General features: G+C 68.7%; 115 protein-coding genes and 1 tRNA gene (2 of these 116 only partly in view). 52 read left to right on the plus strand and 64 right to left on the minus strand.

What is annotated here, in order from left to right; genetic code table 11:
• The 3 genes from AB0K11_RS05465 to AB0K11_RS05475 all read left to right on the plus strand — a co-directional run.
• Nucleotides 1–2,781: the 3' portion of a Swt1 family HEPN domain-containing protein gene (locus AB0K11_RS05465; protein ID WP_364973066.1), read on the plus strand. Its footprint begins 582 nt before the window's first position; only the last 2,781 of its 3,363 coding nucleotides appear in the window; its start codon lies beyond the left edge, outside the window; the stop codon is at nt 2,779–2,781.
• Nucleotides 2,782–3,006: 225 nt separating this feature from the next.
• Entirely contained in the window at nt 3,007–4,236 is a 1,230-nt protein-coding gene (locus AB0K11_RS05470; protein WP_364973068.1) for a hypothetical protein, read from the plus strand.
• Nucleotides 4,237–4,714: 478 nt separating this feature from the next.
• On the plus strand, nt 4,715–6,541 hold the full coding sequence (locus AB0K11_RS05475; protein ID WP_364973070.1) for a hypothetical protein: 1,827 nt from the start codon (nt 4,715–4,717) through the stop codon (nt 6,539–6,541).
• 260 nt (nt 6,542–6,801) lie between these two features.
• On the opposite strand, the gene AB0K11_RS05480 is transcribed toward AB0K11_RS05475, so the two are convergent.
• Complete coding sequence (locus tag AB0K11_RS05480; protein WP_364973072.1) at nt 6,802–8,511, minus strand: hypothetical protein; 1,710 nt, start codon at nt 8,509–8,511, stop codon at nt 6,802–6,804.
• Between the two features lie 128 nt (nt 8,512–8,639).
• On the opposite strand from AB0K11_RS05480, the gene AB0K11_RS05485 reads away from it, so the two are divergent.
• Complete coding sequence (locus AB0K11_RS05485; RefSeq protein ID WP_364973074.1) at nt 8,640–10,316, plus strand: hypothetical protein; 1,677 nt, start codon at nt 8,640–8,642, stop codon at nt 10,314–10,316.
• A 213-nt stretch (nt 10,317–10,529) separates the two neighbouring features.
• Nucleotides 10,530–11,924 (plus strand): hypothetical protein, encoded by a 1,395-nt coding sequence (locus AB0K11_RS05490; RefSeq protein WP_364973076.1) that lies wholly within the window; start codon nt 10,530–10,532, stop codon nt 11,922–11,924.
• A gap of 10 nt (nt 11,925–11,934) precedes the next feature.
• Here the strand turns inward: AB0K11_RS05490 and AB0K11_RS05495 are convergent, their stop codons facing one another.
• Nucleotides 11,935–13,218 (minus strand): threonine/serine exporter family protein, encoded by a 1,284-nt coding sequence (locus tag AB0K11_RS05495; RefSeq protein ID WP_364973078.1) that lies wholly within the window; start codon nt 13,216–13,218, stop codon nt 11,935–11,937.
• Nucleotides 13,219–13,312: 94 nt separating this feature from the next.
• Between AB0K11_RS05495 and AB0K11_RS05500 the strand changes: the two genes are divergently transcribed.
• Complete coding sequence (locus AB0K11_RS05500) at nt 13,313–14,272, plus strand: alpha/beta hydrolase (RefSeq protein ID WP_364973080.1); 960 nt, start codon at nt 13,313–13,315, stop codon at nt 14,270–14,272.
• Here AB0K11_RS05500 and AB0K11_RS05505 read toward each other — a convergent pair.
• Genes AB0K11_RS05505 through AB0K11_RS05515 form a run of 3 tightly spaced genes read right to left on the minus strand, consistent with a single transcriptional unit; the run spans nt 14,247 to nt 16,441 of the window.
• On the minus strand, nt 14,247–14,795 hold the full coding sequence (locus AB0K11_RS05505; RefSeq protein ID WP_364973082.1) for a YceI family protein: 549 nt from the start codon (nt 14,793–14,795) through the stop codon (nt 14,247–14,249). The two genes, AB0K11_RS05500 and AB0K11_RS05505, sit on opposite strands and share 26 nt — an antisense overlap.
• An 18-nt stretch (nt 14,796–14,813) precedes the next feature.
• Nucleotides 14,814–16,247, minus strand: a complete 1,434-nt coding sequence (locus tag AB0K11_RS05510; RefSeq protein ID WP_364973084.1) for a wax ester/triacylglycerol synthase domain-containing protein — start codon at nt 16,245–16,247, stop codon at nt 14,814–14,816.
• A 35-nt stretch (nt 16,248–16,282) separates the two neighbouring features.
• Nucleotides 16,283–16,441: a DUF6307 family protein gene (locus tag AB0K11_RS05515; protein WP_364973752.1), complete on the minus strand. Its 159-nt coding sequence runs from the start codon at nt 16,439–16,441 to the stop codon at nt 16,283–16,285.
• A 106-nt stretch (nt 16,442–16,547) separates the two neighbouring features.
• Between AB0K11_RS05515 and ppk2 the strand changes: the two genes are divergently transcribed.
• Nucleotides 16,548–17,432, plus strand: a complete 885-nt coding sequence (gene ppk2 / locus AB0K11_RS05520; RefSeq protein ID WP_364973086.1) for a polyphosphate kinase 2 — start codon at nt 16,548–16,550, stop codon at nt 17,430–17,432.
• Here ppk2 and AB0K11_RS05525 read toward each other — a convergent pair.
• Complete coding sequence (locus AB0K11_RS05525) at nt 17,429–17,959, minus strand: DUF5994 family protein (protein WP_364973089.1); 531 nt, start codon at nt 17,957–17,959, stop codon at nt 17,429–17,431. The genes ppk2 and AB0K11_RS05525 overlap by 4 nt on opposite strands.
• A 335-nt stretch (nt 17,960–18,294) precedes the next feature.
• A complete protein-coding gene (locus AB0K11_RS05530; RefSeq protein WP_364973091.1) occupies nt 18,295–19,173 on the minus strand; it encodes a formylglycine-generating enzyme family protein in 879 nt (292 codons plus the stop codon).
• A 293-nt stretch (nt 19,174–19,466) separates the two neighbouring features.
• On the opposite strand from AB0K11_RS05530, the gene AB0K11_RS05535 reads away from it, so the two are divergent.
• Nucleotides 19,467–20,249, plus strand: a complete 783-nt coding sequence (locus tag AB0K11_RS05535; protein WP_364973094.1) for an aminoglycoside phosphotransferase family protein — start codon at nt 19,467–19,469, stop codon at nt 20,247–20,249.
• Here the strand turns inward: AB0K11_RS05535 and AB0K11_RS05540 are convergent.
• The gene (locus AB0K11_RS05540; protein WP_364973097.1) at nt 20,246–21,175 is read right to left on the minus strand and encodes an NAD(P)/FAD-dependent oxidoreductase; all 930 of its coding nucleotides are present in this window, start codon (nt 21,173–21,175) and stop codon (nt 20,246–20,248) included. The two genes, AB0K11_RS05535 and AB0K11_RS05540, sit on opposite strands and share 4 nt — an antisense overlap.
• A gap of 111 nt (nt 21,176–21,286) precedes the next feature.
• Complete coding sequence (locus AB0K11_RS05545) at nt 21,287–21,490, minus strand: cold-shock protein (protein ID WP_264012975.1); 204 nt, start codon at nt 21,488–21,490, stop codon at nt 21,287–21,289.
• Nucleotides 21,491–21,803: 313 nt separating this feature from the next.
• Between AB0K11_RS05545 and AB0K11_RS05550 the strand changes: the two genes are divergently transcribed.
• Nucleotides 21,804–22,313: a DUF5994 family protein gene (locus tag AB0K11_RS05550; RefSeq protein ID WP_364973101.1), complete on the plus strand. Its 510-nt coding sequence runs from the start codon at nt 21,804–21,806 to the stop codon at nt 22,311–22,313.
• Nucleotide 22,314: 1 nt separating this feature from the next.
• On the opposite strand, the gene AB0K11_RS05555 is transcribed toward AB0K11_RS05550, so the two are convergent.
• A complete protein-coding gene (locus tag AB0K11_RS05555) occupies nt 22,315–22,512 on the minus strand; it encodes a hypothetical protein (RefSeq protein ID WP_364973103.1) in 198 nt (65 codons plus the stop codon).
• Between the two features lie 248 nt (nt 22,513–22,760).
• Here AB0K11_RS05555 and AB0K11_RS05560 point away from each other — a divergent pair, with 248 nt between their 5' ends.
• The 6 genes from AB0K11_RS05560 to AB0K11_RS05585 are packed head-to-tail and all read left to right on the plus strand — an operon-like array spanning nt 22,761 to nt 26,911.
• A complete protein-coding gene (locus tag AB0K11_RS05560; RefSeq protein ID WP_364973105.1) occupies nt 22,761–23,918 on the plus strand; it encodes a N(5)-(carboxyethyl)ornithine synthase in 1,158 nt (385 codons plus the stop codon).
• Between the two features lie 48 nt (nt 23,919–23,966).
• Nucleotides 23,967–24,440, plus strand: a complete 474-nt coding sequence (locus AB0K11_RS05565; RefSeq protein ID WP_364973107.1) for a hypothetical protein — start codon at nt 23,967–23,969, stop codon at nt 24,438–24,440.
• A gap of 1 nt (nt 24,441) precedes the next feature.
• On the plus strand, nt 24,442–24,828 hold the full coding sequence (locus tag AB0K11_RS05570) for a DUF2237 domain-containing protein (RefSeq protein ID WP_264012969.1): 387 nt from the start codon (nt 24,442–24,444) through the stop codon (nt 24,826–24,828).
• 34 nt (nt 24,829–24,862) lie between these two features.
• The gene (locus AB0K11_RS05575) at nt 24,863–25,228 is read left to right on the plus strand and encodes a nuclear transport factor 2 family protein (protein WP_364973110.1); all 366 of its coding nucleotides are present in this window, start codon (nt 24,863–24,865) and stop codon (nt 25,226–25,228) included.
• A 43-nt stretch (nt 25,229–25,271) separates the two neighbouring features.
• Nucleotides 25,272–25,679, plus strand: coding sequence for a DUF2628 domain-containing protein (locus AB0K11_RS05580; protein ID WP_364973112.1), 408 nt, complete (start codon nt 25,272–25,274; stop codon nt 25,677–25,679).
• On the plus strand, nt 25,676–26,911 hold the full coding sequence (locus AB0K11_RS05585; RefSeq protein WP_364973114.1) for an oxygenase MpaB family protein: 1,236 nt from the start codon (nt 25,676–25,678) through the stop codon (nt 26,909–26,911). The genes AB0K11_RS05580 and AB0K11_RS05585 overlap by 4 nt, the downstream gene beginning before the upstream one ends.
• Nucleotides 26,912–27,217: 306 nt before the next feature.
• Here AB0K11_RS05585 and AB0K11_RS05590 read toward each other — a convergent pair whose 3' ends face one another.
• Nucleotides 27,218–29,032 (minus strand): bifunctional serine/threonine-protein kinase/transporter substrate-binding domain-containing protein, encoded by a 1,815-nt coding sequence (locus AB0K11_RS05590; RefSeq protein ID WP_364973117.1) that lies wholly within the window; start codon nt 29,030–29,032, stop codon nt 27,218–27,220.
• Between the two features lie 342 nt (nt 29,033–29,374).
• Here AB0K11_RS05590 and AB0K11_RS05595 point away from each other — a divergent pair, with 342 nt between their 5' ends.
• Complete coding sequence (locus AB0K11_RS05595; RefSeq protein ID WP_364973120.1) at nt 29,375–30,307, plus strand: cyclopropane mycolic acid synthase family methyltransferase; 933 nt, start codon at nt 29,375–29,377, stop codon at nt 30,305–30,307.
• 89 nt (nt 30,308–30,396) lie between these two features.
• Nucleotides 30,397–31,248, plus strand: a complete 852-nt coding sequence (locus tag AB0K11_RS05600; protein ID WP_364973755.1) for a cyclopropane mycolic acid synthase family methyltransferase — start codon at nt 30,397–30,399, stop codon at nt 31,246–31,248.
• Here AB0K11_RS05600 and AB0K11_RS05605 read toward each other — a convergent pair.
• Together AB0K11_RS05605 and AB0K11_RS05610 are read right to left on the minus strand one after the other, a co-directional pair.
• Entirely contained in the window at nt 31,241–32,170 is a 930-nt protein-coding gene (locus tag AB0K11_RS05605; RefSeq protein ID WP_364973122.1) for an NAD(P)H-binding protein, read from the minus strand. The genes AB0K11_RS05600 and AB0K11_RS05605 overlap by 8 nt on opposite strands.
• Before the next feature lie 38 nt (nt 32,171–32,208).
• Nucleotides 32,209–33,459, minus strand: coding sequence for a KasA/KasB family beta-ketoacyl-ACP synthase (locus tag AB0K11_RS05610; protein WP_364973125.1), 1,251 nt, complete (start codon nt 33,457–33,459; stop codon nt 32,209–32,211).
• Between the two features lie 208 nt (nt 33,460–33,667).
• Between AB0K11_RS05610 and AB0K11_RS05615 the strand changes: the two genes are divergently transcribed.
• Together AB0K11_RS05615 and AB0K11_RS05620 are read left to right on the plus strand one after the other, a co-directional pair.
• The gene (locus AB0K11_RS05615) at nt 33,668–34,246 is read left to right on the plus strand and encodes a M15 family metallopeptidase (protein WP_364973128.1); all 579 of its coding nucleotides are present in this window, start codon (nt 33,668–33,670) and stop codon (nt 34,244–34,246) included.
• A 68-nt stretch (nt 34,247–34,314) separates the two neighbouring features.
• On the plus strand, nt 34,315–34,788 hold the full coding sequence (locus AB0K11_RS05620) for a hypothetical protein (RefSeq protein WP_364973132.1): 474 nt from the start codon (nt 34,315–34,317) through the stop codon (nt 34,786–34,788).
• A 57-nt stretch (nt 34,789–34,845) separates the two neighbouring features.
• On the opposite strand, the gene AB0K11_RS05625 is transcribed toward AB0K11_RS05620, so the two are convergent.
• Nucleotides 34,846–36,384: an alkaline phosphatase D family protein gene (locus AB0K11_RS05625; RefSeq protein WP_364973135.1), complete on the minus strand. Its 1,539-nt coding sequence runs from the start codon at nt 36,382–36,384 to the stop codon at nt 34,846–34,848.
• A gap of 100 nt (nt 36,385–36,484) precedes the next feature.
• Between AB0K11_RS05625 and AB0K11_RS05630 the strand changes: the two genes are divergently transcribed.
• The 6 genes from AB0K11_RS05630 (at nt 36,485) to AB0K11_RS05655 (ending at nt 42,156) form a co-directional block, all read left to right on the plus strand.
• On the plus strand, nt 36,485–37,447 hold the full coding sequence (locus AB0K11_RS05630; protein WP_364973138.1) for an alpha/beta hydrolase: 963 nt from the start codon (nt 36,485–36,487) through the stop codon (nt 37,445–37,447).
• 29 nt (nt 37,448–37,476) lie between these two features.
• Entirely contained in the window at nt 37,477–37,779 is a 303-nt protein-coding gene (locus tag AB0K11_RS05635) for a hypothetical protein (RefSeq protein ID WP_364973141.1), read from the plus strand.
• A 182-nt stretch (nt 37,780–37,961) separates the two neighbouring features.
• Entirely contained in the window at nt 37,962–39,107 is a 1,146-nt protein-coding gene (locus tag AB0K11_RS05640) for a serine/threonine protein kinase (RefSeq protein WP_364973143.1), read from the plus strand.
• Nucleotides 39,104–40,552, plus strand: a complete 1,449-nt coding sequence (locus AB0K11_RS05645) for a hypothetical protein (RefSeq protein WP_364973146.1) — start codon at nt 39,104–39,106, stop codon at nt 40,550–40,552. The genes AB0K11_RS05640 and AB0K11_RS05645 overlap by 4 nt, the downstream gene beginning before the upstream one ends.
• Nucleotides 40,549–41,610: a glycosyltransferase family 4 protein gene (locus AB0K11_RS05650; protein ID WP_364973148.1), complete on the plus strand. Its 1,062-nt coding sequence runs from the start codon at nt 40,549–40,551 to the stop codon at nt 41,608–41,610. Before AB0K11_RS05645 ends, AB0K11_RS05650 begins: the two co-directional genes overlap by 4 nt.
• 54 nt (nt 41,611–41,664) lie before the next feature.
• Entirely contained in the window at nt 41,665–42,156 is a 492-nt protein-coding gene (locus tag AB0K11_RS05655; RefSeq protein WP_364973150.1) for a hypothetical protein, read from the plus strand.
• A gap of 7 nt (nt 42,157–42,163) precedes the next feature.
• On the opposite strand, the gene AB0K11_RS05660 is transcribed toward AB0K11_RS05655, so the two are convergent.
• The 3 genes from AB0K11_RS05660 to AB0K11_RS05670 form a co-directional block, all read right to left on the minus strand.
• A complete protein-coding gene (locus tag AB0K11_RS05660) occupies nt 42,164–42,667 on the minus strand; it encodes an SRPBCC family protein (protein ID WP_364973153.1) in 504 nt (167 codons plus the stop codon).
• Entirely contained in the window at nt 42,664–43,017 is a 354-nt protein-coding gene (locus AB0K11_RS05665; RefSeq protein ID WP_364973155.1) for a metalloregulator ArsR/SmtB family transcription factor, read from the minus strand. The genes AB0K11_RS05660 and AB0K11_RS05665 overlap by 4 nt, the downstream gene beginning before the upstream one ends.
• 85 nt (nt 43,018–43,102) lie before the next feature.
• Nucleotides 43,103–43,185, minus strand: a tRNA-Tyr gene (locus AB0K11_RS05670).
• Nucleotides 43,186–43,284: 99 nt separating this feature from the next.
• On the opposite strand from AB0K11_RS05670, the gene AB0K11_RS05675 reads away from it, so the two are divergent.
• Complete coding sequence (locus tag AB0K11_RS05675) at nt 43,285–43,776, plus strand: YajQ family cyclic di-GMP-binding protein (RefSeq protein ID WP_264016049.1); 492 nt, start codon at nt 43,285–43,287, stop codon at nt 43,774–43,776.
• A 10-nt stretch (nt 43,777–43,786) separates the two neighbouring features.
• Nucleotides 43,787–44,812, plus strand: a complete 1,026-nt coding sequence (locus AB0K11_RS05680) for a GntG family PLP-dependent aldolase (protein WP_364973158.1) — start codon at nt 43,787–43,789, stop codon at nt 44,810–44,812.
• Here the strand turns inward: AB0K11_RS05680 and AB0K11_RS05685 are convergent.
• The 4 genes from AB0K11_RS05685 to AB0K11_RS05700 are packed head-to-tail and all read right to left on the minus strand — an operon-like array spanning nt 44,805 to nt 49,466.
• Nucleotides 44,805–45,851, minus strand: a complete 1,047-nt coding sequence (locus tag AB0K11_RS05685; RefSeq protein ID WP_364973160.1) for a hypothetical protein — start codon at nt 45,849–45,851, stop codon at nt 44,805–44,807. The two genes, AB0K11_RS05680 and AB0K11_RS05685, sit on opposite strands and share 8 nt — an antisense overlap.
• 8 nt (nt 45,852–45,859) lie before the next feature.
• Nucleotides 45,860–47,356, minus strand: a complete 1,497-nt coding sequence (locus AB0K11_RS05690; RefSeq protein WP_364973163.1) for a glycoside hydrolase family 130 protein — start codon at nt 47,354–47,356, stop codon at nt 45,860–45,862.
• Nucleotides 47,353–48,369, minus strand: a complete 1,017-nt coding sequence (locus AB0K11_RS05695; RefSeq protein WP_364973166.1) for a glycosyltransferase — start codon at nt 48,367–48,369, stop codon at nt 47,353–47,355. Before AB0K11_RS05695 ends, AB0K11_RS05690 begins: the two co-directional genes overlap by 4 nt.
• Entirely contained in the window at nt 48,366–49,466 is a 1,101-nt protein-coding gene (locus AB0K11_RS05700) for a glycosyltransferase (RefSeq protein WP_364973757.1), read from the minus strand. The genes AB0K11_RS05695 and AB0K11_RS05700 overlap by 4 nt, the downstream gene beginning before the upstream one ends.
• A 294-nt stretch (nt 49,467–49,760) precedes the next feature.
• Between AB0K11_RS05700 and AB0K11_RS05705 the strand changes: the two genes are divergently transcribed.
• Nucleotides 49,761–50,786 carry an NAD(P)H-dependent glycerol-3-phosphate dehydrogenase gene (locus AB0K11_RS05705; protein ID WP_364973169.1) on the plus strand — a complete coding sequence of 342 codons (1,026 nt, stop codon included), beginning with the start codon at nt 49,761–49,763 and terminating at the stop codon, nt 50,784–50,786.
• A gap of 2 nt (nt 50,787–50,788) precedes the next feature.
• Here AB0K11_RS05705 and AB0K11_RS05710 read toward each other — a convergent pair whose 3' ends face one another.
• The 3 genes from AB0K11_RS05710 to grcC1 all read right to left on the minus strand — a co-directional run bounded on the left by AB0K11_RS05710 (nt 50,789) and on the right by grcC1 (nt 53,334).
• The gene (locus tag AB0K11_RS05710) at nt 50,789–51,310 is read right to left on the minus strand and encodes a hypothetical protein (protein ID WP_364973760.1); all 522 of its coding nucleotides are present in this window, start codon (nt 51,308–51,310) and stop codon (nt 50,789–50,791) included.
• 57 nt (nt 51,311–51,367) lie between these two features.
• Nucleotides 51,368–52,246, minus strand: a complete 879-nt coding sequence (htpX, locus tag AB0K11_RS05715; RefSeq protein ID WP_364973172.1) for a zinc metalloprotease HtpX — start codon at nt 52,244–52,246, stop codon at nt 51,368–51,370.
• 80 nt (nt 52,247–52,326) lie between these two features.
• Nucleotides 52,327–53,334 (minus strand): nonaprenyl/(2E,6E)-farnesyl/geranylgeranyl diphosphat synthase, encoded by a 1,008-nt coding sequence (gene grcC1 / locus AB0K11_RS05720; RefSeq protein WP_364973175.1) that lies wholly within the window; start codon nt 53,332–53,334, stop codon nt 52,327–52,329.
• A gap of 21 nt (nt 53,335–53,355) precedes the next feature.
• Between grcC1 and menJ the strand changes: the two genes are divergently transcribed.
• Nucleotides 53,356–54,576 carry a menaquinone reductase gene (gene menJ, locus AB0K11_RS05725; RefSeq protein ID WP_364973178.1) on the plus strand — a complete coding sequence of 407 codons (1,221 nt, stop codon included), beginning with the start codon at nt 53,356–53,358 and terminating at the stop codon, nt 54,574–54,576.
• Between the two features lie 86 nt (nt 54,577–54,662).
• A complete protein-coding gene (locus AB0K11_RS05730) occupies nt 54,663–54,821 on the plus strand; it encodes a hypothetical protein (protein ID WP_364973180.1) in 159 nt (52 codons plus the stop codon).
• Between the two features lie 3 nt (nt 54,822–54,824).
• Here the strand turns inward: AB0K11_RS05730 and AB0K11_RS05735 are convergent, their stop codons facing one another.
• Entirely contained in the window at nt 54,825–55,121 is a 297-nt protein-coding gene (locus AB0K11_RS05735) for a hypothetical protein (protein ID WP_364973183.1), read from the minus strand.
• A 115-nt stretch (nt 55,122–55,236) separates the two neighbouring features.
• Here AB0K11_RS05735 and AB0K11_RS05740 point away from each other — a divergent pair, with 115 nt between their 5' ends.
• Complete coding sequence (locus AB0K11_RS05740) at nt 55,237–55,464, plus strand: hypothetical protein (RefSeq protein WP_364973186.1); 228 nt, start codon at nt 55,237–55,239, stop codon at nt 55,462–55,464.
• A gap of 9 nt (nt 55,465–55,473) precedes the next feature.
• Here AB0K11_RS05740 and AB0K11_RS05745 read toward each other — a convergent pair whose 3' ends face one another.
• Nucleotides 55,474–56,166 carry a demethylmenaquinone methyltransferase gene (locus AB0K11_RS05745; protein WP_364973189.1) on the minus strand — a complete coding sequence of 231 codons (693 nt, stop codon included), beginning with the start codon at nt 56,164–56,166 and terminating at the stop codon, nt 55,474–55,476.
• Nucleotides 56,167–56,236: 70 nt separating this feature from the next.
• On the opposite strand from AB0K11_RS05745, the gene AB0K11_RS05750 reads away from it, so the two are divergent.
• Complete coding sequence (locus AB0K11_RS05750) at nt 56,237–57,061, plus strand: SDR family oxidoreductase (protein ID WP_364973191.1); 825 nt, start codon at nt 56,237–56,239, stop codon at nt 57,059–57,061.
• Nucleotides 57,062–57,072: 11 nt separating this feature from the next.
• Here the strand turns inward: AB0K11_RS05750 and AB0K11_RS05755 are convergent, their stop codons facing one another.
• A complete protein-coding gene (locus AB0K11_RS05755) occupies nt 57,073–58,200 on the minus strand; it encodes a glycosyltransferase family 1 protein (protein ID WP_364973194.1) in 1,128 nt (375 codons plus the stop codon).
• Between the two features lie 104 nt (nt 58,201–58,304).
• Here AB0K11_RS05755 and AB0K11_RS05760 point away from each other — a divergent pair, with 104 nt between their 5' ends.
• Nucleotides 58,305–58,979, plus strand: coding sequence for a thioredoxin domain-containing protein (locus tag AB0K11_RS05760; protein ID WP_364973197.1), 675 nt, complete (start codon nt 58,305–58,307; stop codon nt 58,977–58,979).
• Nucleotides 58,980–58,982: 3 nt separating this feature from the next.
• Here AB0K11_RS05760 and AB0K11_RS05765 read toward each other — a convergent pair whose 3' ends face one another.
• Nucleotides 58,983–60,152 carry a zinc-dependent alcohol dehydrogenase gene (locus AB0K11_RS05765; protein WP_364973200.1) on the minus strand — a complete coding sequence of 390 codons (1,170 nt, stop codon included), beginning with the start codon at nt 60,150–60,152 and terminating at the stop codon, nt 58,983–58,985.
• A gap of 13 nt (nt 60,153–60,165) precedes the next feature.
• On the minus strand, nt 60,166–60,666 hold the full coding sequence (locus AB0K11_RS05770; RefSeq protein WP_364973203.1) for an SRPBCC family protein: 501 nt from the start codon (nt 60,664–60,666) through the stop codon (nt 60,166–60,168).
• Between the two features lie 86 nt (nt 60,667–60,752).
• Here AB0K11_RS05770 and AB0K11_RS05775 point away from each other — a divergent pair, with 86 nt between their 5' ends.
• Nucleotides 60,753–61,826: a DUF2330 domain-containing protein gene (locus AB0K11_RS05775; protein WP_364973206.1), complete on the plus strand. Its 1,074-nt coding sequence runs from the start codon at nt 60,753–60,755 to the stop codon at nt 61,824–61,826.
• Here AB0K11_RS05775 and AB0K11_RS05780 read toward each other — a convergent pair.
• The 4 genes from AB0K11_RS05780 to AB0K11_RS05795 form a co-directional block, all read right to left on the minus strand.
• The gene (locus AB0K11_RS05780; RefSeq protein ID WP_364973762.1) at nt 61,808–62,371 is read right to left on the minus strand and encodes a DUF3592 domain-containing protein; all 564 of its coding nucleotides are present in this window, start codon (nt 62,369–62,371) and stop codon (nt 61,808–61,810) included. The two genes, AB0K11_RS05775 and AB0K11_RS05780, sit on opposite strands and share 19 nt — an antisense overlap.
• A 2-nt stretch (nt 62,372–62,373) precedes the next feature.
• Nucleotides 62,374–64,020 carry a 2-succinyl-5-enolpyruvyl-6-hydroxy-3-cyclohexene-1-carboxylic-acid synthase gene (gene menD, locus AB0K11_RS05785; protein ID WP_364973208.1) on the minus strand — a complete coding sequence of 549 codons (1,647 nt, stop codon included), beginning with the start codon at nt 64,018–64,020 and terminating at the stop codon, nt 62,374–62,376.
• 2 nt (nt 64,021–64,022) lie between these two features.
• A complete protein-coding gene (locus AB0K11_RS05790; protein ID WP_364973210.1) occupies nt 64,023–64,805 on the minus strand; it encodes an alpha/beta hydrolase in 783 nt (260 codons plus the stop codon).
• Nucleotides 64,806–64,877: 72 nt separating this feature from the next.
• Entirely contained in the window at nt 64,878–65,378 is a 501-nt protein-coding gene (locus AB0K11_RS05795; RefSeq protein WP_364973212.1) for a nitroreductase/quinone reductase family protein, read from the minus strand.
• Nucleotides 65,379–65,450: 72 nt separating this feature from the next.
• Here AB0K11_RS05795 and AB0K11_RS05800 point away from each other — a divergent pair, with 72 nt between their 5' ends.
• Nucleotides 65,451–66,830, plus strand: coding sequence for a cytochrome P450 (locus AB0K11_RS05800; protein WP_364973216.1), 1,380 nt, complete (start codon nt 65,451–65,453; stop codon nt 66,828–66,830).
• A 31-nt stretch (nt 66,831–66,861) separates the two neighbouring features.
• Here the strand turns inward: AB0K11_RS05800 and AB0K11_RS05805 are convergent, their stop codons facing one another.
• The 16 genes from AB0K11_RS05805 to AB0K11_RS05880 all read right to left on the minus strand — a co-directional run bounded on the left by AB0K11_RS05805 (nt 66,862) and on the right by AB0K11_RS05880 (nt 82,880).
• Entirely contained in the window at nt 66,862–67,602 is a 741-nt protein-coding gene (locus AB0K11_RS05805; protein ID WP_364973219.1) for a DJ-1/PfpI family protein, read from the minus strand.
• A gap of 15 nt (nt 67,603–67,617) precedes the next feature.
• Nucleotides 67,618–68,586 (minus strand): helix-turn-helix domain-containing protein, encoded by a 969-nt coding sequence (locus AB0K11_RS05810; protein ID WP_364973221.1) that lies wholly within the window; start codon nt 68,584–68,586, stop codon nt 67,618–67,620.
• Between the two features lie 54 nt (nt 68,587–68,640).
• The gene (locus tag AB0K11_RS05815) at nt 68,641–68,988 is read right to left on the minus strand and encodes a hypothetical protein (RefSeq protein ID WP_364973223.1); all 348 of its coding nucleotides are present in this window, start codon (nt 68,986–68,988) and stop codon (nt 68,641–68,643) included.
• Nucleotides 68,989–69,109: 121 nt separating this feature from the next.
• The gene (locus AB0K11_RS05820; RefSeq protein ID WP_364973225.1) at nt 69,110–70,327 is read right to left on the minus strand and encodes a TetR/AcrR family transcriptional regulator; all 1,218 of its coding nucleotides are present in this window, start codon (nt 70,325–70,327) and stop codon (nt 69,110–69,112) included.
• A 122-nt stretch (nt 70,328–70,449) separates the two neighbouring features.
• A complete protein-coding gene (locus AB0K11_RS05825; protein ID WP_364973227.1) occupies nt 70,450–71,406 on the minus strand; it encodes an o-succinylbenzoate synthase in 957 nt (318 codons plus the stop codon).
• A 34-nt stretch (nt 71,407–71,440) separates the two neighbouring features.
• Nucleotides 71,441–72,223, minus strand: a complete 783-nt coding sequence (locus tag AB0K11_RS05830) for a mannan-binding protein (protein WP_364973230.1) — start codon at nt 72,221–72,223, stop codon at nt 71,441–71,443.
• Between the two features lie 5 nt (nt 72,224–72,228).
• Nucleotides 72,229–72,804: a hypothetical protein gene (locus AB0K11_RS05835; RefSeq protein WP_364973232.1), complete on the minus strand. Its 576-nt coding sequence runs from the start codon at nt 72,802–72,804 to the stop codon at nt 72,229–72,231.
• 22 nt (nt 72,805–72,826) lie between these two features.
• On the minus strand, nt 72,827–74,077 hold the full coding sequence (locus AB0K11_RS05840; protein WP_364973234.1) for an MlaD family protein: 1,251 nt from the start codon (nt 74,075–74,077) through the stop codon (nt 72,827–72,829).
• Nucleotides 74,074–75,264, minus strand: coding sequence for an MCE family protein (locus tag AB0K11_RS05845; RefSeq protein WP_364973765.1), 1,191 nt, complete (start codon nt 75,262–75,264; stop codon nt 74,074–74,076). Before AB0K11_RS05845 ends, AB0K11_RS05840 begins: the two co-directional genes overlap by 4 nt.
• A gap of 20 nt (nt 75,265–75,284) precedes the next feature.
• The gene (locus AB0K11_RS05850) at nt 75,285–76,400 is read right to left on the minus strand and encodes an MCE family protein (RefSeq protein ID WP_364973235.1); all 1,116 of its coding nucleotides are present in this window, start codon (nt 76,398–76,400) and stop codon (nt 75,285–75,287) included.
• Nucleotides 76,397–77,428, minus strand: coding sequence for an MlaD family protein (locus tag AB0K11_RS05855; RefSeq protein WP_364973238.1), 1,032 nt, complete (start codon nt 77,426–77,428; stop codon nt 76,397–76,399). The genes AB0K11_RS05850 and AB0K11_RS05855 overlap by 4 nt, the downstream gene beginning before the upstream one ends.
• Nucleotides 77,421–78,476, minus strand: coding sequence for an MlaD family protein (locus AB0K11_RS05860; protein WP_364973240.1), 1,056 nt, complete (start codon nt 78,474–78,476; stop codon nt 77,421–77,423). Before AB0K11_RS05860 ends, AB0K11_RS05855 begins: the two co-directional genes overlap by 8 nt.
• A complete protein-coding gene (locus AB0K11_RS05865) occupies nt 78,473–80,065 on the minus strand; it encodes an MCE family protein (RefSeq protein ID WP_364973242.1) in 1,593 nt (530 codons plus the stop codon). Before AB0K11_RS05865 ends, AB0K11_RS05860 begins: the two co-directional genes overlap by 4 nt.
• A 1-nt stretch (nt 80,066) precedes the next feature.
• Complete coding sequence (locus tag AB0K11_RS05870) at nt 80,067–80,921, minus strand: ABC transporter permease (RefSeq protein WP_364973245.1); 855 nt, start codon at nt 80,919–80,921, stop codon at nt 80,067–80,069.
• Nucleotides 80,918–81,769 carry an ABC transporter permease gene (locus AB0K11_RS05875; protein WP_364973248.1) on the minus strand — a complete coding sequence of 284 codons (852 nt, stop codon included), beginning with the start codon at nt 81,767–81,769 and terminating at the stop codon, nt 80,918–80,920. The genes AB0K11_RS05870 and AB0K11_RS05875 overlap by 4 nt, the downstream gene beginning before the upstream one ends.
• A 463-nt stretch (nt 81,770–82,232) precedes the next feature.
• Entirely contained in the window at nt 82,233–82,880 is a 648-nt protein-coding gene (locus tag AB0K11_RS05880; RefSeq protein WP_364973251.1) for a TetR/AcrR family transcriptional regulator, read from the minus strand.
• A 47-nt stretch (nt 82,881–82,927) separates the two neighbouring features.
• On the opposite strand from AB0K11_RS05880, the gene AB0K11_RS05885 reads away from it, so the two are divergent.
• Together AB0K11_RS05885 and AB0K11_RS05890 are read left to right on the plus strand one after the other, a co-directional pair.
• On the plus strand, nt 82,928–84,157 hold the full coding sequence (locus AB0K11_RS05885) for an oxygenase MpaB family protein (RefSeq protein WP_364973254.1): 1,230 nt from the start codon (nt 82,928–82,930) through the stop codon (nt 84,155–84,157).
• Nucleotides 84,135–85,049: an oxygenase MpaB family protein gene (locus AB0K11_RS05890; protein WP_364973257.1), complete on the plus strand. Its 915-nt coding sequence runs from the start codon at nt 84,135–84,137 to the stop codon at nt 85,047–85,049. Before AB0K11_RS05885 ends, AB0K11_RS05890 begins: the two co-directional genes overlap by 23 nt.
• A gap of 7 nt (nt 85,050–85,056) precedes the next feature.
• Here AB0K11_RS05890 and AB0K11_RS05895 read toward each other — a convergent pair whose 3' ends face one another.
• Genes AB0K11_RS05895 through AB0K11_RS05910 form a run of 4 tightly spaced genes read right to left on the minus strand, consistent with a single transcriptional unit; the run spans nt 85,057 to nt 91,135 of the window.
• Nucleotides 85,057–86,622 carry a long-chain-fatty-acid--CoA ligase gene (locus AB0K11_RS05895; protein ID WP_364973260.1) on the minus strand — a complete coding sequence of 522 codons (1,566 nt, stop codon included), beginning with the start codon at nt 86,620–86,622 and terminating at the stop codon, nt 85,057–85,059.
• 30 nt (nt 86,623–86,652) lie between these two features.
• Nucleotides 86,653–87,957 (minus strand): YhgE/Pip domain-containing protein, encoded by a 1,305-nt coding sequence (locus tag AB0K11_RS05900; protein ID WP_364973263.1) that lies wholly within the window; start codon nt 87,955–87,957, stop codon nt 86,653–86,655.
• A gap of 11 nt (nt 87,958–87,968) precedes the next feature.
• Nucleotides 87,969–89,534 carry an MFS transporter gene (locus tag AB0K11_RS05905; protein ID WP_364973266.1) on the minus strand — a complete coding sequence of 522 codons (1,566 nt, stop codon included), beginning with the start codon at nt 89,532–89,534 and terminating at the stop codon, nt 87,969–87,971.
• On the minus strand, nt 89,531–91,135 hold the full coding sequence (locus AB0K11_RS05910; protein ID WP_364973269.1) for an amidohydrolase: 1,605 nt from the start codon (nt 91,133–91,135) through the stop codon (nt 89,531–89,533). The genes AB0K11_RS05905 and AB0K11_RS05910 overlap by 4 nt, the downstream gene beginning before the upstream one ends.
• Before the next feature lie 175 nt (nt 91,136–91,310).
• Between AB0K11_RS05910 and AB0K11_RS05915 the strand changes: the two genes are divergently transcribed.
• On the plus strand, nt 91,311–91,781 hold the full coding sequence (locus tag AB0K11_RS05915) for a YciI family protein (protein WP_364973271.1): 471 nt from the start codon (nt 91,311–91,313) through the stop codon (nt 91,779–91,781).
• A 13-nt stretch (nt 91,782–91,794) separates the two neighbouring features.
• Here the strand turns inward: AB0K11_RS05915 and AB0K11_RS05920 are convergent, their stop codons facing one another.
• Together AB0K11_RS05920 and AB0K11_RS05925 are read right to left on the minus strand one after the other, a co-directional pair.
• Entirely contained in the window at nt 91,795–92,139 is a 345-nt protein-coding gene (locus AB0K11_RS05920) for a DUF3253 domain-containing protein (RefSeq protein WP_364973274.1), read from the minus strand.
• Nucleotides 92,140–92,176: 37 nt separating this feature from the next.
• On the minus strand, nt 92,177–92,833 hold the full coding sequence (locus AB0K11_RS05925) for a hypothetical protein (RefSeq protein ID WP_364973277.1): 657 nt from the start codon (nt 92,831–92,833) through the stop codon (nt 92,177–92,179).
• Between the two features lie 225 nt (nt 92,834–93,058).
• On the opposite strand from AB0K11_RS05925, the gene fadD8 reads away from it, so the two are divergent.
• From fadD8 to AB0K11_RS05940, 3 genes are all read left to right on the plus strand, one after another.
• Entirely contained in the window at nt 93,059–94,693 is a 1,635-nt protein-coding gene (fadD8, locus tag AB0K11_RS05930) for a fatty-acid--CoA ligase FadD8 (protein WP_364973280.1), read from the plus strand.
• An 81-nt stretch (nt 94,694–94,774) separates the two neighbouring features.
• Nucleotides 94,775–95,011, plus strand: a complete 237-nt coding sequence (locus tag AB0K11_RS05935; RefSeq protein ID WP_364973283.1) for a hypothetical protein — start codon at nt 94,775–94,777, stop codon at nt 95,009–95,011.
• Between the two features lie 67 nt (nt 95,012–95,078).
• A complete protein-coding gene (locus tag AB0K11_RS05940; RefSeq protein WP_364973766.1) occupies nt 95,079–96,323 on the plus strand; it encodes a sigma-70 family RNA polymerase sigma factor in 1,245 nt (414 codons plus the stop codon).
• On the opposite strand, the gene AB0K11_RS05945 is transcribed toward AB0K11_RS05940, so the two are convergent.
• From AB0K11_RS05945 to AB0K11_RS05960, 4 genes are read right to left on the minus strand one after another with little or no spacing between them, the layout of a single operon-like run.
• The gene (locus AB0K11_RS05945) at nt 96,320–96,943 is read right to left on the minus strand and encodes an SAM-dependent methyltransferase (RefSeq protein ID WP_364973286.1); all 624 of its coding nucleotides are present in this window, start codon (nt 96,941–96,943) and stop codon (nt 96,320–96,322) included. The two genes, AB0K11_RS05940 and AB0K11_RS05945, sit on opposite strands and share 4 nt — an antisense overlap.
• On the minus strand, nt 96,940–97,686 hold the full coding sequence (locus AB0K11_RS05950; protein ID WP_364973288.1) for a PIG-L family deacetylase: 747 nt from the start codon (nt 97,684–97,686) through the stop codon (nt 96,940–96,942). Before AB0K11_RS05950 ends, AB0K11_RS05945 begins: the two co-directional genes overlap by 4 nt.
• The gene (locus AB0K11_RS05955; protein ID WP_364973767.1) at nt 97,683–98,618 is read right to left on the minus strand and encodes an acyl-CoA dehydrogenase; all 936 of its coding nucleotides are present in this window, start codon (nt 98,616–98,618) and stop codon (nt 97,683–97,685) included. Before AB0K11_RS05955 ends, AB0K11_RS05950 begins: the two co-directional genes overlap by 4 nt.
• Nucleotides 98,618–99,340 carry a glycosyltransferase gene (locus AB0K11_RS05960; protein ID WP_364973290.1) on the minus strand — a complete coding sequence of 241 codons (723 nt, stop codon included), beginning with the start codon at nt 99,338–99,340 and terminating at the stop codon, nt 98,618–98,620. Before AB0K11_RS05960 ends, AB0K11_RS05955 begins: the two co-directional genes overlap by 1 nt.
• A gap of 43 nt (nt 99,341–99,383) precedes the next feature.
• Between AB0K11_RS05960 and AB0K11_RS05965 the strand changes: the two genes are divergently transcribed.
• The 4 genes from AB0K11_RS05965 to AB0K11_RS05980 are packed head-to-tail and all read left to right on the plus strand — an operon-like array spanning nt 99,384 to nt 102,374.
• Entirely contained in the window at nt 99,384–100,079 is a 696-nt protein-coding gene (locus tag AB0K11_RS05965; protein WP_364973293.1) for an HAD-IA family hydrolase, read from the plus strand.
• 10 nt (nt 100,080–100,089) lie between these two features.
• Nucleotides 100,090–100,542: a nitroreductase family deazaflavin-dependent oxidoreductase gene (locus tag AB0K11_RS05970; protein ID WP_364973296.1), complete on the plus strand. Its 453-nt coding sequence runs from the start codon at nt 100,090–100,092 to the stop codon at nt 100,540–100,542.
• An 11-nt stretch (nt 100,543–100,553) separates the two neighbouring features.
• On the plus strand, nt 100,554–101,465 hold the full coding sequence (locus AB0K11_RS05975; protein ID WP_364973298.1) for a 1,4-dihydroxy-2-naphthoyl-CoA synthase: 912 nt from the start codon (nt 100,554–100,556) through the stop codon (nt 101,463–101,465).
• A 33-nt stretch (nt 101,466–101,498) separates the two neighbouring features.
• A complete protein-coding gene (locus AB0K11_RS05980) occupies nt 101,499–102,374 on the plus strand; it encodes an SDR family oxidoreductase (RefSeq protein WP_364973301.1) in 876 nt (291 codons plus the stop codon).
• Between the two features lie 18 nt (nt 102,375–102,392).
• Here AB0K11_RS05980 and AB0K11_RS05985 read toward each other — a convergent pair whose 3' ends face one another.
• Nucleotides 102,393–103,442, minus strand: coding sequence for a diguanylate cyclase (locus AB0K11_RS05985; RefSeq protein ID WP_364973303.1), 1,050 nt, complete (start codon nt 103,440–103,442; stop codon nt 102,393–102,395).
• 155 nt (nt 103,443–103,597) lie between these two features.
• Here AB0K11_RS05985 and AB0K11_RS05990 point away from each other — a divergent pair, with 155 nt between their 5' ends.
• The gene (locus AB0K11_RS05990) at nt 103,598–103,969 is read left to right on the plus strand and encodes a VOC family protein (protein ID WP_364973305.1); all 372 of its coding nucleotides are present in this window, start codon (nt 103,598–103,600) and stop codon (nt 103,967–103,969) included.
• 12 nt (nt 103,970–103,981) lie between these two features.
• On the opposite strand, the gene AB0K11_RS05995 is transcribed toward AB0K11_RS05990, so the two are convergent.
• Genes AB0K11_RS05995 through AB0K11_RS06005 form a run of 3 tightly spaced genes read right to left on the minus strand, consistent with a single transcriptional unit; the run spans nt 103,982 to nt 105,848 of the window.
• Nucleotides 103,982–104,287, minus strand: coding sequence for a DUF3349 domain-containing protein (locus AB0K11_RS05995; RefSeq protein ID WP_364973307.1), 306 nt, complete (start codon nt 104,285–104,287; stop codon nt 103,982–103,984).
• Between the two features lie 11 nt (nt 104,288–104,298).
• Nucleotides 104,299–104,583 (minus strand): hypothetical protein, encoded by a 285-nt coding sequence (locus tag AB0K11_RS06000; RefSeq protein WP_364973309.1) that lies wholly within the window; start codon nt 104,581–104,583, stop codon nt 104,299–104,301.
• Between the two features lie 20 nt (nt 104,584–104,603).
• The gene (locus AB0K11_RS06005; protein ID WP_364973311.1) at nt 104,604–105,848 is read right to left on the minus strand and encodes an inorganic phosphate transporter; all 1,245 of its coding nucleotides are present in this window, start codon (nt 105,846–105,848) and stop codon (nt 104,604–104,606) included.
• A gap of 233 nt (nt 105,849–106,081) precedes the next feature.
• On the opposite strand from AB0K11_RS06005, the gene AB0K11_RS06010 reads away from it, so the two are divergent.
• Nucleotides 106,082–106,384 (plus strand): DUF3349 domain-containing protein, encoded by a 303-nt coding sequence (locus AB0K11_RS06010; protein ID WP_364973313.1) that lies wholly within the window; start codon nt 106,082–106,084, stop codon nt 106,382–106,384.
• Between the two features lie 50 nt (nt 106,385–106,434).
• On the plus strand, nt 106,435–107,532 hold the full coding sequence (gene menE, locus AB0K11_RS06015; protein ID WP_364973770.1) for an o-succinylbenzoate--CoA ligase: 1,098 nt from the start codon (nt 106,435–106,437) through the stop codon (nt 107,530–107,532).
• Here menE and AB0K11_RS06020 read toward each other — a convergent pair.
• A complete protein-coding gene (locus AB0K11_RS06020; RefSeq protein WP_364973315.1) occupies nt 107,516–107,857 on the minus strand; it encodes a DUF3140 domain-containing protein in 342 nt (113 codons plus the stop codon). The genes menE and AB0K11_RS06020 overlap by 17 nt on opposite strands.
• A gap of 63 nt (nt 107,858–107,920) precedes the next feature.
• On the opposite strand from AB0K11_RS06020, the gene AB0K11_RS06025 reads away from it, so the two are divergent.
• The 4 genes from AB0K11_RS06025 to AB0K11_RS06040 all read left to right on the plus strand — a co-directional run.
• Complete coding sequence (locus tag AB0K11_RS06025; RefSeq protein WP_364973317.1) at nt 107,921–108,535, plus strand: MSMEG_1061 family FMN-dependent PPOX-type flavoprotein; 615 nt, start codon at nt 107,921–107,923, stop codon at nt 108,533–108,535.
• A 64-nt stretch (nt 108,536–108,599) separates the two neighbouring features.
• On the plus strand, nt 108,600–109,955 hold the full coding sequence (locus tag AB0K11_RS06030; protein ID WP_364973320.1) for a hypothetical protein: 1,356 nt from the start codon (nt 108,600–108,602) through the stop codon (nt 109,953–109,955).
• Between the two features lie 47 nt (nt 109,956–110,002).
• Nucleotides 110,003–110,788 (plus strand): SDR family NAD(P)-dependent oxidoreductase, encoded by a 786-nt coding sequence (locus tag AB0K11_RS06035; RefSeq protein ID WP_364973322.1) that lies wholly within the window; start codon nt 110,003–110,005, stop codon nt 110,786–110,788.
• A 70-nt stretch (nt 110,789–110,858) separates the two neighbouring features.
• On the plus strand, nt 110,859–111,368 hold the beginning of the coding sequence (locus tag AB0K11_RS06040; protein ID WP_364973324.1) for a molybdopterin-dependent oxidoreductase. The gene runs 753 nt beyond the window's last position; 510 of the gene's 1,263 nt are visible here — the first part of the coding sequence; its start codon is at nt 110,859–110,861; its stop codon lies beyond the right edge, outside the window.

Below are 111,368 nucleotides of genomic sequence, written 5' to 3' on the forward strand. Positions count from 1 at the left end.
TCCGAATTCGCCGCGGACCTCTACAAGGTCGCCTTCGGCGGTGAACAGGATTCTGGTTATGCCGATCCGGTTCAGTTCTTCCGCCGCACCTACCTCACCGAAGGCCTAACCGACCTAGTCGGCCGAGCCGTGCGTCGACTGTCGCGGGACGACAACGCGCCACCGGTCATCAACCTGCAGACCAACTTCGGCGGCGGCAAGACACACTCGATGCTCGCACTGTGGCACGTCGCAGCCGGGCTTCCCGTCGGAGAGTTCCCCCAGGAAACCCAGGAGTTACTCACCACGAACGGCTACACCTGCGCCAAGGTCAGCCGTGTCGCCATTGTCGGCAACCACTTCAGCCCGTCGGGAACGACCAAGGACGACGGCACCCACGTCAATACCATCTGGGGCGAACTGGCCTGGCAACTCGGGGGCTCCGAGGCCTACGCCTTGGTCGCCAAGGCCGACGCAGACCGCACCACACCGGGCGAAGCCCTGCACGACTTACTCGCCAAGTACACGCCCGCCGTCATCCTTATCGACGAATGGGTTGCCTACGCCCGCTCCCTTGTTGGCCGCGACGACCTCGCCGGGGGCACCTTCGATGACCAATTCACCTTTGCACAATCGCTCACCGAGGCCGCGAAGGGCACTCCCGGCGTCCTGTTAGTCATTTCGATTCCCGCATCGGAAACCGGTGGCGACGCCAGCAACGCCGTCGTCGGCAACGCCGAGGAAGTGGGTGGCGCGCACGGCCTCGAAGCGCTGAAACGGTTGCAGAACGTCGTGCGCCGCGTCGCCGAGCAATGGCGGCCAGCGTCCTCTGCCGAGGCTTACCAGATCGTCCGACAACGCCTGTTCATTCAGCCCGATGGTGCTGCACTCGCCTCGATCGGCGCCACCGCGCGCGCCTACGTCAACATGTATCGCAAGTACACCGACGACTTTCCACGCGAATCCCGCGACACCGCATACGAAGACCGCATCAAGCGGACCTACCCAATCCACCCCGAGCTGTTCGACCGTCTCTACGAAGAATGGTCCTCGCTGGAGCGCTTCCAACGCACCCGCGGTGTCCTCCGGTTGATGAGCACCGTGATCCACGCGCTGTGGACAGGTGAGGACGCCTCACCGTTGATCATGCCTGGCTCGATCCCCCTAGCTACGGCGAACGTGAACGCCGAACTGACCCAGTACCTTCAGGATTCGTGGAAGGCGATCATCGACGCCGATGTCGACGGGCCGGGGTCGGAACCGGCCCGTATCGACAAAGAGAAGCCGCTCTTCGGACAGCGGTCGCTTACGAAACGGCTCGCGCGCACGGTGTTCTTCGGTGCCGCCCCGACCATCGGTTCGGCACACAAGGGCTTGGAAACCCAGCGGGTGTTCCTCGGGACAGCGGTACCCGGTGACGTCACCGGGAATTTTCACTCGGCCCTGACGCAGCTTGGTGACCGGGCTACCTACTTCTACTCCGGGTCGGGCAAGTACTGGTACGACCTGCAGGCCAACATCACTCGCACCGCCAAGGACCAGGCTGAGCAGCTGCATAAGGAGGATGTCTGGGCGGAGATCGTCCGCCGTTTGCAAGCACAGGCCAAGTCCCGCGGCGACTTCGCCGGTGTGCACGTCTGCCCCGAATCAAACGCCGATATCCCAGACACCGATGAAGCCCGATTAGTGATCCTGCATCCCAAGGTTGCGCACAAGCGGGGATTGGACTCACCTGCTAGAGCGTTCACCCAGGAGGCAACCGAGCACCGCGGCACCGCCAACCGGACCAATCGGAACATGCTGGTGTTTCTCGCGGCCGACGAAGCGCGGCTCGAGGAACTCGGTGCAGCCACGCGGGACTACCTCGGCTGGACGCATGTACTGGCCAACGAGGCCGATCTGGATCTGACCCAAAACCAGAAGAATCAGGCAACCACCCGCCAGTCGCAGGCTGACCAGACGGTGAAGTCGCGGCTATTACAATCGTTCACATGGGCATTGGTCCCGTCACAACCCGATGCAAGTGCTCCTTTCGTCGTGCGTGAAACGAAGGTCGAAGGCCAGTCGGAGTCGTTGGCTGAGCGCGTCTCCCGCCGGCTCGGAAACGACGGTGATCTATCCGTTCGCCAAGCCGCAGTGACCATTCGTCTGGCCATCAACAAGGTGCCACAGATTTGGAAGGAGGGCCACGTCACCCTCGGCGAGCTGTGGGGGCTGTACTGCCGGTACCCGTACATGCCGCGCCTGCGGGATCGGCGCGTTCTAGAGGAGGGTGTCCTGGACCTTCCGATGATCTGGGAGACAGACGCGTTTGCCCTGGCAACAGGCATCGACACTGCCACAAGACGGATTGTCGGACTTTGGATCCCCGGAGACACCAACTCAGCACCCAATCCAGCGGACTCGTTGCTGTTGGTGCGTCCCGACGTCGCGACCAATCAACGACGCCACGAACAATCAACAGATGCGAGTTCCGACACCAGCGCTGACACCGGCATGAGCGCTAGGACTGACACTGGATTCCGAACCGGGACTTCAACCGGAACTGGGATCGGCCCGATCGACATCGCCTTTACCCGATTCTACGGAGTGAAAACACTCAGCTCCGATAAGATCGCGATGGATTTCAAGAAGATTGCCGATGAGGTGATTGCCAACCTGCGCGAGCAGGGCATTAATCTCGTCGTAAAAATCGAGATTGAAGCTGTCGACTCAACCGGCTTCGACGAAAGCAAAATTCGGACCGTATCTGAAAACGCAAAGACTTTGAAATTTGATCAGTCAGGATTCGAGCCGGCGTGATCTTCAGATGCCTCCTGCCTGCCATTCATCGAGCAGTGTGCGCCGATGAACGCCAGCCCTGCCTGCAAGTTTGTGACACCGAAGCAGTAATCGACTACTATTCATGGCCCAGAAAGTTTCAGTCCGGACCGGGCAAGGCCCGAGCAAATTCACGAGAGGCCTCAATCCCGACATCGGCTCTGAATGATCGGTGGAGCACCCTCTGTCTCATACGGCGGCGCCTTAATGTCGATTGACAGTTTCACCTATCCTTTGGCGATCATCGGCGGCGGACCAGCCGGACTTGCCGCAGCCGTATCAGCTGCCAAGATGAAGCCGATAGTAGTCGATGCTGGCCCCGCGCTCTCAGACCGAGTTAAGGACGACCCACAAACCGTCGTGTCGGGAGTTGGTGGCGCTGGGCTGTATTCCGACGGGAAGTTCTCATTCTGGCCGTCGGCCACCGGACTTTGGAAGCTCCGTAGCGACTATCTTCATGTCGCCTATGAATGGCTGCGACGCGTTCTGGGCGATGTCGGCACCGATGCGCCCGATTTGCCGACCGCCCTTGATATTCCCGATTACCGCTTAGTGAAGAAGTATGATTCGAAATACGTGAGTCAGGTCAAACGAGAGAAGATCATCGGTTCGCTGGCTGGTGAAGTACCGAACTTCAGTCTGGGTTCCCGAGTGGACAGCGTCTGCTGGGCGGACCGAGCTTGGAAACTAACATTCAAAGACCAGCGAGTAATCTACGCCGATAGGATTCTGATCGCGACCGGGAGGTTCGGTCCGGCATTCATGTCTGACTGGCTTCCGCGAGACGCTTGGCGTGCGCTCAGGCTTGAAGTCGGGATCCGAATTGAGCAGCACAACAACGCCTTCTTTCTGGATGCAGTCAATCAAACTGACCCAAAGTTCATATTTCGCGATGACCTGAGTGGCACTGAGTGGCGCACCTTCTGTTGCTGTCGGTCGGGAAGGGTGATCAAGACCGCCATTGGCGGCCTTACCACCGCGTCTGGTCGGGCTGACGCGCCTTTCACCGAGTATTCGAACGTAGGGTTCAACGTGCGGATCACAGACCCGACTGCGGCCGAGCCTTTATGGCTTTCGTTGCGGCAGAGAATCGAATCAGCGGGGGAGCTGGCTCAGCAACCGCTCGCCGAGTTTGCTATGACCGGTCGAGGACCGCTGGCCGATGTGTTCGGGGATGAGCTGACGGAGAGTCTCCGACACGGGATCGGAAGACTTGTGGGACACTTCGGTTCGAGTGTACTGGCGGATGCTACGGCTATCGGACCTGCCTTGGAGGGCGTTGTGTTTTACCCTAGACACACTGACTCACTCGCGGTTGAGCACGCACCCCACGTGTGGGTCGCGGGGGATGCCGCGGGCACTTTTCGCGGACTCACGGCGGCTCTGCTCAGTGGATATGTGGCAGGTCTCGCCATTGCACGAACGGAATTTTCGTGAATCCGCGAAAGATGATCTACACAGCCCAATCGAAGCACTTCTTTTATTGCCGAGATGCTGTCTGCGAGTTCGTTTTTCGGAGCGGCTACGTTCCGTTGAATCCGTTCCGAGTATTTGACTACTTTCTTAGTGATCGTGTCCCGCGATCTCTCATACGAGAGGGCAATCGCCGACTTCTCGAAGTGAGCGATGAGGCTTGGGTCTTCGGCGAAGACCTCGCAGATGGAGTGCTCATTGAAATTTCCCAAGCCAAGCGACTAGGAAAACCGGTTCGCTATTTTTCGATCGATACATCGGCCGACTTAATTCGTTCAGTCGACCCGACGCGACTTGCGTTCGAAAAGGAAGTTTCCAGCCATTCGGGCTTGGATCAGTCCGTACTACTCTCTTACCTCCTTGCGGACCGAACGGACGACGTAGTTCGCGCCCTCGGTAGACTCGACGAACTCAACGAGTTGCTCTGACCGATTAGAAGCCTATGGCAGTTTATCTGCACTTTCTGGATCGCGAGCTGTGGGGCGCTGCAGCAGGTCGCCTGCCGGCCGAAGACGCCATTAAGGTCCTGCGAACGCTTGCGCTCCTGACAGACGATGTGCTGTATTGCGGACTTTCCGCTTTGTGGGAAAACGATTCGCTACCAACCTGGGCACTCGACGAACTTGAGGCGCTCATGCTTTTCGATAGATTGACTACAATAAGTTCAGATGCCACGCAATCCGAGTTTCTTGAACACCGCCGAGTAGCGTACGCACACGATGCGCATCGATACCCTCGCTACTTCGAAGAAGACAGATCCATCCAATGGGCGGTTCCAACATACCAGCGCAAATCGGGTAGTACCGGGCCGCTGTCTACTAGTTTATGGTCGTGGGCTGACTCAAATTCTTCTGGCGTGCAGTCGTCTTCGATAATAATCCCTCGCTTCGCCGCTGCTGAGCCAATTAAGGCAGGGCTCAATCAGCGCGATGGGCGTGCCATCACTTTCAGTCTATTTGAACCATATATTCGTGATAATAAGAGCTCCGTTCAAGTGGCGGCCAACATTCGACGCCAGATTAGTCGGAGTTTCACCTCGGGTTACCTTGATGAACTTAACGGCGACATTGTAACCGGCATAACTCAGCTTGGGCATTTTGACAATATGTCGAGAACCTTTCCTATCTACGATGTTCAGCTTCTTGGAATGCTTCTCGACTACTGCAGCTTGTCTGACGTAGTCGACCGCCAGGACACTGACTTTGACGCGTGGGTTCACTGGCTCGGTTTCAGGCAGGCTTCATGCTCGACCATGGTCCCTGCGAAAGTGCGGTGGATTCTGCGCGCGTTTCGTCCGGTTGTGCCGCATTCTGATTTCGGAACACTCTTCAACCACAGGGTCGAGATCCGAGACACTTTACTCCGAGCAATGCGGCGAGGGGCAGTGGCGCCATCTTCACCTGTGGATAATTTGGAGCAGAGGTGGCAGAGTGCCGAAGCTCGATTAGATTGGCTTGCGCAATCGATAACTGAACTAAACAAGGATGTTGGGATTAAGCTAGAGATGGCACGAAGTGATTTCAGTATGACAAGAGCTGATGTTGTCTTGATGACCGTGAACGACATAGAGACTGCGGCGATCCGTTCAGCGCTCGAGTCAAGAGGGCTAACAGGCCAAATTCATAACGGACGCACTAACGTATACTGGCTCTACGGTCCTGTCGGAAATGCAACGGTGGCGCTGCTGCGCAGCAGTATGGGTTCTGGAGGCCCGGGCGGTTCCGGATTAACCGCGAGAGATGCCGTAGAGGATGTAAACGCTGGCGCGCTTATCTCGATTGGTGTGGCATTCGCTATGGACGAGAAGCAACCAATAGGCCAGGTCCTGATTTCGGAGCGATTGGCCACGTACGAACTATCCAAGATCGGCACAGCGGAATCGGGTCAGAAGATCGTCGTCAACCGCGGTAGCGAAGCGTACGGCGCTACGCGACTACTCTCGCGGTTCCGCGATTCAAGGCTCGAAGACATCGGTATCGAGGTGAAGACGGGGCTAATTTTGTCAGGAGAAAAATTACTTGACAATCGCGAATTCCGAGACGAATTGAAATCGAGGTATCCAGAGGCGATCGGTGGAGAAATGGAGGGAAGTGGAATCCTGTCCACCGGCAGCCGAGAGAACGTTGAGTGGCTCGTCGTCAAAGCTGTGTGCGATTACGCTCACAACAAAGGTAAGGACAAAGACGAACGGCAGCAAGTTGCTGCCAAGGCGTGCGCGCGTGCAGTCTTGCACGTACTCGAGCAAGGTGGACTGCCGCGTAGAACATAAATGTATAGCCAGGCCCTCAATTGTCTAGTGAGGTCGCGTGAACGCTCGATCGCCGAATGGCGTAACGCGCGAATTTACGGCATGCGTCTTCAAGTTTCCATCGGTTGCCTACAGTGGCGGCGGGGCTATCCCTAAAACGGAGCTCGTTTACGCGGCGACGCACCGAGAACGCCGGGTTGCCGGCGGCAAGGTCTCGGGATCCGATAAGCGATTGGTGACTGCCAGCCCACGATGCGGCATGTCAAGGGTAAACCGGCAGCCTACGGCGATTCCGGGAACGTCAGCGTCGGCCCGTCATACGAGCCGCCACTCCCACTCGACGGGAGCTCCGGCTCCACCGGAACCACCGGCTCCGGCGCGACCGGTTCCGGTGCGACGGGCTCAGGCGCGGCGGGCTCCAGCGCGACGGCCGGCGGTGAGTACGCCGGCTCCTCCGGCGGGGGCGAGTACGCCGGCGCCTGCGACGGCGGCGACTCAGGCTCCGGTTCCGGCTCCGGCGGCACCGTCGGAACCGTCGTCGGCGTGCTCGTCTCCTCCGACGTCGTCTCGGTCGTCGTCTCCGTAGTCGTCGTCGGGCTTGTCGTCGTGGGGCTAGTAGTAGTCGGAGACGTCGTGGTCGGCGTCACCGACGTCGTCACCGTCGTCGTCCACGTCGGAATCGTCGGGTACGGGTTGAAGGGGTTGAACGGCACGATCGGCACGCCCGGCACCGGCACCGCAGGCACGATCGGTGCGCCCGGCACCGGTACGGGACCCGGAATCTGCACCGGCGCAGGCACCACTGGATTCGGTCCGCGATTCACCGGCACCCGCACGGCCGGAGCCGACGGCGCGGGCGACACTACCGCGATCGGCAGCGCCACCGGGTCCGGCTGATGCGGCACCTCCGGCAAAAACCGCCCCGGCACCGTCTGCGGCTGCAACGGCGGCGCCGGCTGCGCCTGCACATCAGCCACCGGCCGGATCGTGATCGCCACCGACGCCGCTAGCGTCGCGAACGCCACCACCACGAACGCGAACGCACTGCCCATCAACACCGTCTTCGGCGGCGGCGGCGCGATCATCGCCGTGTACGCCTGCTCGTCCTCCAACTCCGGGACGAACTCCTCCATCTGCTCGAACGGCACCTCGTATTCGGCCGGCCCCTCTTCCGAGTACGCCAGCAGCGGCCCCACCGCCGCGGAATCCGTGGCCGGCGCCATCTGCGTCGCCGCACCAGCGGCCGGCGCCATCTGCGTCGCGTCACCCGCTACGGGCGCCATCTGCGTCGCGTCGCCCACCGCGGGCGCCATCTGCGTGGCCTCGACAGCCGCCGGCGCCATCATCGTCGCCGCACCCGCCGGCAGTCCCGAGTCGGACGCCGTCTGCGCCGCGCCCCGCGCGATCGCATACCCCGCATCCTGCGGCACCTCCACCGGCACCGTCGTATTCAGCTCAGCGGCGATCGACTCGAGATCCAGCCGCTGACCCACCAGCACGATCCGCACGGTCTCCCCGCTGGGCACCGACTGCAGCACCGCCGCACTCGCGACGGCCGCACCGGACAGACCGATCGGCAGCGACGCCAGCACCGACGTCGAGTCCTCGTCCTCGCCGACCCTCGTCAGCGACACCGTGTCATCGTCGGACAGCAACAGCGCCGCGTCGGCACCCACACTGCGCGCCAGCGCCGCGGCCGCCTCGGTCTCGGCCACCACGTCGACGTTCGGCACGCCCGCGCCCACCACCGACTGCCGCAGCGTCTCCGCCTGCGACGGGTCCGGCACCACCAGCCGGATCGCGGCCACCCGGTTGCCCGACTCGGCCACCTCGCGGTACGTGCCGACGATGGTCTCGGCCAGGTCGGTCATCCCGCCGTCGGGCAGGTCAAGGGCGTACTGGTCGAACACCTGGCCACCCGAGGCCGCCGAGCCGACCATCGCCAAGCGAGCAACGCGCCCGGTGACCGCCACCCCGAGGACTACGTCCACCGGCCAACTCCTTCACTCACTCGTCGAACCGCCTCGAAGCTACCCGAGTCCCCCCTTGTAGACAGGGGCGAAAATGAGCACGCTGAGGTGCCAACACCGCAAGGTGTCATCACTGAGAGGATCGTCAGGTGAGCGACCAGCGTTACGACGCGCCTCCCACCGTCGCGGCGGCCGGCACCACCCCGCCCGGCCTCGGCCGATCGCCCCGCGCCGGCTACGTGCCCACCCGCCCCAACCTGGTCCGCGACGTCAAAGCCGTCGTCCTGCTCGTCCTCGGCCTTCTGCTGCCGTGGAACCTCGACTTCGGCCTCGGCGCCTTCGGCGGCAGGACGTCGCTGTGGGTGCTCGTGATCGCCGTGACGCTGCTCGCCGTCAGCGCCACCGTCGACACCCGCGTCGGCCCGCTGCGGCTCACCAATCCCGACCTCGACGCCCGCCTGCTCAGCCGCGTCCGGCTGCTCGTCTGCCTGCCGTATGTCCTGGTCGCAATCGGCTTCGTCGGCTACCACCTGCTGGAGACGTTGCGCGACGGCGGCACCGGGCTGGTGCCGCCCGGCATCGGCCCCGGCCTGATCGTCGGGCTCGGCGGCGCGCTGCTGGCCGCGCAGCCACCGATCACCAGCGTCACCATCGAGGAGAACCGTTTCCGTCGGTGGTATTCGGTGGCGCGGATGCTGGGCGCGGTGTCGATCGGACTGGCGACGCTGGCGGTGGCCTGGAACCTCTACTGGCGGCTGCGCTACCTGTTCGTCACCAACGTCGACTTCGGCGGCCAGGACGTCGCCGTCATCGTCACCACGCTGCTCTACGGCGCCGTCGCGCTGATCGCGGTCATCATCGCGTCGCGCTGGCTGCTCGAGAGGTCCGCCGCCGCCCGGCTGGCTACCACCGCGCTGGGCGGTTCGGCGGCGCTGGCCGCGACGCTGGTGTGGGTGCTGCCCGTCGGTCGCGACATCGACGCCTTTCACGGGGTCGCGCAGAACACGTCGACCGCGGCCATCGGCTACGAGGGCTACCTGTTCTGGGCGGCGGCCGCGGCGATCGTCGCCCCGACCACCCTCTACGCCGTCTTCCAGATCCAGCCGCCGACGCTGGGCGCCTACCGCTCGGCCGCGCAGAAGTGCCTGACGCTCATCGCGTTCTGGGCGTTCGCGGCGGCAGCATGCCGCGTCGTCGACTACCTCATCGCCCAGTCGCTCGACCTGACGCGCGCGCTGTACGACACCGTCGCAATGACGGTGTTCAACCTGATCACCGGCATCATCGCGCGGTGGCTGCACCGCCAGCTCGGCCGCGGCGACACCACCGCGACCGTCATCGCGGCGTTCAGCGCGGTACTGACTGCCTTCACCGTCGCGAACCTGGCCATCGGCCTTGCACTGGCGCCGCGCTACGCCGAACCCTCACCCGACGCGGTCTACGGCAACAACCTCGCCCAGCAGATCACCAGCACCTTCGACGTCGTCGTCTGCCTGCTGAGCCTCACCGTGCTGGTCGCCATGCTGTTCACCGGCCCGCTGGCCGGGCTCCTGGCGCGCCGACGCGAGACCGCCGCCGCGACGCCACCGCCCGCACCCCTGCCTGAGCCGGAGCCGGCGACCACCGTCGTCCCGCCGCCGCTGCCGAGAATCGTCCGGCGGCCGCAGGATTCGACGACGGTGATCCCCGCGCCACCGACCGAACAGATCGCCGCGCCGACCACCGCGCTGCGCATCAAGCGCCCCGAGCCGCCGACGCAGGCATTCACACCGCCGCCCGACGACGACGCCCCACCGACGACCGCGCACGAGCACCCGCCCAGCTGACCGGCGCGCTGAATCACCGAACTTGGGTTCGGTAGCAACCGCTACGTCATCGAATACCTCCACGACCCGCCGTCGACCGATGGCGGCCTGAGGCAAGGGACGGCGATGGCGGCATTCACCGACGACACCGTGGCCTTCTTCCCGCGCTACTCCCGCTCGTCGACGTACCCCGGACCCAAATCCCCTCCCTCCTCGCCTGATTGGACACACCCCATGACACAGCACCTCCGGCGTCTCGCCGCGCTCGCGGCGGTCAGCCTCGCCCTCGCCGCCTGCTCGTCGACCACCGACACCGGCACGGCGACCACGGCGACGACTCCCGCGGCCAACACTTCCGACTGCGCTGTCAATCCGGCGAGCGCGCCCGTTCCGACCGCCGAGCCCTACGAGGCGGTGCCGGCCGACGCCCGAGTGTCGGTGTCGGTCAACGGCATTCCCTCCGGGACGCTGCAGCCCGGTGCGGCGCCGGTCGAGGTGGACGTGACGGTGTGCAACAACTCGCCGGTCGCCTACCCGAAGTTCGGTATCGTGCTGGCCCTCGAGCACTGCAGTTGCGCGCCGAATCCGCTGACCATCCCCGAGGGCACCATCGAGCGCTTCGACGAGGCCACGCAGAACTGGATCGCGCTCGACCACCCCGCCATGGGCACCGGCATGGACTACCTCGGCGGTTACACCGACGAGCAGGATCTGCCCAAGGGCAAAAAGGTGTCGGTGAAGTACCGCGTCGCCCTCGACGCGTCGATGACCGACGGCAAGGGCGGCCTGGAAGTCTCAGCGGTGACGATGGATCCGCTCAACGAGATCGGCAAGGCCAACCTGCCGTTCACCGTGACCAAGGCACCCTCGTCGACGCCCGCACCCGACCCGCGGCAGTCGGTCGTGCCGCTGCAGGGCGTCACGTTCCCATTCGGGCTCGCCACCAGCCCGAAAGGTGACGTCTTCATCGCCGACCAGAACAAGGTGCTGAAGATCGAAGCCGGCTCGAACGACCAGTCCGAGATACCGTTCACCGGGCTCACCCAGCTCGGCGGGATCGCCGTCGACACCGACGGCAACGTCTACGTCACCAACGACAAGAAGGTCCTCAAGTGGACCGCCGCCACCGGCGAGCAGACCGCACTCCCCTTCACCGGCCTGGAGAACCCGCAGCACCTCGCCGTCGACGACATGGGCAACGTGTACGTCGCCGACGGGCAGCGGGTGGTCGGCTATGCCACCGCCCTCGAGCTCCAGGCGGTGTTGCCGTTCACCGACCTGGCGTGGATCCGCGCGATCGCCGTAGACAAGGACGGCAGCGTCTACGCCAACGACGGCGCGCACCACCGCGTGGTGAAGCTGGAGTTCAACAGCAAGGACCAGACGGCGATGCCGCTGTCCGAGAACGTCGAACCGGACGGACTGGCCATCGGCACCGGCGGCGAGGTCTACGTCGTCGACACGAACAACCGCCAGATTGTGACGCTCGCCGCCGGCTCCGGCGAGCAGTCGGTGCTGCCGGTGAGCGGCCTGAGCGGTCCGCGGGACGTGACGGTGGACGCCGCGGGCAACGTCTATGTGCTCGACGGCAACGGATTCGGGCAACTGGTGAAGCTGGCGGCGGGCTGATGCCCCGCCCTCACCGCCTCCGCCCGCGGATCGTCATGAACACGCTCCACCCGATCAGCGTCCCCAGCGCGATCGAGAAGATCGCGGCGACAGTCGTTCCCAGCGTCGACAGGTCGTCGCCCCCGCCCGTCACCGCCGCACCCAGCGACTCGAAGCTCAGCGCGCCGGGCACCAACGACCAGAATGCCGTCAGCATCATCACGATCGCCGGCGGCGACGTCTTCACCCGCGCCCCCAGCATCGCGAACGGCACCACCACGAACGCCCCGACCGCACCGGCGTGCGTCGGCGACAGAAACAGCCCACCCACCTGCTGGCCGACCAGCGCCACGCCGACTGCGGCCACCAGCCACAGCAGCGATCCCTTCGGCGCCGACAGGTAGAAGTAGATCCCGACGGCGATCACCACGATCGCGACGTACAGCGACCACGGACCCATCTGCGGGGACGGCGCTTGCGGCGGCAGCTGACCCGCGACGTGGATTCCCAGCCCCACCCCGAACACCAGCAGCGCCAGCTGCGTGACGCCGTAGATGAGCCGGGTGGCGCCCGAGATCACCTGCGCGCTGGCCAGTTCCATCGCCGCGATCGTCAGCGCCAGGCCGGGCAGCAGCGCCACCAGCGGCGGGCTGATCACCCGCAGCAACCCGTCGTTGGCCGCGTCGGCGACGAACCACGTCGCCAGCATCGTCACCACCGCGGCCGCCAGCGTCGGCAGCACCGCGCTCAGCGTCGGGAACGGCCGCCCGAGCATCAGGATCACGCCGACCACGAAGCCGAGGAACACGTAGCCCCACAGCGACGCCCACGTCGGGTTGATCACCATGCCGAAGCCCAGCGTGGTGATCGTGTAGCCGACAACCGTGGTGAGCGGGCCGAACCGCGGTGGCATCGACCGGGCGAGAGCGGCCTCGCGCGCGGCGTCCGCCGGCGTGATCGCGCCGACCTCGGCCAGCTCGGCGATCGCGTCGACGCGGCCCGCCAGGTCGAGTTGCGTCGTCGGCCTGACCACCGTCTCCACCTCGTAGGCGATGTTGCCGACCTGCACCACCAGCGCGGTCGGCAGCGCGACGATCCGGACGGTCTCGTCGGTGTACTGGGCGGCGATCGTCAGCAGCCGCGCCTGGACCATCTGCGCGGGCTGCTCACACTCGATCAGCGCGATGCCCAGTTCCCGCAGCATGGCCGCGACCTGCGCGTCGTCGTGGTCCTGCCCCTCGGCCAGTGCCTCCGGGATCTCCTTGCGGATGGAGTCCAGGAGCCGCCTGGATCGGCGAGGACGGGAGTCAGCCATCCCGCGATTGTGCGCGCGGCGCCTGTATACCGTGGGCTGCGCCTGACCAAAGTTCGCCTTTGAGGCAACGGCACCGTTACATTCAGTTCCCGAGATGACATCTTTCAACGACTTGATCCGCCACCCCTACCGCGTCCCGCGCGTCGACGACCCGCGCGCCGAAGGCCGGTTCACCCTCCCCGACGGCCGCCGCATCGGCTTCGCCGAGTTCGGCGACCCCAACGGCGACACCGTGCTGTGGTTCCACGGCACCCCCGGTGGCCGCCGCCAGTTCCCGCTCTGCGGCCGCCGCGCCGCCGTCGAACTCGGCCTGCGGGTCATCGTCCTGGGCAGGCCCGGCTCCGGCCTGTCCGACCCGTACGCCTATGAGGCCATCGCCGATTGGGTCGCGGACGTCAACCACGTCGTCGACATCCTCGGCGCCGAGCAGATCTCCGTGGTCGGCCTGTCCGGTGGCGGCCCCTACGCGCTGGCCTGCGCCGCCGTCCCGCCCCTGGCGAGCCGCGTCCAGGCGGTCGCGGTCCTCGGCGGCGTCGTCCCGTCGGTCGGCCCCGACGCGCTGGCCACCGGCGCCGTCGAGCTCGCCCGCAAGTTGGCCCCGGTGCTGCAGAGCCTGCGCCGGCCGCTGGCCGCGACGATGTCCGCGCTGCTGACGCCCGTCCTGCCGATCGCGCACTTCGGCTGCCTGGCCTACGCCCGGACCACGCCCGAAGGCGACCAGAAGGTTCTGCACGACCCCGAGATGGAGGGGATGTTCATCGACGACCTGGTGCTGCTCTCCAAGGGCGGCTTCCAGGCGATCGTCGACGACGCCCGGCTCTTCGGCCGCGACTGGGGCTTCAAGCTGGCTGACGTGCAGGCGCCCGTGCGCTGGTGGCACGGCGACTCCGACCACATCGTCCCGCTGGCCGACGCACAGAAGGCCATCGACATGCTGCCCGACGCCACCCTGGTGTTGCGGCCGGAGGAGAGCCACCTCGGCGGCTTCGCCACCGCCGATGAGGTGCTGCACTTCATCCGGGATCACATCAGTCCTTCGGACGCTCCGCGCTGAACGACACGGCCACCGCGTCCTCGACCTTCATCGCGCCCATCACCATCGAGTAGGGCTTCATCGTGAAGTCGGAGTGCAGGATCTCGGTGTCACATGACAGCTGCCACGAGTCGCCGGTGCCCGCCACCTGCACGTCGACCGCCTGCTCACGGGCGACGCCATGGATCTCCAACGTGCCGGTGAGCCGGTAGCCGTCGTCGATCGGAGCGACGTCGTCGGCCCGGAACGTGATCGTCGGGAACTTCTTGGCGTCGAACACGCCCAGCGCATTCGAGCGCGCCAGCATCTTCTCCGGACCCGACAGTCCCTTCACGCCGCCCTCGCCGCGCAGCACCTCGAGTGAGTCGACGTCGACCGTCACCTCCACCGCGACGGGCTCATCGGAGTCCCATTCCACCGAGGCCGTCCAGGACGTGAAAGCGATCGTCAGCCGGTGGCCCATCTTCGCCGCCGGGCCGGTGACGCCGGTCGTCACCACGAGCTCGCCGTGTGAGCCGTCCACCGTCCACTTTGAGCCCGTCACCGTACGAATCTAACGGTGTCAGCCCCGCCTGCTGTGCGACGCCATCTGCGTGACGACGGACCGGCCCTGTCCGCGCGGCGACCGATGGGCCGCCGCCACCAGGACGTCGACCGCCTCCGCGACACCGCGTGCGATGTCGTCGACGTCGGCGACGTTGTCCGGGCACGCGCTCACACACACGTCCAGCGAGTCGGCGTGCGACGTCACGGTGATGTTCAGCCCGCAGCCGTCGACCAGTGGTTCGGCGGTGTACATCCCGACCACCTCGGCACCGGCGCAGTAGAGCGTTCCGGTGCTCTCGCCGAGGAACGAGATGCTTCCGTGGCACGTCGGCCCGCCACGCCGTGCCAGCCCGAGTTCGCTGTACAGCTGCATGCCGGCATGAGCCGCCCGCGGCCACACCATCGACATCGCCGTCGTGAAATCATTTCCACCACGGTCAGTTTCGTCAGATTCAGTGTCGGCGCTGATCGCTCTCTCCGTCGCGGTGTGCATGTTGACGAGCACCTGCACCGGGTCGTCGAGTTGAACTGGCACCCGCACATCGCCCTCCGCGACCGCCATCACGAGCGGCTCGTCGGGAACGACGTGGTGGCGCTGCAGCCACGCCCGTAGCGACAGCGTGCATGCGGCCAGCAGGACGTTGGCGGCACTCCCGCCGAATGCGTCGCTGACGAGTTCCACGTCGGTGCGCAGCGCGGTCGCGAACGCGATCGACCGCCGTTTCGTCAGGGGCGCATTGAAGACCGTCGTCGGCACCGGGCCACGCATCGATGCGACGGCAGGGCCGAGGAGCACCCTCGTGTGTGCCTCCTGCAGCCGGTCACCTACCGAATGCAGCGCAGCGGCAACAGCATCCGCCACCATCCAGCTACCGGTGACTTGGTTCTCCATCATCTCGCTGAGCATGTCGGCGACCAGCGCACCTGTCGTCGGCGCCGAGCCAGGTCCGACCTCTGCCGCGAGGACCTCAGGTGTCGGCGTGTCACTCAGCATCGTGTCCCACAGCGCCGTGACGCCCAGGCCTCTCTCCGCCAGCACCGGCGACATGCGAATGGCGATCGCCCATCGGCCGCCGGCGAGACCGTCAATCGTCCACGCCTCCCACAGCGGTCGGCGCAGATGCTGCGAGGTACCACTCAGCCGTGTCACCAGGTCGGCGACCTCGTGCACGCCGCCTGGCGCCGGCACCGTCGCCCGGTGAACGTAACGTGCGGCGTCGTAGTGCTCGATCTCTGCCCACACCGGCTGGCCCATGCCGAACGGCTTGTCCAGCAACCGACTTCGGAAACGCGGCAGCTGAGGGACGGCAGCAGCGATCTGCCGGCACAGCAACTCGTGACTGAGGTCTTCCGCTCCCGAGAGAATGACCAGCGACAGCGTGTCGGCGGGCGTGGTGGGGGTCTGGGCACACAACGCCATCGCGTCGGCCGGACTGAGTCGGGTGGTCATCCTTGCCGTTCGTGGCGAGTAAGGCACCGAATGCGTCAGCGGACCCGTTCGGGGATCGAGCTCAGCGCATGCAGCACGTGTACGGCGAGTTCGCCGGCGACATCGTCCTTGAGCTTCGAGTGAGCGGTGATCGTGTCCTTCACGAGCTCCACGCGGACGTCGTAGGGACTGCGGAATGTGGTCGGCGACGCCATGAGAGTGTCCTTCATAGTCAGGCATGTTCGCTCGAAAGAGCTGCCCGATATCGGCGACGATACGCCCTGAACATAAGGCCGCGGCGATCTGCTAAATGTGGGTGGCATGAGCGAGACCGACATCGATCTTGAAGCCCTGTCGACGACCGACCACGGCTACACCGTGAACGACGAGGACGACGACGACCCCGTCCTGCTCGACCGCGACGGCAATCCCATCGAGACCTGGCGCGAGCACTACCCGTATGACGAGCGCATGCCGCGCCGCGAGTACGAGCAGTGCAAGCGCAACCTGCAGATCGAGCTGTTGAAGCTGCAGAAGTGGAGCAAGCGCACCGGCGCGCGGCACGTCATCGTCTTCGAGGGCCGCGACGCCGCGGGCAAGGGCGGCACCATCCAGCGCTTCATGGAGCACCTCAACCCGCGCGGCGCCCGCACCGTCGCGCTGGAGAAGCCCACCGAGGAGGAGAAGTCGCAGTGGTACTTCCAGCGCTACGTGCGGCACTTCCCCACCGCCGGTGAGATGGTGCTGTTCGACCGGTCCTGGTACAACCGCGCCGGTGTCGAGAAGGTGATGGGCTTCGCCACCCAGGCACAGCAGGGCGAATTCATGCGTCAGGCACCGCTGTTCGAGCAGATGATCGTCAATGAGGGCATCAACCTGACCAAGTTCTGGTTCTCGGTGTCACCGCTCGAGCAGCGCACCCGGTTCGCGATCCGACTCGTGGACCCGTTGCGGCACTGGAAGTTCTCCGACATGGACCTGGAGTCGGTGAAGCGCTGGGACGACTACACCCGCGCCAAGGAGCAGATGTTCGTCGCCACCGACACCGATTACGCGCCGTGGATCGTCGTCAAGAGCAACGACAAGAAGCGCGGCCGCCTCAATGCGATGCGGTTCCTGCTGTCGAAGTTCGACTACGACGACAAGGACACCGACGTCGTCGGCGAGCCCGACCCGCTGATCGTCGGTCGGGCGCTGGAGGACTAGGCCGGCGTCTTCGCCTTGCGCGCAGTCTTTTTCGCTGCCGCCTTCTCGTCGCGCATGAGCGCGGTCCACTTAGCGCTCTCGACCTCCGCGGTCTGCATCACCAGCTCGGCGGTCTCGGCCTGCTTGCCACCCCGGTCCTCCTCGCGGAACGGTTTGGCCGCCGCACAGCGCATCACGATGGAACCCAAGGCCGGCGACGTCATGTGCGGGATCACCAGGAGTTTCAGGCAGCCGTCGCGGCCGTCGACGACCATCAGGCGGGGTCGCCGGAACTTCGCCGACTCCACCGACCGGGTGCCGTTGACGATGGTGTCGAGGTCGAGCGGTCCCTCGGAGACCGACCAGTTGATGGCGATGTCGAGGATCTCACCGAGCGGCTTGTGCAGGCACTCGATCAGCCCCGGCAGTTCGTGGGCGACCGACCCCGTGTGCGGCCACCACGCACCGTCGATGTGGCCGCCGGAGCGGCTGGCCAGGGCCAACCTGACGGGCCGCGCCAATCGCCGCGACCCGCTCAGGCCGTTCACGAGGAATGCGAATCAGGCGCCGAGGAGCCGTTGTCGGAGAATGCGGGTGACTTCACCGGTTCGGGCGTCTGTGTCTGTGCGGCCTCTTGCCGGTCGGGATGTGAAAACAATCCTGAGGAATCCATGTATCAATCCTTCGAAAGCGGACGTTGCGTCCGTACGTCGGGCCGAAAGCGAGCGAGATTCGAATCGCAGGCTGATCGTCTCTAGAAAGTGCCACGCTTGCCGGGACGGCAGCGCAGGGACGAGGACGGCCTACCCCCAATCTACAGCTGACCCGTCAGCGGCGCGCGGGCACGCACCCCGAGACGCCCTTCGAGCCTGGTCAGCGCCCGTCAGGCGATGCAGCGGAAACCGATGTGGGTGGTGGCGCTGTCCTGCGATTGCGACGACCGCGCGGCGGGCCGGTAGCGGTGGCAGTACTCCGGCGCACACAGGTGAGACCCGCCCTTGAGCGCCTGGTTGAGCGTCGGATCACCTGACGGGGACGGCGTCGGACAGCAGCCCTCGGCGGGCTCGTCGATGCGGTGCTGCCGGGCATACGGCGTGGTGGTCCACTCCCAGACGTTGCCGATCATGTCCACCAGGCCGAACCCGTTGGGCGGGAACGTGCCGACCGGCGACGTGCCTGCCCAGCCGAGGGCACCGTCGTTGCGGTAGGGGAATCTGCCCTGCCAGGTGTTGGCCATCAGCCTGCCGTCGGGCTGCGCGTCGTCGCCCCATGCGTACGCGGCCGTCGAGCCGGCCCGGGCCGCGTACTCCCACTGCGCCTCGCTCGGCAGCCGGCGCCCGGCCCACGCCGCGTACGCCGCGGCGTCGGGGTAGGCGACCTGCACCACCGGGTGGTCGAGGCGGTCCTCGACGGACGACTCGGGCCCGAGCGGGTGCCGCCACGAGGCGCCGGGCCCCCATGTCCACCACTGACGCCAGTCGCGCAGGTCGACCGGTCCGCTCGTCGACCGGAACACCAGCGCACCGGGAACGAGATCGGCCGCTGGGACGCCTGGGAAGTCGGCCGGGTCCAGCTCGCGTTCGGCGACGGTGATGTAGCCGGTGTCGGCGACGAACGCGGCGAACTGGGCGTTGGTGACCGGATGGCGCTCGATCGCGAACGGTCCGACCGAGACGGTGTGCACCGGAGCCTCCTCCGGATAGAAATCGACCGACCCCATGCGGAACGCACCGCCCGGCAGGTCGACGAGTTCGGTCAGCACACCGCCAGGCTAGAACGATGCGCGCATGGAAGGGCAGCGAGCACCCCTCACGCTCGCTGCCACCTCCGCGACCCGGACGAACCCCTAGCGAACCGCCCAATCGCCTCTGCCGACGACACCATGGCCAGGTGCGCATCGACACCAGCCAACTCCCATCAGGCGTCGAGAGCGCCGGACGCCGTGAACCGCTACCTTCACTTCGCCGTCGGACAACATATGAGCGTATACCCCTGAAGCGGCTTCAGCTAACTTCTGTCAGTCGATAACAATTCCTGCGGTGCCATCCTGGTGACGTGACCGACCTCGACGACCTGGTCGACGAATGGCGCCTGCGCCCCGACGGCGACGCCATCCGCGCGCTCGATACCGCCGTGCTGCCCGTGCGCGCCTCCGGTGCGCCCGCCGTGCTCAAGACCGGCGGCGCCGAGCACGCCCATCTCGTCCTGCGCCGCTGGAACGGCGACGGCGCCGCCCGCCTGCTGCGCGCCGACCCGCACCGTCGCGCCGTCCTCCTCGAGCGGCTACACGCGCAGTCGCTCGTCAGCCTCGACGACACCGCAGCCTGCGAGGCCGTCGCCCGCCTCTACCGTCGCCTTCACGTACCGGCGATGCCTCAATTACGCTCGCTGACAGATCTTCTCGACGACTGGGCCGACGAATTCGCTGCCCTCCCCCGCAGCGCGCCCATCCCGCACCGGCTGGTCGAGCAGGCGGCAACACTGTGCCGCGAGCTCGCCACCCACCCCGCCGACCACGTCCTGCACGGCAACCTGCACTACGGCAACGTCCTCGCCGCCGACCGTGAACCCTGGCTCGCCATCTCACCCGACCCGGTGAACGGCGACCCGGCCTACGAGATCGCGCCGATGCTGTGGCACCGCTGGGACGAGCTCACCGGAAACCCGCGCTTCGGCGTGCAGCGCCGCTTCTACACCCTGATCGACACCGCCGGTCTGGACGAGGACCGCGCCCGCGCCTGGGTGATCGTCCGCGTCGTCCGCGAAGCGGCCCGGTCGTTGCATGACAACACCGCCCTGACCAGGCTCGTCACCCTGGCGAAGGCCGTGCAGGACTAGGCGGGCGGGTACGGCAGGCCGAACTCGTCGGCCAGCAGGCTCTGCACGATGATCATCGCCGCCTGCGCGCCTGACGCGATCGCGCCGGCCAGATGCGGCTGTTCGGTGCATGCGTCGCCGGCCGCGAACACTCCGCCCGCACTCGTGCGGTAGATCTCGTCGACGCCGAGCGGCTCCGTGCCCAGCGGGCCCGGGGTGCACGCGGCGCCGAGTTGCTCGGCCAGCGGCGTCCTCTGCCGCACCGGCGCCTCCACCAGCAGGCCGTCGCGCGCCAGCGTCGAACCGTCGGCGAACGCGATCTCGGTCAGGCAGCCATCGGTGCCGATCAGCTCGACCACCCGCCGGTCGTCGAGGGTCACCCCGGCGTCACGCAGCACGCGTTCGTCGTCGGGCTTGAGTTCCGAGCGTCCGTCGGTGAGCAGCACGACGTCGTCGGTCCAGCCCCGCAGCATCAGCGCCGTGTGCATGCCCTGCTCGCCTGCGGCGAGCGCCGCCAGCTTCTTATCCCGCATCTCCCAGCCGTGGCAGAACGGGCACTGGAACACCGACGTCCCCCACAACTCGGCGACTCCGGGCAGCTGCGGCGGGCAGTACGACATCCCGGTGGCCAGCAGCACCCGTTTGGCCTGGATCGTCGCGCCGCCGTCGCACTCGAGCTCGAAGCCGCCGTCGACACGGCGGCCGCTGCGCACCTCGCCCCGGTGGTACTCGACGCTGGGGTAGGCGGACAGCTCCCGGCGTCCGGTCGCGTAGAGCTCGTCGGGCGGCCGTTGATCGAATCCCAGCAGGCCACCGATGCCCGGGGAGGCGCGGTTGCTCTGGTCCTGGCCGTCCACGACGATCGTCCGCCTGCGGGCCCGGCCCAGCACCAGGGCGGCGCTCAACCCGGCCGCACCACCCCCGACGACAGCGCACTCCCAATTCATGGGGTCATTGATTCCCACATCGGGGGCTTCTGAACATCCGGGGACCACCCCAGAAAAAGAGAAGTGGGCTGGTAGGTCTCCCTACCAGCCCACGACGTACTTGAAGCTCGTTTAGACCGCCGTCACTCCGACAGCCTGAGGTCCCTTGGCGCCCTGTTCGATCTCGAACTGGACGCGCTGGTTCTCTTCGAGCGACCGGAATCCGCTTCCGCTGATCTCCGAGTAGTGGACGAACACGTCAGCCGCGCCACCGTCCGGGGCGATGAAACCGAAGCCCTTGTCGCCGTTGAACCATTTCACAGTTCCCTGTGCCATACGCTTTTCACATTCTCTCATTGAACGGATGCAGAACACACCCAGCGCAAGGGTAGCACGCCTGAGCCGCGACGCGATCATCGTCTTTTTCTGCGAATCAACGAAATTCGTGTGTGCCCGGCAATTCGGCCGCGTGCTGGTTACGCGCGACTACTCCGCCGTGTACCGTTGAATGTGAACGGTTTGTGACGCCGTCCGAACCGATTCGCATCTCGACGCCCGTAATTCTCGCGCGCCGGATCGATCTGGAAGCGAGGACACCGGCCATGGTGTACGCACACGAAAGCATTGTCCGCCAACTGAACTCGTCGTTGTGAGCGCGACTGACCGGCGGGGGTCCAACAACCCCATCCGGCTCACTCTCGCCTCGGAGCTCGGCAACTACCTCGACGGCGCCTGGTGGCCCTACACCGCGTCGATCGCCCGCGAACTGCCCGACCTCATCGAGGCCGTGAGCACCCGGCTGGGCGACATCGTCGACCTCGACGTCAACTGGTCGTCGCTGCAGGGCGCCCCGGACCTGAATCCGATGCCCTTCGGCGGGAAGGTGCCGCTGCCCGGTGCGCGGATCCGTCAGCAGCGGGTCATCTCCATCACCGGCAAGCAGGGCCGGGCGAATCTGCTGGTCGTCCCGTCGAGGACCACCCGAGCGCTGGCCGTGATGGTGCTGCGGCACGCCGCGTCACTGCCGATCGAGTACGGCCACGCCGACACCTCGGCATGCCGGACCGCCGAAGAGGTCGTCCGCAACGCCCGCGCGGAGTGCGCGCAGCGTGCGCTGGCCGGACGCACCAAGACGTCGGCCGTCGACACCAAGGACTGAGCTAGGAGCGCCAGAACCGGCGCACCTTCCTCGTCCGCTCGTCGCCTTCCACGTCGGCCCAGTCCCCGGCGGCATACGACATCGGTTTCGCCCCCGTTCGGCAGACGTCCAGCGTACCGTCGTGATGCTTGACGTACGCGTCGCCGAAGCGCATGTATTTGTCGGTAGCGCCGTCTGGCAGCGTCACTTTCACGGTCATGGGGTACACCTCCGGATCAGCCGGCGGCGTACGGGCCGTCCGGGCGAGAATGGATCGATCACACACGCGCACAACCCAACAGCCGGTTTGCGCGGAGTCTCAGAATCGTGTCGTCGGCGAGTCAGGACGCACGACACACGGTGGGCGAAGTCATCGGACTTCTCTCGTAGCCGGGCGGATTCGCTCGAGATCGAGCTGCCCGATAGCACGACGGTACGCCTGTTTCCTGCCGGGGGTAGGGTAACGGCATGGGCCAACAACAACTTTCACTCGGCGTGCTGGCCCATTCCCGCAAGCCCGACGAGCGTCGGTTACCCCTTCACCCGGCGCACCTGAGCCGGATCGAACCCGAACTCAGAGCGCGCATCCTGCTCGAGCGTGGCTACGGCGAGGAGTTCGGCGCCACCGAGGCCGAACTCACCGAACTGGTCGCCGGCGTCAAGAGCCGCGAGGAGATCATCGCCGGCAGCGACATCATCCTGCTGCCCAAGGTGCAGGCCGAGGACCTCGCGGAGTTCGGCGACGGCGCCATCGTCCTCGGCTGGCCGCACTGTGTGCAGGACGCCGCGCTCACCCAGATCGCCATCGACCGCAAGCAGACGCTGATCGCCTTCGAGGCGATGAACCACTGGCAGGCCGACGGCGGCTTCGGGTTGCACGTCTTCCACAAGAACAACGAACTCGCCGGCTACTGCTCGGTGCTGCACGCCATGGCGCTCGCCGGTGTCACCGGCACCTACGGCAGGCGGTTGCAGGCCACCGTCATCGGCTTCGGCGCCACCGCCCGCGGTGCGGTCACCGCGCTCAACGCCCATGGCGTCGACGGCGTCCGCGTCCTCACCACCCGCGAGGTCGCCGCCGTCGGTTCCCCCATTCCCGGCACCCAGATCGTCCAGATGGGCCAGGACGAGGACGACCCAGGCCGCACCTGGGCCGACACCCCCGAGCACGGCGAGATCCCGGTCGCCCGGTTCCTCGCCGACAACGACATCGTCGTCAACTGCGTGCTGCAGAACCCCGAGAAGCCACTGGTGTTCGTCACCGAGGACGACCTGCCGTCGTTCGCGCCCGGCAGCCTGATCATCGACGTCTCCTGCGACGCGGGGATGGGGTTCTCCTGGGCACGGCCCACCTCGTTCGCCGATCCGATCCTGCAGATGGGCGACCGGCTGCTCTACTACGCCGTCGACCACAGCCCGTCCTACCTGTGGAACTCGGCGACCTGGGAGATCAGCGAGGCCCTGCTGCCGCACCTGGACACGGTGCTCGCCGGACCCGACGCCTGGGCCGAGAGCGCGACGATCCGCCGCGCCGTCGAGATCCGCGACGGCGTCGTGCAGAATCCCGCGATCCTGGCCTTCCAGGACCGCGAGAAGGAGTATCCGCACCCGGTGCGGTCGAGCTGAGTCGTCCGAACAATCGCCGCCGGCGCGGATCGGTCGTACCGTGATTCCATGCCCGAAGCGATCGACGTCGCCCACCCGCCGCAAGCCGTCCTCAACGTCGTCAACCGTGGGCTGCGGCTGGCGCTGCGCTCCCCGCTCGGCGCCGCACTCAAGGAGTTCATGCTCGTCGGGTTCAACGGCCGAAAGACCGGCAGGCGCTTCTCGGTCCCGGTCAGCGCCCACCACATCGACGGCGACCTCTACGTGATCCTCGAGGCCGGCTGGAAGCACAACTTCCGCGACGGCGCCCCCGCCGACGTCTCCTACGCCGGGAAGACGACGGCCATGCAGGGCCAGCTGATCACCGACACCGCCGCCGTCGCGGACCTGGTGCACCGCGCCGCCAAGTCGTACGGCGCCAAGAAGGCGCAGCGCACCATGGGCCTGAAGTTCCCCGGCGACGAAGTCCCGTCGCTGCAGGACTTCACCGAAGCCGCGCAACGCCTCGGCATCGCCGTCATCCGGCTGACGCCGGCCCGCTGACGTGACCGATCGCAACGTGCTCGGCGGCCCGCTGCAGGAATGCAGCACCGACCCGATGACCGGATTCTTCCGGGACGGCTGCTGCAGCACCGGACCCGAAGATGTCGGCGTGCACACCATCTGCGCGGTGATGAGCCGGGAGTTCCTCGACCACCAGATGTCCATCGGCAACGACCTGTCGACGCCGAGGCCGGAATTTCGGTTCCCCGGTCTCAGTCCCGGTGACCGCTGGTGCGTCACCGCACGCAACTGGATGCTGGCCCATCAGGACGGCTGCGCAGCGCCCGTGGTGCTGGCCGCGACCCACGAGTCGACGCTCGCGCTGGTGGCGCTGGACATCCTGCAGCAGCACGCCGTCGACGTCCCCGACCACATCGGCGACCTCTGAGCCTCACCCCGCCCGACCCCGAAGGAGATACCCCATGCCCTCATCCGTCGACGAGCTGATGGTCGCCAACCTGATCGAGGTCTTCAACGAACGCGACGCGACGACCCGGCAGGCGGCGATCGAGCGCACCTACGCCGCCGACGTCCGCTGGACCGACGAGGACGGCGTCAGCACCGGCCGCGAAGCGCTCGAAGCCAAATGCGTTGCGCTGCAGAGCAATCTCGGAGAACTCCAGTTCGTCGCCGCAGGCCCGGTGCACGCGCTCCCCGGCTTCGGCCACCTCGCATGGCAACTGGTCACTGCCGACGGCAACGTCGCGATGGCAGGATTCGACGCCGCCCTGGTCAACGACGGCGTCATCACCGACCTCTTCACGGTGCTCATCCCCCCGCAGCAGTAAAGCTGCGCAGGACACCCGAGGCGCGGCCCTAGACTTGCCAGCCATGGCCACCCCGCCCGACTTCGCCGACCTGCCGCGCGCCTGGCAACCACGCTTCGAGTTCTTCCACGCCTACGGGCCGACGTCCACACCGCAGGGGCGCGAGGCATACCGCGCGTTGCCGTTCGGCGCCAAGATGCGCATCGGCACCAACTTCCTGGCGTTCCTGTTCGGACCGATCTACTTCTTCGTCAAGGGCATCTGGCGCAAGGGGCTGACGCTGCTGGGCATCGGGGTGGCGCTGGGGGTGCTCGCCTACGGCGTCGAGCTGCCCGAGTTCGTGGACCGGGCCATCAACTTCGTCGTGCCCGCCATCGCCATGACCACCGCGAATTTCGCCTACTACCTTCAGGTGACGCGAAACAGCGAGTCGTGGAACCCGTTCGAAGGTCAGGGCCGCCGCACATCGTGACCGGACCGAGCGCGTTCCGCTACCCGCCCGCCGACGGCGGACGGCTCCGGCTGCGGAACCGCGTGCGGCGGCTCACCGGCTTCGACCTGCTGCCCTCCGATGCGACGGCGGACGGGTTCATCGCCGGCCTGAACGACGGCGACCCCGTCGCCGAGCGCTTCGTCGCCGAGACCTATCACGGGGAACTCGGCGCCAGGAAGGCCCGCGACCTCGTCGAGCAGGCCCAGCGCGTCGGCATCGACCAGGTGCCCGAGGCGCCCGCGTCGTTGCGCGCACTGTTCGACGAATTCGAGCAGCTCCCGGACTGGGTCGACCCGGAACTCGTCGAGGAAGGCGCGGCGGTGTGGCGCCGCTGGGCCTACGCACTCGGCGCGCTCGGCAACGCCGGCACCAACGACACCTACACCGAGGGCTGGTTGGCGGTGCCGCTGTCGCTGTCGGGCGGCTACGCCGGTGACCGCGCGCTGCACCGCTACCTGGAGACGTCGCGGTGGTGGATCGAGGTCTGCCGGCCCGGCGCCATCCTGACCCCGGGATCGTTGGGCCGCAACATCTCTCTGCACGTGCGCATCATGCATGTCAGCGTGCGCGACCGGGTCCGCAAGCACCCGGAGTGGGACGCCGAACGCTGGGGCCTGCCGATCAGCCAGTCGGCGATGCTGCTGACCCTGCTGGGCGGAAGCATCGCGCCCGCGTTCGGGCTGTTCCTGCTCGGCCACCTCACCAGCCCCCGCGAGATGCGGGCCGTGCTGCACTTCAACCGGTACTGCGGGCATCTGGTCGGTGTGCGCTGCGACGGCTGGTTCCCCGAGACCGTCGCCGACGCCTGGCGGATCCTGTTCATGGCCGACGCCGCCCGCAGCTACGACAGTGCCGACAACGGAACCGAACTCGTCGAGTCCTTCGTCCCGGCATTCGCTCCGAAGCCGAGTCACACTGGACTGCAACGCATTCGGGCGCAGTACCATTACCGCGTGCAGGCCGGCTACCTCGGGCTGTACATGTTGCCGTGGAACCGGTCGCGCTATCGGCTGCCGTCGGCGCTGCCCGGAATCCTGCTGCTACTGCTGCGTTTTCCGCTCATCGCCGCCCTCGAGATCGCGCGCCGCGTCTCACCCGCGCTGGATCGGCGGTGGCAGCGGTGGAATCTGCGGCGCTGGGAGCGCTGGCTGGAGTGGCAGTCCTCCGGTAGGGCGGCGGCGTTCGAGGCGGCGGCGCCGCTGCGACGGTGAGCGCGTCAACATTTGTTGACGCGCGCGGGTGCGGTGTCCGCCGCTGAAACCGACGTGGTGTCCGCGGCCCCATCAGCGCGTTCCTGGGGGTACGGTCAAATCATCGGGACCACTCAGGCCCCCCAGAACAAAGGGCCGACCATGTCTGACAAGTCACCCCGACAAGCCATGACCAAGAAATCCGGGAAGTCGCTCAAGGAGAAACGCGCGGCCAAGCACGACAAGGCGGCACGCGCAGCCTCCTCGGCCGAAGCGCTGTTCGACAACAAGAAGCGCTGACGCAGAGCGTTTCCCGCCCGGCGGTGGTCAGCCGCTCGCGCCGTTGACCACCGGCTCGGTGATCATTCCCCGCTCGACACCCCAGATCGTCGCGATGGCCCGGTATTCGCCGGTGCCGATCAGGTGCTCGAGCGCCGCCCGCAGCGACTCGCCGAGTTTCGAGTCCTTCGCGACCGGCCAGCCGTAGGGCGCCGAGTCGAACACGTCACCGGCCGCCTCCAGCTCGCCTCGGCTGAGTTTGATCGCGAAGCCCGTCACCGGTGAGTCGGCCGACATCGCGTCGACCTCGCCCTTCACCAGCGCCGCCGTCACCTCGTCCTGGCTGGTGTAGACGACCTTCTCGATCGCGGGCAGCCCCGCCGCCACGCACTCGTCGCTCTTGTTCGGGATCTCCTTGGTCTCCTGCAGCGTCCCGAACGCCACCGCGACCCGCAGCCCACACGCGGAGCTCGGGTCGAGGAACGACTGCGGCCGCTGCGCCCACAGCGTGCCTGCCTGCAGGTAGGTCACGAAGTCGACCATCTTCTCGCGGTCCGACGTGTCGGTGAGCGCCGACATGCCGACGTTGAAGCTGCCGCCCTGCACCGACGGGAGGATGCTCTCGAAGGCGGTGTCCCGGTAGTCCGGCACCAGGCCGAGCACCCGGGCGACCGCGTTCATCAGGTCGACGTCGAAGCCGACGATCTGCCCGTCGGCGTTCTTGAACTCCATCGGCGCGTACGGGGTGTTGACGCCGATCACCAGCCGGCCCGTCGACCGGATGTCGTCGGGCACCGTCGCCGCGATCTCCGGCACTGCCCCGAGCTGCGGTCCGGGCGGCACCGTCGGCTCGGCGACGCTTGCCGGCCGCGCCTCATTCGACGACCCCCGCCACTGCCACACCCCGAACGTGCCTGCGGCCGCCACCAGCACCAGCGCACTCGTCACCGCCAACACCCGCTTGGACACGCTGCGCCGCGGCACGATCGTCCGTCGCGTCGTCACGGGACGCCGCGCCGCATGCCTGCCCGACCGCGTGGTGCGCACCGGCACGCTCAGCGCCGTGCGTGCCGCCGCGGCCAGCTCACCCGCCGACTGGAACCGCTTGGCGGGCTTCTTCGCCATCCCCTTGGCGATCACCTCGTCGAACGCCGCCAGCCGCGGGTCGATCGCCGACGGCCTGGGCACCGGCGACACCATGTGGCCTGCGATCTGCTGCTCCAGGCTGTCCGCGGGATAGGGCCGCGAGCCCGTCAGGCACTCGTAGAGCACGCACGCCAGGGCGTACACGTCGACGCGCCAGTCGATCTTGCCGCCCTCGAACCGCTCCGGCGCCATGTACGCCAGCGTGCCCAGCGTGCTGCCCGCGGTCGTCATGCCCGACTCGCCCGCCGACCGTGCCAGTCCGAAGTCGATCAGGTACACGAAGTCGCGGTCGGTGATCAAGATGTTCGACGGCTTCACGTCGCGGTGGATGAGGTCCGAGGCGTGCGCGGCGTCGAGCGCACAGGCCACCTGCTCGACGACCGTCACCACGAACGTCGGGTCCAGCGGTTTGTCGCTCTCGCTGAGCATCGTGCCCAGGTTGCGGCCGTCGATCAGCCGCATGTCCAGGTACAGCCGGCCGTCGATCTCGCCGAATCCGTGGATCGGCACGACGTGCGGGTCGTTCACCCCGGCCGCGGCCTGCGACTCGCGGCGGAAGCGCTGCTGGAAGGTGACGTCCTCGGCCAGATGCGGCGGCAGGACCTTGACCGCGACGATGCGATCGGTCCTGGTGTCGAAGGCCTGATAGACCTCGCCCATCCCGCCGCGGCCGATCAGCTTCTGCAGCTGGTAGTGCCCGAATGGTCTCGCTTCCACCGGTCAACTCCCCAGCGTCCAATCGGTGTGTCGACCGAACCTACCGCACGTTTGCCAGTGAGTTGAGCCGGAGAGTCAATATCAAGGGAAACGGCCCGCGCACACCCCGTGCTGGGCGACTGCCATGACACGCCCGACGGCCTTGCCGGACTGCGGTCCCGTCGCCGCGCGAATTGTGTTCCGAGGCCCAATTGTTCCGTGCGTCAACCCCGTAGGGTGCGCTGCTGCGCTGGTGACGGGCGTAACCGAGCGCTCCCCGCTGGCGTATCGTCGCACCCAAGTGTGGAAGCAGAGGACATCGCGACCATGAGTACCGATCACCAGTACCGAGAGGACGCCCCCGTGGCAGACACCACCAGCGCATCGCCCAAGGCCGAATCGAAGTGGCTCGCCAAGTCCGCGTCGCAGACCCGCGGTTCGGACAAGAAGGAAGTGCAGTTCCACTACGACATCTCGAACGAGTTCTTCAAGCTCTGGCAGGACCCGAATCAGGTCTACAGCTGCGCCTACTTCGAGAAGGACGACTACAACCTCGAGCAGGCCCAGATGGCCAAGATCGACCTGTCTCTGGGCAAGCTGGGTCTTCAGCCCGGCATGACGCTGCTCGACATCGGCTGCGGCTGGGGCGCGACGATCATGCGCGCGGTCGAGAAGTACGACGTCAACGTCATCGGCCTGACGCTCTCGGAGAACCAGAAGGAGCACATCGAGAACCACTGGTTCGCGAACTCCACCAGCAAGCGCAACATGGAGGTCCGCCTGCAGCCGTGGGAGGACTTCAGCGGCTCGGTGGACCGGATCGTGTCGATCGGCGCGTTCGAGCACTTCGGCTTCAACAAGTACGACGACTACTTCAAGAAGACCTACGACTGGCTGCCCGACGACGGCGTGCAGATGCTGCACACGATCATCATCCCGGAGGATGAGGAGATCAAGGCCAAGGGCCTGCCGCTGACGATGTCCCGCGTGCGGTTCATCAAATTCATCATGGACTACATCTATCCCGGTGGCCGTCTGCCGCTGGCGTCGATGGTCAAGCAGCACGCGGTCAAGGCCGGCTACACCGTCACCCGTGAGCAGCACCTGCAGCCGCACTACGTGAAGACCCTCGACACCTGGGCGCGCAACCTCGAGTCCAAGAAGGACGAGGCCATCGCCATCACCAACGAGGAGATCTACGAGCGGTTCCTCAAGTACCTCGACGGATGTGCCGACCTGTTCCGCGAGGGCTACACCGACGTCGCACAGTTCACCCTGGAGAAGGCACCCGCTTAGCAGAACTAGGCAAGTTGGGCTATACACAGGTCATGATCTTGGGAACGGAGGACTGCGGAGTGACGGACAGCGGGTCGGGGGGCTCGAACATGAAGGTCGCGTACGAGGACGTCCAGGCGCACTACGACATCTCGAACGAATTCTTCGGGCTGTGGCAGGACCCCACACGGACGTACAGTTCGGCCTACTTCGAGCGTGAGGACATGACGCTCGAGGAAGCCCAGCTGGCCAAGATCGACCTCGCGTTGGGCAAGCTCGGCCTGGAACCCGGCATGACCCTGCTCGACGTGGGCAGCGGCTGGGGCGCCATGATGAAGCGCGCCGTGGAGAAGTACGACGTCAACGTCATCGGACTGACGCTGAGCCACAACCAGCGCGCGCTCAGCCAGCAGATCCTCGACGAGATCGACACCGACCGGTCGCGGCGGGTGCTGCTGCGCGGCTGGGAGGAGTTCGACGCGCCCGTCGACCGCATCGTCAGCATCGAGGCGTTCGAGGCGTTCCCGAAGGAGCGCTACAAGGCCTTCTTCGACCTGTGCTACCGCAGCATGCCCGCCGACGGCCGGATGGTGCTGCAGACGATCATGGGGCACCCGCTCAAGCGGTGGCCGGAGATGGGCATCCCGATCACCATGAGCGACCTGCGGTTCATGAAGTTCATCGCCAAGGAGATCTTCCCCGGCGGGTCGGTGCCGTGCGACGAGGACGTCGTCGAATACTCAGGCGCCGCAGGCTTTTCCGTGGAGAAGCGCGACGACCTGACGCCCGACTACGTGCGCACCCTCGACACCTGGGCCAAGGCTTTGGAGGCCAACCGGGACGAGGCGATCGCGGTGACCTCCGAGGAGGTCTACGACCGCTACATGAAGTACCTGATCGGATGCTCGGACTTCTTCAACCGCAACGTCAGCTACGTCGGGCAGTTCACGCTGGTCAAGTAGTCGGCGGTGCGGCCTCGAGTCCGTGCCGGAGTTCGTCGAGGGCCTGCGCGAGCGTGACCCGCGGGGTCCACCCCCAGCGGCGGGCCCGGTCGGTGACGATCTGGCCGGTCCACGCGGGTTCGTCCTGCCACGCCGGTTCGATGCCCAGTGCCTCGGTGACCGTTCCGAAGTAGTCGCGCTGGGTGGCCGGCCCGCCGGCGACGTTGACCGCCGTGCACCCGCCGTCCACCGGCCCGCGTTCGGGGTCGTCGGCGGCGGCGATGCGGCCGGTGGCGAGGTCGGCCAGCAGGTCGGCGAGGTCGTCGACGTGCACCCACGCGAAGGTCTTGTCCGCGACGGTGCGACGTGCGGACTCGTCCTTCGCGATGTCGTTCGGGCGCAGCGTGTTCCAGATGGAACTCTCGCCGGGCCCGAGGATGGCCGGTGGCCGCACCAGCACGCGGGTGATGCCGTCGACCTCGGCCAGCGCGGCATCGGTGTCCCGCTTGGTGACCGGGTAGTCACCCATGTCGTCACCGACCAGTGCCGCGGACTCGTCGACGTCGCCGACGCCCGGCGACCGGTCGTAGACGCCTGCGGTCGACATGTGCACGAGGCGGCCGACACCCGCGTCCCGCGCCGCGCGGGCGATCACCGGTGTCCCCTCGACGCCGACCCGGCGCTGGGTCTCGCGATCGGTGCCCATCGGGTGCACGGTGGTGACGACGGCATCCGCGCCGGCGACCACCTCGGCCGCGAAGCCCGGGTCACCGAAGTCCCCGACCCGTTCCTCGACCCCGTCGATCGCGGGCGCGGCGCCGGCCCGGCGGACCACCGCACGCACGGCCGCGCCGCGTTCCGCGAGGGCCGCGCACGTGCGCGCGCCGACGAATCCGTTTGCGCCGGTGACGACGACGACAGGACTGCTCTTCTCATCGGTCATGTGATCACCATGTCATCGGGGTTACCCGAATCGGCGGCTCAGATCGCGCCGAACACCAGTGCCGTGTTGAAGCCGCCGAAACCGAACGAGTTGCTCACCGCGTAGCGGTAGTCGCCCTCGCGCGGTACGCCGGTGACGACGTCGAGCCCGATCTCGTCGTCGACCTGCTCGTGGTTGCGGGTGGGCGGGATGACCCCGTCGCGCAGCGCCTGGACGGTCAGCACCGCCTCGACGGCTCCCGCCGCGCCCAGCGAGTGGCCCAGCGCGGCCTTGGGTGCGTAGACCGCAGGGACATGGCCACCCAGCGCGTGACGGATGGCACACGCCTCCGCGAGGTCACCGTCGATCGTCCCGCAGGCATGGGCGTTGACGTGGTCGATGTCCGACGGCGCCAGGCCCGCGAGGTCGATGGCACGGGCCATCGCGTCACCAGCGATCTCGCCGGTCGGGTCGTGCTGGATGGGATCGAAGCTGTCCGCCGTCATCGCGACGCCCATCAGCCGGGCCAGCGGTGTGACGCCCCTGGCCCTGGCGTGCTGCTCGGTCTCGATGAGCATCAGCGCGCCGCCCTCGGCGAGCACCGTGCCGTTGCGGTTCTTCGCGAACGGCCGGCACGCCGCGGCCGGGTCGTCGTTGTCGGTCGACAGCATGCCCGCCGACGCGAACGCCGCGACGGGGACGGCTTCGATCTTCGTCTCCACTCCACCGCAGATCGCGATGTCGGCTTCGCCGAGGATGATGTGCCGCCAGGCCTGGGCGATGGCCCCGGCGCCCGACGCGTCGGCCATCAGCGGCGAGATGATCCCGGCCTTCGCCTTGTGGTCGAGTCCGACGGCCGCCGCCGGGGCGTTGGGCATGAACATCTGAACGGCCAGCGGCGACACCGCCCGCATGCCCTTGAGCTGCCACTCTTCGTAGGCCTTCAGGATCTCCTCGGTCGAGCCGAGCGCCAGCCCGACCGAGACCAGCAGCCGCCGCGTATCGACCTCGGGTGATCCGGCGGTCTGCCACAGCCTGCGACCCAGCACCGTCGACATCTTCTGCATGAAGGACAGCCGGCGCAGTTCGACGCGATTGAGGTGCTCGTCGAAGTCCTCGACGAGTTGCCCGCCGATACGGACCGGCGAGTCGAGCTCGTCGACGAACCAGCTGTCCAGGGCGCGGATGCCGCTGCCGCCCTGCTGCAGCAGTTTCCAGGTCTCCTCCGCGTCGGCGGCGAGCGCCGTCGTGGAAGCGATCGCGGTGACGACGACGTCGGGCAGTCCGTCGCCGGTTCTCAACGGTGCCATGCCTACTGATCCCCCCTCAAATGTCGAGCCTGTGCGTCGTAGAGGCGAAACTGATCGTCAATTTTCGTCCATCGCCGCGTTCCCCGCAACGCCTCAAGGAGGTGCGCGGGTAGCGTCGACGCCACCGATCAGGAGGGCAGGTCCGATCGCCGATCACCGTCGCACCCGTTGTGCCGCACTGGCCGCGGCGGTGATCGTGGCGTTGTCGATGGTCGTTGCGCCGCCGGCCGTGGCGGCCACCGTGCATCCGGTCACCGCTGCCGAACTCGGCGCGACGTGGCGGCCGGGGTGTCCCGTGGGGCCGGAGGTGTTGCGGCGGGTCGAGCTCGAATTCGTCGGCCTCGACGACCGCACGCACAGCGGCGACCTGGTGGTCCATCAGGACGTCGTGCCCGACGTCATCGCGGTCTTCGAACAGCTCGAGCAACTGCGCTACCCGATCGCCCGGATGCAGTCCGCCGCCCGCTACCCCGGCGCCGACGATCAGCTGTCGATGGCCGACAACAACTCCTCGGCGTTCAACTGCCGTGACATCCCCGGCACCAGACGCTGGTCACCGCACGCCTACGGACGCGCCGTCGACATCAATCCGCTGTTCAACCCCTACGTCCGCCGCGATGGCGCATTCGAACCGGCGAACGCGGGGCCCTACACGGATCGCGGCCGCACCGACCCGGGCGTGCTGCACGGCGGCGACCCGGCGGTACGCGCGTTCACCGACCTCGGCTGGGCCTGGGGTGGGTACTGGCAGCGCCACAAGGACTACCAGCACTTCGAACGGCCGTAGAACTTCTGCTCTGCGGGTTTGAACCCGGTCAGAGGTGGTACAGCGCCGCCATGTTGACGCAGCTGAAAATGAGTCTCCCGGTGATCGTGGCGGGCGCCGCGATCGCCATCGCTCCGGTCGCCTCCGCGACCTCGATGTTTCCTGCCGGCGGTCCGCCCGGGTGCTATGACCCGGCAGGCACGGGGTGCGCAGTGGCACCGGCTCCGGCTCCTGCCGGAGTCGCGGGGCCGCAGGGTGCCGCGGGCACCATCCCCGGTGGACCCGCCGGAGTCGCGGGGCCGCAGGGCGCCGCGGGCACCGTCCCCGGCGGACCGGCCGGCGCGGCGGGACCGCAGGGCGCCACCGGCGCGATCCCGGGTGGTCCCGCGGGTACCGCCGGACCGCAGGGCGCGTCCGGCGCGATCCCGGGCGGACCCGCGGGCGCGGCCGGCCCGCAGGGCGCAACCGGCGGCATCCCGGGCGGGCCCGTCGGTACAGCAGGACCGCAGGGCGCGTCGGGGTGCATCCCGGGGCTGCCGTGCGCCAGCGTTCCGGCGCCGTAAGCACACCAATCGTCCGCGGCCGTCAACATATGTTGACGGCCGGCTGACGGCACCCCTTCACAGCCGGTTCAGCGCCGCCGCCCGGTCCGGCACCACGAACGATGCGCCGGTCCGCACCGGTGCGCCAGGACGCGACACATACGGCAGCACCCGGAAGTCCGCCCGCATCTCGTCGGGGGTCAGACGGGCACGGACATAGCCGCGCCGATTGCTGAAGTACCGGATGTGCGGGTTCTCCGGCAGCACCGCGTCGACATCGGCCCTGGTGTCCGATCCGTCGCCGCCCGAACTGATCGACGTCGTCACCAGTTCGGTCGCCACCACCGGTGACGCCACGTCGCCGGGGCGCTCGTGCACCTCGGCCGCCCAGTGGCTGTGCACGTCCCCGGTCAGCACCACCGCGTTGCGCACCGCCGGACCCTTCAGTCCCGCGACGATGCGGTCGCGATTGGCGGCGTAGCCGTCCCACGCGTCGGGGTTCACGCCGCGCGCCGGTCCCGGCGTCAGCTCCACCTGTGAGAAGAAGACCTGCTGCCCCAACACGTCCCAGCGGGCCTGCGACCGCTGGAGACCGTCGAGCAGCCAGCGTTCCTGCTCATCACCGGTGAGCGTCGCGAACGGGTTGAACCGCTCGGCACAGTCGGTGCGGTACTCGTCGCGGCACGGCTGGTCGGTGCGGTACTGCCGGGTGTCGAGCAGGTGGAAGGTGGCCAATCCGCCCCAGCCGATTCGCCGGTACAGCTGCATGTCGACGCCGCGCGGTTCCGCAGATCGTCGCAGTGGCATGTTCTCGTAGTACGCCTGCATCGCCGCCGCCCGCCGGGCGAGGAAGTCGGGCTGCGGCGTCTCCGGCGTCTCGTCGGCCCAGTTGTTGTCCAGTTCGTGGTCGTCGTAGACGGCAAGCCACGGCGCGACGGCATGGGCGGTCTGCAGGTCGGGGTCGGTCTTGTACTGCGCGTACCGCCGCCGGTAGTCGGCCAGCGTGACGGTCTCCGGACCGACGTGGCTGCGCACCCCACCGGGTCTCGCCTCATACTCGTATTGGTAATCACCAAGGTGTACAACGAGATCGGGCTGCTCCTCGGCCAGCCGCCGGTATGCGGTGAACCAGCCCTGCTCGTAGTGCGAGCACGACGCCACACACATCGTCAGCGCCGTCGCGAGGGCGTCGGGCGCCGGCGCGGTGAGTGTCCTGCCGGTCGGCGACAGGTAGCCCGCGGTGCGGAACCGGTAGAAGTACTGTGCGCCCGGCCGCAATCCCTGCAGCTCCACGTGCACGCTGTGAGCGGTATCCGGCGTCGCCGTGGCGGTACCGCGTTGCTCGACGCGCGCGAACCGCTCGTCGGCCGCGACCTCCCACTCCACGTCCACCGGCCGGGCCGGCATGCCGCCGAAACCGTCGTCCATCAACGGATCCGGAGCCAGACGCGTCCAGATCACCGCACCGTCGGGCGCCGGATCGCCGGACGCCACTCCGAGGGTGAACGGGTCGGCGGGCACCAGGTTGGTGCTGCGCGCGACGGCGCAGCCCGCGAGCGGCAACACCCCGAGCGCGACCGATCCCCGCAGCAACGCCCGGCGGCTGAGTTGGGACACAGCGCAGTGTCGGCGACCGTGTTGTCCTGACGGTGACGGCCGACTGTACGGCGCCCCGCCGCCACGATGCCGTTACGCGAACACCGGATACGCTCGGGGCGTGCCGCTGCCATTCGATCCGGAGATCCTCGCCGCGCTACTCGCCGCCCCCCAGCCGCCCGACCCGACGCCGCCGCCGGTGGGCGACGTCGCCACCCGCAGGCGCAACACCACGGCGACCTTCGACCTGATCGCCGAGATGATCCCGGCCGTCGGTGGCATCGAAGTCGACCACCACGTGCTCACCACCGCAGACAGCGCCGAGCTGCCACTGTCCTGGTACCGGCCGGTCGACGCGCCCGAGAACGGCAGTGCCGCACTGTATCTGCACGGCGGTGGGATGCTCATGACCCTCGAGCAGACGGGCCGCGGCTACGACGCGATCGTGCGGCGCTACGTCGCCGAGTCCGGGGTGCCCTTGCTGGTGGTGGACTACCGCGCCGCACCCGAGCACCCACACCCCACTCCGGTGGAGGACTGTTACGCCGCGCTGCAGTGGCTGGCAGAACACGCAGGCGAACTCGGGGTGGATCCCGGGCGGCTGGCGGTGATGGGTGACAGCGGCGGCGGTGGGCTCTCCGCGGGCGTGGCACTGCTGGCCCGCGACCGCGGCGGACCCGCGCTCGCGCTGCAGCTGCTGATCTACCCGATGCTCGACGACCGCAACACCACACCCGACCCGCACATCCCCACCGAAGGCATGGTGTGGAGTTACGACGACAACCGCACCGGCTGGGGCGCTCTGCTCGGCGACGGCGCCGGCGGGGCCGACGTGCCCGTCTACGCGGCACCCGCCCGCGAGCAGAACCTCGCTGGGTTGCCGCCCACCTACCTGGACACCGGCGATTTGGACATCTTCCGGGCGGAGATCGTCGACTTCGCGTACCGGCTCGCCGCCGCCGGCGTGCCCGCCGAGCTGCACGTCCACCCCGGCTGCCCGCACGGTTTCGAGATGGTCGTCCCCGACGCGGACGCCTCGCGTCGTGCGATCGCCGACCGGGTGCGACGGCTGCGCGCGATCTGACGCGCGGCAGCCACACCTAAGCTGGGGTGATGTCCGACGAGATCTCGACCGCGCTGATCATCGGCGCGTTCCTGGCCATGGTCGTCGCCTTCATCGCCGGCCGTGCGCTGACCCACAAGCCGGAACTCGGCCGTCGCGTCTACTGGGGCGGCTGGGCGGTGGCCATCCCGCTGTTCGCCCTCGGCATGGCGGCGCCGCTCTGGCCCAACGTGGTGGCGGCGGTGTCGATCCTGAGTATCGGGGCGATCGGGCTGGCGTATGTCATGACGCCGTACCTGCGGATCGGCGACTACACCTACACGATGCAGGACCGCTTCCGGCCCGGCGAGTAGGCCGGGTGGCGCACGGCGCGGCCCTTTTGCGCTGCCGTCAATGTGGCCCTCCTCCGCTTCTTTGTGTGCTACATCTTGGACCGGCAATGCACGGGCATGAACGATGAAGATCAAATCCTCTCCGACGGCACCAGGGCGGGATTTCCGGAAGGCGGAATCATCGGTCCGGAAGGCTGTTCGCCATGAGTACCTTGTCGACGGTGGTGAACTCCTGGAACGAGTGGGATCCACTCGAGGAGGTCGTCGTCGGCTCCGCGGACGGCGCGTGTTTCGAGCCCACCGAGCCCGGCAGTCGTCCGCAGATCCGTAATGCGCCCCGCGGCACGCCTTTTCCCGAGGGACCGAAGCCACCTGGCGCCATCGAACGTGCGAATGAGGAGTTGGCCGGGCTTCAGGCCCTCCTCGAGTCGCACGGAGTCAAGGTTCGCCGACCGACACCGCACGACTTCAGCAGAAGTGTCGCCACGCCGCACTTCTCGGTGGCGAACCAGTACTGCGCGGTATGCCCGCGCGACGTGATGATCACGATCGGAAGCGAGATCATCGAAGCACCGATGTCACGCCGGTCGCGATACTTCGAGTTCACCGCCTATCGCGACCTCGTCTACGAGTACTGGAAGGCCGACCCACGCGTCGTCTGGACGAGCGCGCCGAAGCCGTCGATGGCCGACGGCATGTACCGCGAGGGCTTCTGGGACTGGTCCGATGAGAAGCGGCATGCCGAGATGCACGCCTTCGAGTTCTGCGTGTCGCAGGACGAGGTGGTCTTCGACGCGGCCGACATCAGCAGGTTCGGCCGAGACCTCGTCGTCCAGGAGTCGATGACGTCCAATCGGGCGGGCATCACGTGGCTGAAAAGGCATCTCGAACCCAAGGGCTTCCGCGTGCACCCCGTGCACTTTCCGCTCGACTTCTTTCCGTCGCACATCGATTGCACATTCGTCCCCCTCCGCCCCGGGCTGATACTCACCAATCCCGACCGGCCAATGCGTGCCGGCGAGGAGAAACTCTTTCTGACCGATGACTGGGAATTCGTGTCGGCTCCGCGACCCACATCGAGCAACTCCGAGATGCCTGACTACTGCCAGTCGTCGAAGTGGTTGTCCATGAACGTCCTGAGCATCTCGCCGACCAAGGTCATCTGTGAGGAACGGGAGCGACCGCTGCAGGATCTGCTGTCCGGGCTCGGCTTCGAGGTGTTCACCATTCCGTTCCGGAATGTGTTCGAGTTCGGCGGATCGCTGCACTGCGCCACCTGGGATGTGCGCCGCATCGGAGAGTGTGAGGAGTACTTCTCGGCCAGCGACTACCGGCCGCTGGTGACGTGAAGATCGGCCTGATCTGTGGCGACGGCCTCCCGGTCTCGGGACTGTTGACGGTGTTCCGCAACGTGTTCCACCTCGGACGGTCGATGGGCGTCTTCGACGACACGGTCGTCGCCGATCTCGGCTACTCCTGGCGGTCGGATAAGACGCGGTTCTTCCCGAACGGCCCGGAATCCCACCCCTATCCGCCGTGGCTCAGGCCGACGATCAACGACTCGATCGCGGGGCTGGACCGAGCCGAGCTGTCGGCAGAGCTCGAGGACATCCGTCGACGCGTCGCCGCCTTCGATCGGTTGGAAGAGGCCGAGCGGCGGTCGCTCGTCGACCGGATCGAAGCCCTGCGGCAGGTGTACTTCGACCACTTCACGACATGGCTGCAGCGCCACGATCCGGATTGGGTCTTCGCAGTGAATCTCACTCTCCCGCATGCCGTCAGCGTGACGTCCGCGCTGTACATGGCCGCCGACCGCCATTACCGCGCGCGCCGGGGCGGGCTCGTGATCTGGGACCACGATCTGTGCGGCTCGAACGGGCGCTGGGACATCGCCATCGATCGACGGTTCTATCCGTCCGTTCCCAATTGCATGACACCGCTGCCCGCCGAGGCGGCACACGTCAACTGGGTCGTGGTATCTCAGGGGCTCGCGAGAGAGGCCGAAAGCTACGGCACCGCAGCGCGGCCGAAGGTCATCGCCAACCTGCTACCGGTGATCCCACCGGGAATCGACGAACGCCATCACGAGTTCGCGCGACAGCTCGGGTTGAGCCTGGAACGGCCGATACTGGTGAGCCCGGTACGGATCTACCGGGTGAAGGGCGTGGATCAGTCGCTGCGCTTCCACGCAGAAGTCGTGCGTGAGTGTCTCCGCCGTTCACTCCCACCGCCCTACCTGCTCGTCTTCGGAGACCTCGCCGAAGATCCCGACTACGGCGACGAACTCGTCGCACTCCGCGACGGACTCGCCACGCAGGAGTACGTCCGATTCCTCGGCGGCGTACCTCTCGAAACGGTGCAAGAAGCCGACGGGAACTGGCGGATGAACGAAGTGGACCTCCTGCGGCTGGCGCGAGCGACCCACGGCGGCGTCGTCTTCACACCCAGCGTCAGCGATTTCGAGACGATCGGCCTGGGCGCCGGATTGGCAGCTGTCGCAGAGGTTCCCGCCGTGTCGACGCGATACAACGCCTTCGACGAGGTCTACGGTGCCGCGGGTCTCGAATGCACCACGTTCGAGACCGACGGAACCGGCATGGCCGCAGCTGCACTGACATTCGTTGATGCACTGTCCGCATTCGCCGGCCAGGATGCCGACCTGACCGCCACCCTGAAGCGAAACCGGCGCGCCGTCGAGTCGTTGTTCCCGACCGAACCCTGGAGGACGCTGCTCGACTCGATGAACGGTGACATCGCCCGGTCCGACTCTCATGCCGAAGAGCTGACGATGTGACGTCCGAGCACCTCAGAGTGGTTCTCGTCGCGCCGCCGTATTTCGAGGTTCCGCCGAAGGACTACGGCGGAACCGAGGCCGTCATCGCAGACCTGGCCGATGGCCTCGTCGCGCACGGACACACCGTGTTCCTCTTGGGCGCAGGGCATTCCAGGACCGACGCGCGCTTCGTCGCGATCTCACCGGAGGCGGTTCCCGAGCGACTGGGTCAGGTTCGTCCCGAGATCGTGCACGCCATAGAGGTACGCCGGGCGGTCACGCGGCTGGCGCACCGGGACGGCGTGGACATTCTTCACGATCACACCATGTCCGGCGCCCTCAACGCATCGAGCTACGACAGCCTCGGCATCACGACGGTGTCCACCGTGCACGCCATGATCGACGCCGACATGCGCCGCTACTACTCGGCTCTCGATCGAGACCTCGGGCTGGTAGCCGTCAGCCATCGTCAACGACGCTCATCGCCGGAGCTCAACTGGGTGGGGACCGTTCACCATGGTCTGCGGGTCTCCGACTGGCCCTTCCGCGCGACCAAGGATGACTTCGCGCTGTTCCTCGGTCGGTTCTGCCCGGAGAAGGGAGCGCACCTGGCGTTGGATGCCGCTCACTCCGCGGGCGTCCCGCTGGTCCTCGCCGGCGGGTGCGTCGAACCGAGCGACCACGGCTATTTCGCGCAGCAGGTCGTGCCCCGACTGACGGATGGCGACAAGGTGATCGGGCCTGTCGGCGGACCGGCGAAGCGTGAACTCATCGCGGCGGCCCGGTGCCTGTTGTTCCCCATCAGATGGGAGGAGCCGTTCGGGCTGGTGATGATCGAGGCGATGGTGACGGGCACCCCCGTCGTGGCGCTGCGGGCAGGGTCGGTGAGTGAGGTCGTCGTCGACGGCAAGACCGGATACGTCTGCGACGAACCGCCGTCTCTCGGCGCCGCACTCGAGGCTGTCGGCGACATCGATCCGGACGCGTGTCGCGCGCACGTCCAGGAATTCTTCGACAGCGAGGGCATGGTCGCCGGCTACGAGGAGGTCTATGCGTCCGTCGCGGCATCGACGAAGTGACATGCGGCAGCGGGCCCACCCGTGCCAGGAGAACGACTTCAAGGGAGAAGCATTATGACCATCACTCGCGGGCTGCCTGCAGCCCTCATCATCGCCGCCGGCGTGGCTGTCGGATCGGCGGGCACCGGCTGGGCCGGCGGGCCCACACAGGTTGTCCCGGTTCCGCCGAACCCGACTGCGGCGGGCGGTGAGCCGTTCCAGGGCGTCTACGACCTGCGGTACACCCGGGCCTCCGGGCAGGTCCTCACCGGAACCTGGACGGCCACTGCATGCGGGCCCGGATGCGCCGACGTCGCGGCGGCCGTCGAGATCCTCGTGCCGTACAGCGGCAACGCCCGGCTGACCGGCAACCAGTGGTCGATGACGATCAACAGGCCGGACGCCGTCATCTGCCCCGACGAACGCCGGCTGCCCGGCACCACGACCTACACCTGGGACAACACCACACTGACCGGAGGCACGAACACCACCGCACCGGTGAACTGCGAAGGCGTACCGCAGGGACCCAACAAGCCGGGAACGTTCACCCTGACGAAGCGCGGATAGCGCCACGTCATTGGACTGGCTCGAGCGCCTCGAAGTACGGTTTCATCGACGGGTAATAGGCATCGAAGTCCGGCAGTGGCGACTGCTCCCTGGCTGCCACCAGGTTGTCGAGGTAGTACTCCCAGCCGGGTCCGACGTCCCCGATCCCGCGACGGTTCTCCAGGCGCTGGATCAGCCGCAGTTCGGTTGTTCCGCCCGACTCCTCGAGGAACAACGCGAGGTGCCACGAGCCCGATTCGTCGATCATCGTGAGGGCGAGATGGCGCGGCGGGTCACATGCCTCGATCCGCATGTCACACCACGGCGCGCCTTCTTCGAAGCCCAACTGGACTTCGATGGTCGAACCCGGCGCGCCTTCGCCCTTCCAGGTACCGAACCATCGGGCGCTCCGATCGGGTTCGGTCACGCTCGCCCACACGTCGTCGGCGGATGCGCGAAACGTCCGGGTGAAGGTGAGGTCGTACCCCGCGGGCGTGGTGAAGAGCCGGGCTGTCGGTGAGGGCGGTTTCATGCGGTGGCCTCCTGTGTCGTCGGGTCTCCGCGCCGCTCGCGGCGGGTGCGGTGGACCTCCGTGTCGAGCGCGTCGAGGTGCGCTTCCCACCCGAGCGGAGCCACGAGGCCGGCCAGCCACGTCATCAGGGGCGTCAGGGAGTCCGGGTTGAGGGCGTAAATGCGCTGTCTGCCAACCACTTCAGCCTTTACGAGGCCGCTCTCCCGCAGTACTCGCAGGTGACGACTCACCGCCGGGCGGCTGATCGGGAACAGCGCGCTCAGCTCGCCGGCCGGCATCGGCCGGTCACGCAGGCGTACGAGGATGTCGCGGCGAACGGGGTCCGCGACGGCCGCTGCGATCTCGTCCACGACCGGAAGTGTAACAGGGTGGTTACGCATCCGGAGTCGGGCCCGAAACGCAACAAGCCCCCTCGAAGAGGGGGCTTGCACAGCGTGGCAGGTGCAGGATTCGAACCTGCGTAGGCGTAAGCCGACGGATTTACAGTCCGCTCCCATTGGCCGCTCGGGCAACCTGCCGGGATGGTCGCACCCTGGAATTTGGTGCGAGTAGCAGGGTACAACGAGGATGGGCCAAGAACGAAAACGGGCCGAACACTTCAGGGAGGGAGCGAGTCCATGGCGGATTCCAGCTTCGACATCGTCAGCAAGGTCGACCGCCAGGAGGCCGACAATGCGCTCAACCAGGCCGCCAAGGAGCTGTCCACCCGCTTCGACTTCCGCGGCACCGACACCACGATCGCTTGGAAGGGCGAGGAGGCCGTCGAGATCGTCAGCTCCACCGAGGAGCGCGTGAAGGCCGCCGTCGACGTCTTCAAAGAGAAGCTCATCCGCCGCGACATCTCGATGAAGGCCTTCGACGCGGGTGAACCGCAGGCCAGCGGCAAGACCTACAAGGTGTCCGGCTCGATCAAAGAGGGCATCACCAGCGAGCAGGCCAAGAAGATCACCAAGCTCATCCGCGACGAGGGCCCCAAGGGCGTCAAGGCGCAGATCCAGGGCGACGAGATCCGGGTGAGCTCGAAGAAGCGCGACGACCTGCAGGCCGTTCAGGCGCTGCTCAAGGGCGCCGACCTCGACGTCGCGCTGCAGTTCGTCAACTACCGCTGACGCCCGGGGCGTGCCCATCGACCTGCGCTCCGACACCGTCACCCGGCCCACCGCGGCGATGCGGGCCGCGATGGCCGACGCCGAGGTCGGCGACGACCAGTACGGCGAGGACCCGACCACCAACCGGCTGCAGGCCAGGCTCGCCGAGCTGCTCGGCAAAGAGGCGGCGCTGTGGCTGCCGACCGGCACGATGGCCAACCAGGTCGCGCTGCGGGTGCTCACGCGCCCCGGCGACGAGGTGATCGCCGCCGCCGAGTCGCACGCCGCGTGGCACGAGGCCGGCGGCGCCGCGCTCAACGCGGGCGTGCAGATCGTCGAGATCGGCAGCCGCGGCACCTTCAACTCCGACGAGATGCTGGCCGCGATCAAGCCCTCCGGGCTTCCGGTCTTCCCGGTCACCACGCTGCTGCAGATCGAGAACACCCACAACCGCGCCGGGGGCGTCGTGTTCCCGCAGCCCGACATGGTCGACCTGTGCACGCTGGCCCGCGAGCGAGGCCTCGCCACGTTCCTCGATGGCGCCCGGCTGTGGAACGCCGCCGTCGCCACCGGCAGCACGCCCGGTGAACTGGCGGCGCCCTTCGACCTGGTGTCCGTCGCGTTCTCCAAGGGCCTCGGCGCACCCGGCGGGTCACTGCTCGCGGGAAGCGCCGACCTCATCGCCCAGGCCGACCGCCACCGCCGCCGGATGGGCGGGGCGATGCGGCAGAACGGCATCTTCGCCGCCGCAGCGCTGCACGGCCTCGACCACCATCTCGACCGGCTCATTGAGGACCACGCGAACGCCCGCATCCTCGCCGAGACCCTGGCCGGCGTCATCCCGATCGACCTCGCAACCGTGCAGACCAACATCGTCGTGTTCCATCTGCCGGTCGAGACGGCTCTGGACGCCGCCGCACTCGTCAGCCGGGCCCGCGACCACGGTGTGCTGCTCAACGCGTTCGGGCCGAGGACGGTCCGCGCCGTCACCCACCTGGACGTCGATGCCGAGCAGTGCCGAAGCGCCGCGCAGACGCTCGTCGAACTGCTCAGCTGACCGGTGCGACGGCGCTCACGTCGGTGTGCACCGGTGTCTTCTCGCCCTTGTCGTCGAGGATGAGCAGGCCGACGGGCTCCCGGGCCTCGAACGCCGACGGCTCCAGCCTCGCGGTGATGCCCGGCCCCACGTCGATGATCTGCAGCGCGGCGCCCTGGAGCGTCGGGTACAGGCTCAGCCCGCGCACCTCCGACACCGTCGGTGCCTTCCGGATCCATGGGTCGGCGCACTTCCACTCGTCGAAGCTGAGTTCCGGCGTGATGCCCGTCCACCACAGGTACAGCACCCGGTCGCCCATCGCGGGGTCGCGTGAACCCACAGTGACGGTGCGCGGCGCCGCACCATCCAGCGACACGATGGTCAGCGACGCCGACCCGCAGTCGGCGCCCGACTCGCGGAACACCGCGTAGGCGAGGCTTTCGCCGTCTGGGCTGATCACCGCCCGCTCGACCGGGGTGTTCGCGTTCGTGTTCCCCAGTGGCTTCGGCGGCTCGTCGGCCCGGACCGAATACAGGATGTGCGGACCGTTGGACGGCAGCGGCTGCGCCTCGGCCCGCGCCACCACCGCGGTGTCCCCGCGCGACGCGACCAGCAGCGGCGGGCCGGACGGGACGGGCGTCTTCGGGAGGTCGAGTGTGCGGCGCAGTGTCGGGGCCGGGTCCGCCACAGCGAGGTCGAGTTGCATCAGCCGGTCCGGCTCCTCGACCCACACGACGGTGCTGCCGCCGCCGGTGCCCAGCCACGGACCGACCGGCACCTCGATGGTCCGCGGATACCTGCTCTCGGTGTCGAGCACGGCCAGGCGGCCCTCGCTTCGGGCGAACACGAACCGGCCGTCCTCGGTGAGGATCGGCTCGCCGGTGGCGGCGAACTCGCCGGGTTCGGTCGCGACTAGCGTGCCCCCCTGCGCCAGCCCGATCTCGTTGGCCGCCCGGAACGCCAGGATCGGCCCCGTGGCCTCCTGCTCCGCCTCCGGTGCCTGGCACCCCGCCAGCAGCGCCGTCGACGCCAAGCCCACGAGCAGAGTTCGCATCGTCACGCCGTCGATTATCCGGGTGGCGGCGCCGACTCTCGCAGGGCGTCGAGGAGCGCGGCAAGCGACACAGCGGCGAATCCGATGGCCGAATCGCCGATCCCGTACGGGATGACCAAGGTCTCGCCGTGCAGGAGCGCGCCACACGAGTAGACGACGTTCGGCACGTAGCCGTCCTGCTCGTCAGCGCCCGGGCTCAGCAACGGTCGGCGGAGTCGGCCGACGATCCGGGTCGGATCGTCCAGATCGAGCAGCAGCGCGCCGATACGGTACGTGCGCATCGGACCGACGCCATGGGTGAGCACCAGCCACCCCTCGGACGTCTCGATCGGCGGGCCGCAATTGCCGAGTTGCAGCACTTCCCACGGCTCTTCGGGCTGCTGGCACGGGGACGCATCGGTCCACACGCACCGATGGTGGGAGAAGCCGACGGAGTTGGTCTCCCGGTCCGAGCGCGACATCGCCGCGTAGCGGCCCGCGATCCGGCGGGGAAACAATCCAAGGCCCTTGTTGGCCGCGGCGGCACCGACCATCGGCGTAGAGGTGAAGGTGCGGAAATCCGTTGTCGCGAGCAACTGTTGGCTGATCAACGAGCCGCTGTAGGCCGTGTAGGAGGCGTAGTAGGTGACGGCGCCATCGTCGTCGACGAAGCGCAGGAACCGCGCGTCCTCCATACCGGCCGCCTCGGCGCCCATCGCCGGGACGAGCACCCGCTCGCTGAGAGGCACCTCGTCGGGGAACCGGATGCCGTAGGTGCGTTCGCCGACGGCCCGGATGGCCGTGATCGTCTTGTGTGCGCGCCCGCGGGTGCTCCGGTGCGTGTTCAGCCGATCCAGACGCTCGCTCAGATCGGTACGGGTGAAGCTGTCACCGAGCGGATCGAGGACGTAGTCGGCGGCCTCACCGGCCGCGTCGAGCCGGGTCAACTCGCTGCGGAACACGGCGGCCTCGAGCAGGGTGGCGTCAGTCAAGCCGACGGAGGCAAAGGCGGGCGGGGCGTCGAGAAGAACCCCACCCTCGGCGTCGACGGTCCCGGTGCGGAACCCGATCGTGGAGCGGTGCCCCTCACCGATGCCGCGGACACTCATCACGAACCGCAGGCTGCCCGCGGGCACATCGGTCTGGTCGGGGTGCGCGACCATGCTGGGGTTGCACAGCGCCGCCCCTTCGATGGCGTACTCACTGGTGAACGCCGCGCCGACGAGCAGCGTCCGCTCCGGGGTGAGTTCCACGTCGCGATCGAGGCGGTCAGCGAGTTCCCGGGCGTGCCTGCGGAACGTCCCGAGCACGTCGCGGTGCCGTCCCTGGAAGCGGGCCAGCACATCGTCGAGGGTCGACCGGACGGTGTCCTCGTCCAGCGCGAGGATGCGGCGCAGCACCACTCCCGCTCGGGATTCCTGGTGTTCGAACCCCTCCTGGCCCGGCACGAACAACTGGGTGATCACCCGTGACCTGTCCGGCGTGACTCGCACCGGACTCCGAGTGGCGAGCGGACTCGCCACCGAGGTCATCGGGGCACGGTAGCGAGCCGGCGAGCGTGTTGGAACGTCGAGAGCACCGCCAGCGTCGACTCGGCGCCTCTGTTGAGGTTCACCCCGTCGGCGTGCAGGCCGTCATACCCGCCACCGGTCTCGGGGTCCCACATCACCTGCGCCGAGTCGTTGTCGCCCTCGAACCAGGCCGCCGCCCGGCGCACGCCGTCGGGCCATGCCTGGTCGGGATCGACGGCAGCGGCGCGTGCGCACGCGTCGGCGAGTGTGGCCACCTCGATGGGTTGCTGATCGAAGCCGGGCCGCGCATCGCTGCTGTCCCGGCCGCCCACCGGCGTGGGTGAGAAATGACCGTCCACCGTTTCGTAGTCGACCAACCAGGCCAGCAGATCGAGTCCGCGCCGGCGAAGTTCGGAGTCGTCGAGAGCGTCGCCGGTCGCGATCATCGCCTCGGCGAGAACGGCATTGGCGTAGGCGAGGCGCGCCTCCGGCCACGGCCAGGACGGGTCGCCGGTCGGTGCGGGTAGAGAGTCGCGGTAGTCGGTGAGCAGTCTGCGTGCCCCCGCGTGATCGGATTGGGCGCTGAGCAGTTCGGCCGCCCCCAGGGCCGCGAACGCCATCGCCCGAGGTGATGTCGACCGTGCCTGAACGGCACGCTCGAACTGCATGAGGGCGGTCTGCTTCGCCCATGCGACCGGACTGTGTGCCGCCGCCGTTCCCGTGGCCCACACGCAGCGGCCCCACGGGTCGTCGAGGCCCGGCTCGTCGGTCCAGTTGCCGCTGCTGTCCATCCGGTTGCGGCAGGGCCCAGTCAGGGTCTGCGCGTCGCCGAGGAAGCGCAGCGCGAGCCCGGCCAGACCATTCAGAGTGCGGTCCACCTCGGGTTGCCGGACGACCACGACGATGACCCGCGCCATGTCATCGGTGCAGTAGCCGTGTTCGGGCCGGGGCGCGTCGAGGCAGGCGTGCTCGAAGGTGCCGCGACTGTCCGTCATCCGTCGCAGATGGTCGAAGAGCGGGACGGGTGTGTTCATGCAGCTGCCATCCGTTCGTGGAGTACGCGTTGAGCCAGAACGAGATACGCATCCGCGACGATGGACCACGACATCGTCGGTGCCAGCCTGCGCGCCTCGGCGGCCATGGCTCCCGCAAGCCTCGGTTCGGTCAGCACCCGCCGCAGGGCGGACGTCATCGCGTCCGGGTCACCATGGTCGACGATGATTCCCGCCCCGGTGCCCAGGAGTTCGACGGCGTGCGGGAATGCGGTGGCCACGACCGGACGACCGTGTGCAATGGCGTCGACCAGGACCCCGGAGGTCACCTGATCGGTGGAGTCGTAGGGCAGCACCACCGCCGCGGACGACTGCACCAGAGAGGTCAGCGATGCCGCGCCCCTGTAGTCGTCGTCGAACATCACCGAACCCGCCAGACCGTGGCGCCTGGCCTGCTCACGGCGAGCGTCGCGATACGCCTCACCGTCGTTGGCCAGCACCTTGGGGTGGGTTCCGCCGGCAACCAGATATCGCGGTTGGCCTGTGAGGCCGTGCAGCGACCGCATGGCCTCGATCACCCGCTCGATGCCCTTGCCGGGCCCGATCAGGCCCCAGGTCAGCAACGTGGGTCTTCCGGAACGCTTGGTCGGCACCTGCGTGGGGATCCGCGCGCCGTGCGGGATCGTGGTGACCTTACGACTGTCCACGTCGAAGCCCTGGCACAGCCGGACCTTGGCGGCATCCGACATCACGACTATCCGATCGGACAGCGTCGCGAGCCGCTCCAGGATCCAACGTTGATGCGGCGTAGGCCTTTTGAGCACCGTGTGCACCACCACGATCGACGGGATCCGCAGTTCGCCGACGATGTCGACGACTTCGTCGCCGTCGGCGCCGCCGTAGAGACCGTACTCGTGCTGGATGACAGCCACGTCGCTCTGGTTCAGCAGTCCGGCTCCGGCGCGCACCGAAGACGCCGAGCCGTTGACGACCTCGCCGATGACACAGGAAGCCGGGGTGGGCGAGTCGCCGGCGACCCGCACGACGTTGATGTCGGAGCCGTGTGACGTCAAGCCGTCGGCAAGGGCCGCGCTGAAGGTGGCCAAGCCACATCTGGTCGGCGGGTAGGTACTGAGAATTCCGACGCTGGGGCGCGGGAACGGCTGCGCTGCACAGTCGAAAGACGACGGTCGGAGAAAGGACGAAACGGTCAAGGTGATCCCGGCTTTGCGGTTGCCACCGGGTTGTCCGGCGTGAGCGATTGCTCGGGCGATCGGCGGTGAGACGGCCGACCCTTCCCGGACTGGCTGGTTGCCCAACTCGTTCGACCGTACACCCAAAGCCGCCGCTGCGGTGCAGGCGGCGGTTCCGCCGGCGGTGCTTTCGGCACCGAATCGCCCTCCCATCCGGTTGCCCGGCCCTACCCTGATCGGATGGCACCCGCTAAGCGCGAACCCAATGTCGTCGTCCTCGGCGGAGGCTCCTGGGGCACCACCGTCGCGTCCATCTGCGCCAGGCGCGGACCGACGCTGCAGTGGGTGCGGTCGGAGTCGACGGCCAAGGACATCAACGAGAATCACCGCAACACCAAGTACCTCGGCGACGAAGTCGCCCTGACCGAGACGCTGCGCGCCACCACCGATTTCGCCGAGGCCGCCAATCAGGCCGACGTCGTCGTGATGGGTGTGCCGTCGCACGGATTCCGCGGCGTGCTGGAGGAACTGGCAGGCGAGCTACGGCCGTGGGTTCCGGTGGTGTCGCTGGTCAAGGGCCTCGAGCAGGGCACCAACATGCGGATGAGCCAGATCGTCGGCGAGGTCCTGCCCGGCCACCCGGCCGGAATCCTGGCCGGGCCGAACATCGCCCGTGAGGTCGCCGACGGTTACGCGGCCGCCGCGGTGCTCGCCATGCCCGACCAGCACCTGGCGGCACGTCTCGCGGAATTGTTCCGTACCAAGCGTTTTCGCACGTACACCACCGACGACGTGGTGGGAGTGGAGATGGCGGGGGCGCTGAAGAACGTCTACGCGATCGCCGTGGGCATGGGCTACTCGCTGGGCATCGGCGAGAACACCCGCGCGATGGTGATCGCCCGCGCGGTGCGCGAGATGTCGAAGATGGGCGAGGCCCTCGGCGGGCACCGCGACACCTTCGCGGGGCTGGCAGGCATGGGCGACCTCATCGTCACCTGCACCAGCCAGCGCAGCCGCAACCGCCACGTCGGCGAGCAACTCGGCTCAGGCAAGTCGATCGACGAGATCATCGCGTCGATGAACCAGGTCGCTGAGGGCGTGAAGGCCTCGAAGGTGATCATGGAGTTCGCCGACGAGTACGGCCTCAACATGCCGATCGCCCGCGAGGTGGACGGCGTGATCAACCACGGCTCGTCCGTCGAGCAGGCTTATCGCGGACTGGCCGCCGAGAAGCCCGGCCACGAGGTGCACGGCCAGGGGTTCTGACCTCAGTTGAAGTAGGGGCTGGTGCCCTCGGGTCGGTCGATCAGCGGGTTGCTGCTGACGACCCAGCTGGCCGTGGGGCTGATGACGAAGCCGTTCTGGGTCCGGGTGTCGACGCACGACGTGATGGTGCCGTCGGTGCCGCAGCTGACCGTCTGGAAGCTGAGCCGGCTGTTCGGTGGCAGCGGCTTGGGCGCTTCCGTCCCCGCGTACAGCGGCGCCGAGGTGCTGGAGAATCCCGGCGCCCCGGGGCCGCCGCTGACCAGGTTGGCGCCGCCGGGCGCACCCGGCAGTGCGCCGCTGCAGCCGTAGCCACCGTTGCGCTGCAGCACACAGGTGATGCCCTGAGGGGTGGCGAAGGCGTACCAGGAGCCGTCCGTCACGGCGTAGTCCGGCAGCTTGGCCGGTGCCCAGGCGTTGACGTTGGGCAGCGGCGGTGGCGGCGGCGGCGCAGGTGGTTGGGCTGCCGCGACCCCCGGCATTCCGACGAAGACCGCCCCCACGGCACTGGCCGCGCCGATCAGCATTCTGGTCAGCACGCGCTCACCCTAACGCGGTTGCGCCGACGGCGGGCACCGATGGCCTCAGTACCGGCCGGGGCCGCGGCCTGCCATGTCCTCGAGCCGGCGGATCCGCTCCTCGATCGGCGGGTGCGTCGAGAACAGCTTGCCCATCTTCTCGCCGGCCCGGAACGGGCTGGCGATCATCAGGTGCGCCTGGTCGGCCAGTTGCGGCTGGGGCGGCAGCGGGGCCGCCTCCACCCCGCCGGCGATCTTGCGCAGCGCCGACGCCAGCGCCAGCGGGTCGCCGGTCAGCTCGGCGCCGGACTGGTCGGCCTGGTACTCCCGCGACCGGGACACCGCGAGCCGAACCACCGTCGCCGCGATCGGCCCCAGCAGCGAAACCAGCAGCAGAGCAAAGGGATTGGCTCCACCCTCGCGGTTACCGCCGAACATCGACGCGAACATCGCGATGTTGGCCAGCGCGGTGATCACCGACGCCATCGCCCCCGCCACACACGAGATCAGGATGTCGCGGTTGTAGACGTGCGACAGCTCGTGGCCGAGCACCGCGCGCAACTCCCGCTCGTTGAGGATCTGCAGGATCCCGGTGGTGCAGCACACCGCGGCGTTGCGCGGGTTGCGCCCCGTCGCGAACGCGTTCGGGTTGGCGGTGTCGGAGATGTAGAGCCGCGGCATCGGCTGCCGGGCCGCGGTCGCGAGCTCGCGCACGATGCGATACATCGCCGGCGCCTGCATCTCGTTGACCGGCTGGGCGTGCATCGCCCGCAGCGCGAGCTTGTCGCTGTTGAAGTAGACGTAGATGTTCATGCCGACGGCGAACAGCACCGCCAGGAACATGATCGACCGGCCGAACAGCGCGCCGACGAACACGATCAGCGCGGACATGCACACCAGCAACAGGAACGTCTTGAATCTGTTGGCGTGCGGGTTCCAGCTCATCGCGGGGCTTCCTCCTGTCGTGAATCTGAAGAGGTCTTCGCCGGTTGAACGCTCCGGACCGCCGTCCGGGTTCCGTGAACTCAGCCGTGCCGGTTCACGGTGTAGTCGACCAGCGACGCCATCGCATACCGACCGGGCCCGTCGGGCAGCTGATCGAGCTCCTCGCGGGCCTGCGCGGCGTAGCGCGCCACGGTCTCCTTCGCCGCCGTCATCCCTGGTGAGCGCCGCAAAAGCCGCAGCGCCTCAGCCAGATCGTGGTCGTTGTCGATCGGGGCGGCGAGCAGTTCCCGCAGCCGGTCGGCGTCGGCGCCGGTTTCCCGCAGGGCGTAGAGCACCGGCAGGGTGTGGACGCCTTCACGCAGGTCGGTGCCTGGCACCTTGCCCGACTCGTCGGGGTCGCTGTCGATGTCGATGATGTCGTCGGAGATCTGGAACGCCGTGCCCACGATGCCGCCGAGGCGGCTCAGCCGCTCGACCTGCTCCTCGTCAGCGCCGGAGAACGTCGCACCGAAACGGCCGGACGCGGCGATCAGGCAGGCCGTCTTCTCGTAGACCACCTTGAGGTAGTGCTCGATCTCGTCGACGCCCTCGGCGGCGCCGCGCGTCTCGCGCATCTGACCCGTGACCAGCTGGGCGAAGGTGTCCGCGATCACCCGGACGGCGTCCGGACCGAGCCGCGAGACCAGCCGCGACGCCGTCGCGAACAGGTAGTCGCCCGCCAGGATCGCGATGTTGTTGCCCCACCGGGCGTTGGCCGACGGGGCACCGCGGCGCATCTGCGCCTCGTCCATCACGTCGTCGTGGTACAGCGTCGCCAGGTGCACCAGCTCGATGACGGCGCCCGCCACCGAGACCTGCCAGCCGTCGGGTTCGGGCCCCAGCTGCGCGGAGAGCACCGTGAACAGCGGGCGGAACCGCTTGCCGCCCGCCTGGAAGAGATGCTGCACGGCCTCGGCCATCAACTCGTCGGCTCTGCCCAGCTCAGAGGACATCAGCTCCTCGATGCGGGCCACGCCGTCGCGGACGTCGGACGCGAACGCCGCGTCGCCGAAATCCACGCCTGCCACCACGGTCGCCGGTGTCCTCACCTCTCCAACATACTGGGGACGATGAGAACCAGGGCAGACGTGGTTGTGGTGGGCGCCGGACCCGCGGGGTCCGCGGCCGCGGCGTGGGCCGCCCGCGACGGCCGCGACGTGCTGGTGATCGATTCCGCGCAGTTCCCCCGCGACAAGGCCTGCGGTGACGGCCTCACCCCGCGGGCGGTCGCCGAGCTGGAGCGGCTGGGGCTCGGGCCGTGGCTGGACGGCCGGATCCGGCACCGCGGGCTGCGGATGGCCGGCTTCGGCGCCGACGTCGAGGTGCCCTGGCCGGGGCCGTCGTTCCCGCCCACCGGCAGCGCCGTGGCGCGCACCGAGCTCGACGACCGCATCAGGTCGGTCGCCGCCGACGACGGCGCGAAGATGCTGCTCGGCGTCAAAGCCGTTGCGGTGCGCCATGACTCGTCGGGTGCCGTCGAGGCGGTGGTGCTCGACAACGGCGACGAGGTCGGCGTGGGCACCCTGATCGTCGCCGACGGCGCCCGCTCCACCCTCGGCCGCGTGCTGGGCCGGGAATGGCATCAGGAGACGGTCTACGGCGTCGCCGTGCGGGGGTATCTCGCAAGCCCGCGCAGCCACGAACCGTGGATCACCTCGCACCTGGAACTGCGGTCACCGGAGGGCAAGGTGCTGCCGGGCTACGGGTGGATCTTCCCGCTCGGCAACGGCGAGGTGAACATCGGCGTCGGCGCGCTGGCCACCGCAAAGCGCCCCTCGGACGCGGCGTTGCGGCCGCTGATGTCGTACTACACCTCGCTGCGCCGCGAGGAGTGGGGCTTCGACGGCGAACCGCGCGCGCCGCTGTCGGCGCTGCTGCCGATGGGCGGGGCCGTCTCGGGAGTCGCGGGACGCAACTGGATGCTGATCGGCGACGCCGCCGCCTGCGTCAATCCGCTCAACGGCGAGGGCATCGACTACGGCCTGGAGACCGGCCGGCTGGCCGCCGAGCTGCTCGGCGCGGCGGACCTGTCGACGGTGTGGCCCGCGGTGCTGCAGGAGCACTACGCGCGCGGGTTCTCGGTGGCGCGGCGGCTGGCGCTGCTGCTGACGCTGCCTCGCTTCCTGCCGCTGACCGGCCCGGTGGCGATGCGGTCGACGACGCTGATGCGGATCGCGGTGCGGGTGATGGGCAATCTGGTGACCGACGAGGACGAGGACCGGATCGCGCGGGTGTGGCGGGTCGGCGGGCTGGCCTCGCGAAAGCTGGACGCGCGCAAGCCGTTCAGCTGAATATCCGCCGAAAATGTTTGCGAAGGCTACCTTTTCGTCGCCCAGCCGTCGTCTGCCATTCAGCTCGGCCGGTTACGGTCGACCGCATGGCCGTTGTCGACCACGAGCTGCCGAAGCCTCCGTCATCGATCGATGATGCGCCGCCGAGGAGGACCCGTACGCCCGAGGAACGGCGCGTCGAGGTCTGCCCCGTCTGCCACACGGCGCTGCCCGCCGTGACCGCCCGCTGCTTCTTCTGCGAGTGACGGTCACTCCGACGGGCTGAGCTCCTCGTCGACAGCGCGCGGATTCTTCCTTCGTCGCGCGCTGGCCTGCTCGATGAGTTCGGCGGTCGACAACTTCGGCTTCTGCTCGGTCAGGCTCTGCTTGGTCAACCCCAGGGCGATCAACACCTCGACGAACACGATGATCAGGCCGGTCCAGTAGGCCCACTTCATCGTCGGATCGGGCCGTGTGGTGAAGAAGAGAATCAAGAAAATCGGTCCGACGATGCCGAACACGAACACCACGAGCTGGATCTTGACGTACCGCCAGAACGTCTGCATTCGCCGATCTCCTCGTCGCCCGAGTGGACGCGTGAATGCTATCCCGCCGGGCCCGCAACGGGACTACTCTGGAGTCCACGCGGGTTGTTCACTGTGACAGCGAGGAGATCCGCGAATGATCGCATCGCACAGGCCGGCCCGGCTGCTCTGGGTGGCCGCAGCATCAGCCGTGATGGCGCTCGGCCTCAGCGCCCCGGTCACCGCGAAACCGATGGGTCCGTGCGGGGACGTCACCTACGTCGGCAAGTGCGAACCGATCAGCGAGCGCGACACCACCCCGCCGCGCCAGGGTCATCCCGACGCGCCGATCCTGCCGCAGGGCAGCGGCGGCCCGCTCGGCTGAGAAGCCCGGCTAAGTACCGGGTTTGACGGCGGCGTGCAGGGCGACGATGCCGCCGCTGAGGTTGCGCCACCGCACCTGCGACCACCCGTTGTCCTCGATCCGCCGGGCCAGATCCGGCTGCTCCGGCCAGGCCCGGATCGACTCGGCCAGATAGACGTAGGCGTCCGGGTTCGACGACACCGCCCGCGCCATCCTCGGCAGAGCCTGCATCAGGTACTCCTTGTACAGCGTCGAGAACGGCCCGAACGTCGGAGTGGAGAACTCGCACACCACCAGTCGCCCACCGGGCCGCGTCACCCGAGCCATCTCGCGGAGCCCCGCCGCGTGGTCGACGACGTTGCGCAGCCCGAAGCTGATGGTGACCGCGTCGAACACGCCGTCGTCGAACGGCAGCCGGGTGGCGTCACCGGCCACCTTGGGGACGTCGCGGCGAGCGCCCGCGGCCAGCATGCCCACCGAGAAGTCCGCCGCCACACACCAGGCGCCGGACGCCGCCAGCTCGACGGTCGAGACGGCCGTGCCCGCGGCGAGGTCGAGCACCTTGTCGCCGGCGCCGATCTGCAGCGCCGCGCGGGTGGCCCGTCGCCAGAAGCGGTCCTGTCCCAGCGAGAGCACGGTGTTGGTCAGGTCGTAGCGGCGGGCGACGCCGTCGAACATCGACGCCACCTCGTGCGGATTCTTCTCCAACGACGCCCGGCTCACGATGCCGACGCTACCTGTGAATCCACGGCCGCCGGGAATGGTGACGCCGCGGCGGTGCTTATACGGCGACATGAGTGCAAAAGTCTGGTTCATCACCGGCACGTCGCGCGGGTTCGGGCGCGAGTGGACGATCGCCGCCCTCGACCGCGGCGACCGGGTGGCCGCCACCGCCCGCGACACCTCGACGCTCGACGACCTGGTCGAGAAGTACGGCGACGCCCTGCTGCCGATCCGCCTCGACGTCACCGACCGCGACGCCGGCTTCGCCGCGGTCAAGCAGGCCCACGACCACTTCGGGCGGCTCGACATCGTGGTCAACAACGCGGGCTACGGCCAGTTCGGCTTCGTCGAGGAGCTCTCCGAGCAGGAAGCGCGCGACCAGATCGAAACGAACGTCTTCGGCGCACTGTGGATCACCCAGGCGGCGCTCCCCTATCTGCGGGCCCAGCGCAGCGGCCACATCCTCCAGGTGTCGTCGATCGGCGGCATCACGGCGTTCCAGAACGTCGGCATCTACCACGCGTCGAAGTGGGCGCTGGAGGGGTTCTCCCAGGCGCTGGCGCAGGAGGTCGAGTCGTTCGGCATTCACGTGACCCTCATCGAACCGGGCGGCTTCGACACCGATTGGGCCGGTTCGTCGGCCAAGCGCGCGACCCCGCTGCCCGCCTACGAGCAGGCGCACGCCCAAGCCGACGCCGCCCGCAGCAAGCGCACGGCGAAGTCCGGCGACCCGAAGGCGTCGGCCGCCGCGGTGCTCAAGATCGTCGACGCGGAGAAGCCGCCGCTGCGGGTGTTCTTCGGTGAGCTCCCGCTGCAGCTGGCCCGCGCCGACTACGAGAGCCGCCTCGCGACGTGGGAGGAGTGGCAGCCCGTATCCGTCGAGGCAGGCGGCTGAGGCTCGCGGTACTAGGCGGCTTTGAGGCGGCGCAGGCCCTGCACCGCTTCGTAGTGCCCGATCAGCTCGTCGCAGATGGCGGGCCAGGTGCGGCCCAGCACGCTGCGGCGAGCGGCCACCGAGTAGCGATGCCGTTCGTCGATCAGGTGGTCCACCGAGTCGGCGAGCTTGTTCTCGAACTCGGCGACGGGCAGCAGCAGGCCGGTGCGGTAGGGCGCGACCAGGTCGCGCGGACCGCCCGCATCGGGCGCGATGACCGGCACACCCGAGGCCATCGCCTCCTGCACCGCCTGGCAGAACGTCTCGTGCTCGCCGGGATGGACGAACACGTCCATGCTCGCGTAGGCGGTGGCCAGTTCCACGCCGTGCAGCGCCCCGGTGAACACCGCCGACGGCAACACGGCCTGCAGTTTCGCGCGGTCGACGCCGTCGCCGACGACCACCAGTTGCAGATCGTCGCGGCCGGCCAGCACGGCCAGGCGTTCGACGTGCTTCTCCGGCGCCAGCCGGCCCACGAAGCCGACGATCGGCCTGCCATCCGGGGACCACTGCTGCCGCAGGCCGTTGTCGCGGGCCGACGGCGCGAAACCGGTGATGTCGACGCCGCGGGCCCAGCGGTGCACCCGCGGGATCCGATGTGCGGCCAGGTTCTCCATCGCCGAGGTCGACGGCGCCAGCGTGCGGTCGGCCTTGCTGTGCAGCCTGCGGGTCCACGCCCACGACGCGCGCGACAGCACGCCGACGCCGTAGCTCTCGGCGAAGCCGGCCACGTCGGTCTGGAACACCGCGACGGTCGGGACCCCGAGATAGCGGGCCGCATGCACGCCGCCCCACCCGAGCAGCGCCGGCGACGCCAGGTGCACCACGTCGGGATCGAAGCCGCGCAGCACCTGGACGATCCGGGGCCGCGGCATCCCCAGCGGCAGCGAGTTGATCTTCGGGAACATCCGCGACGGCACCCGGTGCACCCGGACGCCGTCGTGCACCCGGTCGGCGGGTGGTTCGCCGCGGGGGGTGTCGGGGGCGATGATCAGCACCTCGTGACCGGTGCGGCGGAGGTGCTCGACCACCCGGAGCACGGAGTTGGTGACACCGTTGACGTTGGGCAGGAAGGACTCGGCGACGATGGCAACTCGCACGCCGTGATCGTCTCAGCGTGCGCTTTCCCAGAGGTTGCGTGCAGGCATACGCGACACGAAAACCCGGGATCGCATGGCGGCGAGCGCGCGGTACCGTCGCCTCCATGACCGCGAGCAGGAAATCAGTGGCGCTCTGGCTGATGGTGCTGCTGCTCTTCACGGCCGCGTGCAGTCGCGGCATCGACGGCGCCGCCCAGCGTGATCCGGTCGAGCCGGGCACCGCCGTCACCGAGGACGGCTACGGCATCGTGATCGGCTTCCCCGAGGCGCCCGCGCGTATCGAGGTGTTCACCGAGCCGCAGTGCCCACACTGTGCGGACCTGCAGACCGACTTCGGCGCCGACTTCGAGCGCTACATCGACCTGGGACAGCTCGCGGTGACCTACCGCCCGCTGACGTTCTTCGACCAGGACGGCAACGACCACTCCGCCCGGGTGAGCAACGCGATGTTCCTGGCCGCAGGCCCGGGCACGTCGGCGCCCGACTTCCAGAACTTCGTCGAACAACTGTGGGCACAACAGGATTCACCGAAGGCGCCATCGAATGCCGACCTGGCGAAGCTCGCGACCGACAGTGGTGTCGGCGACGCGAAGGCCGAGGAGATCTCCGCGGGCACGAAGGGCGTGGACACCGCGGAGATGACGGCGCTGAACACCGAATTCCTCTGGGAGGTCAACCCGCTCGACGCGGGCACACCGACCGTATACGACCTCGTCAACGACGAGAAGCTCGACATCTACGACGACAACTGGCTGGCGAAGCTGCTGTCCTCGGTGTGAGGGTCACGGCCGCAGCGCGACCCGGATGCAGTTGTCCTGCTTGTTCTTGAACATGTCGTAGGCCCGCACGCCCTCCTCGAGCGGCAGGTCGTGGGTGATCAGCTTGGCGGGGTCGAGGTCGCCCTGCTCGACGTAGTCGAACAGCCGCTTCATGTAGCGCTGCCCGTGCTGCTGAGCCGATTTCAGCGTCAGGCCCTTGTTGGTCACCACACCCATCGGGAACTTGTCGGTGAGGCCGTAGACGCCGAGCACCGATACGACGCCACCTTTGCGGCAGGCCAGGATCGCCTGCCGCAGCGCGCTCGCCCGGTCGGTCTCCAACCGCAGCAGCTGCTTGGCGCGGTCGTAGACCTGCTGCACACCGGTGCTGTGACCCTCCATGCCGACGGCATCGATGCACGAGTCGGGCCCACGCCCACCGGTCATCTCGCGCAGCATCTCCTGCACGCTGTCGACCGCGGTGTAGTCGATGGTCTCCAGCCCGAAGCCGTCGCGCGCCAGCGCCAGTCGCTCGGGAATGCGGTCGATCACGATCGCCCGGTCGGCGCCCAGCAGCAGCGCGCTGCGGGCCGCCATCAGCCCGACGCCGCCCGCACCCCACACCGCGACGGTGTCGCCGCCGGAGATGTCGCAGAAGTCGGCGCCCATGAATCCGGTCGGGACCGCGTCGGAGAGGAACAGCGCCTGCTCGTCGGTGATGTCACCCGGTATCGGGAAACAGTTGGTGTCGCCGAACGGCACCCGGATGAACTGGGCGTGCGATCCGGCATAACCGCCGAATTCGTGGGTGTAGCCGTAGATCCCGCCGGACGGATAGCCCAGCAGCGGCTGCTGCAGTTCGGCGTTCGGATTGGTGGTGTCGCAGCAGGAGTACAGCTCGTGCTCGCAGTACCAGCACCGGTCGCAGGCGATGAACGACGGCACCACCACCCGGTCGCCGACCTTGATCTGGCTGACCTCGCGACCGGTCTCGACGACCTCGCCCATGAACTCGTGGCCGAACACGTCGCCTTCGCGCATGCCGGGCAGGTAGCCGTCGACGAAGTGCAGGTCCGACCCGCAGGTGGTGGACAGCTTCACCGCGAGGATCACGTCGTGGGGGTTGAGCAGTTCGGGGTCGTCGACGGTCTCGACCGACAGGTCGTTGACACCGTTCCAACACAGCGCGCGCATGAATGGCCTTTCGTCAGCGCGCGGAGTCGCGCGCGCTCGGATTGGATCGGATGGTCGGCACCTCGCCGGTCTGCAGGAGCGCCCGCACCCGGTAGAGCACCTTGAACGCGAGCGCACCCGTCAGCAGGCCGGGCGCGGGGCTCTTCGCGTGCACCGTCACCTCGGTGCCGAGGTCACGCGGGGCTTCGCGGTAGGTGACGACGATCTCGTTGCGGTCGTCGTCGATGCCGGCGAAGCGGACGCCGGAGATGTCCTCCTGCAGTCGCGACTCCCACGTCGTCTTCACCGGACCGGCCTGCAGCCGCCACCGGTAGCGGTCGGGGCCGGTGACCTCAACCTCGCCGACGTCGCCGAGCACCACCGAGAGCTCGTCGGGGTTGCGCCAGAACTGCCGGACGCGCTCGAGCGGAACGCTGATCGTCACCGACTGGGTGGCCGTGCGTTGCGGCAGCTGGTCGGCCAGCTTCCCGGCCACCTCGGCCGCCTGCTTCTTCGCGGTGTCCAGAGCACTCATCGCCCGTTCCCTTCCGATGCCGTCGACGGGTCGCGATACCCGCGAAGGGAGCAGCCAAACGGCATGCGGGCAATACGATGACGCGCATGATGCGGTCAGCCGCCGTGGTGCTCGCGACCTGCATGCTCGCACTGTCAGCCGGCGTGGTCGCGCCGGCGCAGGCGTGCGGCTGCGGCGCCTACATCCCCGCGCAGGAGGGTCCTGCCGTCACCGAAGAGCGGGCGCTGGTCGCCTGGGACGGCGCCGGCGAGGACGTGTTGATGTCCTTCGACGTGCGGGGCAGTTCGGCGTCCGCGGCCTGGGTGATGCCGGTGCCGTCGGCGGCGCGGGTCACCCTCGGCGAGCCGGAGGTGTTCGACGAGATCGACCGGCTCACCGCGCCGCGCATCGAGTACCGCGACTCGTGGTGGCCCACCTTCGACTGGATGAAGGGCTTCGCGAGCGAAGCGCCCGACACCGCCCGTGCGCCGGCCCCGACCGGTGTCAACGTGCTCGCCCGGCAGCGCATCGGTCCGTTCGACGTGACGCGGCTGACCGCGGGTGATCCGGCCGAGCTCGCCGATTGGCTTGCGGGCCGGGGCTTTCCGCACCCACCGGGGCTGGATCGCAACCTCGCGCCCTACGTACAGAACGGCTGGGAGATCGTGGCGGTCCAGCTGGTCCCCGGCGCCGCGGGCGAGTCGCTGACCGGTGGCCTGCAGCCGCTGCGCCTGTCGTTCCGCTCCGACGAGGTGGTCTACCCGATGCGGCTGTCGCAGTCGGCGACGACGCCGCAGACCGTCGACCTGACCGTGCTGGCCGATCACCGGATGGACCCGTCGCAGATCCCGGTGGCAGGCAATGATCCGTCGCTCACCTTCGCCGGGCGGATCGAGGCGATGCCGCCTGCGCTCGCCGAATACGCCGGCGAGGCGGCGTTCCTGACGCGATGGAAGAACACCATCGACGACCCGTCCGCGATCGACGGCGACTACGTATTCGTCCAGGCGTCGGCCGACACCCCGTTCCAGGAGGTGATCTACCGGTACCGCGACCGCGGCGACATCACCGGGCTCGTGCTGGTCGCGCTGGTGGCCGTCAACGGGATCACCGTGGTCGTCGCGCTGATCGCCGGCGCTATCGTCCGCTCGCGGCGCCGCGGTCAGCCGACGAGGGGCTGATCCGCGACGTCGGGGCGGGCCTCGTCGGCCGGCTCGACGTGCAGCCGCTTCTGCAGGTACGCCAGCCCCATCAGCGCCGCCCCGGCGACCAGCCAGCCGACGACCGCGATCGAACCGGCGGGGATGATCGCCAGCGACGCGTTGCGGTCCTGTACCCGAACAAGGTCCGGGTTGTTCACGTCGTACTCGACGTAGATCCGCATGCCCGCCTCCAGCTCCGACGGGTACAGCACACCGAGTTCGGGCCGGTAGGTCACCCGGTCCGGTGTGACGAACTCGATCGTCGACCGGCGCGGGCCTGCGCTGAGGACGTTCGCCTCGGCGACACCCATGTTCCGCTCGATCTGCCGGTCGTTGCGCCATGCGCCGAGCACCATCAGCGAAGACTGCAGGGTGACCAGGCAGGCGGCGATCACCACGCCGATGCGGACCCGGCGGATCACCCGCTCGGCGCGGGTCTCGGTGCCGTCGCCGTAGAGATGTGGAATCGCGATGCGCCACAACACCTTCAGCCGATCGACGAGCCGGTGCAACGCCGCGGGCAGCGTCACAGGGCGGCCCTGATCGACGCGTGCAGCGCCCGCAACGACGACCGGTCGGCCTTCACCTCCAGCACCCGCATGCCGTCGTGCGGTTCGTCGAGCACGTCAGCCAGGTCGTCGACCTCGATCTGGCGGCTGTCCACGTGATAGGCCCGGCAGAGCGCGCCGACGTCCACGTCGTGCGGGGTGCCGAAGACGCGTGCCGACACGTCGGAGAACCGCGGGTCGCCCTGCTCGAGAAGTTCGAAGATGCCGCCGCCGTTGTCGTTGGACACCACGATGGTCAGGTCCCGCGGCGTGGGCTCGGTCGGACCGATCAGCAGGCCGGAACTGTCGTGCACGAACGTCAGGTCACCGAGCAGCGCGATGGTCCGCGGCACCTCGTCGCCGCTGCCGGTCTGCTCGTGCGCCAGTGCGGCGCCGATGGCGGTCGACACCGTGCCGTCGATGCCTGCCACCCCGCGGTTGGACCGCACCGTCACTCCGCGCGGGGTCAGCCCGACCAGGGCGGCGTCGCGCACCGGGTTCGACGCGCCGAGCACCAGCTGGTCGCCCGCCCGCAGCGCGTCGGTCACCGCGGCGGCCACGTGCAGGCCTGTGGTCAGGGGGTGGGCCGCAAGCTGTTCGCGGACCGCGTCGACCGCATGCCGGTGCGCGTCGGCGCACCGCCGCAGCCAGGCCGGGTCCGGTGCGCCGGATAGGACCGCCCTGGTGCCGGTGGCCTGGGAGTTGCCCGAGACGTCGGGCCAGCGCGGCCCGGTGGTCAGCGCGTACACCGGCACCGACGGGTCGGCCAGCAGCGCCGACACCGGCCGGTGCAGCGTCGGCCGCCCGAGCATGATGACCTGCTTGGGCCGCAGCAGCCGAAGGGCGAGCGGGTGCAGCGGGTTGGCCGCGGGCGGCGCGGTGGGTTCGGCGACGGTCGGCAGGCCCGCGAGGTTCTCCTGCACGCCTGCGCCGTGGCCGGCGATGACCACGGTGTCGGGGGTGAGGTCGATGTCGACCGGCTGATCGAACGACACCCGCGGCGTGTGTGTCCACGGCTTGCCGTCCGGGCGCCCCTGCGGCACCGGTCCGCCGTCGTGGGCATCGGGCACCAGCGGCTCGCGCAGCGGGATGTCGAACTGCACCGGACCGGCGTTGGCGCTGCGTGCGCCGGTGGCCGCCACCAACACGCGGCACGTCGCCGACCGCCACTGGGCGTTGAGCGAGCTCATCCGTTCCGGATTGTCCTCGGCGAGGCCGAGGCTGATCATCTCCCGCACCTGGGTGCCGAAGTAGCCCAGCTGCTCGAAGGTCTGGTTGGCGCCGGTGCCCAGCAGCTCGTAGGGCCGGTTGGCGCTCAGCACGATCAGTGGCACCCGGGCGTAGTTGGCCTCGACGACGGCGGGGCCGAGGTTGGCGACCGCGGTGCCCGACGTCATCGCCACGCACACCGGCGCGCGCTCGGCGACGGCGAGGCCGATCGCCAGGAAGCCGGCCGTGCGCTCGTCGATCCGCACGTGCAGGCGCAGCCGTCCCGCGCGGTCGGCGTCGTGCAGCGCGAAGGCCAGCGGCGCGTTGCGCGACCCCGGGCACAGCACGACGTCACGGACGCCGCCGCGAATCAGTTCGTCGACGACGACACGGGCCTGCGTCGTCGAGGGGTTCATCGCTACAGCTTATCGGCGAAGAAATCGAGCGCCGCTTTGTTGACGGCGTCGGGGTGCTCGAGGAACCCGAGGTGGCCGGTGTCCGGAATCTCCAGGTAGCGGCCGTTGGGCAGCGCGTCGGCGACCTCGCGGCTGAGGTGGGCGGGCAGCAGGACGTCGTCGGCGAAGCCGATCACCAGCGTGCGGTGCCGGATCGCGCCGTATGCCGGCAACCGGTTGGTCGTCGGGGAGGCGTTGAACTGGCTGCGCGTCCCGGGCGTCGACTGGGTCGGCCACATGGTGAACATCTCGAACCAGTCCTGCACCACGCGGTCGTTGTTCAGCGTCTTCGGCGAGAAGTTCTCGAGCAGCCGGATCTTGGCGTCGTAGGCGGCGGGCAGCGTGACGCCTGAGGTCTCCAGTTCCAGTTCGGCGCGGCGGAACAGCTCGCGGGCCTTGTCGTGACGGCCACGGGTGGCCATCAGCACCGCGCTGTCCACCAGCTCCGGGCGGGCCAGCATCAGCTCCTGGGCGATGTAGGAGCCCATCGACACACCGACCAGGCGCACCGGCGCGAGGTCGAGCTTCTCGATCAGGGCCGCGGTGTCGGCGACCATCTGCTCGGTGCCGAAGCCGTCGGCGTTCGCGGTCGCACCGATGCCGCGGTTGTCGAAGGTGATGGTCCGGTAACCGGCCCGGGCGAATGCCGGCACCTGGTGCAGATGCCAGGTCCGTCCGGCGCCGCCGTGACCGGCGATGAACAGCACCGGCTGCCCTTTGCCACGATCGTCGTAAGCCAGATTCACGCCGACGACGCTACCGCCTGGCGATCTGTGGAACATCAGCCGCGGTGTGCGCGGCTGAGACTCCACAAATCGCTAGGGGGCCGGGGTGAAGGCGATCACCGGGATCGTGCGGTCGCCTGCGAGCTGCTCGTAGCCGGCGTAGCTGGGGATGAACTCGCATGCCAGCCGCCACAGCCGGGCGCGCTCGTCACCGGTGACCTCCTCGGCGACGTAGTCGCCGGTGTGGCCGCCGGCCGACAGCGTCACCCGCGGATGGGCCGTGACGTTGAAGTACCAGGCCGGGTGACGGGAGCCGCCGTAGTTCGACGCGATGACGATGACCCGGCCGCCGTCGGTGAAGTAGGTCAGCGGCGTGGTCCGCCGCTTGCCCGTCCTCGCACCGGTGTGGATCAGCAGCACCTCCGGCGTCACCATCGCCGATGACAGCCGCCCCTTGGACAGCCGAAGCAGCGGCCGGTCGATGCGGTGCGCGACGTGCTTGAGCGTCCAGCGCACGGGCTTGGGACTGGTCAGCCGCGCGCCGATGCGCAGCATCGGCGAACCTGCCGTCGGGTCGACCTCGGGAATACCCACCGGGGCATCGTAGGCGAGAAGCGGCCGCACCGAACTACGCTTCGAGGCGTTGCGCCGCGGGCCGGAGGGGAAATGGTCACCACCAATGAGAACGACGTCACCGCGCTGCCACTGGTGCCGGCGAATCCACTGCCGCTGAAGCAGCGCCTCGACGAGGTGCGCAAGACCCACACCTGCCAGGTGACGTTCCGTGAGGCGGGCGGCCAGGTCACCCGGGTGACGCTGGGCCCGAAGTGGTTCGCGCCGCCGATCGTGTGGGTGATGTCGCCCGCCGGCGCACGAGACGTGTTGAGCCGCAAGGACGATGCGTGTGACCGGACCGCGGTGCACCACGAGATGCGGATGCTGATGGGCGACAACCTCGCCGATCTGCCGAACGCGCCGTGGCTGCCCCGCAAGCGCACGCTGCAGCCGTTGTTCACCAAGCAGTACGTGCGCCGCTTCGGCGACCACATGGCCCAGGCCGCCGCGATGGTCGCCGACGGCTGGCTGGCCGAAGCGGGTGGGGACGGCGTCGACGTCGATCTCGACGCCGACAGCCGCCGGCTCACCATGCGGGCGCTGGGCCGTTCGGTGCTCGGCATCGACCTCGACGAACGTTCGTATGCGTTGGCCGAACCGCTCAACATCGCGCTGTCGCACATCGCCGATCGCGGGATGCGGCCGGTCAATCCGCCACGCTGGCTGCCGCTTCCGTCCCGGCGGCGCGCGGTGGCCGCCTACACCTCGATGCACCGCCTCGCCGAGGACATCCTCGCGTCGTGCCGCGCCGACCCCGGCATCGACGCGCCCCTGGTGCACGCGCTGATCGGCGCAACCGACCCGGAGACCGGGCAGACACTGTCCGACGACGACATCTGCAACGACCTGATCGCGTTCATCGTCGCCGGCCACGACACCACGGCCACCACCATCGCCTACGCGTTGTGGGCGCTGGGCCACCACCGCGACATCGCCGACCGGGTGGCCGCCGAGGCCGCCGCACTCGGTGACCGCACCCTGACCGCCGACGACGTCAGCCGGCTGCCGTACACCACGCAGGTGGTGCACGAGGCGCTGCGGCTGTGCCCGCCGGTGTCGGTGGCCGGCCGAACCGCCATGCGCGACATCGAGGTCGCCGGCTGCCGGGTCGAGGCGGGCAGCATGGTGCTGGTCGGCATCTACGGCATGCAGCGCGACCCGGCGCTGTGGGAGGACCCCCTGCGATTCGACCCGGACCGGTTCAGCGCGCAGAACTTCGGGAAGCTCGACCGCTGGCAGTACATCCCGTTCGGCGGCGGGACGCGGACGTGCATCGGCGACCACTTCGCCATGCTCGAGCTCGTGCTCTCGGTCGCGACCGTGCTGCGCGACGTCGAGATCACCTCCGGCGACGACGACTTCCCGCTCGCCGTGCCGTTCACCACCGTGGCCGACGGCCCGATCCCGGCGCGGGTGCGCGCGCGGCGGTGATTTCGGCGCGGTCTCGTTCGCCCAGCGACGGTCAGCGCGCCGAAGTCGCCGTCTTGGAGCGGCGCGATCGGACGGCGGCCAGGGCGCGGTCCCACAGCAGCATCGTCGACTGGCCGAGCTGGCGGTGGGTGAACACGGTGTCCTTGGCCAGCGCCGCCGCCGCGGCGGCCTTGGTCGACGCCGACGCCTTGGACATGTGGCCGCTGTCGAACGGCGGCTGGGGGTCGTACTCGATGATCAGCTGGGTGACCTTGGCGTGCGCCTCACCGGCGATCTCTCCGGCCAGCCACATCGCCAGGTCGATGCCCGCGGAAACGCCGGCCGCGGTGACCACCTTGCCCTCGCGGACGACGCGCTCGTCGGTGACCGGGATGGCACCGAAGGTCTTGAGCATCGGCACGATCGCCCAGTGTGAGGTCGCCCGAAGGCCTTCCAGCACACCGGCTGCGGCCAGGATGAGCGAACCCGAGCACACCGAGGTGGTCCAGGCCGTCGTCGTGTGGGCGCGGCGGATCCAGTCGAGCAGCTTCTCGTCCCTGGCGTGCTCCACCGACGTCATGCCGCCGGGAACCAGCAGGATGTCCGGCGACGGTGTCTCGTCGAACGAGTGGGTGGCGCCCACCACGAGCACGCCGCTGTCGGCGGTGATCGGCCCGGGCTGGTGCCAGACGAAGCGCACCTCGGCGTCGGGAAGGCTGCGCAACACCTCGTAGGGTCCGATGAAGTCCAGCGCGGTGAAACCGGGATAGACGACGATCGCGATCTGCGGCATGGTGATTCCTTCTGCTCAGGCAAATGTTCTGCGGTAGTGGTCGGGCGAGACGCCGAGGCGCCGGACGAAGTTGCGGCGCATGGTCTCCGCGGTGCCGAAGCCGCATCGGGCCGCGATGGCGGTGACGGTGTCGTCGGTCTCCTCGAGTTGGCGGCGGGCCGCGTCGGTCCGGATCCGCTCGACGTACGCGCTGGGCGGCACGCCGACCTCGTCGGTGAAGACCCGGGTGAAATGCCGGGGACTCATCGCCGCCCGGCGCGCCAGGTCCGCGATGCTGTGTGCGGCACCGGGTTCGGCGTCGATCGAGTCCTGCACCTCGCGGATGGGTGTACGCCTGGCCCGCGGCAACCACACCGGCGCGGCGAACTGCGTCTGCCCGCCGGGCCTGCGCAGGTAGAGCACCAGCCAGCGGGCCACCGTCTGCGCGATGTCGGTGCCGTAATCGTCCTCGACCAGCGACAGCGCCAGGTCGATACCCGCCGTCACCCCGGCGGCGGTCCACACCTGCTCGGAGCTGCGCACGAAGATCGGCTCCGGATCCACTGCGACGAAGGGATATTCGCGTGCCAGCTGCGCCGCGAACGCCCAGTGCGTGGTGGCCGGGCAGCCGTCGAGCAGTCCGGCCTCCGCGGCGATGAACGCGCCGGTGCAGACGCTGACGACGCGCCGCGCGTGTGCGGCCGAGGCGCGGACCCAGGCGACGGCGGCGCTGTCGCGCTTCAACGCCTCGACCCCCCACCCGCCGGGCAGCACGACGGTGTCGACCGGGAGGCGCGCATCGGGCAGTGGTTGCGCGACGAAGGCCAGCCCGGCACCCGTCGTCACCGCTTCGCCGTCCACCGAGGCGACGACGACGTCGTAGCCGTCCTCGTCCCGGCCGTCGGCGGCCAGGGCCAGCGTCGCGCCGGTGAACACCTCGAAGGGCCCCACCAGGTCGAGCGCCTGCACTCCGGGGAACCCGAGGAGCACCACCGACCGCCGCATGCTCCTCAGTGTCAGGTAGCCAGGCCGTGGCGTCTACGCCATGCATCCCACACTTCAGGACACGGCGGTGTGCCGATAGGCGGTCCTGATTCGGCTCGGCTTGACGCGGACCGGCACGTCGCACGGTTGCAGGGCGGCTACGGCGCGGCCGTCGAGTTCGATCGCGACGGTCTCGCCCGCCGCCACCCGGCCGAGAATGCGGCCGGCGCAGGCGCGAAGGTCCGCCAGCGTCACCCCGACGCCGTGCACTTGCGGGCGGTCGACGCCGCACAGCCGGGCGGCAGGCCTGCCGCGCCTGAGCACCTCGAAGACCTCGCCGGACTCGGCGCGCTCGAGGTAGCCACGGGTGTCGCTGCGCAGTTGCCCGATGCCGATGGTGGTGACCGATATGTCCATCACCATTTTGGTCTGCTACCACACCAGCCCGAGCGGTCAAGTATTCGAGAATGACACCGGCACAACGCAAGTTCGATCCACCCGACCATACGTCGAATCCTACATGTGAACATGCGTTCCGGCGGGATTACCGGCGGCGGTCGGCAGCTCCGAGCAGCGTGGTGAGCACGAGTTCCCGCACCACCGCCTGTGACGACTCGGACTCGACATACTGCACGAGACGGCCGAGATCCACCACCAGTGCGAACGCCGCGTGCACTGCGAATCGCGCCTCGCCCTCGACGAGGTCCGGCCGCGCGGCGGTCACCTGGCGGACCCAGGCCTCCACGGTCGCGCGCTGCATGTTGTGCAGCGCCACCCGGTCGGGCGCAGGCACGTTCACCCGTTCGGCGTAATAGACGTAGGCCACCTCGGGACTCGCGAACGACCGGCGCACATAGGCGTCCGCCAGGCCGTGGACCGCCTCATGGCAGTCGGCCGCCGCGGCGAGGATCGCGGACACGTCGCCGGAGACCCGGTCGGCCGCGCGGCGGTAGGCCGCGGCCAGGATTGCGCTCTTGCCGGTGAAGAACCGGTAGATGGCCGACGTCGCCAGCCCTGTCGCCTCGGCGATGTCGTCCATGCCGGTGTCGCGGTAGCCGCGGTCGTTGAACAGCAGCATCGCCGCGTGCAGGATCTGCTCGTACTCCCCTGCGGCGGCGCCCACCGTCCTGACCGGCGGCGTCGCCGGGTCTGGGACTTCGGAGGGCAACTCCGCGTCGCGCACCGCGCGGGTGATCGCGGCCAGCGTCGCGCGCACGCGTTCGTTCGGCAGTCGCGCACGGTGGTCGGTGATGCTGCCGATGACGCTGAGCACCGCGGAGGACAGTATCCAGCGCTGACGTGAGTCCAGGTCCGGCCGCAGTATCGAAAGCGGTTGCTGCAGGCGGCGGTTCACGAGTTTGATCTGGCCGTTGAGCGTCAGCTGGTCGTCGGGTTCGAGGTAGCGGCCCTCCCAGCGGTAGAGGCCACCGCTGGTCCGGTTCTTCAGTGTCGCGTCGACCAGGGCGTCCACGGCGCGGTCCCAGGTGCGCTCCGGTGCCGTGATCTCGGAGTCGAGGAACGCGGTGCACTCGTCCAGTTGCTCGCCGAGACCCAGGACCGCGGCGCGGAACAGGTCGTACTTGCGGGAGTAGTGCCGGTAGAGCGAGGCCGCGGTGACGCCGACCCGGCCGGCGATGTCCTCCATGCTGACCCCGTGGTAGCCGAGCTCACTGAAGGCCTCTGCCGACACACCGGCGATCTGCTGCTTCCGGTCCTTGGGTCGCTTGCGGCGGTCCGCGCGGACTCCTGCGGCGGGAGGCATGACGTCACCCTATCCGCCGGACGTCATCGGCAGAACAGTCATCAGTTTAGTGCCGCGAGAATCACACTTCACCGGTATTGATCCGTCGCAGCGTTGTCGAACAGTCGTTAACATCACGGATGTCACCGGGTGAGCGGGAGGCACTCGGTGATCCGGCGGATCCACCAGTCCCGCCGCTCGGGCGTTGCGGCCAGCGCCGTCAACCGGGCGGGGTCGGGGTCGACGGGACGGGCGGGCAGCTGCCCGTCGACCGGCAACAGCGATTCGGCCACGTCGTCGACGAACAGGCCGCCGGTGCCCAGCCCGCAGGCGTGCGTGAGTGTCGGCAGCGCCGCCGCCGCGAGCAGACCGCGGGAGATGCCCACCGCCGAGTCCAGTGCGCTGGACACCACCACCGGAATCCCGACCTGCCCGGCGATGTCGAGCAGTCGGCGCACGCCGCCCAGCGGGGCCACCTTGACCACGGCGATGTCCGCGGCGTCGGCGCGTACCACCCGCAGCGGGTCCTCGGCCTTTCGGATACTCTCGTCGGCCGCGACGAGGACGTCGATCCGTCGCCGCAGTTCGGCGAGTTCGGGCACTGTGGCACAGGGCTGTTCGAGGTACTCCAGCGGACCGTCGGCGGTGAGCGCCGCCGCGGCGGCAACAGCTTCGTCCACGGTCCACCCGCCGTTGGCGTCGACGCGCACCGTCGGCACCGCCGCCCGCACCGCGTTCACCCGTGCGACGTCGTCAGCCAGGATCTGGCCCGGCTCGGCCACTTTCACCTTCGCGGTGCGTGCACCGGGGAACCGGGCGAGCACCTCGGGCACCTGCGCCGCATCGACCGCGGGCACCGTCGCATTGATCGGGATGGACGATCGCCGCAGCACCGGCCGCTCACCCCAGGCGGCCTCGAGCGCTGCCGAGAGCCAGGCCGCGGCTTCCGGCGGAGCGTATTCCGGGAAGGCGCCGAACTCGCCCCAGCCCGCCGGGCCGTCGATCAGCGCCACCTCCCGCACCGTGATGCCGCGGAACCGCACCCGCATCGGCAGCGCGACGACGTGCAGGCGGTCCAGGACGTCAGCCAGGTCGGGCACGTCCCCATAGTGCCCTCAGGGCCACCGCGCCGCCTCAGGCCCCGCCGAATTCGGGGCGCAGGATCGGCGCCAGTGCGGTGAGCGGGATGTGGGCCTGCACCGTGCCGCCGTCCATCGCCCACTGCGGCAGGCCCGGCGAGAAGTTCAGTGGAGTGTCGTGGGCGACCGGGTAATCGGGCATGTACAGGATCAGTTCACCGCCGCTGAGCGCCCACGCCTTATACGCCCCCGAGTAGACCTTGTCGGGTGTCCAGCGGTCGGGAACGAACGGGTACGTGGCGGGTTGGTGCGGCGGTGGGGCGACCGCGAGTGCCTGTCCGACGAACGGTTGCGCCAGTGGCGGAATCGCGATGAGCGGGTCGACACCCGGCCGCACCAGATCCGCGAGCTGCAGGCGGCGACCATTGTCGAAGGTGAAGGTGCGGTAGGCGTTGTTGAAGTCGGGACCGTCGGCGTGATAGGTCTCGCGGAACACCACCGACACCGTGCCGCCGCTCCGCATGATCTGGTAGTTGCCCTCGCCGAAGCTGTCGGCAACCATGTGCTCGCCGGCGCGCCGCCAATTGTCGACCAGCGTGGTCAGGTAGTCGCGGATGACCGGGCCCGCGACGGGATCGGCCACCAATTCCTCCGGGATGGCCACCTTGATGTCGCGGGTTGCCTTGCGTTCCGACAGCACCGACATCCGGCAGTACCGACCGTCCCACGCGCCGTCGAGCTCGCCGCAGAAGGTGGCGGCCGATGCCGCGGCGCCCGGCGCCGTCACGAGCGCCGTCGTCACCGCGACGGCCGCCGAGAGGAGTGCGCCGAACCTCACGGCCGTCAGGGGAGTTCGACTTTGCTTGTGCGCCAGTGTCCGTCGACGTGCTCCATCGTCATCTTGATGCGGCTCCGGTCGATTCGCGGATCGGGCATGCTGGTGTTCGTCACCGACTGGTCGACGAAGAGCAGCACCACCACCCGGTCCTTCGACTGCGATTGCACGGCCGATTCCAGGACGACGCCGTGTGCCGTCGCCTTGTTGTCGATGAGGAGCTGGCGCAGCTGCATGCTCGACTGCGAGTACATGTCCTTGAACTCGCCGGTGGCGCCGTCGAGGACCTGGTCGAAGTTCTCGTCCACCTTGTTCGCGTCGATGCTGGTGAGCACCTGCGCGTAGGCCACGGCGGCCTCGCGGGCCTGCTCGCCCGCCCGGGTGGCCGCCCGGTCCTGCCACACGGTCCAGCCGAGGTATCCGCAGCCGGCGAGCGACGCGACGACCACCGCCGCGACGGTGCCGGCGAGTAGCCGCCTGCGCCCACGCCGTTCGGGTGGGACGTCGGCGGCGTCCTCCTCCTTCTCCTCCTCGGCGGAGGTTTCAATGTCCTCGTCGGCTTCACTGTCGGACGTCACGGTCACGTCGACCTCCTTCTTCGTCGGGCTATCGGGGCGGCTCGATGGGCAGCACGGGACCGCCGTACGGGGTGGGAATCGTGAACCGGCCTTTGGGTGTCGGGTCGGTGGTCCTGCCGAGGTCGGCACCCGGCGGTGGACCGGCGGTGTCGTCGCCCGCCGGGCGCGGCGCGTTCTTGGCGCCGCGGACGAGCACGCCGGGATGGTCGTCGCGGCAGTAGGTGTACATGAACGGCTCGGGATAGTCGGCCGCCGACGGTGGCCGGCGCGGCGTGCCGTAGTCGCAGGCGTAGCGGGGATAGGCATCGCCGGTGGCCCAGATGCCGTTGTCGTGCATGACGCTGCCGAGTGCGTCGAGCACCGATCCGCGGTGAGGGGGAAACAGCGCGTTGAGCGCGGGCACCCGCAGATACAACAGCTGCGACGTGGTGGTCAGATTGCCCAGCAGCTGGACCATGGTGTCGGAGTTGTCGGCGAACAGGTTGTCGACACTGTGCAACGCTTCAGGCGCCTGCTCGGTGAGCCGCCGGTAGCCCTCCCGCATCCGGTCCACCCCTGCGAGCGTGCTGGCGAGATTCTGGTTGGCGACGGCGATTCCGGCGTTCTTGTCGGCGGCCAGCGTCAGCACCACCCGGCTGCTGCGCAGCATGCTGGTGGTCTCGGGCAGCACCGAGTCCAGCGTCGACAGCAGGAACGTGCCGCCGTCGATGATGTCGGTGAGCTTGCGCGGACCCTCGTCGCTCAGGCTCAGCTCGCGGCGGATCAGCTCCAGCTTGCCGGGGTCCACCTGCGCGAGCATGCCGTCGGCGTCGGCGAGCAGCTGGGCTAGCGGGACCGGGACGGTGGCCCTGCCCTGGGCGATGACGCCGCCGTCACGCAGGTACGGGCCGCGGTCACTGTTCGCGGCGAAGTCGATGTACTGCTCCCCCGCGGGTGAGAGTCCCGACACCCGGACGTCGCTCGACGCGGGGATGTCCACCGTCGACGTCACGGCGACGATGGCGTTGACGCCCGACGGCGTGATGTCGAGCCGTTCCACCCGGCCGATCGGCACGCCGCGAAGGGTGACGTCCTGATCGGGCAGCAGGCCGCCGGACTCCGGCAGTTCGATGGTGAGCCGGTACGTCGACGCGAGCGGGTCGATCCGCAACGCACCGATCAGCAGATAACCGGTGGCGACCACCAGCGTGAGCGTGAGCGCCACCGCGGACAGCCAGGCGCGGCGGCGGTGGCCGGCGCGGACCACCCGGACGACGAGGTCGGCGATCGCGCCGATCATCGCGGCGGCTCCGGGCCGGCGGGCGGCGGCGGTGGCGGCACCGTCACGACCACGCCGGGTTCGGTCGGGCTGGGCATCACCGGCACCTGCGGCACCCCCGGGCCCTTGCCCACGATGCGCTCCTGCAGCCGCCACAGCGTGTACTGGAACGTCCCGACGAGCTGATGCCAGTTGTACCGCTTCGGACCGTGCAGGCCGACGTCGCCCTTGAAGCCGATGTCGGGGATGGAACCCAGCACCAGCCGGTCGATGCTGACGCGGGTCGAGATCGCATTGCTGGAGGTGGATTTCACCAGGGGCGGCATCAGCCGGTTCAGCGAGTGCAGGGTGGCGTCCGGCGTCAGCACCACGTCGTTCCACGCCGCGGCGATGGTGTTGGCGTCGCCGATGACGCTGCGTCCGCTGGTGTCGGTGCCGGCGATCGACGGGAACTTCCTGAGCTGCTCGGTGGTGTCACCGACCTGCGCCACCAGGTCGGCCACCTGCGTGGTGTGCGCGGCGAGCGTCTCGGTCGCCGGACCCGCCGCCGCCATCACATCGGTGATCGTCTGGTTCTTCGCGTCGAGCTGGTCGGCCAGCGCCGACAGATCGGTCATCGCGGTGGAGAGCTGTTCGGATCGTGAATTGAGCTTGGCGAGGACGCCGTTGGTCCGGTGAATGAGATCGCCGAACGCCTGACCCTGGTCGCCGGTGGCCTTGCCGAGACCGTTGATGATGTTGGTGAAGTTTCGCACCGCGCCGCCGTTGACCAGTATCGCGGCCGAACTCAGCACCGACTCGACCGTGGCGGCCGCAGTGGTGGCGTCCAAGCCGATGGTGTCGCCGTCCTTCAGCAACGGCACGCCGGCGCCTGTCCCGCCGGGCGGTTTCACCGCGACGAACACGTCACCCAGCGGCGTGGCGGAACGCAGTTCGGCGGTGCTGCCGACCGGCAGCCGCACGCCGTCCATGATGCGCATCGTGGCCACCGCGGTGTAGTTGCGCGCGACCATCGACTCGAGCTGGCCCACGTCGGCGCCGGCCAGCTTGACCTTCGCGTTGGCCGGCAGGTTGAGCGCGTTGGTGAACACCGCGGTCAATGTCCAGCCGCCCGAGGTCACGCCGGGGGCCGGCAGCGGCAGGCTGGCCAGGCCCTCGGTCGCGCACGCCGACGTGCTCAGGCACAGCGCCAGCGCCAGCGGCGCCATGAGTCTGCGGCGGCCAGTGGTCACTTCTGCCCCATCGCGGCCAGACCGTCGAGCACATAGGTCAGCCCGAAGTCGGGACCGAAGTCCTGCAGTGTCCCTGTGCTGCAACCAAGTTGGCGCAGCCCCATCATGTTGCACACCTCTTTGATCGCCGCGCTCTCGAACAGCACCCGGTCGGTCATCACCCGGACGCGGACCGAGCCGTTGACCTGGTCGACGGTGTTGTAGAGGTTGTCCAGCGTCATCGGCGCCACGTCGAGGAACTCGGCGAGGTCTCGCTGGTGTTCGACGGCGGTCGTCACCGTCGTGTTCCCGTTGCGGACGATCTGCTTGATCTCGTCCCGGTGGGTGTCGAGCACCTCGCCCGTCTGTTTCAGCACCTCGTTGAGCTGACGGCCGGTGGTGCCGGTGCCGAGGTTCTCGTCGGCGAGGATCTGGCTCAGCTGCCCGATGGTGCTGCCGAAGTCGCGCAGGGTGGCGTCGTTGCGCGCGGCGGCGTCGAGCAGCGAACTGACGTTGCGCACGATCGTGGTGAGCTGGTCCCGGGTCTGCTCGCCGCCGTCGGCGCTGAGCCGCAACGCCTTCGACAACTCGTCGAGCGCGGTCTTCATGTCCTGGCCGTTGCCGTCGGCGATCGCGGCGCTGGCATCGACCACGTCGGCGACGGGGCCGCCGCCCCGGCCGTCGCCGCGCAGCGAGGTGGACAGCTTGTCGAGGACGTCGAGCACCCGCGCGAATTCGACCGGCGTCTTGGTCCGGTTCAGGCCGATGGTGTCGTGGTCCTGCAGCGTCGGGCCGTCCCGGTAGGGCGGGGTGAGCTCGATCTGGCGGTCGGTGAGGATCGAGTTGGACACGGTGACGGCCATCGCATCCGCGGGCACCTTGACGTCACCGTCGACGGTGAACTTCACCTCGACGTATCCGCCCTTCGGCGTGATCTCGGTGACCGTGCCCACCGGCATCCCGAGCACGGCGATGGAGTTGTTGACGTAGAGCCCTGCGGCGCTGTCGAACTGGGCGGTCACGGTGATCGCGTCGCTGCGGTCCTTCAGGTAGGTGACGCCGACCGCGGCGACGAGCAGCGCCAGCACCAGGCCGGTGACGCCGACGCTGAGCAGTTTCGTCCTGCGGCTCACTTGCAGTCCTTGAAGTACTCGATCATGCCGAACTGCTTGGCCCGGCCGCTGATGGCGCACATCCACGAGTCGACGACGAGGCCGTTGGCGGCGTTGAGGTCCACCGCGTTGCCGGTTCCGGTGGCGTTGGCCAGTCCTCTCAGGGCGACCGGGCCTGCCTGCAGTGTGCTGCGCAGCAGGTCGTCGTGCTGGCCGAGCATGTCGCTGAGCGCCCGTACGTTGCGCAGCAGGTTCTCCAGCTCCGGCCGGTCGTCGATGACGATGCCGCTGAGGGTCTCGACGAGGTTGGTGATCGCCTGCATCATGGCGTGAAAGCTGTCGCGCCGCAGCACGAATTCGCCGATCAGCTCCTGACCTTGACGGACCATGTTGGCGATGTTGGCGTGCTGGCGCTCCAGGGTGCTGCTGACTGTTTCGGTGGTCTTCAGCAGCGACCCGAGTTGGTCCCGGCGTTCGGCGACGATCGAAGACAGGGTGTGGATGTTCTGCACGGCCTGCGGGACCACGGGCGGCAGGGTGTGCAGCTGGGCGCCGAGCACGCCGAGCGATTCGGCGAACTGGTCGGAGTCGACCTGTTCGTAGGTGGTGGTGACGTCGGCCAGCGCCTCCTGCAGGTCGTAGGGCACCTCGGTGTGCGCCAGGTCGATGGTGCGGTCGGGCACCTCACCCGGTCCGGCGGGTTGCAGTGCCAGATAGCGTGATCCGAGGATCGTGGTGATCTTGATGATCGCCCGGGTGTCCTCCCCCAGCGTCACGTTGTCGCGCACCCGCAGGCGGGCCTCGACGCGGTCGCCCACCAGTTCCATGCCGGTCACCTCGCCCACCTGGATACCGGCGATGGTGATCGGGTTGCCCTTCTGCAGCGCGGCGGCCTGCAGGAACTGTGCGGTGTAGGTCCGGTAGCCCGCGCCCGACAGTTTGACCAGCAGCATGGACCCGACCAGCACCGCGATCACCGCGATCGCGATGGCTCCCAGCCACGGCTTGCTGTAGTCCTCGAGCGCGCGTCTTCTCCGTGTCTCAGCCATCGGCCATGTTCCTGCACCTCGGGGTGTGCCATGCCCGGTTACCCGGGGTGGCCGCGTTGACGATGATCGGCACCACGTCGTTGAGTCCGGGGAAGAAGCCGGTGGCGTTCAGGTCGCACGCATAGGCGTTCGCGAAGGCGCCCTCGTTGGTGATCCGGCCGAATCCCTTGAGCAGCAGCGGCAGGTTCGCCCCGGTGAACGCGAGCTGTGGTTCGATGCCGACCATGTGCTGCGCGAAGCCGGGTTCGCGCATGACCAGTTCGTTGAGCGCCGGGTACACCTCGTCGGTGACGGTCGAGAGTTGCTGCGTGACACGGGAGATCGACCCCACGGAGTCCACGAGTTCGGGCCTGCGGTCCTCGAAGGTGGTGATCGCCCGTTGAGTCTGGGCCAGCACCTGGTCGAGGTTGGAGTTCTGCGCCGCGAGGGTACCGAACACCCGGTTCAGACTGTCGATGACGTTGCCCAGCACCTGATCCCGACCGGCGAAGGCATCGGTGAGCTGTGAGGTCTGGTCGACCAGGGTGGTGATGGCCGACTCGTCACCCTGCAGCGACTGCAGGACACCCTTGGTGAGGTTGTCCGCGTCGCGGGGGTTGAGCACGCTGAACAGTGGTTCGTAACCGTTGAGCAGCGTGCCCACGTCGAAGGACGGGTCGGTGCGCTCGACGGGGATCACGCTGCCGGCCGGCAGCGGTCCGGGCTCGCCGAGGCTGCCCAGCGTCAGCCCGAGATAGCGCTGGCCGACGATGTTCTGGTACGTCACCGAGGCGACGGTGGTTCCGAGCACCTGCTGGTCGGTCTGCACGGCGAAGGACACCTTGGCCTTGTCGCCCTGCAGTTCGATGTTCTCGACGCGCCCGACCCGCACCCCGGCCATCCGGACGTCATCGCCCACCCGCAGGCCGTACACGTCGGAGAACATCGCCGCGTACGGCGCCGTCGTGCCCGCGACGTCGCGCCGCAACGTGACGTACACCAGCCACGTCAACGTGACGGCCACGACCATGAAGAGCGACAGGCCCACCAATGCGCCGCGGTACTTCATCCGGTGCTCCCCTCCTGGCGTGTTGCCGGCGAGACCGTGGTCCCGCGGGCGATCGGCCCGAGCAGCAGTTGGGTGGCGGGCGTAGCGGGCCTGCCGGTCACCAGGCTCAGCTGCTCCCGTTCCTGCGGGCTGCCGACGGGACCGACGTTGCCGCCGAAGGACGCCGGCGCGGCCTCCGCGGGAAGTAGCGGCGGCGGACCCGGTGGTTCGGGCCAGATCGGCGCGCGGGGCGCGACCGGCGCGGCCGGCGTCGGTGGGCCGGGTGGCGGGGGCGGCAACAGCGCCGGGTTGGCGGTGCCCGGCACCGGCGGTGCCGGCGGCATCCAGGCCGGTAGCGGCGGATTCGGGTCGGCCAGACTGGGATTGGGGTTGATCAGCGGCGGCCCGACCGCGACCAGGTTGCCGGACGGGCCGACGACGGTGCCGGGCGGGGGCGCCAGGTCCTTCGGCGGCTGGTAGTTCTGCGGCAACAGGGTGTCGGGCAGTTCGGGCCGGGTCGGCACGAGCGGCGCGGTGTAGCAGCTCGGGCCCTTGAGCTCGCCGTACTGCGGGCAGTCCGGACGGCTGTAGGTGTAGCTCGGGGTGAACGACAGATTGACCCGCATGTTGCCGGTGTCGAGGTGTGGCATCCACACCTCGTCGAAGAACTTCTTCGACAGGCCGTCGAGCTTGACGAACGCCGGGACCCAGTGGTGTGAGGTCTGCGCCAGGTTGCCGATCACCGGGGTGAGCTCGGAGGTGATGCGCACCAGCCGGTCGGTGTGATTGGTCAACGCGGTGTGGGTGGTGCCCATGGTGTGGGTGCCGCCGTCGATGAGATCGGTGAGCTGGGCGCGCTGCTCGACGAGCACCTGCATCGGACGCACCGCCTGGTGCAACGCGTCGAACAGGTCCGGCGCGGTGTCCTGCAGGCCGCGGGTGGCATCGATCAGTGCCGAGACCGTCGACGGGCTGTCGACGTCGGTGGTGACGATCGCGTCGAGCTCGTCGATGAGCCGGCTCAGTTGGGCACCGCCGGTGAGGAGCTCGACGCGGCGGTTGTCGGTGGCCGCGCCGACGGCGGCCAGCAGTCCGACCGTCTTGTCCTCGCGGCCCCGGCCGGTCGCGGCGAGGATGTCACGCAGCTTGCTGATGGTGGTCTGGAACAGCACCGTCGGCAGCTCGACGTCCTCGGGAATGCGGGCACCCTCGCGGATCGGGGCCGCCGGCCCGCGGTCGACGAGCTGCACCGACGACACGGCGAACACGTTGCTCGGCACCACGCGTGCGGTGACGGTGGCTGGAATCGCCTGCGCATAACCGGCATTCAGGGCGATCTGCACGTGGTTCGGCCTACCGTCCGCGGCAGGGACGACGCCGTCGACCGAGCCGACGAGCACACCGTGGTATTTGACGTCGGACCGCTGCGGCAACCCGTCGCCGACGTTGACGAGATCAGCCACCACCCGGACGTAATCCTCGAGCCGGCCGGTCGACTTGACCAGCAGGGCGCCGGTCACCAGTACCGCGACGAGCAGCACGGCGACACCGCTGCCGAGCAGTTGACGGTCCGACGGTCCGCGGCCGTCGAGTTCAAAGGAGTTGGCCACCTCACCCACCGAACCTGGCGCCGGAGTCGACGCTCCACAGCGCCATGGTGAGCAGCATGTTGACCATGATCACGACGGTGATGCTGGCCCGCATGCCATGTCCTGCAGCGACTCCCACGCCTTCGGGGCCGCCGCTCGCGTAATAGCCGTAGTAGCACTGCACGGTCGAGGCGATCCAGACGAAGATGATCGTCTTGAGCAGAGAAAAGGCGACGTCACGGCCGGCCAGCATCAGTGAGAAGTAGTGCAGATACGAGCCGGTCGATCCGCCGCTGATCACCTCCACCACCGCCTGCGTGGTGAGGTAGCTGACCGCCAGGCACAGCACGTAGAGCGGGATGACCGCCACCACCGACGCCAATAGGCGGGTGGTCACCAGGTACGGGATCGGGCGGATGGCCAGCGAGTCCAGCGCGTCGATCTCCTCGGCGATGCGCATCGATCCCAGCTGAGCGGTGAACCGGCACCCGCCCTGCGTCGCGAAGGCCAGCGCCGCGGCGATGGGGGCCAGTTCGCGGGTGTTGACCAGTGAGGAGATGATGCCCGTTGCGGGTCCGAGGCCGAGCAGGTTGAGGAAGTTGTACCCCTCGATGCCGACGAGTGCGCCGACGGTGATGCCGAGCACGACGGCCACGCCCGCGGTTCCCCCGCCGACGACGAGTGAGCCGTTGCCCCAGGCGATGTCGGAGAGCAGCCGGACGAACTCCTTGCGGTACAGCCGCAGCGCATGCGGTATCGCCAGCAGCGCGCGGACGAAGAAGACCAGCATGTGCCCGAGCCGCTGCACCGGTGTGGCGACTCGGCGGGACCATCGGATCAGCGGACCCAGCAGCGGGGTGTACGTCGAAGCGGTCACAGCCCGGTCCTGGGCACGAGCATCGCGTAGAGCTGGCTGATGGCGACGTTGACGATCATCAGCACCAGGATCGATTCCACGACGGCGGCGTTCACGGAGTTCGCGACGCCCGTCGGTCCACCAACGGTCGAGAGCCCCTTCTGGCAGGACACGATCGCGACGATCGCGCCGAACAGCACCGCCTTGATGAGCGCGAGGATCATGTCGCCGGTCGTCGCGAACGACGCGAACGTGGCCACGAAGCTGCCCGGTGCGCCGTTCTGGAAGTAGACGTTGAACAGGTAACTGGCGAGGAATCCGACGAAACAGACGACCCCGGTGAGCGCGACGCCGATCATGACCGCGGCCGCGAACCGCGGCGCCACCAGGCGGCGGATCACCGAGACACCCATCACCTCCATGGCGTCGGTCTCCTCGCGCATCTTGCGGGAGCCGAGGTCGGCGGTGATGGCCGAGCCGACGGCCGCGGCCATCAGCACGGCCGCCACCAGTGACGCGGCCTGCCGGATCACGGCAAGGCCGCTGGCCGCACCCGCCAGCGAGGTCGCACCGACCTGTCCGGCCAGCAGGGCGAACTGGATGGACAACGTCACGCCGATCGGCAGTGCGACGAGAACCGTTGGCAGCACGGCCGTTCCGGCCATGAAGGCGCCTTGGCGGATGAACTCCTGCCAGCGGAACCGCCCGGTGAACACGTCGACGACGAGGCTCTGGATGGTGCGCACGCCGAGGACGAACTGCTCGCCGACCGTGTGCAGCGACGCGAGCGGGTGGCGTCTGACGTACCCGCCGGCCCAGTCCTCGATCACGTCGAGGCCGTCGGCCTGATCGCCGCGCGCCAGTGTCAACGTCCCTCCCCCAATAGGAGACCCCGGCCGGGTGCGCCGGCGTCCGACCTCGCGGCGGCACCGTCGGCCACCGCCTCGCCACGCTAAGACCAGCGATCTCACCGCGTCAAGCCTTTGCCGAATATTCATTCACATAATGAGCTGCGCACCAGCACTGTGAGCCGACCGGCCGTGCTGACGCGCCGCCGAGAACGGGCCCGAGGTCGCCGAAGCAACCGGGGAAGGCAAATACCCCGAGTATGGTCGGCGGCTCGTATCCCCGTGCAAATCAGCTATAACCAGCGGCCGACGGCCGGATTTCCGGCGTCGTGCGCGGCACAGGAAAGAACGACACTGCGCAACGTCGACCGCCTGCCGCATGCAGTGACGGCGATGAGCACTGGCGTCGGGGCCATTCCGGACACGCTTTGCGGCTCAGTATCCACGTTAACTTCGGTAAGCGGGGCGAAATAGCAGCCGTCGGCTACGGGAAGCAGTCCTCCGGCGGCGTGGGCCACGGCCGCAGGTAGTTCAGCGCCATCACGGTGATCTCGTCGATGAACGTGTCCCGGTCGATCGCCGGCTGATCGAGGATGTACCGCACGCACAGGTGCTCGACCATCCGCACCAACATCCACGCCGCGGTCTCGAACGTGGCGTCGGACCGGACGACGCCCTTGTTGATCGTCAGGTACGCCACGGTCAGCTCACCGATCCGCTGCTCGAACGCGAGCAATTTGCTGCCCGAGCCCAGCCGGGGCGTCTGTTCCATCACCGCCCGCAGGAAGTCGGGGTGCACGTCCAGGGCGTCGAGGAGTGCGGCGATGGATTCCCGGACGTAGTGCGGCGCGGGCTGGTCCAGCCGCTCGGAGACCCTGGCCGCCACCCGGGCGGACAGCTGGTCGCTGTAGCGGTCGATGACCGCCGCGGCGATGGCGTCCTTGTTCGGAAAGTACTGGTACAGCGACCCGGGACTGATCCCGGCGGCCGCGGCGATGCGGTTGGTGGACGCGCCGTCGTACCCGTGGGCGATCAGCATGTCCTGCCCGGCGTCGAGGATGCGATCGACCATCGCGCGGGAGCGGTCCTGCCGGGGCATCCGCCGGGGCCCGGGAGTCGACGTGTGCGCCATCAGAATGCGAATTGAACGCGAATGATCGCTCGTGTCAGCATGGGACCATGCTCGCACACGACGTGTCCGCCGCACACCCCCGCCGGTTCATGGAGGCGCCCCGGCGCAACCGCCGCCTCGGTCGGCCGCTCCGGGTTCTGACCAAGACCGTGCGCCCCGATCAGCAGCTCATCGACCGGATCGGGCAACGGCTCATGCATCGCGACGAGGTGGGCGCGAGACTGGTTGCGGCGATGCACATCACGAATGTCGACGATCCTGACCGGGTCACCATGGGACAGTTCCGCCAGGCCCTCGACCTCGGCGCGGACACCGTCGCGGACTGTCCACGACCGCTGCGCGAGTTCTTCGCCACCGTCGAACGCGTCCCGTCGTGGGTGGACTTCGACCTCGTCAACGAAGGGGCCGCGGCGTACCGCCGGTTGGGGACCAACGCCGCGGACGTCATGTTGCAGTTGTCCCTGATCGGCGGCTACCGCTTCGGCGGTCCCACCGACCTGCTCGTCGAGACGGGCGGGCTGACGGGCCGCAAAACCGTCCGCCGCCTTGCCGAGACGCAGAAGTGGGCGGTGGCGGTGTCGCAGCCCGACGCGATGCGCCGATGCGGGGAGGGCTTCAAGCTCACCGTGCACGTCCGCGCGATGCACGCGCTCGTCAATCACCAGTTCGAGACGAACGGCCGCTGGGACGTCGCCCACTGGGGCCTGCCCATCAACCAGACCGATCAGGCCGCGACGCTGGGGTTGTTCAACGGGGCGCTGCTGCTGGGGGTGCGGCTGCTCGGCGTCCGGGTCAGCAGTGCCGAGTCGCGGGCGATCATGCACCTGTGGAAGTACGTGGGCTGGCTGGTCGGTGTCGACGAGGACTGGTTGTGCGACAGCGAGGCTGCGCAGCACCGGCTGAACTATCACCTGCTCATCACGCAGTCGGGGGTGAGCGAAGCTGGGCCGCAGCTGGCCAACGCGATCGTCGACGCGCAGCGACTCCTGCACTACCCGAACCTGGCCGGGATGCGGGGCCGCTATCACCGCGCCCGGTTGTTGAGCATGCTGAGCTACTTCCTGCGCACCGAGGGCATGGGCGACCTCGAACTTCCCCGCGCGCTGCCGTGGGCCGTCGCGCCGGTGATCGCCAAGAACGTCGTCCGCTACCAGCTTCTTGCCCGCACCGGCCGCGGCCGCGCGTACCTGGAGCGGTGGGGTGCCCGCAGCAGTGACCGGCTGCTGGCCAGGTACTTCGGAGAGCAGCCGCACGGTGTCGGCGAACTCGCCGCGTGACGCCGCGGCCGCCGCGCGCGAGCTCGGCCCCACCTCGCTGTTGTGGCGGTGGGCGGGCGACATGCGCATCGCCTTCGAGGGTGGCACCGCGGGACTGCTGCAGACGATGCACCCGGCAATCGGACAGGGACTGATCGACCACTCCGACTTCTTCGACGACCCCGTCGACCGGGTGTTCCGGTCGCTGCCCGGGATCCTGGGCACCGTGTACGAGGGGCCGACCGCGGAGGCGACCGGCGTACGGGTGCGCGACTTCCATCGGGACATCAAGGGCGCGTTGCCCGGTGGCGGCCGCTACCACGCCCTGCAGCCGGAGACGTTCTGGTGGGCGCACGCCACGTTCCAGCGCATGGTCGACCGCCTCGCCTCGCACTGGGACCGGCACCGGCTGACCGCCGAGGAGAGCCGGCGACTCTATGCCGAGGGATGCGAGTGGTACCGCCGCTACGGCATGAGCGGCAGCGTCGTCCCGTCGGACCGGGTGGCCTTCGAGCGTGAGGTCGAACGCTACTGCCGGGACGTCCTGGAGCCGAACCCCGCGTCCGACTACCTCATCGAGTTCATCAACCGGCGTTCGATCCCCGACATGAGCGCATCGCCCCTCTACCCGACGCATCCGCGCCTTCGGCCGTTGACCGATGCGCTGCTGCCGAGCATGCCGGTGCGGACCGCGCTCGCTCCGCCGATGCGGCTGGTCATCTTCGGCGGGCTGCCCGCCGCGGTCCGCGAAAGATTCGGGATCCGTTGGAGCGGAGGGGACGAACGCCGCTACCGGGCCGTCAGGGCCGCCGTCCGCACGGCGTGGCCGTACGTGCCGGCCTCCCTGCGCTGGTATCCCGCGGCACGCAAGGGCTGGTTGCGTGAGCTCGGCCGGGTGCCGCGCACGCCCTAGCCGTCGGTCAGACGGTCGTGCGGTCGCGGCCCTCCCAGAACGGCTTGCGCAGATCCTTCTTCATGATCTTGCCGGTCGGGTTGCGCGGCAGCTCCTCGGTGATGTCGACACTGCTCGGGCACTTGTAGCGGGCCAGCCGCTCGCGGCACCAGGCGATCAGCTCCTCCTCGGTCGCTGATCCCTCCAGCGAGACAACGGCTTTGACGGCCTCTCCCCACTTGTCGCTGGGAACGCCGATGACGGCCACCTCCACGACCGCCGGGTGCTCGGCCAGCACCCGCTCCACCTCGATGGAGTAGATGTTCTCGCCACCGGAGATGATCATGTCCTTGAGCCGGTCCTCGACGAAGATGTAGCCGTCGGCGTCGATGCGCCCGATGTCGCCGGTGCGGAAGAAGCCGTCGGGGGTGATGGCGTCGGCGGTGGCGTCGGGGCGGTTGTGGTACCCCTTCATCAGCTGCGGTGTGCGGAACCACAGCTCACCCTGCTCGCCTTCGGGAACGTCCTCCATGGTGTCCGGGTTCACCACCCGCAGTTCGGCGTTCGGGATCAGCGTGCCTGCACTCACCAGCCGTTCCGGGTGCTCGGTGTCGCGGTGTTCCTCGGGCATCAGGTGACTGATCACCCCGCACACCTCGGTCAGCCCGTAGACCTGGATGAAGTCGGTGCCGGGCCAGGCCTCGAGCGCGGCCCTCAGCAGCGGCAGGGGCATCGGCGAGGCGCCGTAGCAGTACGTCTTCAACGCGCCGAACAGCTTGACGGCATCCTCGCCGGACTCGAGCACCTTGGCCAGCACGGCGGGCACCAGGAAGGTCCGGTTGGCGCCCTTGAGGATCGCGCCGGCCAGCGATGCGCCGTCCACCTCGCGGGTCATCACGCTGGGCACGCCGTCGTGGATGCCGAACTGCACGTACGACGAACCACCGACGTGGAAGAGCGGCATCGACACCATGTTCTTGTCGCCCTCGTCGAAACCCCAGCCGTCGTGCGCGTTCACCGTGTGCGCGACGACGTTGGCCTGCGACAGCATCACACCCTTGGGCCGGCCGGTGGTGCCCGAGGAGTACATCACCAGGCAGACGTCGTCGGGTTCGACGGCGTCCGCGCGTCCGGTCGGGGTGGCGGCGGCCAGCAGGGCCTCGTACTCGTCGCCGTCGGCGCCGTCGGGCGTGACCTCGACGATGTGCTCGAGCGAGAGGCGGTCGCGGATCTTCTCGATCGCCGGGCGCAGTTCGGCGCCGACGACGAGCACCTTGGCGCCGCAGTCGTTGAGGACGAAGTCCAGTTCGTCGCCGGCCAGCCGGAAGTTGATGATCGCGTTGGCGGCGCCGAGGGACGCGGCGGCCAGCGTCAGTTCGACACCGGCCGGGTGGTTCTTGTCGAGGAACGCCACGACGTCACCGCGGCCGACGCCGAACCCGCCGAGCGCCCCGGCAAGCCGGCGGATCCGGTCGTTCCACTGTGCCCATGTCCAGGACCGGTCCAGGTAGACGAAGGCCTCCTCGTCGGGTTTCACCTCGGCCCAGTGCGCGGGCCGGTCATCGAGGAAGCGCGGAGGCGGCAGCTCAGGCATGCGCAAAGCGTGCCATGACAACGGCGGTTGTCAATCCTCTTTGGCCGGTTCGGGCGCGGTGATCGCCGGGTCGTGGATGCGACGCAGGCCCTTGCGGTCGTAGTAGCGGGTGACCACGGCCCCGATCAGCAGACCGATCACCAGACCGACGCTCGTCATCACCAGCGAGTGGGTGAGCCCGGCATCGGCGCGCCCGTCCAGATAGAGCAGCGCCCGCGCGCCGAGGAACACCTGATGCATCGGCTCGAACGTCGCCAGCCAGCCGAAGACCTTGGGCGCCGCCTCCAGCGGGATCGTCGCGCCGTTCGAGGGCAGGCCCAGCATCACGAAGATGAACAGGTTGACGATCAGACCCATCGAACCCAGCACGGACACCAGGGAGGTCGCGGTGATCCCGACCGCCGCGATCGTGAACACCCCGTAGAGCCACAGGGTCAGGACATTCGGGATCGGCATCCCCAGTGCCGCAGCGATGCCGATGTAGGCGGCCGAGGTGAGCACCGCAAGGATCACCATGAACGCCCACTTGATCACCAGGGTCCGGAACCGCGAGATGTTCACCTTCTCGGCGAACCGGTACACCGGCCCCAGCTCCGCGGGGATGTAGCCCAGCATCGAGTCGACCAGCGAGCTGACGATGATGCTGCCGGTGAACCCGGCCAGCAGCAGCAGCAGCGCGTAGTAGAACGCCGACAACCCGTTGCCGGTGCCGCTGGGCAGCGGATCGTGGTCGTTGACCTGGATGTCGACCGGGCTGGACAGCGTCAGCGCCACACCGGCGGGCAGGGCGGTGCCACCGCCGGCCTGGGTGACCTCGGCGGTGACCTTCTTGCCGATCGTGGTGTTGGCCTCCTGCACGGCCTTGCTGAGCGCGAGACCGGCGATGCTGCCGCCGAGCTCGCCTGCCCGCGGATTGGTCGACACGGTGATCACCGGCCGGACCACCTCCCCCGGCCGGGCGGCGCCGGTCGCGAGTGCCTGCAGACCCGCCGAGAAGTCGGCCGGAATCTGCACCACCCCGTACACCTGCGCGGAGTCCAGCTGCCGGTCGGCTTCTTCGGCGGAGAGCACCCGCACGTCGAAGTCGTGGGAATCGAGGCCGGACACCAGCCCGTCGGCGATCTGCTTCCCGTCGGGCCCCTGGTCCTGGTTGACGACGGCCACCGGGAAGTGGTGCAGGTTCGAGGTCGGGTTGAGGATCCCGCCGAGATAGAGCGCCGCCAGCGCTGAGAACACGACCAGGACGACGATGATCGGTTGCAGCCAGAATCTCGGCGTGCGGATGGTGGCGAGCGGGTCAGGTGCGGCGTGCCGCGCGTGCTCGAGCGAGTGCATCGGAGCTCCTGTCATCGGGGGCGGGTGTGGTCCAGCGGGCGGGGGCGCAGCAGCACGAGGGCGAGCACGATCGCGGCCACCGGGACGGCGGTCATCATCAGGCTCAGGGTGTGAATGGCGTCGATCATGGCATCGGTCGCGCCCTCGACGACCTCCCTCGCGCGCTGCGGGTCGAGTACGTTGCCACCGCCGACCGAGGACACCGAAGTGCCGTGCGCGATCTGCAGCGCCTCGCGGGCCTGCGGCTCCGTGATGCCCGAACCGGCCAGCCGCTCCATGCCGTCACGGAGGAACAGGGTGGTGCCGACGAGCGCGAACACCGCCGGACCGAGGGAGTATCCAGCTTGTCCGACAGCGGATTTCACCGCCGACACCGATCCGCCGAGGTCCACGGGTGCCGCCGACATCATGATGGTGGACTGCGGCGTCTGCACCACCGCACCGCCCACGGCGTTGAGCAGCACCGCGGCGAACAGCAGCCACATCGACGTCTTCTCGCCGACCGTCGTCAGCACCAGCAGACCGGCGAGCAGCAGCAGCAGTCCGGTCACCAGCACCGCACGCTCACCGAAGCGCGTCGCGGCCCGGCCCGAACCCGTCGCGGCGAGCGCCTGCATCAGCGTGGCGGGCACCAGCAGCAGCCCGAGCAGCGCCGGCGACTCACCGCGCACCGTCACCAGATAGTAGGCGAACAGGATCGTGGTTCCGCCTGTGATGAAGTTGAACGCGGCGCCAGCGGTGATTGCGGCGTTGAACCGTCCGGACCGGAAGATGCGCAGATCGAGCGCCGGATCCGGAGTCGACCGCTCTCGGAGCCAAAAGGCCGCCCCCGCAACGACACCAACCACGATGGCGACGACCGCATCGGTGTTCAGTCCGCGCTGCAACCGCGAGATCCCGTAGACGAGCGCGAGCAACGCGGCCGCGACGAGCGCCAGGCCCGGTACGTCCAGGCGGCCGGGCGCCCGCGGCGTCTCGGGCACATACCGCAGGTGGATCACCAGGGCGACGACGGCCGCGACGGGTGCTACCAGGAATCCCGTCCGCCACCCCAGGTGTTCGGCCAGCAGGCTGCCGATCGCGGGCATCGGTGTGGTGAGGGCGAATCCGGCGCCGAGGTACAGCCCGATCGCCGCCGCACGCCGTTGCGGCGGGAACACCGCGTTGATGGTCGCCAGCGAGAGGCCCAGCAGGAAGGCGAACGCCACACCGGACCCCGCGCGGGCGACCATCAGCACCGCACCGGTCGGCGCCGCCGCGGCGAGGACGCCGAAGGCGATCGCCCCGAGCAGGCCGCCGGTGAACATCCGCTTCATGCCGTAGAGGTCGCCGAGCGCACCGGCGCCGAGCACCGCGGCCGCCAGTGTGAGGGTGGCGAGGCTGGCCACGAAACTGGCCGTGCTGGGCAACATCTCCAGTCCGGCACGGACCTCGGAGATGTTGGCCGACAGAATGGTCGGATCGGCCGCGGTGATGCTGTAGCCCAGCCCCATCGCGACGACGGTCATCGTGGCCGCAAGGCCGGACACCGTCGCCGGCGAATCGTCGCGCTGCGCGTCGGGAGCCGGCGACGTCATCCCGTGTGTACCGGACGGCCCGCCAGATACGTTGCCCGGACGTCCAAGTCGGCGATCTTCTCCGGCGGGACCGAACGCGGGTCGGCCGAGAGCACCACCATGTCGGCGTACTTGCCAACCTCCAGCGAGCCGATCACGTCGTCGGAGAACAACTGCCACGCGGCGTCGATGGTCTGCGCGCGGATGGCCTGATCGACGGTCAACCGCTCCTCCGGCCCCAGCACCCGGCCACTCGGCGCGGTGCGGGTGACCGCGACGCTGATGTTGCGCAGCGGCTCCTCCGGTGTGACGGGCGGATCGTTGTGCAGCGAGATCCGCATGCCCGTCCTCACCGCCGAACCGCAAGGCATCCAACGGTTTCCGTGTTCGGGCCCGAACAACCCGTCGACGATGACGTCGCCCCAGTAGTGGATCTGGTCGACGAAGATGCTGCAGGTGACGCCGAGGTCGTGGGCACGCTGCAACTGCTCGTCGCGGATCGCGCCGACGTGCTCGAGCCGCAGCCGGTGATCATCGCGCGGATGCTTGGCCAGCAGGTGCTCGTAGACGTCCAGGATGGTGTCGACGCCCGCGTCGCCCTGCACGTGACACGCCATCGGCCAGCCGAGCGGGAAGTAGGCCTCGACGATCTCGGTGAGCTGCTCGCGCGAGTAGTTGGCGTGCCCGCAGGACCCCGGCACCACCCCGATCGTGCGGGTCGCCTCGGTGTCGAGGTAGGGGAAGGACAGGTCGATGTTGCCGATCCACGGCGACCCGTCGACCCAGATCTTGATGCCCACCTGACGGACGATGTCGTCGCCGTCACCCGGACTGGCCGCCGTGCTCATCTCGGGATTGGAGATCTCGTAGGTGCGCAACCGGACGGTCAGGTGGTCGCGCATCTGGTCCACCAGCGGCCGGAACACCGGGTCGAAGGCCATCTCCGAACAGGTGGTCAGGCCGGCCTTGTTCAGCCGGGCGCACTCCGCGAGCAGCATCTGGGGGAAGTCGGCCACCGTGGTGGCTCCGGACATCAGTGGAAACACCGCGCCGGTCTCCTCGGCGGTGCCGTCGAGTTCGCCGGCTTCGTCGCGGCCGTACTTGGCGCCCTTCGGATCCGGGGTGTCGCGGTCGATCCCGGCGTTGCGACCGGCGACCGAGTTGAAGAAGGCCTTGTGCCCGGAGTTGTGGATGATCACCAGCGGCGTGCTGGGCGCGATGCCGTCGAGCCACGCCAGCGACGGCTCGGGCAGGCCGGGCTGCAGCAGGGCGTCCCAGCCGACGAGATAGGCGCCCGCGTCGCCGCGCTTGTCGACCTCCGCGCGCACCATGGCGACGATCTGGTCGGCGTCGGTGACGGTGACCGGCCGGATGTCGACCATCCGATCGGACAGCACGACCGCCTCCATGAGCGGATGACCGTGCGCCTCGACGAGGCCGGGCATCACGCAACCCGAGCCGATGTCGACCACCTCGGTGTCCGGGCCGATCCACCCGTCGATCTCGGCGCGGTCCCCGACGGCGGCGATGCGGCCTCCCGATACGGCCAGCGCCTCGGCCGTGGGCTGCGCGGGATTGACGGTGAGGACATTTCCGGTGATGACAAGGTCAGCTGCAGGCACCGGGTGATGGTAGCTGCGACGCGTTGACCTGCGGTGACCTTCCCGCTGAACCGTCACCAAGAATTTGCTGAAAAATTTCTTCGCCGCCATGTCGATTTTCGGGGGGTGCCGCTCGACGTATGTGCGAGGGCACGATGGAGCGGGCCCCTTCCACACCGAAGAAGGAGACGAAGAAATGGCGCGTTACATGCTGATCATGCGGTCCACCCCCGAGGCCGAGGCCGCGATGGCGGAGCTGGAGATCGACTTCGACGAGATCATCGAGTCGATGGGCCGGTTCAACGAGGAGCTCATCAAGGCCGGCGTGCTGCTGGCCGGCGAGGGGCTGACCGGACCGGAGGAAGGTTTCGTCGTCGACTTCAACGCCGATCCGCCGGTGGTCACCGACGGCCCCTACACCGAGGCCAAGGAGTTGTTCAACGGCTTCTGGATCCTCGACGTGTCGTCCAAGGAGGAAGCCAAGCAGTGGGCGCGGAAGGTGCCGCTGGGCAAGGGCGTGAAGCTCGAGGTGCGCCGTGTCTCGGAGACCGACGAGTTCCCCGCGGACAATCCCTGGGTGCAGAAGGAGATCCAGTGGAAGGCCGACCTGGCCGAGAAGATCGCGGCGCAGGCACGGGCCGACGCCGACAAGTTCGCGAGCCGCTGAGCGACTCCGCCGGCTATCTGGCGCGGATCCTGATGGGTCCGCGCCAGTCGGCATCGGGGTCCAGAACCTCACCGCGCTGGGTGATCTCGACGTCGCCCGCCCGGGCCATCTCGCGGGCCGCGGCGCGGGCGTCGTCCATCAGGTCACGCCAGTGATCGCCGCCGACGGCGCGGGCCGCGTCGGAGGGACAGGTGCTGCTGGTTGGGCCGCGATGCATCGCAAGGGCGCGGATCGCGGCCCGCAGCCGGTCGGGCATCGGGCCGTCGGCCAGGGCCGTGCCGGCATCGCGCGCGGCCGGCGTCGCGCCCTCGGCGATCCGCCCGAGCTGCGCCCGTAACGCGTCACTCACGCCGTCCATGATTCCCGGTGGCCGATGACCACCGGGAACCGGACGATCAGAAGAAGGTCTGCGTGTTGGTGACCGTGCCGTTGTCGCACTTGATGGAGACGTTCCAGTTCGCGAACTTCGGGATGGCGGGGACGATCGCGAGGTCGAAGGAACCGTTGGCGGGCAGCGGGAAACTGCGCGAGTAGCCGTCGGAGTCGTAGGTGCACTGCGAGGCGACACCGCTGCGGTCGGCGATGTGCGCGGTCAGCCCACCCACCCGCGGCGACCAGTTCACCGTCGGCCCCTGCTTCGGCGCCTCGGCCTTGGGCGCCGGCTTCTCCTCGGGCTTCGGCTGGGCCGGGGCGGCCTTGGCCACCCGGGATGCCGCGGCGGCGTTGTCGGTGGCCGCCTCGTCGCGGACCGACGGGATGACGCACACCTTGTCCCCCGGGCTGGCCTCGCGCCACACGAAGCCCGACTTGCATGTCGGACTGCCGGGCACCGCGTTCCCTGCGGCCGCGGCGTTCTCCGCGGCGGTGCGCGACCGCACGCCCGGCGTGACGCAGACGTGGTCGCCTGCGAACGCCTCGCGCCAGACGAAGCCCGGGATACAGGCGTCGGGTTGCGCCGCCGCCGTGGGCGCCAGCGCGATCGCCCCGCCCGCGGCGAGTAGCGCTGCGGCCAGCGGAGCGAGAGCTACGCGCTTTGCTTGAAACGTTGACATTTCGACCTCATCTCACGGGCATGACCCTCGTCAGTGCCTCTACGTCGGGAATTGTGCGCCGCTTGACTGATCTTGCGGAAGCGAACAGAACGTTACGAATTTGCTCACTTGATTACGCGAGTAGTCGCCTACTCCGTCCGCGACGGCGCAGCACTCCACACGCGGCCGCCGGCAACAACGGGGATCGCCTTCTGCATTTCTGGAACACGTTCTAGTCTGAGTGCCATGACCTCGGTTGCTGATTCCTCCCGCGAACTCTCGTCGGCCGACCGGCTGCGCCATCCGATCCACTCCGGGCACCTCACGGTGGGCGCGCTCAAGCGCAATCGGGACCGCCCGGTGCTGTTCCTCGGCGACACCACGATGACCGGCGGCCAACTCGCCGAGCGCATCAGCCAGTACATCCAGGCGTTCGAGGCGCTGGGCGCGGGCACCGGCGCGGCCGTCGGGCTGCTGTCGCTGAATCGGCCCGAGGTGCTGATGATCATCGGGGCGGGGCAAACTCAGGGCTATCGCCGCACGGCACTACACCCCCTTGGGTCGCTGGAGGATCACGCCTACGTGCTGTCCGATGCCGAGGTCACCGCCCTGATCATCGACCCCAACCCGATGTTCACCGAGCGCGCGCTGGGACTGCTGGAAAAAGTGCCGACGCTGCAGAAGATCCTCACCATCGGTCCGGTCCCCGAGGCGCTGGCGGACGTCGCGGTGGACCTCAGCGCCGAGGCGGCCAAGTACGAGCCGCGGCCGCTGGTGGCCGCCGACCTGCCGCCCGACCACATCGGCGGACTGACCTACACCGGCGGCACCACCGGAAAACCCAAGGGCGTGATGGGCACCGTGCAGTCGATCACCACGATGACGACCATCCAGCTCGCCGAGTGGGAGTGGCCGGAGCGTCCGCGGTTCCTAATGTGCACCCCGCTGTCGCACGCCGGGGCGGCCTTCTTCGTGCCCACGGTGGTCAAGGGCGGCGAACTGATCGTGCTGACGAAGTTCGATCCGGCCGAGGTGCTGCGGGTGATCGAAGAGCAGAAGATCACCGCCACCATGCTGGTGCCGTCGATGATCTACGCCCTGATGGATCATCCGGATTCGCACACCCGTGACCTGTCGTCGCTGGAGACCGTCTACTACGGCGCCTCGGCGATGAACCCGGTTCGGCTCAAGGAGGCGATCCGCCGGTTCGGACCGATCTTCGCCCAGTACTACGGGCAGTCTGAGGCGCCGATGGTGATCACCTACCTCGCGAAGGGCGATCACGACGAGAAGCGGCTGACGTCCTGCGGCAGGCCGACGGTGTTCTGCCGCACGGCACTGCTCGGCGAGGACGGACAGCCCGTGCCGCAGGGCGAGGTCGGTGAGATCTGCGTGTCCGGGCCGCTGCTGTCCGGCGGCTACTGGAAGCTGCCCGAGGCCACCGCGGAGACCTTCCGCGACGGCTGGATGCACACCGGCGACCTGGCCCGCGAGGACGAAGACGGGTTCTGGTACATCGTCGACCGCACCAAGGACATGATCGTCACCGGCGGCTTCAACGTGTTCCCCCGCGAGGTCGAGGACGTCGTCGCCGAACACCCGTCGGTGGCCCAGGTGTGCGTGATCGGAACCCCCGACGAGAAGTGGGGCGAGGCGGTGACCGCGGTGGTGGTGTTGCGGCCCGACGCCGCGTCCGACGAGGACGCCGTCGCGACGATGACCGCGGAGATCCAGGCCGCCGTCAAGGAGCGCAAGGGCTCGGTGCAATCGCCCAAGCAGGTCATCGTCGTCGACTCGGTGCCGGTGACGGCGCTGGGCAAGCCGGACAAGAAGGCGGTGCGCGCCCAGTTCTGGGCGGACTCCGGCCGCGCCGTCGGGTAACCGCTGCGTTTCGGCGTTTTACCGATACCCGGGGCGGGTAAAGAGTGGCCGACACACCATCGAGACAGGACACTCACCGCGATGACCGACCCGACCACCGCCGCAGCCGCGTCCCCCACCTCCACGACCTCCGAGGCCCTCAGCACCTGGGCGCTCTTCCTCAGCATGATCGCGATCGTCGGGTTCGCGATGAGCATCGGCGCCTTCGGCCTCGACCGCATCGGCCTGTCGTTCGGCGCCGGCCTGTTGTCGCTGACCAGCTTCGTGGCCAGCATGTTCTTCTTCCATGCCGACGCCGAGGACCCCGCCGACTCCTGACCGACCGCGCTAGCGTGGCGGAGTGCCGGACACCGACCTCCGCGAGACCGTCGACGCCGTCTGGAGGATGGAGGCGGCCAAGATCGTCGCGACGCTGACCCGCGTGGTCGGCGACGTCGGAATGGCCGAAGACCTGGCGCAGGAAGCCCTGATAGAGGCGCTCGTCCAGTGGCCCGACGCCGGGGTGCCGCGCAACGCCGGCGCCTGGCTCACCACCGTCGCCAAGCGCAAGGCCATCGACCACTGGCGACGGCAGGAGTCACTGGACGCCAAGTACGCCGTACTGGCGCGTGAGCTGGAGAACCACCTCGACGAACCGGCGTGGGATCCGGACCGCATCGACGACGACGTGCTGCGGTTGATGTTCATCTCCGCTCACCCCGTGCTGTCACGGGAGAGCCAGATCGTGTTGACGTTGCGCGTGATCGGCGGTTTGACCACCGAGGAGATCGCCCGCGCGTTTCTCACGTCGAAGGCGACGATCGCGGCGCGTATCACCCGGGCCAAGAAGACGCTGGCGGCCGCGGAGGTGCCGTTCGAGGTGCCACCGCGCGACGAGTACCCGCAGCGACTCTCGGCGGTGCTCGCGGTGATCTATCTGATCTACAACGAGGGCTACTCCGCGTCGTTCGGGCAGCGCTGGATCCGCGACGAACTGTGCAGCGAGGCACTGCGACTGGGCCGGGTGCTCGCCGCCCTGACGGACACATCCCCGGGTCGCGGCGCTCCTGCCCACCGGCCCTCCGAACCCGAAGTGCACGGACTCGTCGCGCTGATGGAATTCCAGTCCTCGCGCTTCGCGGCGCGCACCGACACCGACGGCCGGGCGATCCTGCTCGAGGACCAGAACCGGGCGAAGTGGGACCGTGCGCAGATCCAGCGCGGCGTAGCGGCACTCGCGAAGGCGGCGGAAGCGGTGCAGCGCAGGGGAACCGGCTGGGGTCCCTATGCATTGCAGGCGGCGCTGGCCGAATGTCACGCCGTCGCGCCGACCGCCGAAGACACCGACTGGGCGCGCATCGTCACGCTGTACGACGGGCTGATCCAGGTGGCCCGCTCCCCGGTCGTCGAACTCAACCGTGCGGTGGCCGTCGCGATGGCCTCCGGCCCCGCCGAGGCGCTGGCCATCGTCGACGGCATCACCGGCCTCGACGATTCCTATCTGCTGCCCAGCGTGCGCGGTGAATTGCTGGCGCGGTTGGGCCGCCACGACGAGGCGGCAGAGGAGTTCGACCGCGCCGCAGCGCTGACCGACAACGAGCGCGAGCGGGACGTGTTGACCGACAAGGCGACTCGGGCGCGATCGGGCTAGGCGCCCGGCACCGCGGTCCGTGCGGCCACCGAATCCGCCGATGCGGTGTCGAACACGTCGATGACGACGTCGGTGTCGCGGTAGCCGCCGATGTGGTGCAGGCCGGCGGTGGCGGCGATGACGTCGTTGGCATGGTCGCCGCTCATCGGGTAGTCCTCGACACGATGCCGCCAGTGCGCGGCAAGCACCGTCGCGCCGGGCGACAGCCGCGGCACCTGCCGGTCGAGCACCGCCCGCAGGGTGGCCGGTTGCAGGTAGTAGCAGACCTCCGAGAGCACTACGAGGTCGAATCGTGCCTGCGGCCACGGGCCGTCGATCGACTGCCGCAGCAGCGTCACCTGACGCCTGCGCTGAGCGGCGAGCAACCGCCGGTGGGTGGCGTCGAGGGCGCCGGTGGCGATGTCGGTCGCCGTCACATGGTCGCACCGGGCGGTGAGCTGTTCGGTGAGCACACCGACCGAACACCCCGGTTCATAGGCGTGCCGGTACCGCGGGTAGGGCAGCAACGCCATCGTGATCGCGTACTTGCGGCGCTCGTACCACCTGCCCTGCAGCTGCCACGGGTCGGCGGCTTTGGCGTACATCCGCTCGAAGTAGTCGTCGGGCAGTCGGGACGTCACCGGAACACCACCTCCCCCACCGTCAGCAATCGAGCGAGCACGTACGGCGGCAGCACCGCTTCCAGCCCATCCGGCTCGAATTGACTGCGGAAACACTGTGCCGCATCGATTTTACGCTTCATCGAGGAGTCGGTCAGTGACGATCGGTGGGCCGTGTGCCACGGCACCGTGTCATCGCCCGGTTCGGCCCAGTGCCACATCCACAACGGATACTCCAGCAGCACCGCACCGGTTCGGGCGGTCGCCTCGGCCGCCGCCCGGCCGACGGCCTCGTGATCGGGGTGGCCGTCGCCGCGCCAGGTGGCCGCGCACCAGGCGCCGGCCGGTTCGGCGGTCAGCGCCTCGGCGAGTGCGTCGGTGAGACCGGCCTGGTGACCGGCGACGTCGCCGTCGGGCAGGCCCAGTCGCGTCGGCGCACCGATGCCGAGTGCAGCCGCGGCGCAACACACTTCGTCGCGCCGGGTCTGCGCCAGTGCCCCGCGCTGCGCCGCCGTCGCCTCCGGGTGCGCGGCGTCGCCGTCGCTCACCGACAACACCCGCACGGGTATCCCGCGCTCGGCCGCCGCGGCGATGGCGCCACCGAAGCCGAGCGTCTCGTCGTCCGGATGCGGGGCCACCACCACCAGGGCCGGGCAGTGCTCCCACTCCAGCTCGGGGAAGGTGAGATCAGCTGCGCGCCAGACATCCGCCGCAGTGCCTCCTCCGGCGATCGGCCGGGCCGCGAAACGGCCGGCATTGCTCACCGCCGCTCACCGGCCAGGCGCCCCAGCGCTTCGAGATCGCGTTCGGCGTGACTCTGCCGGACGTAGACGGTCAGGTCGGCGACGTGGCGGGCGTGGGCGGCGTCCTGACTGAGCGGTCCTGGCCCCAGCGCCCGGCCCGTCCGGGTGAGGACCTCGTCGACCGCGGTCTCCACGACCGCTCGGCAGCGCCGGGCGCACAGTTCGGCGGTGCTGTTCCGGTCGTCGGGGTCGGCGTCGACCTCGGCCGCGGCCTGCGCGAGTGTCGCAGCGGCCGCGGTGAGCGCGGCGTCCACCGCGCCGAGGTGAGCCAGCGTGTGTGGTTCCTCGCGGGCGGCGGCCGAATACAGCGGAGCGGCAACCGCTCTGGCACCTCCGAGCCAGCACGCGGCGACCCCGATCGCGCCGTGCCAGAATCCCGGCCGGCTGAGGTACTCACCCGGGGACCCGACCGGGGTTGCCGGAGCGCCGCTGAATTGCACGGAACGCGTGTCGGATTCGGCCATGCCGGCGTTGCGCCAACTGCTCGGCAACGGCCGCACCCGCTGATGACGCAGGTCCACGGCGAACAAACCCCGGGTACCGTCGTCGCCCACGCGCGCCGTCACCAGCGCGTGCGTGCACAGGCCGGCTCCCGAACACCACACCTTGGTGCCGTGCAGTGCGATCCCCTCCCCGGCGGGCTGGGCGCGCAGCACCGCGTCACGGGATTCGGCCGCCCACACACCCCACAGCTCACCCGCCCGTACCTGAGGGCCGACGAGATCGGCGAGAATCGCCGCGGCATCGCAGTGCGCTTCGGCCAGTCGCCCGGCCACCACGTCCAATTCGGTGAGCTCGGCGAGCCTGCGCCAGCGCTGCGCCGTGTCGCCGCGGCCCGGTAACGGCAGGTTCAGCTCACCCGCCGCCAGCCACCGCGCCAGTTGCGCCGGGATCACGCCGGCTCGCCGGTCCTGCGCCGTGATTTCGACAGGGTACGCAGATGCGACGCGAATCCGCTGGGCGCGCGGGCATCGCGGCGCGCGGAGGTGATCACGCTCAGCGCCGCGTCGCGGCGAATGTGCCTGCCGGCCGCCTCGAACCGTTCGACGAGTTCGACGTCCTCACCGGTCGGCAACGCGCGGAAGCCGCCGACGTTCCAGTAGGCAGCCGCATTGAAGCCCATGTTCGCACCGTGAACATGGTTGTGCCCGTTGCCGTTTCGCGACACTTTCGCCTGGTAGGCGCGCAGGTACCGCCGCGCCACCTCGGCCGGGAAGTTCCGCCAGTCCGGCACCCGGACCACACCGAGCACCATGTCCGCATACGTCGATGTCATCCGCAGCAGCCAGTCGGCGGGGACCAGGCTGTCCGCATCCGAGGTGGCGTACCACGTGCGGACCGGGTCGGCGCCGGTGCAGGTCGAGCGCGCGTAATCGAAACCCGCGGCACGCGCGGCGCCGACGTTGCCCGCGTCGACCTCCACGAAATGCACGTCCGGGCCGAACCGCCCGGCCAATGCGGCGCTGTCGTCGCCGCAGGCGTCGAGCACCACGACGGTCAGCACGGGCACCGGTGAGCACAGTGTCGCGGTCGCCAGGGCGCGCAGGCTCTTCGGCAAATTCGTCGCCTCGTCGTGGGCGGGGATGACCACCGCGATCTGCTCGAGCTCCGGCACTGCTGTTAATTATCCCGTAGCGGCATTTTTCACACCTGGCACGATGGCGACCATGGTGCATGTGGACGCCGTTCTGTTCGACTTCTCCGGCACGCTGTTCCGGCTCGAGGAGGACGAGAGCTGGTTCGCCGGCATGGAGATCGACGGCCGCCACGTCGACCGCCACGCGCAGTCCGAGATCATGCGACGGCTGACGCAGCCGGTCGAACTGGCGGTTCCGCTGACGCCGGACGCGCACCACGCCTGGACGCAGCGAGACCTGGAGCCGGCGCTGCACCGCGAGGCCAACCTTCACGTGCTGCGCGCGTCGGGACTCGCCGACCACCATGCCGACGCGCTGTACGCCCGGCTGATCGACCCCGCGTGCTGGACGCCGTACCCCGACACCGTCGACGTGCTCGCCGCCCTGCGGGCCCGTGGGGTCAGGACGGCGGTGGTCTCCAACATCCCGTTCGACATCCGGCCAGCGTTCGCGGCCATCGGCGCCGGCGTCGACGAGTTCGTGCTGTCGTTCGAAGTGGGGGCCATCAAACCCGACCCCGCGATCTTCGCCGAGGCGCTCACCCGGCTGGGCGTCGACGCCGCCCACACCGTCATGGTGGGCGACAGCGAGGAGGCCGACGGCGGAGCCCGCGCCCTGGGCTGCGAGTTCGTCCTCGTCGAGCCGCTACCCACCGCGCAGCGGCCCGACGGCCTGCGCCGCGCGCTGGCCGAGCACGGCCTGCCGGTCTGCGCGTAGCGTCGCGACCATGTCCGGCAGCGAGCGAATCCGGCCGCCGTGGTGGCTGAAGTACGTGAACAAGGTGATGATCGCGGTGAACAAGACCGGCCTGCTCAAGGACGGTCCGGTGGTGCTGACGGTGACGGGCCGCAAGTCCGGCCAACCCCGGTCGACGCCCATCACCCCCTTCGAGGTGGACGGCCGGCGCTACGTCGTGGGCGGTCTTCCCGGCTCGGACTGGGTGCGCAATGCCCAGGCGAATCCTGACGCCGTGCTGCTGCGCGGCAGGACCCGTGAACCCGTGCGTTTGGTCGAGCTGCCCGCCGAGGAGGCCCGGCCGCTGCTCCGGCAGTTCCCGGTGCTGGTGCCCACGGGGGTCGGTTTCATGAAGAACGCCGGCCTGGTCACCGGGCCGCACCCCGACGAGTTCGAGGCGCTGACCGGGCGCTGCCCGGTGTTCCGCTTCGACCCGGTGACGTAGCGTCTCTCGCTGTGAGCGACAACCCCTTCGACCCGTCGGCCTGGCAGCCCGTGCCCGGGTTCGAGCTGTCCGACATCACCTACCACCGCCACGTCGTCGACGGCAGGCCGCAGCCCACCGTGCGGGTGGCGTTCGACCGGCCCGAGGTGCGCAACGCGTTCCGTCCGCACACCGTCGACGAGCTGTACCGCGTGCTCGACCACGCCCGGATGTCGCCCGACGTCGGCGTGATCCTGCTGACCGGCAACGGGCCCAGCCAGAAGGACGGCGGCTGGGCGTTCTGCTCCGGCGGCGACCAGCGCATCCGCGGCCGCACCGGCTACCAGTACGCCGCAGGCGAGACGGCCGACACCGTCGACGCGGCCAGGGCCGGCCGGCTGCACATCCTCGAGGTGCAACGGCTCATCCGCTTCATGCCGAAGGTCGTCATCTGCCTGGTCAACGGCTGGGCCGCAGGCGGCGGGCACAGCCTGCACGTGACCTGCGACCTGACGCTGGCCAGCCGCCAGCACGCCCGCTTCAAGCAGACCGACGCCGACGTGGGCAGTTTCGACGGCGGCTTCGGCAGCGCCTACCTGGCCCGTCAGACCGGTCAGAAGTTCGCGCGCGAGATCTTCTTCCTCGGCCGCGCCTACGACGCCGAGCAGATGCACGCGATGGGCGCCGTGAACGCCGTGGTCGATCACGCCGAACTCGAATCCGAGGCGCTGCAGTGGGCGGCCGAGATCAACGGCAAGTCGCCGCAGGCGGTGCGGATGCTGAAGTTCTCGTTCAACCTCATCGACGACGGACTCGTCGGCCAGCAGGTGTTCGCCGGTGAGGCAACGCGATTGGCGTACATGACCGACGAGGCGGTCGAGGGTCGCGACGCGTTCCTGGAGAAGCGCGACCCCGACTGGAGCGGGTTCCCCCGCTACTTCTGAAGGCGGTTCCCGCGCGCCGCCTAGACTTCGACAGTGATCAGAAGCTCGCTGCGCCGACTGTCCGAGAGCCTGCTGCTGGCCAGCATGCGACCGCCGCTGACCGACCAGCTGATGCAGCGGCGCCCCGTAGTGGACCTCGCGGGCAAGCGGATCCTGCTGACCGGCGCGTCGTCCGGCATCGGTGAGGCCGCGGCGGAGAAGCTCGCCCGGCGCGGCGCCACCGTCGTCGTGGTGGCCCGCCGCCAGGACCTGCTCGACGCGGTCGCGCAGCGGATCGTGGCCGCAGGCGGGGATGCGCGGGCGCGGGCGTGCGACCTGTCGGATCTGGACGCCGTCGACGAGCTTGTCGCCGAGGTGGAGCGGGAGCTCGGCGGCATCGACATCCTGATCAACAACGCGGGCAAGTCGATTCGGCGGCCGCTGGCCGAGTCGCTGGATCGCTGGCACGACGTCGAGCGCACGATGACGCTCAACTACTACTCGCCGTTGCGGCTCATCCGCGGCCTCGCGCCCGGGATGATCGAGCGGGGCGACGGCCACATCATCAACGTCTCGACGTGGGGCGTGCTGAGCGAATCCTCGCCGCTGTTCGCCGTCTACAACGCCTCCAAGGCGGCGCTGAGCGCGGTGAGCCGGGTCGTCGAGACCGAATGGGGCAAGGACGGCGTGCACTCGACCACGCTGTACTACCCGCTGGTGAAGACACCGATGATCGCGCCGACACGCGCCTACGACGGGCTGCCCGCGCTGAGTGCGTCCGAGGCCGCGGACTGGATGGTCACCGCCGCGCGCACCCGGCCGACCCGGATCGCGCCGCGCATGGCGGTCACCGCGCACGCCGTCAACAGCTTCTCCCCCGCGGCCGTCGACGCGATCATGAAGCGCCAGCAGGTGCAACCGAACTCCTGAACCGCCGGCGGGAGTGGATCAGTCCTGAGCCGCGATGTCCGGATACACCACGTGACGGGCCTGGTCACCGCCGTTGCGGCGGGCGAGAGTCATGGCCGTCGCGGCCTCGGCGATGAGTTCGTCGAGCAGGCTCTGTGGCGGGTACTCGGCCAGTCCTCGCAGCGGGGCACTCACCACCCCGATGCTCGCGGCGTTCTTCGCCGGCGTCGTCGCGATGGCGTGACGGACCCGGTCGACCAGTGGCGTCGCGTCGGGGGCGGCGAAGCAGTCGGCGATGAGGAAGTCGGCGTCGGGCAGGTGACCGGTGACCGCGTCATGGCGGGTCGTGTCGCGCAACACCTGAGCGACGTCGACCCGTGCGCGGCTCGCGGCGGCGGCCCCCCGGGTGTCAGCCAGCTCGTCCAGCGCATCAAGACTCACGTAGAGCAGGACGAAGTGGCGGTCGTCGGCCCGGTCGCGGGTCGCGATGAACGTCGCTGCGTCGCGGTAGAAGGCGGGCCGGTTCAGCAACCCCGTCAACGGGTCGATGTCCGCGTTGAGGGAGTCGATGCCCAGCAGATGCACCAGGCTCTGGGCGGCGAGCGGAAGGGCGAGGTTCACGATCAGCAGGAAGCCGAACGCCGTCATCGCCATGGCGGGATCACCGTCGGCGACGAGCCGCGTCGCGAGGACGAGCGTGGTGCCCACGGCGACCACGAGGTTCACCGCCATCAGACGCGGTGTGTGGAAGAAGCCGATGTAGCCGCCGAGGACCGCGAAGCCGGTGCTCGCCAGCAGCCCGGCCAGCGGAGCGCTCTGGGCCAGGCACAGCGCGCTGATGCCCGCAGACGACAACAGTGCGAACACGACCGAAAGCCGCGGACTCGGCCAGGTCACCACCAATGAACCGACCGCAAGCAACGCCGCAAGAATCGCCACGGCCACCGCGACCAGGCGGCTCGCGGTGCCCTGGGGCCCGGACGGACTGCCGATCGTGGCGATGATCAGCACGGCCAGACCGCCCAGTGTCGCCGCCATGGCGTACCGCATCCCGACGTGCACCCGACGTGCCGCCAGGAACGCGGTCATCCAATGGAAGTGATCGGGTTGCGTCCACCACCGTCGGATCGCTGAAGCCACCACGCCGCCTCCCTATGCGTTGGCGCTGCTCGCAACCTAACCCGCCGTACCCGCAGTATCAAGCGTTGCTAAGCGTCCCCGGCACCGGGTGGTAGACACAACGCATGGAGATCCTCGCCAGCCGGATGCTGCTGCGGCCGGCGGACTATCAGCGGTCCTTGGCGTTCTACCGCGACGAGATCGGCTTGGCGATCGCCCGTGACTACGGCGCAGGCACGGTGTTCTACGCCGGCCAGTCACTCATCGAGCTCGCCTCGCACGGCGGTCCGGACGCCTGCGGGACCATCTGGCTGCAAGTTCGCGACGTCTATGCGACGGAGTCCGAACTGTCTGGCCGCGGCGTCCCGATCGCCCGCGAGGCCCGCCAGGAGCCGTGGGGCCTGCACGAGTTACACGTCGCCGACCCCGACGGCGTCAACCTGATCTTCGTGCAGGTTCCCGAGGACCATCCGCTGCGCCGCGACACCAGGAACTGACGGCCGATCGGGTCAGCGTGCGGGTGCCGCCAGCGGCCAGCCCACCGACGCCAGCCGGGAAGCCACCTGGTGGATCTCCTCCGGATTGGGCTCCTTGTCGATGACGGCCTGCACCGCGGTGCGAATCTGGGCCTCGGTGACGGAGTCCGACTCGGTCGACCGGAGCACCGACTGGGCGGCCTTGACCACCTCGTCCTCGGACAGTGAGCGCTTGAGCAGCGCGAGCAGCGGGAAGTAGTCCTTCTGCGGCACGCCCTGCGGGTAGCCGTCGTGCAGCCAGGCGAGCACGTTGTCCAGAACGCCCTGGTTCTCTGTCATCGCTTGTCGCCTCACTTAGCCGGGATGAACGGGACGGGATTGAATCCGAAGTGGTGTTCGATCGTGGTCCGGGTGATCCACAGCAGTGCGATGACGATCACCGCGGCGACGACGGTGAACAGCGCAAGGCCGAGGAACTTCAGCGCCGGGTTGGGCGCGCGGGTGGTGCCGTCGGCGTCGACGTTGCCCGCGCCTGCCGAATAGGCCACCAGGCCGTAGGCGAAGATCGCGGGCAGGCCTGCGCCCAGGACCAGGCCGATCACCAGCACCTTGAAGATGCTCTCCAGATACACCATCGGGATTCCTGTTCTCGCCGTCAGACCGTCGCGGCGGGCTTGGTGGACTCGGTCGCCTCGCGCAGTTCCGCGGGCACCACCGAGTTCGTGCTGTCGTCCCAGTCGGCGTTGACGTTGTTGTGGTCGACCTTCTGCTGCTGGGCACGCCACCACATGTAGCCGGACAGCCCGACCAGGATCAGGAAGATCAGGCCGTCGCCCACCAGCTGCGTGGTGAAGCCGGCGACCGTGTGGGAGATCCAGAACGACAGGGCGCCAACGAGTCCGGCGGCGGGCAGCGTGACCAGCCAGGCCAGTGCCATCCGGCCGGCGACGGCCCAGCGCACCTGGGCGCCCGGCTTGCCGACGCCGCTGCCCAGGATCGAGCCGGTGGCGACGTGGGTGGTGGACAGCGCCATGCCCGCGGCGCTGGAGCTGAGGATGATCGCGGCCGACGACGCCTCGGCGGCGAAGCCCTGCGGCGACTCGATCTCGACGAGGCCCTTGCCCAGCGTGCGGATGACGCGCCAGCCGCCGAGGTAGGTGCCGAGGCCGATGGCGATCGCGCAGGAGGCGATGATCCAGAACGGCAGGCCGTTCTCCTTCACGTCGCCGCTGAGGTGGCCGGTGGTGATGAGTGCGAGCGCGATGACACCCATGGTCTTCTGCGCGTCGTTGGTGCCGTGCGACAGGGCCACCAGCGAGGCGGTGGCGATCTGGCCCCAGCGGAAGCCGTCCTCGCGGCGCTTCGCGAAGACCCGCCGGGTGATCCGGTAGACCAGCCACGTTCCGCAGCCGGCGACCAGGCCGGCGATCACCGGGGCGGCGACGGCGGGGATCAGCACCTTCTGCGTGACACCCGCCCAGTTGATGCCCGCGAGTCCGACGGCGGCCAGGCCGGCGCCGATGAGGCCGCCGAAGAGTGCGTGCGAGGAACTCGACGGGATGCCGAACAGCCAGGTCAGCAGGTTCCACAGGATGCCGCCGATGAGGCCGGCGAAGATGATGGTCAGGCCCATCGACGCATCGATGTTCGGCAGCAGTGTGCCGGTCTTGCTGTCCTGGATCTTCAGCACCGAGGTGGTGACCGTGAGGGCCACCTCGACCGACAGGAAGGCGCCGACGAGGTTGAGCACCCCGGCCAGCAGCACCGCCGTCTTCGGCTTGAGAGCCCGGGTCGCGATCGAGGTCGCCATCGCGTTCCCGGTGTCGTGGAACCCGTTGGTGAAGTCGAAAGCCAGTGCCGTTGCAATCAGCAGCACCAGGATGATCAGCTCGGAGCTCATGATGTTGATTCTGAGGGACTCTCAGCCAAATCCGCTAACGACTCGCGCCCGAATCCGGACCAATGAGCAGCGGCTTTACCAGATCCCGTGAGCTGTTCATCTGATGTTCATTCAGCGTCCCCCGGTTGGACGCACAGCAAGCCCACAGCTTGGGTCCGGACGCCCGATCTGCGGGTCCGGCACTACCATCGAAGCAACCGAACGTCGTCGGAAGTGACAGCCGAAGTGACACTGTGACCAAGTTCCTGGCGAAGATCGCCGCGTGGATCACCGCGGGTTACCCCGAGGGCGTCCCCGGGGCTGACCGGGTGCCCCTGCTGGCGCTGCTGCGCCGGCGGCTGTCCGACGACGAGGTCCGCACCCTCACCCAGGATCTGATCGATCGCGGCGAGTTCGACCAGTTCGACATCGGCGTGCTCATCACCCAGTTCACCGACGAACTGCCCGTGCCCGAGGACATCGAACGGGTCCGGTCCCGGCTGGCCGAGCAGGGTTGGCCACTCGACGATGCGCGCGACGCCGGGGAGGACGAATAGCCGTCCTGCGCGCCCTGGCCGTCCACCAGGGCGGTGCGGCCGCCTCGGTCCTGCCCGACGTGGCGGACGTGCTGGCCGGCCGCGGCCCCGCACTGCTGCCGGTGCCCGCTCACGACGATCGCCAGACCGCCCTCCTGACAACGGCTTTGCGTGCCGGCGAGGCGATCGACGACGACGTCGCCGTGGTGATGGCGACGTCGGGCACCACGGGGACGCCCAAGGGGGCGATGCTGACCGCCGCGGCGCTGGTGGCCAGTGCTGAGGCGACGCACGCCCGGCTGGGCGGCCCCGGCCGCTGGCTGCTCGCGCTGCCGGCCTATCACGTGGCGGGCCTGCAGGTGCTGGTGCGCAGCATCGTCGCGGGCTCCGATCCGGTCGCGGTGCCTGCGGACGTCGACCCGGCCGACCTGCCCGCCGCGGTGCGGGCGATGGGTTCCGGCAGGCGCTATGCCTCGCTGGTGGCCGTGCAGGTGGACAAGGCGCTGCGCTCGCCCGTCGCCGCGGCGGCGCTGGCCGAGCTGGACGCCGTCCTGGTCGGCGGCGGACCGTTGCCCGCCGGCCTTGCCGAACGCGCTGCGGCGGCGGGCATTTCGGTGGTGCGGACGTACGGCATGAGTGAAACCGCGGGCGGCTGCGTGTACGACGGCCTGCCGCTCGAGGGAGTGCAGCTGCGACTCGACGACTCACGCATCGTGCTGGGCGGCGCCACGGTGGCCAAGGGCTACCGCAACCCCGTCCGGCCCGACCCGTTCGCCGAACCCGGCTGGTTCCGCACCGACGACGTCGGCGCGGTGGACGATTCGGGCCGGCTCCGCGTGCTCGGCCGGGTCGACGACGCGATCAGCACAGGAGGTCTCACGGTGCTGCCGCAACTGGTGGAGGCCGCCCTGGCGACCCATGCCGCCGTCGCGGACAGCGCGGTGTTCGGCGTCCCCGACGACCGGCTGGGTCAGCGGGTGGCGGCCGCGCTCGTCCTCACTCCCGGCGCGGCTCGCCCGTCGGTCGCCGACCTGCGCGCGCACGTCGCGCAGACACTCGACGTCACGGCCGCGCCGCGTGACGTGCACGTCGTCGACGATCTGCCGCGCCGTGGAATCGGCAAGGTGGACCGGCGTGCGCTCGCCGCCCGGTTCAGTCCACCGGTTTGAGCGGATCGTGCCCGATGGTCATCAGCCGGTGGCGCCAGTTCTCCTGCCCGGCTTTGGGCTCCATGTCGACACCTCGCTCGGCGTGGATGCGGTCGACGACCTTGCGCATCGTGTGCTCGTCCTCGGTGGTCAGGTCGACCCGCCGCTTCTGCAGCACCGCGAGCACCTGCCTGCCCGTCTGGCTACCGGCGTGGTCGGGTAGTTCCTCGCTGTCCTCGTCGGCGGACCTGGTGCGCAGCCAGTCCTGCAGCTCGCGGGACGACATGTTGACCACGCGGTGGAATTCGTTCCACAGGTCGTCGGTGACCTCTACGTGTTGCGACATGGTGGTCGGCTACCCGCGTCCGGGAGCCGTCAATCGGTTGGCACGCTCGGGCATGATGAATGCATGCGCCGAGAAGTGACCACCGTCGACGAGCTGCGCGCGATCGTCGGACACCCCAACTCGTTCGTCGCGAACAAGGTGAGCCCCCAGCTGTCCGAGGTGCACCAGAACTGGCTCAGCGCTGCACGACTCGGGTTCGTGGCCACCTACGACGCCGACGGCCGGGTCGACGTGTCGCCGAAGGGGGACCCGGCAGGCTTCGTGCACATCATCGACGAGTCGACGATCGCGATTCCCGAACGGCCGGGCAACAAGCGCGTCGACGGCTACCTCAACGTGCTGGAGCGGCCGCGGGTCGGCTCGGTGTTCGTCATCCCCGGACGCGGCGACACGCTTCGCGTCAACGGCAGTGCCCGCGTGCTCGCGGACGCCGACTACTTCGACGCGCTGGCCGTCAAGGGCAAGCGGCCCATCCTCGCGCTGGAGATCGACGTCGAGGAGGTGTTCTTCCACTGCTCCAAGGCTTTCATGCGGTCGGACGCGTGGAAACCGGAGAGCTGGACCCCCGACGTCGTGCCGTCTGTCGCGCAGCTCGCCAAGACGTTCAAGCCGACCATGAGTCAGGACGAGCTGGACGCGTACTACAGCGAGGACAACCTGCGGAAGATGCTCTACTGACCAGCGCGCCGGTGTCACCGAATGGTCAGGCCGCCGCCCTGCGGTAGCCCATAGGCTGGCGGTCGTGCGGGCGTATCGCAGAGAGGCGATCTCGGTCACCATCGGCGTGCTGCTGCTGGTGGCCGCGTTCGTCGTCCCGCACCTGCACCTCGACGTGGTCACCCCGCTGCTCAACGCCACGCCCGAACGGTTCCGCAGCTTTGCCGCCACGTCACCGGTGTTCGGCTGGTGGGAGGCACACACCGGGTGGGGCACCGCACCGGCGATCCTCATCGCGCTGGCCGCGGTGCTGTGGGGCCCGGCACTCGCACAGCGCCTGCCCTGGCGGGCCCTGACTTTCGGCGTATGGGCGACGTCCGCGGCGTGGGCGTTCGCACTGGCCATGGTCGACGGCTGGCAGCGCGGCTTCGCCGGCCGGCTCACCGCGCGCCACGAATACCTGCTCGAGGTGCCGAATGTCACCGACGCACCGGAGATGGTCCGCACGTTCGCCGGACGGATCCTGGACTTCCAGCCCGACTCGTGGATCACCCACGTGTCCGGGCATCCGCCGGGCGCGCTGCTGACCTTCGTGTGGCTGGACCGCATCGGCCTGGGCGGCGGCGGCTGGGCCGGGGTGTGGTGCCTGCTGGTCGGCTCGAGTGCCGCGGCGGCGATCATCGTTGCCGTCCGCGCACTCACCGACGAGCACACCGCGCGACTGGCGGCGCCGTTCGTGGCCGTCGCCCCGACGGCGATCTGGATCGCGGTGTCCGCCGACGGCTACTTCGCCGGGGTGGCTGCCTGGGGACTCGCGCTGCTGGCGCTGGCCGTCCGCCGCACCGTGCGGTGGCCGGAGGTGGCCGCCATCGCCGCGGGCGCGCTGTTGGGCTGGGGCATCTTCCTCAACTACGGCCTCGGATTGATCGCGCTGCTCGCCGTCGCGGTGCTGATCTGCGCGGCCGACTGGCGTTGCGCCCTGCGCGCGTTCGCGCCTGCCGTTCTCGCTGCACTCGCCGTAGTGGGCGCGTTCGCCCTGGCCGGCTTCTGGTGGTTCGACGGCTACCACCTCGTGCAGGAGCGGTACTGGCAGGGCATCGCCGTCGAGCGGCCGTTCCAGTACTGGGGCTGGGCCAATTTCGCGTCGGTGGTGTGCGCGATCGGCCTCGGCAGCGTGGCCGGCATCGGCCGGGTCTTCGACATCTCCGCGATCCGCCGTCGCTGCGGGCTGCACATCGTCCTCATCGGCGCGCTGCTGTGCATCGTCTGCGCGGATCTGAGCATGCTGAGTAAGGCCGAGACCGAGCGGATCTGGCTGCCGTTCACGATCTGGCTGACCGCGGCCGGGGCGCTGCTGCCGCCACGCGCGCAGCGGTACTGGCTCGCCCTGAACGTGCTCGGCGCGTTGGTGCTGAACCATCTGATATTCACGAATTGGTGATTCACCCGAGGCAGTTTGGCGGCACCGCGGCCGGGTAGCCGATCGACATGTCTGAAGCCAAAACCGCTCTCATCACCGGCGCCTCCAGCGGAATCGGATTCGAACTGGCCAGGCAGTTCGCACAGCACGGCTACGACCTGGTCGTCACCGCCGAGGACGACGGCATCAACGACGTACCGGGCCGGCTCGCCGAATTCGGCACCGCCGTGCAGGCCGTGCAGGCGGACCTGCGCACCGCCGACGGCGTCGAGCACGTCTACCACAGCGCGATCGAGGGTGGCCGCGTGCTGTCGGCAGCGGCGCTCAACGCAGGCATCGGCCGCGGCGGCAAGTTCATCGAGACCGAGCTCGCCGACGACCTGAGCATCATCGACCTCAACGTCCGGTCCACCGTTCACCTCGCCAAACTGGTGTTGCGGGACATGGCGAACCGCGGCGAGGGCAAGGTGCTGTTCACCTCGTCGGTGGCATCGATGATGCCGGGCTCCTACCAGAACGTGTACAACGCGTCGAAGTCGTTCGTCCAGTCCTTCGCCGAGGCGCTGCGCGACGAGTTCCGCGACAGCTCGATCACGATCACCTCGCTGATGCCCGGCCCCACCGACACCAACTTCTTCCACCGCGCCAACCTCGACGGCGCCCCGGTCGGGAAGATGAGCAAGGACGATCCCGCGCAGGTCGCCCGCCAAGGCTTCGAGGCGCTGATGCGGGGCGACCAGAAGGTCGTCGGCGGCGGGGTGTCGTCGAAGATCATGGGTACGGTCAGCCGGGTGCTGCCGGACACGGTGAAGGCCGTCGGCAGCCGGCTGATCTCCGCTCCCACCAACCGCTGAGGGGCTGACGGATCGGTGACACACTGCGCGTGTCGGAGCCGGAATCCGCTGAGTGGGCGACAATGACCCGATGGCGAAGCGGCCGTTGGGTGGCCCGAAGCCGCCGCGTTGGCGCAGTCCGTTGCGGGGGCTGTGGCTGACGTCGACGCTGGGCGCGGTGCTGCTGATCGCGCTGCCGATCATCACGCTGACCGGCCTGCTGTCCTACATCGCGTACGGGCCGCAGTTCGGCCAGGCCGCACCCGCGGACGTCGGATGGCTGAAACTGCCCACCTTCGACTGGCCCACCGACCCGTCGTGGCTGTACCGCCTCAACCAGGGTCTACACGTCGGGCTCGGCCTGATCATCGTGCCGGTGGTGCTGGCCAAGCTGTGGTCGGTGATTCCCAAGCTCTTCGCCTGGCCGCCCGCCCGGTCGATCGCCCAACTGCTCGAACGGGTTTCGCTGCTGATGCTGGTCGGCGGCATCCTCTTCGAGATCGTCACCGGCGTGCTGAACATCCAGTACGACTACATCTTCGGGTTCAGCTTCTACACCGCCCACTACTTCGGCGCCTGGGTGTTCATCGCCGGCTTCGTC

Source organism: Mycobacterium sp. NPDC050551 (assembly GCF_040674075.1).
GTDB lineage: Bacteria > Actinomycetota > Actinomycetes > Mycobacteriales > Mycobacteriaceae > Mycobacterium.

What these genes read in the sequence shown, in the direction of transcription:
- AB0K11_RS05990 (WP_364973305.1), top strand. Translation starts at nt 103,598, where the DNA reads ATGGAGATCCTCGCCAGCCGGATGCTGCTGCGGCCGGCGGACTATCAG.
- AB0K11_RS05775 (WP_364973206.1), top strand. Translation starts at nt 60,753, where the DNA reads ATGATGCGGTCAGCCGCCGTGGTGCTCGCGACCTGCATGCTCGCACTG.
- AB0K11_RS06020 (WP_364973315.1), bottom strand. Translation starts at nt 107,857, where the DNA reads ATGTCGCAACACGTAGAGGTCACCGACGACCTGTGGAACGAATTCCAC.
- AB0K11_RS05655 (WP_364973150.1), top strand. Translation starts at nt 41,665, where the DNA reads ATGACCATCACTCGCGGGCTGCCTGCAGCCCTCATCATCGCCGCCGGC.
- AB0K11_RS05810 (WP_364973221.1), bottom strand. Translation starts at nt 68,586, where the DNA reads ATGCGGCGGTCGGTGGTGCTCCTCGGGTTCCCCGGAGTGCAGGCGCTC.
- AB0K11_RS05920 (WP_364973274.1), bottom strand. Translation starts at nt 92,139, where the DNA reads ATGGACGGCGTGAGTGACGCGTTACGGGCGCAGCTCGGGCGGATCGCC.
- AB0K11_RS05475 (WP_364973070.1), top strand. Translation starts at nt 4,715, where the DNA reads ATGGCAGTTTATCTGCACTTTCTGGATCGCGAGCTGTGGGGCGCTGCA.
- AB0K11_RS05695 (WP_364973166.1), bottom strand. Translation starts at nt 48,369, where the DNA reads ATGAACACACCCGTCCCGCTCTTCGACCATCTGCGACGGATGACGGAC.
- AB0K11_RS05860 (WP_364973240.1), bottom strand. Translation starts at nt 78,476, where the DNA reads ATGAAGTACCGCGGCGCATTGGTGGGCCTGTCGCTCTTCATGGTCGTG.
- AB0K11_RS05510 (WP_364973084.1), bottom strand. Translation starts at nt 16,247, where the DNA reads ATGACCACCCGACTCAGTCCGGCCGACGCGATGGCGTTGTGTGCCCAG.
- AB0K11_RS06035 (WP_364973322.1), top strand. Translation starts at nt 110,003, where the DNA reads ATGTCTGAAGCCAAAACCGCTCTCATCACCGGCGCCTCCAGCGGAATC.
- AB0K11_RS05840 (WP_364973234.1), bottom strand. Translation starts at nt 74,077, where the DNA reads ATGATCGGCGCGATCGCCGACCTCGTCGTCCGGGTGGTCCGCGCCGGC.
- ppk2 (WP_364973086.1), top strand. Translation starts at nt 16,548, where the DNA reads ATGAGCGAGACCGACATCGATCTTGAAGCCCTGTCGACGACCGACCAC.
- AB0K11_RS05940 (WP_364973766.1), top strand. Translation starts at nt 95,079, where the DNA reads ATGGAGGCGGCCAAGATCGTCGCGACGCTGACCCGCGTGGTCGGCGAC.
- AB0K11_RS05770 (WP_364973203.1), bottom strand. Translation starts at nt 60,666, where the DNA reads ATGAGTGCTCTGGACACCGCGAAGAAGCAGGCGGCCGAGGTGGCCGGG.
- AB0K11_RS06025 (WP_364973317.1), top strand. Translation starts at nt 107,921, where the DNA reads ATGCGCCGAGAAGTGACCACCGTCGACGAGCTGCGCGCGATCGTCGGA.
- fadD8 (WP_364973280.1), top strand. Translation starts at nt 93,059, where the DNA reads ATGACCTCGGTTGCTGATTCCTCCCGCGAACTCTCGTCGGCCGACCGG.
- AB0K11_RS05925 (WP_364973277.1), bottom strand. Translation starts at nt 92,833, where the DNA reads ATGTCAACGTTTCAAGCAAAGCGCGTAGCTCTCGCTCCGCTGGCCGCA.
- AB0K11_RS05690 (WP_364973163.1), bottom strand. Translation starts at nt 47,356, where the DNA reads ATGACCTCGGTGGCGAGTCCGCTCGCCACTCGGAGTCCGGTGCGAGTC.
- AB0K11_RS05985 (WP_364973303.1), bottom strand. Translation starts at nt 103,442, where the DNA reads ATGACCGCGTTCCTGGCGGCACGTCGGGTGCACGTCGGGATGCGGTAC.
- AB0K11_RS05935 (WP_364973283.1), top strand. Translation starts at nt 94,775, where the DNA reads ATGACCGACCCGACCACCGCCGCAGCCGCGTCCCCCACCTCCACGACC.
- AB0K11_RS05640 (WP_364973143.1), top strand. Translation starts at nt 37,962, where the DNA reads ATGAGTACCTTGTCGACGGTGGTGAACTCCTGGAACGAGTGGGATCCA.
- AB0K11_RS05765 (WP_364973200.1), bottom strand. Translation starts at nt 60,152, where the DNA reads ATGCGCGCGCTGTGTTGGAACGGTGTCAACGACCTGTCGGTCGAGACC.
- AB0K11_RS05730 (WP_364973180.1), top strand. Translation starts at nt 54,663, where the DNA reads ATGGCCGTTGTCGACCACGAGCTGCCGAAGCCTCCGTCATCGATCGAT.
- AB0K11_RS05490 (WP_364973076.1), top strand. Translation starts at nt 10,530, where the DNA reads ATGACACAGCACCTCCGGCGTCTCGCCGCGCTCGCGGCGGTCAGCCTC.
- AB0K11_RS05760 (WP_364973197.1), top strand. Translation starts at nt 58,305, where the DNA reads ATGACCGCGAGCAGGAAATCAGTGGCGCTCTGGCTGATGGTGCTGCTG.
- AB0K11_RS05565 (WP_364973107.1), top strand. Translation starts at nt 23,967, where the DNA reads ATGCCCGAAGCGATCGACGTCGCCCACCCGCCGCAAGCCGTCCTCAAC.
- AB0K11_RS05735 (WP_364973183.1), bottom strand. Translation starts at nt 55,121, where the DNA reads ATGCAGACGTTCTGGCGGTACGTCAAGATCCAGCTCGTGGTGTTCGTG.
- AB0K11_RS05675 (WP_264016049.1), top strand. Translation starts at nt 43,285, where the DNA reads ATGGCGGATTCCAGCTTCGACATCGTCAGCAAGGTCGACCGCCAGGAG.
- AB0K11_RS05995 (WP_364973307.1), bottom strand. Translation starts at nt 104,287, where the DNA reads ATGACAGAGAACCAGGGCGTTCTGGACAACGTGCTCGCCTGGCTGCAC.
- AB0K11_RS05845 (WP_364973765.1), bottom strand. Translation starts at nt 75,264, where the DNA reads ATGGCGCCGCTGGCGCTGGCGCTGTGCCTGAGCACGTCGGCGTGCGCG.
- AB0K11_RS05600 (WP_364973755.1), top strand. Translation starts at nt 30,397, where the DNA reads ATGAAGGTCGCGTACGAGGACGTCCAGGCGCACTACGACATCTCGAAC.
- AB0K11_RS05905 (WP_364973266.1), bottom strand. Translation starts at nt 89,534, where the DNA reads ATGACGTCGCCGGCTCCCGACGCGCAGCGCGACGATTCGCCGGCGACG.
- AB0K11_RS05915 (WP_364973271.1), top strand. Translation starts at nt 91,311, where the DNA reads ATGGCGCGTTACATGCTGATCATGCGGTCCACCCCCGAGGCCGAGGCC.
- menJ (WP_364973178.1), top strand. Translation starts at nt 53,356, where the DNA reads ATGAGAACCAGGGCAGACGTGGTTGTGGTGGGCGCCGGACCCGCGGGG.
- AB0K11_RS05885 (WP_364973254.1), top strand. Translation starts at nt 82,928, where the DNA reads ATGCTCGCACACGACGTGTCCGCCGCACACCCCCGCCGGTTCATGGAG.
- AB0K11_RS05515 (WP_364973752.1), bottom strand. Translation starts at nt 16,441, where the DNA reads ATGGCGTCGCCGACCACATTCCGCAGTCCCTACGACGTCCGCGTGGAG.
- AB0K11_RS05660 (WP_364973153.1), bottom strand. Translation starts at nt 42,667, where the DNA reads ATGAAACCGCCCTCACCGACAGCCCGGCTCTTCACCACGCCCGCGGGG.
- AB0K11_RS05740 (WP_364973186.1), top strand. Translation starts at nt 55,237, where the DNA reads ATGATCGCATCGCACAGGCCGGCCCGGCTGCTCTGGGTGGCCGCAGCA.
- AB0K11_RS05575 (WP_364973110.1), top strand. Translation starts at nt 24,863, where the DNA reads ATGCCCTCATCCGTCGACGAGCTGATGGTCGCCAACCTGATCGAGGTC.
- AB0K11_RS05605 (WP_364973122.1), bottom strand. Translation starts at nt 32,170, where the DNA reads ATGACCGATGAGAAGAGCAGTCCTGTCGTCGTCGTCACCGGCGCAAAC.
- menD (WP_364973208.1), bottom strand. Translation starts at nt 64,020, where the DNA reads ATGAACCCCTCGACGACGCAGGCCCGTGTCGTCGTCGACGAACTGATT.
- AB0K11_RS05615 (WP_364973128.1), top strand. Translation starts at nt 33,668, where the DNA reads ATGGTCGTTGCGCCGCCGGCCGTGGCGGCCACCGTGCATCCGGTCACC.
- AB0K11_RS06005 (WP_364973311.1), bottom strand. Translation starts at nt 105,848, where the DNA reads ATGAGCTCCGAGCTGATCATCCTGGTGCTGCTGATTGCAACGGCACTG.
- AB0K11_RS05705 (WP_364973169.1), top strand. Translation starts at nt 49,761, where the DNA reads ATGGCACCCGCTAAGCGCGAACCCAATGTCGTCGTCCTCGGCGGAGGC.
- AB0K11_RS05610 (WP_364973125.1), bottom strand. Translation starts at nt 33,459, where the DNA reads ATGGCACCGTTGAGAACCGGCGACGGACTGCCCGACGTCGTCGTCACC.
- AB0K11_RS05580 (WP_364973112.1), top strand. Translation starts at nt 25,272, where the DNA reads ATGGCCACCCCGCCCGACTTCGCCGACCTGCCGCGCGCCTGGCAACCA.
- AB0K11_RS05555 (WP_364973103.1), bottom strand. Translation starts at nt 22,512, where the DNA reads ATGACCGTGAAAGTGACGCTGCCAGACGGCGCTACCGACAAATACATG.
- AB0K11_RS05815 (WP_364973223.1), bottom strand. Translation starts at nt 68,988, where the DNA reads ATGGTGATGGACATATCGGTCACCACCATCGGCATCGGGCAACTGCGC.
- AB0K11_RS05965 (WP_364973293.1), top strand. Translation starts at nt 99,384, where the DNA reads ATGGCGACCATGGTGCATGTGGACGCCGTTCTGTTCGACTTCTCCGGC.
- AB0K11_RS05470 (WP_364973068.1), top strand. Translation starts at nt 3,007, where the DNA reads ATGTCGATTGACAGTTTCACCTATCCTTTGGCGATCATCGGCGGCGGA.
- AB0K11_RS05970 (WP_364973296.1), top strand. Translation starts at nt 100,090, where the DNA reads ATGTCCGGCAGCGAGCGAATCCGGCCGCCGTGGTGGCTGAAGTACGTG.
- htpX (WP_364973172.1), bottom strand. Translation starts at nt 52,246, where the DNA reads ATGAGCTGGAACCCGCACGCCAACAGATTCAAGACGTTCCTGTTGCTG.
- AB0K11_RS05895 (WP_364973260.1), bottom strand. Translation starts at nt 86,622, where the DNA reads ATGCCTGAGCTGCCGCCTCCGCGCTTCCTCGATGACCGGCCCGCGCAC.
- AB0K11_RS05500 (WP_364973080.1), top strand. Translation starts at nt 13,313, where the DNA reads ATGACATCTTTCAACGACTTGATCCGCCACCCCTACCGCGTCCCGCGC.
- AB0K11_RS05710 (WP_364973760.1), bottom strand. Translation starts at nt 51,310, where the DNA reads ATGCTGATCGGCGCGGCCAGTGCCGTGGGGGCGGTCTTCGTCGGAATG.
- AB0K11_RS05560 (WP_364973105.1), top strand. Translation starts at nt 22,761, where the DNA reads ATGGGCCAACAACAACTTTCACTCGGCGTGCTGGCCCATTCCCGCAAG.
- AB0K11_RS05635 (WP_364973141.1), top strand. Translation starts at nt 37,477, where the DNA reads ATGTCCGACGAGATCTCGACCGCGCTGATCATCGGCGCGTTCCTGGCC.
- AB0K11_RS06000 (WP_364973309.1), bottom strand. Translation starts at nt 104,583, where the DNA reads ATGGTGTATCTGGAGAGCATCTTCAAGGTGCTGGTGATCGGCCTGGTC.
- AB0K11_RS05545 (WP_264012975.1), bottom strand. Translation starts at nt 21,490, where the DNA reads ATGGCACAGGGAACTGTGAAATGGTTCAACGGCGACAAGGGCTTCGGT.
- AB0K11_RS05880 (WP_364973251.1), bottom strand. Translation starts at nt 82,880, where the DNA reads ATGGCGCACACGTCGACTCCCGGGCCCCGGCGGATGCCCCGGCAGGAC.
- AB0K11_RS05820 (WP_364973225.1), bottom strand. Translation starts at nt 70,327, where the DNA reads ATGCCTCCCGCCGCAGGAGTCCGCGCGGACCGCCGCAAGCGACCCAAG.
- AB0K11_RS05750 (WP_364973191.1), top strand. Translation starts at nt 56,237, where the DNA reads ATGAGTGCAAAAGTCTGGTTCATCACCGGCACGTCGCGCGGGTTCGGG.
- AB0K11_RS05805 (WP_364973219.1), bottom strand. Translation starts at nt 67,602, where the DNA reads ATGCCGCAGATCGCGATCGTCGTCTATCCCGGTTTCACCGCGCTGGAC.
- AB0K11_RS05540 (WP_364973097.1), bottom strand. Translation starts at nt 21,175, where the DNA reads ATGAATTGGGAGTGCGCTGTCGTCGGGGGTGGTGCGGCCGGGTTGAGC.
- AB0K11_RS05620 (WP_364973132.1), top strand. Translation starts at nt 34,315, where the DNA reads ATGAGTCTCCCGGTGATCGTGGCGGGCGCCGCGATCGCCATCGCTCCG.
- AB0K11_RS05900 (WP_364973263.1), bottom strand. Translation starts at nt 87,957, where the DNA reads ATGCACTCGCTCGAGCACGCGCGGCACGCCGCACCTGACCCGCTCGCC.
- AB0K11_RS05495 (WP_364973078.1), bottom strand. Translation starts at nt 13,218, where the DNA reads ATGGCTGACTCCCGTCCTCGCCGATCCAGGCGGCTCCTGGACTCCATC.
- AB0K11_RS05800 (WP_364973216.1), top strand. Translation starts at nt 65,451, where the DNA reads ATGGTCACCACCAATGAGAACGACGTCACCGCGCTGCCACTGGTGCCG.
- AB0K11_RS05855 (WP_364973238.1), bottom strand. Translation starts at nt 77,428, where the DNA reads ATGGCTGAGACACGGAGAAGACGCGCGCTCGAGGACTACAGCAAGCCG.